Annotated in this window: 103 protein-coding genes and 1 riboswitch (2 of these 104 cut by a window edge); of the genes, 76 read left to right on the top strand and 27 right to left on the bottom strand. The window is 45.2% G+C overall.

Going from position 1 to position 115,343, the window contains the following annotated elements; genetic code table 11:
- The 5 genes from EBI00_RS05400 to EBI00_RS05380 all read left to right on the top strand — a co-directional run.
- Nucleotides 1–1,183, top strand: partial view of a class I SAM-dependent DNA methyltransferase gene (locus tag EBI00_RS05400; protein ID WP_123094884.1) — the 3' portion only. The gene continues 389 nt to the left of window position 1, outside the view; the window shows 1,183 of its 1,572 coding nt (coding positions 390–1,572); the start codon falls outside the window, past its left edge; its stop codon occupies nt 1,181–1,183.
- Nucleotides 1,173–2,423 (top strand): restriction endonuclease subunit S, encoded by a 1,251-nt coding sequence (locus tag EBI00_RS05395; protein ID WP_123094883.1) that lies wholly within the window; start codon nt 1,173–1,175, stop codon nt 2,421–2,423. The genes EBI00_RS05400 and EBI00_RS05395 overlap by 11 nt, the downstream gene beginning before the upstream one ends.
- On the top strand, nt 2,423–4,738 hold the full coding sequence (locus tag EBI00_RS05390; protein ID WP_123094882.1) for an AAA family ATPase: 2,316 nt from the start codon (nt 2,423–2,425) through the stop codon (nt 4,736–4,738). Before EBI00_RS05395 ends, EBI00_RS05390 begins: the two co-directional genes overlap by 1 nt.
- A 72-nt stretch (nt 4,739–4,810) precedes the next feature.
- Nucleotides 4,811–5,887: a PDDEXK nuclease domain-containing protein gene (locus EBI00_RS05385; protein WP_123094881.1), complete on the top strand. Its 1,077-nt coding sequence runs from the start codon at nt 4,811–4,813 to the stop codon at nt 5,885–5,887.
- 37 nt (nt 5,888–5,924) lie between these two features.
- The gene (locus EBI00_RS05380; RefSeq protein WP_123094880.1) at nt 5,925–9,086 is read left to right on the top strand and encodes a type I restriction endonuclease subunit R; all 3,162 of its coding nucleotides are present in this window, start codon (nt 5,925–5,927) and stop codon (nt 9,084–9,086) included.
- A gap of 176 nt (nt 9,087–9,262) precedes the next feature.
- On the opposite strand, the gene EBI00_RS05375 is transcribed toward EBI00_RS05380, so the two are convergent.
- Nucleotides 9,263–9,961, bottom strand: a complete 699-nt coding sequence (locus EBI00_RS05375) for a pirin family protein (RefSeq protein WP_123094879.1) — start codon at nt 9,959–9,961, stop codon at nt 9,263–9,265.
- Nucleotides 9,962–10,080: 119 nt separating this feature from the next.
- Here EBI00_RS05375 and EBI00_RS05370 point away from each other — a divergent pair, with 119 nt between their 5' ends.
- The gene (locus EBI00_RS05370) at nt 10,081–10,983 is read left to right on the top strand and encodes a LysR family transcriptional regulator (RefSeq protein WP_123094878.1); all 903 of its coding nucleotides are present in this window, start codon (nt 10,081–10,083) and stop codon (nt 10,981–10,983) included.
- 39 nt (nt 10,984–11,022) lie between these two features.
- On the top strand, nt 11,023–11,970 hold the full coding sequence (locus EBI00_RS05365; RefSeq protein WP_123094877.1) for an AEC family transporter: 948 nt from the start codon (nt 11,023–11,025) through the stop codon (nt 11,968–11,970).
- 60 nt (nt 11,971–12,030) lie between these two features.
- On the opposite strand, the gene galU is transcribed toward EBI00_RS05365, so the two are convergent.
- Together galU and EBI00_RS05355 are read right to left on the bottom strand one after the other, a co-directional pair.
- Nucleotides 12,031–12,870: a UTP--glucose-1-phosphate uridylyltransferase GalU gene (gene galU, locus EBI00_RS05360; protein ID WP_123094876.1), complete on the bottom strand. Its 840-nt coding sequence runs from the start codon at nt 12,868–12,870 to the stop codon at nt 12,031–12,033.
- Between the two features lie 73 nt (nt 12,871–12,943).
- Nucleotides 12,944–13,825, bottom strand: a complete 882-nt coding sequence (locus EBI00_RS05355; RefSeq protein WP_123094875.1) for an ArgP/LysG family DNA-binding transcriptional regulator — start codon at nt 13,823–13,825, stop codon at nt 12,944–12,946.
- Nucleotides 13,826–13,942: 117 nt separating this feature from the next.
- Here EBI00_RS05355 and EBI00_RS05350 point away from each other — a divergent pair, with 117 nt between their 5' ends.
- Nucleotides 13,943–14,548: a LysE/ArgO family amino acid transporter gene (locus tag EBI00_RS05350; RefSeq protein WP_123094874.1), complete on the top strand. Its 606-nt coding sequence runs from the start codon at nt 13,943–13,945 to the stop codon at nt 14,546–14,548.
- A 37-nt stretch (nt 14,549–14,585) separates the two neighbouring features.
- Here the strand turns inward: EBI00_RS05350 and EBI00_RS05345 are convergent, their stop codons facing one another.
- Nucleotides 14,586–15,872 carry an MFS transporter gene (locus EBI00_RS05345; protein WP_123094873.1) on the bottom strand — a complete coding sequence of 429 codons (1,287 nt, stop codon included), beginning with the start codon at nt 15,870–15,872 and terminating at the stop codon, nt 14,586–14,588.
- Between the two features lie 321 nt (nt 15,873–16,193).
- Between EBI00_RS05345 and EBI00_RS05340 the strand changes: the two genes are divergently transcribed.
- The 8 genes from EBI00_RS05340 to EBI00_RS05305 all read left to right on the top strand — a co-directional run bounded on the left by EBI00_RS05340 (nt 16,194) and on the right by EBI00_RS05305 (nt 25,267).
- Complete coding sequence (locus EBI00_RS05340) at nt 16,194–17,681, top strand: aldehyde dehydrogenase (protein WP_123094872.1); 1,488 nt, start codon at nt 16,194–16,196, stop codon at nt 17,679–17,681.
- Nucleotides 17,682–17,703: 22 nt separating this feature from the next.
- Entirely contained in the window at nt 17,704–18,987 is a 1,284-nt protein-coding gene (locus EBI00_RS05335; RefSeq protein ID WP_123094871.1) for an NAD(P)/FAD-dependent oxidoreductase, read from the top strand.
- Nucleotides 18,988–19,068: 81 nt separating this feature from the next.
- On the top strand, nt 19,069–20,412 hold the full coding sequence (locus tag EBI00_RS05330) for a glutamine synthetase family protein (RefSeq protein ID WP_123094870.1): 1,344 nt from the start codon (nt 19,069–19,071) through the stop codon (nt 20,410–20,412).
- 53 nt (nt 20,413–20,465) lie between these two features.
- Complete coding sequence (locus EBI00_RS05325) at nt 20,466–21,551, top strand: polyamine ABC transporter substrate-binding protein (protein WP_123094869.1); 1,086 nt, start codon at nt 20,466–20,468, stop codon at nt 21,549–21,551.
- A 68-nt stretch (nt 21,552–21,619) separates the two neighbouring features.
- Complete coding sequence (locus EBI00_RS05320) at nt 21,620–22,774, top strand: ABC transporter ATP-binding protein (protein ID WP_123094868.1); 1,155 nt, start codon at nt 21,620–21,622, stop codon at nt 22,772–22,774.
- Nucleotides 22,771–23,703: an ABC transporter permease subunit gene (locus EBI00_RS05315; protein ID WP_174714891.1), complete on the top strand. Its 933-nt coding sequence runs from the start codon at nt 22,771–22,773 to the stop codon at nt 23,701–23,703. Before EBI00_RS05320 ends, EBI00_RS05315 begins: the two co-directional genes overlap by 4 nt.
- Entirely contained in the window at nt 23,700–24,521 is an 822-nt protein-coding gene (locus EBI00_RS05310; RefSeq protein WP_123094867.1) for an ABC transporter permease subunit, read from the top strand. The genes EBI00_RS05315 and EBI00_RS05310 overlap by 4 nt, the downstream gene beginning before the upstream one ends.
- 35 nt (nt 24,522–24,556) lie before the next feature.
- Nucleotides 24,557–25,267, top strand: coding sequence for a glutamine amidotransferase-related protein (locus tag EBI00_RS05305; RefSeq protein WP_123094866.1), 711 nt, complete (start codon nt 24,557–24,559; stop codon nt 25,265–25,267).
- A gap of 50 nt (nt 25,268–25,317) precedes the next feature.
- Here the strand turns inward: EBI00_RS05305 and EBI00_RS05300 are convergent, their stop codons facing one another.
- On the bottom strand, nt 25,318–26,595 hold the full coding sequence (locus EBI00_RS05300) for an NAD(P)/FAD-dependent oxidoreductase (protein ID WP_123094865.1): 1,278 nt from the start codon (nt 26,593–26,595) through the stop codon (nt 25,318–25,320).
- A gap of 205 nt (nt 26,596–26,800) precedes the next feature.
- Here EBI00_RS05300 and EBI00_RS05295 point away from each other — a divergent pair, with 205 nt between their 5' ends.
- Complete coding sequence (locus EBI00_RS05295; RefSeq protein ID WP_123094864.1) at nt 26,801–28,138, top strand: glutamine synthetase family protein; 1,338 nt, start codon at nt 26,801–26,803, stop codon at nt 28,136–28,138.
- A 128-nt stretch (nt 28,139–28,266) separates the two neighbouring features.
- Here the strand turns inward: EBI00_RS05295 and choV are convergent, their stop codons facing one another.
- The 4 genes from choV to betI all read right to left on the bottom strand — a co-directional run bounded on the left by choV (nt 28,267) and on the right by betI (nt 32,078).
- On the bottom strand, nt 28,267–29,457 hold the full coding sequence (gene choV / locus EBI00_RS05290; RefSeq protein WP_123094863.1) for a choline ABC transporter ATP-binding protein: 1,191 nt from the start codon (nt 29,455–29,457) through the stop codon (nt 28,267–28,269).
- 3 nt (nt 29,458–29,460) lie between these two features.
- A complete protein-coding gene (choW, locus tag EBI00_RS05285) occupies nt 29,461–30,306 on the bottom strand; it encodes a choline ABC transporter permease subunit (RefSeq protein ID WP_123094862.1) in 846 nt (281 codons plus the stop codon).
- Between the two features lie 79 nt (nt 30,307–30,385).
- A complete protein-coding gene (locus EBI00_RS05280; protein ID WP_123094861.1) occupies nt 30,386–31,321 on the bottom strand; it encodes a choline ABC transporter substrate-binding protein in 936 nt (311 codons plus the stop codon).
- A 166-nt stretch (nt 31,322–31,487) separates the two neighbouring features.
- Entirely contained in the window at nt 31,488–32,078 is a 591-nt protein-coding gene (betI, locus tag EBI00_RS05275) for a transcriptional regulator BetI (protein WP_123094860.1), read from the bottom strand.
- Nucleotides 32,079–32,415: 337 nt separating this feature from the next.
- Here betI and EBI00_RS05270 point away from each other — a divergent pair, with 337 nt between their 5' ends.
- From EBI00_RS05270 to EBI00_RS05255, 4 genes are all read left to right on the top strand, one after another.
- Nucleotides 32,416–33,570, top strand: a complete 1,155-nt coding sequence (locus EBI00_RS05270) for a MalY/PatB family protein (protein WP_123094859.1) — start codon at nt 32,416–32,418, stop codon at nt 33,568–33,570.
- On the top strand, nt 33,567–34,355 hold the full coding sequence (locus EBI00_RS05265; RefSeq protein ID WP_123094858.1) for a sterol desaturase family protein: 789 nt from the start codon (nt 33,567–33,569) through the stop codon (nt 34,353–34,355). The genes EBI00_RS05270 and EBI00_RS05265 overlap by 4 nt, the downstream gene beginning before the upstream one ends.
- A gap of 25 nt (nt 34,356–34,380) precedes the next feature.
- Complete coding sequence (locus EBI00_RS05260) at nt 34,381–35,052, top strand: YceH family protein (RefSeq protein ID WP_123094857.1); 672 nt, start codon at nt 34,381–34,383, stop codon at nt 35,050–35,052.
- A 96-nt stretch (nt 35,053–35,148) separates the two neighbouring features.
- Nucleotides 35,149–36,204: a Gfo/Idh/MocA family protein gene (locus EBI00_RS05255; RefSeq protein WP_123094950.1), complete on the top strand. Its 1,056-nt coding sequence runs from the start codon at nt 35,149–35,151 to the stop codon at nt 36,202–36,204.
- A 164-nt stretch (nt 36,205–36,368) separates the two neighbouring features.
- On the opposite strand, the gene EBI00_RS05250 is transcribed toward EBI00_RS05255, so the two are convergent.
- On the bottom strand, nt 36,369–37,157 hold the full coding sequence (locus tag EBI00_RS05250) for an inositol monophosphatase family protein (RefSeq protein WP_123094856.1): 789 nt from the start codon (nt 37,155–37,157) through the stop codon (nt 36,369–36,371).
- 284 nt (nt 37,158–37,441) lie between these two features.
- Here EBI00_RS05250 and EBI00_RS05245 point away from each other — a divergent pair, with 284 nt between their 5' ends.
- Entirely contained in the window at nt 37,442–38,161 is a 720-nt protein-coding gene (locus tag EBI00_RS05245; RefSeq protein ID WP_123094855.1) for an RNA methyltransferase, read from the top strand.
- A 60-nt stretch (nt 38,162–38,221) separates the two neighbouring features.
- On the opposite strand, the gene gndA is transcribed toward EBI00_RS05245, so the two are convergent.
- Nucleotides 38,222–39,745 (bottom strand): NADP-dependent phosphogluconate dehydrogenase, encoded by a 1,524-nt coding sequence (gndA, locus tag EBI00_RS05240; RefSeq protein ID WP_123094854.1) that lies wholly within the window; start codon nt 39,743–39,745, stop codon nt 38,222–38,224.
- 495 nt (nt 39,746–40,240) lie between these two features.
- On the opposite strand from gndA, the gene EBI00_RS05235 reads away from it, so the two are divergent.
- The 4 genes from EBI00_RS05235 to EBI00_RS05220 all read left to right on the top strand — a co-directional run bounded on the left by EBI00_RS05235 (nt 40,241) and on the right by EBI00_RS05220 (nt 44,054).
- Nucleotides 40,241–41,797, top strand: a complete 1,557-nt coding sequence (locus EBI00_RS05235) for a phosphoenolpyruvate carboxykinase (RefSeq protein WP_123094853.1) — start codon at nt 40,241–40,243, stop codon at nt 41,795–41,797.
- A gap of 144 nt (nt 41,798–41,941) precedes the next feature.
- A complete protein-coding gene (locus tag EBI00_RS05230) occupies nt 41,942–42,721 on the top strand; it encodes a TatD family hydrolase (RefSeq protein ID WP_123094852.1) in 780 nt (259 codons plus the stop codon).
- On the top strand, nt 42,718–43,605 hold the full coding sequence (locus EBI00_RS05225) for an SDR family oxidoreductase (protein ID WP_123094851.1): 888 nt from the start codon (nt 42,718–42,720) through the stop codon (nt 43,603–43,605). The genes EBI00_RS05230 and EBI00_RS05225 overlap by 4 nt, the downstream gene beginning before the upstream one ends.
- Nucleotides 43,606–43,664: 59 nt before the next feature.
- On the top strand, nt 43,665–44,054 hold the full coding sequence (locus EBI00_RS05220; RefSeq protein ID WP_241556957.1) for a hypothetical protein: 390 nt from the start codon (nt 43,665–43,667) through the stop codon (nt 44,052–44,054).
- 30 nt (nt 44,055–44,084) lie between these two features.
- Here the strand turns inward: EBI00_RS05220 and EBI00_RS05215 are convergent, their stop codons facing one another.
- Together EBI00_RS05215 and EBI00_RS05210 are read right to left on the bottom strand one after the other, a co-directional pair.
- Nucleotides 44,085–44,960: a hypothetical protein gene (locus EBI00_RS05215; protein ID WP_123094849.1), complete on the bottom strand. Its 876-nt coding sequence runs from the start codon at nt 44,958–44,960 to the stop codon at nt 44,085–44,087.
- A gap of 78 nt (nt 44,961–45,038) precedes the next feature.
- Complete coding sequence (locus EBI00_RS05210) at nt 45,039–45,578, bottom strand: YceI family protein (RefSeq protein WP_123094848.1); 540 nt, start codon at nt 45,576–45,578, stop codon at nt 45,039–45,041.
- A gap of 175 nt (nt 45,579–45,753) precedes the next feature.
- Here EBI00_RS05210 and EBI00_RS05205 point away from each other — a divergent pair, with 175 nt between their 5' ends.
- A complete protein-coding gene (locus tag EBI00_RS05205) occupies nt 45,754–46,644 on the top strand; it encodes a LysR family transcriptional regulator (RefSeq protein ID WP_123094847.1) in 891 nt (296 codons plus the stop codon).
- Nucleotides 46,645–46,679: 35 nt separating this feature from the next.
- Here the strand turns inward: EBI00_RS05205 and EBI00_RS05200 are convergent, their stop codons facing one another.
- The 3 genes from EBI00_RS05200 to EBI00_RS05190 all read right to left on the bottom strand — a co-directional run bounded on the left by EBI00_RS05200 (nt 46,680) and on the right by EBI00_RS05190 (nt 50,692).
- Entirely contained in the window at nt 46,680–48,596 is a 1,917-nt protein-coding gene (locus EBI00_RS05200; protein ID WP_123094846.1) for a beta-ketoacyl synthase, read from the bottom strand.
- A 108-nt stretch (nt 48,597–48,704) separates the two neighbouring features.
- Nucleotides 48,705–49,550, bottom strand: a complete 846-nt coding sequence (locus EBI00_RS05195; RefSeq protein ID WP_123094949.1) for a glucosaminidase domain-containing protein — start codon at nt 49,548–49,550, stop codon at nt 48,705–48,707.
- A 170-nt stretch (nt 49,551–49,720) separates the two neighbouring features.
- On the bottom strand, nt 49,721–50,692 hold the full coding sequence (locus EBI00_RS05190) for a glutathione S-transferase family protein (RefSeq protein WP_123094845.1): 972 nt from the start codon (nt 50,690–50,692) through the stop codon (nt 49,721–49,723).
- A gap of 110 nt (nt 50,693–50,802) precedes the next feature.
- Between EBI00_RS05190 and EBI00_RS05185 the strand changes: the two genes are divergently transcribed.
- From EBI00_RS05185 to EBI00_RS05175, 3 genes are all read left to right on the top strand, one after another.
- Nucleotides 50,803–51,972, top strand: a complete 1,170-nt coding sequence (locus EBI00_RS05185; RefSeq protein WP_123094844.1) for a GGDEF domain-containing protein — start codon at nt 50,803–50,805, stop codon at nt 51,970–51,972.
- A 491-nt stretch (nt 51,973–52,463) separates the two neighbouring features.
- Nucleotides 52,464–53,105 (top strand): TetR/AcrR family transcriptional regulator, encoded by a 642-nt coding sequence (locus EBI00_RS05180; protein ID WP_123094843.1) that lies wholly within the window; start codon nt 52,464–52,466, stop codon nt 53,103–53,105.
- Between the two features lie 27 nt (nt 53,106–53,132).
- Complete coding sequence (locus EBI00_RS05175) at nt 53,133–53,753, top strand: LysE family translocator (protein ID WP_123094842.1); 621 nt, start codon at nt 53,133–53,135, stop codon at nt 53,751–53,753.
- Between the two features lie 115 nt (nt 53,754–53,868).
- On the opposite strand, the gene upp is transcribed toward EBI00_RS05175, so the two are convergent.
- On the bottom strand, nt 53,869–54,525 hold the full coding sequence (gene upp, locus EBI00_RS05170; RefSeq protein ID WP_123094841.1) for a uracil phosphoribosyltransferase: 657 nt from the start codon (nt 54,523–54,525) through the stop codon (nt 53,869–53,871).
- 307 nt (nt 54,526–54,832) lie between these two features.
- On the opposite strand from upp, the gene lon reads away from it, so the two are divergent.
- Entirely contained in the window at nt 54,833–57,271 is a 2,439-nt protein-coding gene (gene lon, locus EBI00_RS05165) for an endopeptidase La (protein WP_123094840.1), read from the top strand.
- A gap of 116 nt (nt 57,272–57,387) precedes the next feature.
- Nucleotides 57,388–58,782: an MATE family efflux transporter gene (locus EBI00_RS05160; RefSeq protein ID WP_123094839.1), complete on the top strand. Its 1,395-nt coding sequence runs from the start codon at nt 57,388–57,390 to the stop codon at nt 58,780–58,782.
- A gap of 30 nt (nt 58,783–58,812) precedes the next feature.
- Here the strand turns inward: EBI00_RS05160 and EBI00_RS05155 are convergent, their stop codons facing one another.
- On the bottom strand, nt 58,813–59,571 hold the full coding sequence (locus EBI00_RS05155; RefSeq protein WP_123094838.1) for a TlyA family RNA methyltransferase: 759 nt from the start codon (nt 59,569–59,571) through the stop codon (nt 58,813–58,815).
- 115 nt (nt 59,572–59,686) lie between these two features.
- Between EBI00_RS05155 and EBI00_RS05150 the strand changes: the two genes are divergently transcribed.
- Nucleotides 59,687–60,526, top strand: coding sequence for a sulfurtransferase (locus EBI00_RS05150; protein ID WP_123094837.1), 840 nt, complete (start codon nt 59,687–59,689; stop codon nt 60,524–60,526).
- A 61-nt stretch (nt 60,527–60,587) separates the two neighbouring features.
- On the opposite strand, the gene EBI00_RS05145 is transcribed toward EBI00_RS05150, so the two are convergent.
- The gene (locus tag EBI00_RS05145; RefSeq protein ID WP_123094836.1) at nt 60,588–60,905 is read right to left on the bottom strand and encodes a hypothetical protein; all 318 of its coding nucleotides are present in this window, start codon (nt 60,903–60,905) and stop codon (nt 60,588–60,590) included.
- Between the two features lie 238 nt (nt 60,906–61,143).
- Between EBI00_RS05145 and EBI00_RS05140 the strand changes: the two genes are divergently transcribed.
- Both EBI00_RS05140 and EBI00_RS05135 read left to right on the top strand, forming a co-directional pair.
- On the top strand, nt 61,144–62,160 hold the full coding sequence (locus EBI00_RS05140) for a glycosyltransferase family 9 protein (protein ID WP_123094835.1): 1,017 nt from the start codon (nt 61,144–61,146) through the stop codon (nt 62,158–62,160).
- Nucleotides 62,161–62,173: 13 nt separating this feature from the next.
- The gene (locus EBI00_RS05135) at nt 62,174–63,277 is read left to right on the top strand and encodes a glycosyltransferase family 4 protein (protein ID WP_148039071.1); all 1,104 of its coding nucleotides are present in this window, start codon (nt 62,174–62,176) and stop codon (nt 63,275–63,277) included.
- 3 nt (nt 63,278–63,280) lie between these two features.
- Here EBI00_RS05135 and EBI00_RS05130 read toward each other — a convergent pair whose 3' ends face one another.
- From EBI00_RS05130 to EBI00_RS05115, 4 genes are read right to left on the bottom strand one after another with little or no spacing between them, the layout of a single operon-like run.
- Nucleotides 63,281–64,069 carry a glycosyltransferase family 2 protein gene (locus EBI00_RS05130; RefSeq protein ID WP_123094833.1) on the bottom strand — a complete coding sequence of 263 codons (789 nt, stop codon included), beginning with the start codon at nt 64,067–64,069 and terminating at the stop codon, nt 63,281–63,283.
- Nucleotides 64,066–65,088: a lipopolysaccharide heptosyltransferase II gene (gene waaF / locus EBI00_RS05125; protein WP_123094832.1), complete on the bottom strand. Its 1,023-nt coding sequence runs from the start codon at nt 65,086–65,088 to the stop codon at nt 64,066–64,068. Before waaF ends, EBI00_RS05130 begins: the two co-directional genes overlap by 4 nt.
- The gene (gene rfaD, locus EBI00_RS05120) at nt 65,081–66,028 is read right to left on the bottom strand and encodes an ADP-glyceromanno-heptose 6-epimerase (protein ID WP_123094831.1); all 948 of its coding nucleotides are present in this window, start codon (nt 66,026–66,028) and stop codon (nt 65,081–65,083) included. Before rfaD ends, waaF begins: the two co-directional genes overlap by 8 nt.
- A gap of 54 nt (nt 66,029–66,082) precedes the next feature.
- Nucleotides 66,083–67,231, bottom strand: a complete 1,149-nt coding sequence (locus EBI00_RS05115) for an AGE family epimerase/isomerase (RefSeq protein ID WP_123094830.1) — start codon at nt 67,229–67,231, stop codon at nt 66,083–66,085.
- A gap of 97 nt (nt 67,232–67,328) precedes the next feature.
- On the opposite strand from EBI00_RS05115, the gene hldE reads away from it, so the two are divergent.
- The 7 genes from hldE (at nt 67,329) to EBI00_RS05080 (ending at nt 76,288) form a co-directional block, all read left to right on the top strand.
- Nucleotides 67,329–68,756 carry a bifunctional D-glycero-beta-D-manno-heptose-7-phosphate kinase/D-glycero-beta-D-manno-heptose 1-phosphate adenylyltransferase HldE gene (gene hldE, locus EBI00_RS05110; protein ID WP_123094829.1) on the top strand — a complete coding sequence of 476 codons (1,428 nt, stop codon included), beginning with the start codon at nt 67,329–67,331 and terminating at the stop codon, nt 68,754–68,756.
- Entirely contained in the window at nt 68,757–70,544 is a 1,788-nt protein-coding gene (gene msbA, locus EBI00_RS05105) for a lipid A export permease/ATP-binding protein MsbA (RefSeq protein WP_123094828.1), read from the top strand. It abuts the gene before it with no gap.
- A 2-nt stretch (nt 70,545–70,546) separates the two neighbouring features.
- The gene (locus tag EBI00_RS05100) at nt 70,547–71,773 is read left to right on the top strand and encodes a 3-deoxy-D-manno-octulosonic acid transferase (protein ID WP_123094827.1); all 1,227 of its coding nucleotides are present in this window, start codon (nt 70,547–70,549) and stop codon (nt 71,771–71,773) included.
- Between the two features lie 22 nt (nt 71,774–71,795).
- Nucleotides 71,796–71,915: riboswitch (TPP riboswitch) on the top strand.
- A 58-nt stretch (nt 71,916–71,973) separates the two neighbouring features.
- Nucleotides 71,974–73,011: a thiamine ABC transporter substrate binding subunit gene (gene thiB / locus EBI00_RS05095; protein WP_123094826.1), complete on the top strand. Its 1,038-nt coding sequence runs from the start codon at nt 71,974–71,976 to the stop codon at nt 73,009–73,011.
- Nucleotides 73,012–73,022: 11 nt separating this feature from the next.
- Nucleotides 73,023–74,624 (top strand): thiamine/thiamine pyrophosphate ABC transporter permease, encoded by a 1,602-nt coding sequence (gene thiP, locus EBI00_RS05090; protein ID WP_241556956.1) that lies wholly within the window; start codon nt 73,023–73,025, stop codon nt 74,622–74,624.
- Nucleotides 74,611–75,318 carry a thiamine ABC transporter ATP-binding protein gene (locus tag EBI00_RS05085; protein ID WP_123094825.1) on the top strand — a complete coding sequence of 236 codons (708 nt, stop codon included), beginning with the start codon at nt 74,611–74,613 and terminating at the stop codon, nt 75,316–75,318. Before thiP ends, EBI00_RS05085 begins: the two co-directional genes overlap by 14 nt.
- Nucleotides 75,319–75,400: 82 nt before the next feature.
- Nucleotides 75,401–76,288, top strand: a complete 888-nt coding sequence (locus EBI00_RS05080) for a DMT family transporter (RefSeq protein WP_241556955.1) — start codon at nt 75,401–75,403, stop codon at nt 76,286–76,288.
- 82 nt (nt 76,289–76,370) lie between these two features.
- On the opposite strand, the gene EBI00_RS05075 is transcribed toward EBI00_RS05080, so the two are convergent.
- Nucleotides 76,371–77,276, bottom strand: coding sequence for a DMT family transporter (locus EBI00_RS05075; RefSeq protein WP_123094824.1), 906 nt, complete (start codon nt 77,274–77,276; stop codon nt 76,371–76,373).
- Nucleotides 77,277–77,309: 33 nt separating this feature from the next.
- Nucleotides 77,310–78,035 carry a MipA/OmpV family protein gene (locus EBI00_RS05070; RefSeq protein ID WP_241556954.1) on the bottom strand — a complete coding sequence of 242 codons (726 nt, stop codon included), beginning with the start codon at nt 78,033–78,035 and terminating at the stop codon, nt 77,310–77,312.
- A 300-nt stretch (nt 78,036–78,335) separates the two neighbouring features.
- On the opposite strand from EBI00_RS05070, the gene rpsF reads away from it, so the two are divergent.
- The 6 genes from rpsF (at nt 78,336) to EBI00_RS05040 (ending at nt 83,530) form a co-directional block, all read left to right on the top strand.
- Complete coding sequence (gene rpsF, locus EBI00_RS05065; RefSeq protein ID WP_123094823.1) at nt 78,336–78,749, top strand: 30S ribosomal protein S6; 414 nt, start codon at nt 78,336–78,338, stop codon at nt 78,747–78,749.
- Nucleotides 78,750–78,774: 25 nt separating this feature from the next.
- Complete coding sequence (rpsR, locus tag EBI00_RS05060; RefSeq protein WP_024023215.1) at nt 78,775–79,005, top strand: 30S ribosomal protein S18; 231 nt, start codon at nt 78,775–78,777, stop codon at nt 79,003–79,005.
- 20 nt (nt 79,006–79,025) lie between these two features.
- Nucleotides 79,026–79,886, top strand: coding sequence for a hypothetical protein (locus EBI00_RS05055; RefSeq protein WP_123094822.1), 861 nt, complete (start codon nt 79,026–79,028; stop codon nt 79,884–79,886).
- A 22-nt stretch (nt 79,887–79,908) separates the two neighbouring features.
- Nucleotides 79,909–80,352 (top strand): 50S ribosomal protein L9, encoded by a 444-nt coding sequence (gene rplI / locus EBI00_RS05050; RefSeq protein WP_123094821.1) that lies wholly within the window; start codon nt 79,909–79,911, stop codon nt 80,350–80,352.
- 144 nt (nt 80,353–80,496) lie between these two features.
- Nucleotides 80,497–81,873 (top strand): replicative DNA helicase, encoded by a 1,377-nt coding sequence (dnaB, locus tag EBI00_RS05045; RefSeq protein WP_123094945.1) that lies wholly within the window; start codon nt 80,497–80,499, stop codon nt 81,871–81,873.
- 94 nt (nt 81,874–81,967) lie between these two features.
- Nucleotides 81,968–83,530 (top strand): methyl-accepting chemotaxis protein, encoded by a 1,563-nt coding sequence (locus EBI00_RS05040; protein WP_123094820.1) that lies wholly within the window; start codon nt 81,968–81,970, stop codon nt 83,528–83,530.
- A 121-nt stretch (nt 83,531–83,651) separates the two neighbouring features.
- Here EBI00_RS05040 and bioA read toward each other — a convergent pair whose 3' ends face one another.
- Both bioA and EBI00_RS05030 read right to left on the bottom strand, forming a co-directional pair.
- Complete coding sequence (gene bioA, locus EBI00_RS05035) at nt 83,652–84,938, bottom strand: adenosylmethionine--8-amino-7-oxononanoate transaminase (RefSeq protein ID WP_123094819.1); 1,287 nt, start codon at nt 84,936–84,938, stop codon at nt 83,652–83,654.
- A 78-nt stretch (nt 84,939–85,016) separates the two neighbouring features.
- Nucleotides 85,017–85,793, bottom strand: coding sequence for a ComF family protein (locus tag EBI00_RS05030; RefSeq protein ID WP_123094818.1), 777 nt, complete (start codon nt 85,791–85,793; stop codon nt 85,017–85,019).
- A gap of 37 nt (nt 85,794–85,830) precedes the next feature.
- On the opposite strand from EBI00_RS05030, the gene bioB reads away from it, so the two are divergent.
- The 28 genes from bioB to flhA all read left to right on the top strand — a co-directional run.
- Nucleotides 85,831–86,910: a biotin synthase BioB gene (gene bioB / locus EBI00_RS05025; RefSeq protein WP_123094817.1), complete on the top strand. Its 1,080-nt coding sequence runs from the start codon at nt 85,831–85,833 to the stop codon at nt 86,908–86,910.
- Nucleotides 86,894–88,108, top strand: a complete 1,215-nt coding sequence (gene bioF, locus EBI00_RS05020; protein ID WP_123094816.1) for an 8-amino-7-oxononanoate synthase — start codon at nt 86,894–86,896, stop codon at nt 88,106–88,108. The genes bioB and bioF overlap by 17 nt, the downstream gene beginning before the upstream one ends.
- Nucleotides 88,109–88,117: 9 nt before the next feature.
- Entirely contained in the window at nt 88,118–88,969 is an 852-nt protein-coding gene (locus EBI00_RS05015; RefSeq protein WP_123094815.1) for an alpha/beta fold hydrolase, read from the top strand.
- Complete coding sequence (bioC, locus tag EBI00_RS05010) at nt 88,953–89,771, top strand: malonyl-ACP O-methyltransferase BioC (RefSeq protein ID WP_123094814.1); 819 nt, start codon at nt 88,953–88,955, stop codon at nt 89,769–89,771. The genes EBI00_RS05015 and bioC overlap by 17 nt, the downstream gene beginning before the upstream one ends.
- A 3-nt stretch (nt 89,772–89,774) precedes the next feature.
- Entirely contained in the window at nt 89,775–90,452 is a 678-nt protein-coding gene (bioD, locus tag EBI00_RS05005) for a dethiobiotin synthase (protein WP_123094813.1), read from the top strand.
- Nucleotides 90,453–90,525: 73 nt separating this feature from the next.
- Nucleotides 90,526–90,996: a helix-turn-helix domain-containing protein gene (locus EBI00_RS05000; protein WP_123094812.1), complete on the top strand. Its 471-nt coding sequence runs from the start codon at nt 90,526–90,528 to the stop codon at nt 90,994–90,996.
- Nucleotides 90,996–92,150, top strand: a complete 1,155-nt coding sequence (locus EBI00_RS04995) for a sensor histidine kinase (protein ID WP_123094811.1) — start codon at nt 90,996–90,998, stop codon at nt 92,148–92,150. The genes EBI00_RS05000 and EBI00_RS04995 overlap by 1 nt, the downstream gene beginning before the upstream one ends.
- 1 nt (nt 92,151) lies before the next feature.
- Nucleotides 92,152–93,498 carry a sigma-54-dependent transcriptional regulator gene (locus EBI00_RS04990; RefSeq protein WP_123094810.1) on the top strand — a complete coding sequence of 449 codons (1,347 nt, stop codon included), beginning with the start codon at nt 92,152–92,154 and terminating at the stop codon, nt 93,496–93,498.
- 89 nt (nt 93,499–93,587) lie between these two features.
- Nucleotides 93,588–93,950 carry a flagellar hook-basal body complex protein FliE gene (gene fliE / locus EBI00_RS04985; protein ID WP_123094809.1) on the top strand — a complete coding sequence of 121 codons (363 nt, stop codon included), beginning with the start codon at nt 93,588–93,590 and terminating at the stop codon, nt 93,948–93,950.
- 27 nt (nt 93,951–93,977) lie between these two features.
- Complete coding sequence (gene fliF / locus EBI00_RS04980; RefSeq protein WP_123094808.1) at nt 93,978–95,654, top strand: flagellar basal-body MS-ring/collar protein FliF; 1,677 nt, start codon at nt 93,978–93,980, stop codon at nt 95,652–95,654.
- Nucleotides 95,651–96,664, top strand: a complete 1,014-nt coding sequence (fliG, locus tag EBI00_RS04975; protein WP_123094807.1) for a flagellar motor switch protein FliG — start codon at nt 95,651–95,653, stop codon at nt 96,662–96,664. The genes fliF and fliG overlap by 4 nt, the downstream gene beginning before the upstream one ends.
- A gap of 6 nt (nt 96,665–96,670) precedes the next feature.
- Nucleotides 96,671–97,477: a FliH/SctL family protein gene (locus EBI00_RS04970; RefSeq protein WP_123094806.1), complete on the top strand. Its 807-nt coding sequence runs from the start codon at nt 96,671–96,673 to the stop codon at nt 97,475–97,477.
- 7 nt (nt 97,478–97,484) lie between these two features.
- A complete protein-coding gene (gene fliI, locus EBI00_RS04965; protein ID WP_123094805.1) occupies nt 97,485–98,816 on the top strand; it encodes a flagellar protein export ATPase FliI in 1,332 nt (443 codons plus the stop codon).
- Between the two features lie 109 nt (nt 98,817–98,925).
- The gene (gene fliJ, locus EBI00_RS04960; protein ID WP_123094804.1) at nt 98,926–99,360 is read left to right on the top strand and encodes a flagellar export protein FliJ; all 435 of its coding nucleotides are present in this window, start codon (nt 98,926–98,928) and stop codon (nt 99,358–99,360) included.
- A 53-nt stretch (nt 99,361–99,413) separates the two neighbouring features.
- Nucleotides 99,414–101,312 (top strand): hypothetical protein, encoded by a 1,899-nt coding sequence (locus tag EBI00_RS04955; RefSeq protein ID WP_123094803.1) that lies wholly within the window; start codon nt 99,414–99,416, stop codon nt 101,310–101,312.
- A 116-nt stretch (nt 101,313–101,428) separates the two neighbouring features.
- Nucleotides 101,429–103,192: a hypothetical protein gene (locus EBI00_RS04950; protein ID WP_148039070.1), complete on the top strand. Its 1,764-nt coding sequence runs from the start codon at nt 101,429–101,431 to the stop codon at nt 103,190–103,192.
- A 65-nt stretch (nt 103,193–103,257) separates the two neighbouring features.
- Nucleotides 103,258–103,557 (top strand): STAS domain-containing protein, encoded by a 300-nt coding sequence (locus EBI00_RS04945; protein ID WP_241556953.1) that lies wholly within the window; start codon nt 103,258–103,260, stop codon nt 103,555–103,557.
- A 6-nt stretch (nt 103,558–103,563) separates the two neighbouring features.
- Entirely contained in the window at nt 103,564–105,255 is a 1,692-nt protein-coding gene (locus EBI00_RS04940; protein WP_123094800.1) for a fused response regulator/phosphatase, read from the top strand.
- A gap of 92 nt (nt 105,256–105,347) precedes the next feature.
- Nucleotides 105,348–107,798: a flagellar hook-length control protein FliK gene (locus EBI00_RS04935; protein WP_123094799.1), complete on the top strand. Its 2,451-nt coding sequence runs from the start codon at nt 105,348–105,350 to the stop codon at nt 107,796–107,798.
- 117 nt (nt 107,799–107,915) lie between these two features.
- Entirely contained in the window at nt 107,916–108,428 is a 513-nt protein-coding gene (locus EBI00_RS04930) for a flagellar basal body-associated FliL family protein (RefSeq protein WP_123094798.1), read from the top strand.
- A 4-nt stretch (nt 108,429–108,432) separates the two neighbouring features.
- Nucleotides 108,433–109,404, top strand: coding sequence for a flagellar motor switch protein FliM (fliM, locus tag EBI00_RS04925; protein ID WP_123094797.1), 972 nt, complete (start codon nt 108,433–108,435; stop codon nt 109,402–109,404).
- 1 nt (nt 109,405) lies between these two features.
- Nucleotides 109,406–109,867 carry a flagellar motor switch protein FliN gene (gene fliN, locus EBI00_RS04920; protein ID WP_123094796.1) on the top strand — a complete coding sequence of 154 codons (462 nt, stop codon included), beginning with the start codon at nt 109,406–109,408 and terminating at the stop codon, nt 109,865–109,867.
- 93 nt (nt 109,868–109,960) lie between these two features.
- Complete coding sequence (fliO, locus tag EBI00_RS04915) at nt 109,961–110,296, top strand: flagellar biosynthetic protein FliO (RefSeq protein ID WP_123094944.1); 336 nt, start codon at nt 109,961–109,963, stop codon at nt 110,294–110,296.
- Complete coding sequence (gene fliP, locus EBI00_RS04910) at nt 110,293–111,030, top strand: flagellar type III secretion system pore protein FliP (RefSeq protein WP_123094795.1); 738 nt, start codon at nt 110,293–110,295, stop codon at nt 111,028–111,030. The genes fliO and fliP overlap by 4 nt, the downstream gene beginning before the upstream one ends.
- Nucleotides 111,031–111,032: 2 nt before the next feature.
- A complete protein-coding gene (gene fliQ / locus EBI00_RS04905; RefSeq protein ID WP_123094794.1) occupies nt 111,033–111,302 on the top strand; it encodes a flagellar biosynthesis protein FliQ in 270 nt (89 codons plus the stop codon).
- Nucleotides 111,302–112,084, top strand: coding sequence for a flagellar biosynthetic protein FliR (gene fliR / locus EBI00_RS04900; RefSeq protein ID WP_123094793.1), 783 nt, complete (start codon nt 111,302–111,304; stop codon nt 112,082–112,084). Before fliQ ends, fliR begins: the two co-directional genes overlap by 1 nt.
- Entirely contained in the window at nt 112,077–113,213 is a 1,137-nt protein-coding gene (flhB, locus tag EBI00_RS04895; RefSeq protein ID WP_123094792.1) for a flagellar biosynthesis protein FlhB, read from the top strand. Before fliR ends, flhB begins: the two co-directional genes overlap by 8 nt.
- 31 nt (nt 113,214–113,244) lie before the next feature.
- Nucleotides 113,245–115,343 carry the 5' portion of a flagellar biosynthesis protein FlhA gene (flhA, locus tag EBI00_RS04890; protein ID WP_123094791.1) on the top strand. The gene runs 19 nt beyond the window's last position, so the window shows 2,099 of its 2,118 coding nt (coding positions 1–2,099); it begins with the start codon at nt 113,245–113,247; its stop codon lies off the right edge, out of view.

The raw sequence follows: 115,343 nt of genomic DNA, 5'->3' as shown, positions 1-115,343 counted from the left end.
ACGCTATGCCCGGGCACCGCTACCCGATGGCAAGCTGGGTGAGCTGGTCGATGTTATTTCTACCATTGGTTTTGGTGAAGACCAAAGCAAAGCGCGCGATATTTTAGGCCAGGTGTACGAGTACTTTTTAGGCCAGTTTGCCAGCGCCGAGGGTAAAAAGGGCGGCCAGTTCTATACGCCGCAGTCTATTGTAAATACCTTAGTGGCGGTGCTCGACCCACACCAGGGCAAGGTATATGACCCCTGCTGTGGCAGTGGCGGCATGTTTGTGCAGTCAGAAAAATTCATTGAAGCGCACGGCGGTAAGCTGGGTGATGTGTCGATTTACGGCCAGGAATCGAACCCGACTACCTGGCGCCTGGCAGCGATGAACCTGGCCATTCGCGGTATCGATTTTAACTTAGGCCGCGAGCCGGGCGATACCTTTACCAAAAACCAGCACAGCGATTTGCGCGCCGACTACATCCTGGCCAACCCGCCGTTTAATATTAGTGACTGGTGGCACGGCAGTTTAGAGGGCGACCCGCGCTGGGTGTTTGGCGCACCGCCACAGGGCAATGCCAACTACGCCTGGCTGCAGCATATGCTGTATCACCTAAAACCTACTGGCCGTGCCGGTATTGTATTGGCCAATGGCTCAATGAGTTCCAGCCAGAATAGCGAGGGCGATATACGCCGCGCCATGGTCGATGCCGATGTGGTGGAGGTTATGGTAGCACTTCCGGGCCAGCTATTCTTTAACACCCAAATACCGGCCTGTTTATGGTTTTTAACCAAGCAAAAACAGCAACGCCAAGGCGAAGTGCTGTTTATCGACGCGCGTAAACTCGGCAAGATGATCAGCCGTGTGCAAAGCGAGTTAGACCAGGCCGCCATAGATCGCATTGCCAATACCGCCAAAGCCTGGCGTGGTGAAGATATGACTGGGGTTGAAGGCTTTGAGCAAGGCTATGAGGACATCCCCGGTTTTTGCCGCAGCGTGCCGCTAAGCGAGATTGCCGAGCATGGCCATGTACTCACCCCAGGCCGCTATGTTGGCGCGGAAGCCGTAGAAGATTGTGACGACGCCTTTGCCGATAAGATGACAGCTCTTACCGAAAAGCTTGGTGAGCAAATGGCCAAAGGCGCAGAGCTTGACCAGTTAATCCGCCAGAAGTTAGGAGGACTGGGGTATGAGTTCTGAGTTTGAATATCTGCCGCTCTGTGAAATAACTGTAAACTTTGACAACAAAAGGAAACCAGTTAAGGCCCCAGATAGGAAACCTGGACCGTATCCTTATTATGGTGCTTCTGGAATAGTTGACTATGTAGATAGTTACATTTTCGCCGGTGAATATTTGTTAATTGCTGAGGATGGTGAGAACCTTAGGACAAGACAGCTACCTTTTGCTTTTTTAGCTCAGGGCAAGTTTTGGGTCAATAATCATGCTCATATTGTCACCGGAAATGAGAGGGCGTTAACGAGGTATTTGATGTATGCCCTTTTAGCTACTGACATAACTCCCTATATTACAGGGGCTGTTATGCCAAAAATTACAAAAGGAAATCTGAACAATATAACTGTTCCTTGCCCGGCAATTTCTATTCAAAAACAGATAGTGGATGTGCTTTCAAGTCTCGACGACCGCATAGCGCTGCTACGCGAAACCAACGCTACCTTAGAAGCCATCGCCCAGGCGCTGTTTAAATCCTGGTTTGTCGATTTTGACCCGGTGCACGCTAACGCTGGCACGCAAGCCCCCAGCCTGCCAGCCGAGATACAAGCGCTATTCCCCTCCCGCCTGGTGGAATCTCCACACGGGTTAATACCGGAAGGGTGGGAGGTTGGAGCAATCAAACGTTGCTGTGAAAGAGTAGAGAGCGGTGGAACACCTAAAAGGTCTGTAGCTACATATTGGGATGGAGATATATCTTGGTTATCTTCAGGCGAAGTACGTAATGCGATTGTTTTAGATACAAAAGAAAAGATCACCGCGCTTGGTGTTTCTGAGAGTTCTGCAAAACTGTGGCCGGCTGGAACTACAGTTGTTGCAATGTACGGTGCGACTGCAGGAGAGGTTTGTATTCTCGCTAAGCCGTCAACTGCAAACCAGGCTTGTTGTGGTTTGATTCCCAAAATGCATACAAAGTCTTTTGTTTTCTTTTGTATACGGCGAGAACGCGAGAACCTTGCATCAAAGTCCTCTGGTTCAGCGCAACAAAATCTGAATAAAGGTTTGGTTGAGTCCCATGAAATCGTGATCCCTCCAAAACAAGTGCTTGCGGAGTTTGAAAATAGCATTGGTTCAATACTTGAGGGATGGATCGAGAATGAAAGAAAAGCTGAAACACTCGCAAAACTGCGCGATACCTTACTTCCCCGCCTAATCTCCGGTCAGTTACGTTTGCCTGAGGCGGAAGCAGCCTTGGCGGAGGTTGTCTGATGCAAATTAAGCGTATTGCAAGGATTGAACGGTACCGAATTTTTAGAGACTTCACCTGGCCAGAGACGCTGCCAAATTTCGCGCATTTTAACCTGATTTACGGTTGGAATGGAGTAGGTAAAACAACGCTTTCGGGTTTGTTTTCCTATTTGCAAACTAAACAGATAATGACTGAAGGGCGAGTTGACTGGCTGGTTGACCAAAGGACAGTTTCATCAACCAACATTGCCAGTGAACAAACGCCAGCTGTTAGAGTGTTCAATCGGGATACTGTCGCCAGATCGGTTTTTGAATCCAGCCAAGGCAGCCTACCGCCGGTTTATTACCTCGGCGAAGACAGCGCCGAGAAACAGGCCCAAATTGAGCAGCTTCAAGCTAAGTTAGTTGAATTAGAAAAGCATAAAGCAGAGCTAGGCGACCGTAAAAGTTCAGCGGAAAGGCGTTATGAGTTGTTTTGTGCTGACCAAGCCAGAGCTATTAAAAACCTTTTAACTGCGCAAGGCAGTGAATTTAATACTTATAACTCCGCTAGGTTCAAGCAACGTGCCGAAGAGTTATTAGCTTCTCCTCGTACTCGTTTAAGCGATGCAGATGTAGATAAACTTACCTCGATTAAGTCTGCCTCAGCAAAAGATCCAATAGTCGTTCCTGCACCGCATTACCCTGACTTTCTCGATTTGAACCGTAACGTTGATCAAGTTTTGGGCAAGACGGTTGTTGCTGCGACGCTTGCCGAGCTAACCGAAAATCCTGAATTATCGGTGTGGGTTCGCACGGGCCTACACCTTCATACTGGTGAGCATCAGAAAGATACATGTGCGTTTTGTAATCAGGTGATTGAACCGCAGCGGTTGGAGCAGCTAGAGGCTCACTTTAATGATGCCTTTGAGCGCTTTCAGGTTGAGATTAATGATTTGCTCAACCATTTAAAAACAACCAAATTGTTTATTGAAAAATTGCCACTTCCTGATAGAAAGCTTTTACACGAACATTTAATAGCCAGTTATGACAGTGAAGTCCAGAGTTTAAAACAGCAGACTTACTTGGTATCAACCATGCTGGGAAAAATGCTGAAAGCACTTGAGACAAAGGCAGCTAACCCATTTAAAAAGCTCGAGCTTAGAGGCTCTTTAGCAACAGAGCCGAGTGAGCGCAAAGACATGACTAAATGGGGCACTTTTTGGGAAGTTGTTAGCACAGCTGGCAGCGCAATTAGTGCGGCAGTTGGTAAAAACGCTTTCGAAAATATACGAAGCTTAATTCAGCAGCACAACCAGCATTGTGAAAAGTTTGCGACGGCCCAACGCGAAGCTAGACAAGCTTTAGAAATAGATGAAGTGAACAAAGCGCTTGAAAGTTTTAATGGTCAACGAGAAGAGATTGAAAGTTTAGAGTCACAAATGTTGGCACTAAACGTTGATATATCTGAAGCATCCATAACGATAAAGCAACTCAAAATTGAAATACGTCAGCACTCTGCTGCAGCTCCCGAACTGACGAATGACTTGGTTTCTTATCTTGGCCGGGAAGAGCTTAACTTCATTGCCCATGATGGTGGCTACAGTATTATGCGAAATGGCCAACCTGCTTTGCACTTAAGTGAAGGCGAACGCACAGCCATATCGTTTATCTATTTTCTTAAATCACTTCAGGATAGCAGTTTCAACCTTCAGCAAGGTGTCGTAGTAATTGATGATCCCATATCGAGCCTTGATGCGAACTCAATCTATAGTGCCTTTGGTTTTATGAAGGCCCGTATTAAAGATGCTGGACAGGTTTTTGTTTTTACCCATAACTTTACATTTTTTAGGCAGGTCAACAATTGGTTTAATTATGTGCGGCCTAAAGCTGAAGCTGGTTTTTTCATGCTAAACCCGATTATCCGTGATGGTGTCCGAACAGCAACGTTATCGAAACTTGATCCGTTGCTGCGTAATTATGAATCCGAGTATCACTACCTTTTTCAAACGATATTGCAAGCTAGCAGTTTTCCTGATGATGCATCTATGGCTGCGTTTTATGGTATGCCGAATGTTGCACGAAGATTACTGGAAACAGTTCTTGCGTTTAAACTGCCTGATAAAGCAGGCGATTTAAACAAGCAGCTTGAAGAGGTAACACACTTTGATAGCGGTAAAAAAGCCAGAATTATCCGCTTTACGCATAGCTATTCTCATTTGGTTGGTATCAGTGAACCACAGCATGATCTTTCGATTTTGAGCGAATCCAAGGCTATCCTGACCGATGTATTGGCACTAATTCGAGTGGTTGATGAAGCGCATTATGAAAAAATGCTGGCCATGTGCAATTCATGAAGCATTACCGCTAAAGACTTGATTTTACAGCTACAACAAGGCACCAAACATAAGTTGCAAGAGGTAGGATAAATGAGCAACCCGATAACGCAGAACCTGCCCGAAGGCTATGCAGCCTGGCTTGGCCAGTTAAAAGTAGACATTGCAGCTAGCCAGCAGCGTGCTGCGCTGGCGGTGAATGCCGAACTGGTGGAGCTTTATGCGCGTATTGGTCGCGAGGTGTTAATTCGCCAGCAACAGAAAGGTTGGGGGGCTAAGGTGATTGATCGCCTGGCACAAGACCTGAAGGCCGCTTTTCCGGATATGCGTGGTTTTTCTGCACGTAATCTCAAATATATGGCTTATTTTGCTGAGCATTGCCCTAGCGGCCAATTTGGGCAGCAGCCTGCTGCCCAATTGCCTTGGTTTCACATTGTTGTCTTGTTAACCAAACTGAAAGATGAAGATGAACGAGCCTGGTATGCCTCGCAAGCTGTAACGAATGGTTGGTCGCGCAGTACGTTGGAAGCCAATATTAAAGATCAGTTGCGGCTGCGCCAAGGTGCTGCGGTCACTAATTTTAAGGCTCGGTTGCCAACACCGCAGTCGGCACTGGCGCAAGAAACACTGAAAGATCCTTATTTATTTGATTTTTTAGGTTTAGGGAACGAAGCGCAGGAACGTGACATTGAAAATGGCTTAGTGCAGCACATTACCCGTTTTTTATTGGAATTAGGTGCGGGTTTTGCTTTTATGGGGCGGCAGTACCGATTGGAAGTAGCGGGTGACGAATTCTTTATCGATCTGCTGTTTTATCACACGCGTTTGAAGTGTTACGTGGTTGTAGAGTTAAAAGCTGGCGCATTTAAACCGGAACACGCAGGCCAACTTAATTTTTACCTAGCGGCAGTGGACGCACAGCTTAAAGCGCCGGACGATAAACCGACCATCGGCTTACTATTGTGTCGTCAACAAAATCGTTTAGTGGCCGAATACGCGCTATCTGGTATTGATAAGCCTATTGGCGTTGCCGAGTATCAATTGCTTCGTGATTTACCAACCACGTTACAACAAAACCTACCTAGCATTGAGGATATTGAAGCGGAATTGGCCGATGAGGTGTTGCCAATAAACGCGTTTAACGATGACGAAGCCAATAAACCTGAATAAATATGTGCTGTTGAGAACACGATAAAAGGTTAAGGACATGACAGAAGACCAATTAGAACAGGAAGTATTAGGCTGGTTGGCTGAGATTGGCTATACCTCAGTAAATGGCTATGACATCGCCCCGGATGGCCCAGCTGCCGAGCGTGCCGACTATGTGCAGCCGCTGCTGCTTGAACGCCTACAAGGTGCCATTTCTCGCTTAAACCCGCATATTCCATTAGTAGCGCGCGATGATGCGATCGCACAGTTAAAAGAACTGGGTATTCCAGTACTACTATCAGCAAACCGACGCTTTCATAATCTGTTGCTTGGCGGTGTGCCGGTGCAATATCAAAAAGACGGCGAAACCCGTGGTGATTTTGTCAGGCTGATTGATTGGGAAAACATCCCCGGCAATAACGAGTTTTTAGCAGTAAACCAATACACCTTAAAAGGCCCCAAGCATAGCCGTCGTCCCGATGTTATTTTGTTTATTAACGGTTTGCCGCTGGTGCTGATTGAGCTAAAAAACCCCGCCGATGTTAACGCCGACATCTGGAAAGCCTTTGATCAAGTTCAAACCTACAAAGAGCAAATCCCTGATGTGTTTCAGTACAATGAAATACTGGTGATTAGCGATGGCTCAGAAGCCCGCATGGGTTCACTGTCGGCCAATGCCGAGCGCTTTATGCAGTGGCGCACCATTGATGGCGTAAACCTGGATCCACTGGGCCAGTTTAATGAGCTGGAAACCATGTTGCGCGGTGTTTTTGCTCCTAAGTACTTACTGGATTATTTACGTTTTTTCGTACTGTTTGAAGATGACGGCACCTTAGTGAAAAAGATTGCTGGTTATCATCAGTTTCATGCGGTTCGCTCAGCTATTCAGCAGGTTGTTGTTGCCTCACGCCCAGAAGTTGAGGCCAAGCAAAAAGGTAAGGGCGGGGTTGTATGGCACACCCAAGGTAGTGGTAAAAGTATTACCATGACCTGCTTTGCCGCCCGGGTAATGCGCGAAGCCGCAATGGAAAACCCCACCATAGTGGTGATCACCGATCGCAACGATTTAGACGGCCAGCTGTTTGGTGTGTTTTCGCTAGCGCAAGATTTACTGCGCGAACAGCCAGTGCAGGTTGATACCCGACAAGATTTACGCGAAAAACTCAGTAATCGACCTTCCGGCGGTATTGTGTTTGCCACTATTCAAAAGTTTGCCCCGGGTGCTGACGAAGATAAATTCCCGGTGCTGTCTACCCGGCATAACATCGTCGTTATTGCCGATGAAGCGCATCGGACGCAATACGGATTTGAAGCTAAGATCAAACAACGGGTGACGCTGAATCAGGCCGCAGAGCCACAGGGGCAATATCACGTGAAGCAGAACGTGTTTCAAGTGGGCTATGCTCAGCATTTACGGGATGCCTTGCCTAATGCCACCTTTGTTGCCTTTACAGGCACGCCGGTTTCCAGTGAAGACCGTGACACCCGCGCGGTGTTTGGTGACTATATTCACGTTTATGACATGCAGCAGGCCAAAGAAGACGGTGCCACTGTGGCCATTTATTATGAGTCACGCCTAGCCAAGCTAAGCCTTAAGCAAGATCAGCTGCCGCAAATTGATGATGAAGTGGATGAGCTGTCGGAAGATGAAGAAGAAGGCCTGCAAGATAAGCTGAAAAGTAAATGGGCGGCCCTAGAGCGCATAGTGGGTGCTGAGCCACGCATTAAACAAGTGGCGCAGGATTTGGTGCGACACTTTGATGAAAGGAACCATTTATTACCGGGGATTGCCCAGCAAGGCAAAGCCATGGTGGTGGCGATGAGCCGCGAAATTTGTGTGCATTTATACAATGAAATTGTCGCCCTGCGGCCCGACTGGCATGACAACGACCCGGAGAAGGGTGGCATTAAAGTGATTATGACCGGCTCTGCCAGCGACAAGGCATTGCTACGGCCACACATTCACCCGAAACAAGTGAAGAAGCGATTAGAAAAACGCTTTAAAGACCCGGCCGATCCGCTGCAGTTGGTGATTGTCCGTGATATGTGGCTGACTGGTTTTGATGCGCCTTGTGTGCATACCCTTTATGTTGATAAACCCATGAAAGGTCACAACCTGATGCAGGCCATTGCTCGGGTAAATCGGGTGTTTAAAGATAAACAAGGTGGCTTGGTGGTCGATTATATTGGCATTGCCAACGAATTGAAGGCAGCGCTTAAGGAGTACACCGCCAGCAAGGGGCGTGGTAAACCCACAGTCGATGCTGCTGAGGCCTGGGCCGTGCTGGAAGAAAAGCTCGATGTACTGCGTGGTATCTTGCATGGTTTTGATTACAGCGATTTTGCGGTTAGCAGCCATAAATTGATTGCGGGTGCAGCCAATCATATTTTAGGGATTAAAGACGGAAAAAAACGTTTTGCTGATACAGCGTTGGCCATGAGTAAAGCGTTTAGTTTGTGTTGCACACTGGATGAAGCCAAAGCTGTTCGCGAAGAAGTCGCGTTTTTACAGGCCATTAAGGTACTACTAACAAAGCGTGAGATTAGCGCCAAACGCCGAAGTGATGAAGAAAAAGAGCACGCTATTCGCCAGATAATCGGCCACGCCATAGTGTCTGACCAAGTAGTTGATATATTTGATGCGGTCGGTTTAGAAAAACCCAACATTGGTTTATTGGATGATGAGTTTTTGGAAGAAGTGCGTAACTTGCCGGAAAAAAACCTAGCGGTTGAGCTGTTAGAGCGTTTGTTGGAAGGTGAAATAAAAACCCGTTTTGCCAGCAATGTTATTCAGCAAAAGAAGTTTTCCGAGTTGTTGGGTAATGTCGTAACTCGCTATCAAAACCGCAGCATTGAAACGGCTCAGGTAATGGAAGAGCTAGTGGAGATGGCTAAAAAATTCAAAGAGGCTGCCAATCGTGGTAATGACCTTGGCTTGACGGATGACGAGGTAAAATTCTATGACGCGCTGGCTAATAATGAGGCGGCTGTTTTGTTGTTGGGCGATGAGATATTGAAGAAAATTGCCCATGAACTCACCGACAATCTTCGCAAAAACATCAGTATCGATTGGAGTAAGCGCGAAAGCGTACGCGCCAGCCTGCGCCTAATGGTGAAGAGAATCCTGCGCAAATACAAATACCCACCGGATATGGCAGATGACGCTGTGCATCTGGTGTTGCAGCAAGCAGAGGCGCTTGGGGAAGAGTGGGTATTTTAATTTGATGCGTCTTTCACCGCCGAATAGGCGGCTTAGAAATAATAGACTTTCTATTGGCGAACCCCGTGGCATTCGATGGGTTTTGTTGTTGTCATAAAGGCCGCTGCGGCAGATTGCGGTCGTGCCTCCCTTATGCTGCCCTACGTTTTTTACCATTCAATGGTTTGACTTGGTGGTTACACCAAGTCAAACAGTAGGGCTTTGACGCGTTTGTCGTTGAGTTTTTCTATGTTTATTTCAGCTACGTTTTCGATTTTTGCGCCGTCGCCGGGTTGCATGGTGATGCCGTTGCCTAGGGACAGTTCACCTTCTATTAGGTGGAGGTAGTAGTGGCGGTTGCTGTCGGCTTGCCATGTGGCTTTTTGTTGATTTTCTAGTATCAGTTGGATGAGTTGCATGTTTTGTTTTACGTGCAGTGTGCCGTCTTTGCCGTCTGGGGTGATGATGGTGGTGAAGCCTTGTGTTTGGCTGAAGGCTTTTTGTTGGTAGCCGGGTTGTCCGCCGCGTTGGTTGGGTTGTATCCAAATTTGTAGGAATTTCAATACGTCGGTTTTGGAGGCGTTGAATTCGCTGTGGTAGATGCCTTGTCCGGCGGACATGAGCTGGTATTCGCCTGCGGGCAGTTCTTTGATGTTGCCTGCGTTGTCTTTGTGGGCGATTTTTCCTTCTAGCACTAGGCTGAGTATTTCCATGTCTCTGTGGCCGTGGGTGTCGAAGCCGGCGCCTGCGATGACGGTGTCGTCGTTGATGACGCGCAGGTCAGAAAAGCCCATGTGTTTGGGGTCGTAGTAGTTGCCAAAGGAAAAGGTGTGGTAGCTGCTTAACCAACCAAAGTTGGCATGTCCGCGGTCTTGTGCATGGCGTAGGGTGATCATAGTTTGGCTCTCTTCTAAAAGATGTGTTAGCGATGTAGGCAGTCTAGGTGCATGAGAAAGAAAAGAAAATCGGAAGCTTTTGAGCTAGTATTTCAAAAAATTTGAATAAAGGTTGGGCTATGGCGCACGCGGTCACGTTGGAAGCATTACGGGTGTTGGAGGCGATTCATCAGTTGGGCAGTTTTGCTGCTGCGGCAGAGGCTTTGTTCAAGGTGCCGTCGGCGTTGACCTATACGGTGAAGAAGCTGGAGGACGATTTGGGTGTGGCGCTGTTTGACCGGTCTCGGCAAAAAGCGGTGCTGACGCCTGCGGGGCATTTGGTACTGGAGCAAGGTCGGGCGATTTTAGACGCGGCGCTGCGTTTGGAGGATTCCATTAAGCAGTTTGATTCAGGCTGGGAGCCTAAGCTGAGAATCGCGCGGGATACTGTGTTGTTGGAGTCGCCTTTGTTGTCTGTGGTGGGGGATTTTTTAGGACAGAATCGTCCGGTTGAGCTGAGTTTGTCAGAAGAGGCGGTAGGCGGCGGCTGGGATGCTTTGCAGGACAATCGGGTGGATTTGGTGATTGGCGTGACGGGGGAGTTGCCTAAGGGCAGTGTGCATATTCGCGCGATTGGTGAGATTGAGTTTGTGTTTGCGGTGGCGCCAACACATCCGTTGGCGTCGGTAGAAGGGCCGATTACGGCGGCGCAGTTGCGGTCATTTCCGGCGATTGTGGTGGCGGACAGTTCAAAAATTTTGCCGGCGCGCAGCAGTGGTGTGTTTGAAAGTCGCCAAGTGCTGAGAGTCGATACCATGCGCAGTAAAATTCAGGCGCAATGTTTGGGGTTGGGAGTAGGGTATTTGCCGAAGCATCGCATCGAGGAGGCATTGAGTGCTGGGCGTTTGGTGTTGCGTGAATGTGAGTTGCCCCGGCCCAATCAGATGGCGTATTTGGCGTGGCGAAAAGACGACCCTGGTAAAGGTTTGTCGTGGTTTGTTGAGCAGTTGGCGGCGCAAGATTGGCGGCTTGTGTCTGGTTAGTTTTGTCTGGTGCCTTTTATAACCTGTTAAGGAGCGGCTGTGTTTTCTCTTTCTCTTTCGGTGTTGCCGGTGTTTTTGTTGTTGGTGGCGGGGGCCGTGTGCCAGCGTTGGCGTTTTCCGATGGACGGCTTTTGGCAGGGTGTGGATAAGCTGTCTTATTGGGTGTTGTTTCCGGCGTTGTTGTTTCATAAAACGTCGCAGATCGATTTTTCTAATCCTTTGTTACCTAAGTACGCGCTGATTTTGCTGTTGGCTCTGGTGGTGACGGCGAGTTTTGTGTTTGCGTCTGTGTGGGTGATGAAGGTGGTGGCGCCGACGGCGTCGTCTATGCTGCAAGCAGGCGTGCGTTTTAATACCTTTATTGTGTTGGCGCTGGCGGGCAGTGTGTATGGCAATGAGGGTTTGGTGTTGGCGGCGTTGGGGGCGTCTGTGTTGATTCCGTCCATCAATGTGTTTTTGGTGGTGTCTATGACCTTGATGCATGGGCCGTCTTCGGCTGATCAAGGTTTATCTGTTTCTTTGCCGCGCTTGTTAAGTGGTGCCTTGATTCGTAACCCTCTGATTGTGTCGATTGTGCTGGGCAGTGGTTTGAATGTGCTTGGGCTGACGCCGATTCTGTTGTTGTCTGAGGTGGTGGGTATGGTGTCGCAGGCGGCGTTGCCGTTGGTGCTGTTGGCGGTGGGGGCGAGTGTTCGGCTTGAGGCGATTCGTTCGGTGGGTATGACCTTTGTGATGTCGTCAGCGGCGCGTTTTGTGGTGTTTCCTTTGGTGATTGGTTTGATGTGCTGGTGGTTGGACGTGCGAGGCTTGCCGGCGTTGGTGGCGGTATTGTTTGGTGTGGTGCCCACGGCGACGTCGGCGTATGCCTTGGCCCGTCAGTTAGGCGGTGATGCTGATCGAATAGCGGCGTACATTACTATGCAAACTTTGCTGTCTGTGGTGACTGTGCCGGTGAGTATTTGGTTGAGTCAGCAGTTTCTGAGTTAGCAGGATGCAAAAAAACCAGTGCGGTGTGGCACTGGTTTTTTTGTCACGCCATCGTAGGGATTAGCCTTCGGTTGGGTCTTTGTAGATGTTTTGGTAGCAGAAGTTGGTGGCTTCAACAAAGCCTTTTACGCTGCCACAGTCAAAGCGTTTGCCTTTGAATTTGTACGCCAGTACACAGCCTTCTTGGGCTTGTTGCAAGATGGCGTCGGTAATTTGTACTTCGCCATTGCGCCCAGGCGGTGTGTTACGGATTTTGTCAAAGATGTCAGGCGTGAGTATGTAGCGCCCAATGATAGCAAGGTTGGAAGGGGCGTCTTCTTTAGACGGTTTTTCTACCATGTCTGTCACGCGATATAGGCCTTCCATCATGGATTCGCCTTTTATCACACCATATTTGTGCACTTCGTCTTCTGGCACTTCTTCAATGGCCACAATGGTGCAACGGAATTGGTTATAGAGTTTAACCATTTGCGCCATGACACCGTTATCGGCTTCACCGAAACATAAATCGTCTGCGAGTACGACGCCAAAGGCTTCGTCGCCGATCAACGGTTCACCCGTCAGGATCGCGTGGCCTAGGCCGAGCATGTTGTTTTGGCGAGTGAAGGAAAAGTTGACGTTGTCGATCAGGTAGCGAATGCCGTCTAGGTATTTTTCTTTGTTGGTGCCGGCGATTTGGTGTTCTAGTTCGTAGCTGATGTCGAAATGGTCTGCGATGGCGCGTTTACCACGGCCTGTTACAAAAGTGACATTCGTTAATCCCGCTGCCGTGGCTTCTTCTACACCGTATTGAACCAAGGGTTTGTTAACGATGGGAAGCATTTCTTTCGGCATGGATTTTGTCGCTGGTAAAAAGCGCGTACCGTAACCCGCCACGGGGAATAAACATTTGCGTATCATAATTTTTCCTTAAAAATGGTTTACAAGGTTGCTGTGAAAGAATACAGCCTGTCAGTTGTTTCGCTCGGTGACGTTACTGTAAGGACTCCTGTGTGACCGCTGATACTACCTCAGTGAGTCGATCCAATACAGGGGAATTTAGTTTGTACCAATGCCAGTAAAGCGGCAGGGCCAAGGTGTTATTTGGAAACAGAGACACCAGTTGACCACGTTGTAATGCGTCTTTTACTTGCATACTTGGTACTAAAGCACAGACTGTGCCAGTCATTACCAGCTCGACAAAGCCGTGCGAGGATGGATACCAATGGCTGTGGCGGGTATCGGCAGGTACTTTTAAACACTCAGTTTGATATCGAGACCAGAGTTCGTCGTGTTCGTCGTAAATAAGCGATGGTGAACACAACATCGCTTCAGCACTAAGGTCGCCTTTGAGATAGTGCTTTACAAACTCAGGGGTAGCGACCAGTTCATAGCGCATATACCCCAAAAATATTGAATCACCGCCTGCCACGGGGGTGCCAATTTGGCTAAGGCAAGCAACGACCTCACCAGTTTGTAACAAGCTACGCGTGACTGATTGATCTGCGGATTTAATGTGTAATTTGGTCTGGTTAGTAGACGAAAAACGCTGAACCACTTCGATGAACCAGGTCGCTAGTACATCGTTATTGACGGCAATGTTCAGTGGGTGGCCGGCTGTTTTTCCCTGTATCTCTTCTCTTAGGCCTTCTTCAAGCATGGTGACTTTATTAAGATGGGCGACGAGTTGCTCACCAAATGGTGTGGCCACAACGGGTCTTGCTCGAATCAACAGTGGCTGGCCATAGTCTTGTTCTAAGCGTTTGATGTTTTGGGAGACGGCCGATTGTGTGAGGTGTAAATGTTCTGCGGCTTTGGCAAAACTTTGAAAACGCAGCACAGCGTGCAAGCTGGTGAGCGCTTTATAATCCATCATAATGTGGGTGCTCTTTATAATAAATTCTAATGCAGTTTAAGTTTAATTAATTTTAATTTATAGACTCGGTTACGTAACATCAAGCGATCTTTAAAAGTGTGCGTTTGGGAGTCTGTTATGTTGGCGTTTATGAGTGGTGCTATCACTGGTGGTGGTTTGATTATCGCGGTGGGGGCGCAGAACAGTTTTTTGTTAGAACAGGCATTGAAACGGCATTATGCGTTTCCGATTGCGCTGTTGTTTATTTTGAGCGATGCCTTGTCGATTGCTTTAGGCGCGTTTGGTTTAGGGCTGATCTTGCAAAGCAATGATTGGCTTTTGACCTTGTCTCGATGGGGTGGGGTGGCTTTCTTGGTGTGGTTTGCGCTTGGTAAATGGCGTGCGTCGTTTCAAGAGGAGCATTTGATTTTGGAAAAATCCAGTCAGCGATTGGCCTTGTGGCCGCTGATTATGATGGGTTTTGCGGTGACTTGGTTAAATCCGCATTTTTATCTGGATACCATGATTTTGATGGGCAGTTTGTCGAATCAGTGGCAAGACGCGAAGTGGGAGTTTGTACTGGGCGGGGTGGTGGCTTCTGTGGCGTGGTTTTTGTCTTTGGCACTTATTGGTAAATTGTGCGCCAAATGGCTGGCGAGTGCGATGTTTTGGCGCTGGTTTAATCGTGTGAATGCCTTATTGATTTGGGGGATTGCTTTAAAAATCGCCACACAGCCTTTATAGAAAAGTGTGTGGCGAGAGTGCGTTTTGTCATCCAGTTTTAAAGCTTGATTTCGACTTCGTGACTCTTTTCATCTTCTGGTGTGGAAGACGAGTCAGCGTCGGCGAGCATTTCTGCTGTTGCAACGGACGAGACGGTCAATGCCACTGGGATTTGATCCCCTTGTTCTTCGATGATCATGGCTGGCTGATGCTTGATACGATACAAGGCGACCATGGCAACGCTGATGTTTAACAGCGCCACAAACCAGAACAGGGCGTCAATGCGGATGAAGTCCATTAAGGCAGCGGCGGCTAACGGCCCAATCATACCGCCCACCCCGTTGAGTAATATCATGCCGCTACTGGCCGAGAGAATTTGTTCTGGGCGCAACTGGTCATTAATGTGAGACGACGCCAGCGAGTACATGGGGAAGGTAAACGCTCCGACCGCAAACATACCGAACATCATCAAGACTTGACTGTCTAGCCCTCCGCCTAGTGGCACAATAAAAGCGGCAATGGCGCCGACTATGCCCACCCACAAAATGGTAACACGACGGTCTTGACGATCTGAGAGCTTACCAATAGGCCATTGTAACAACATGCCCCCCACGTAGCTGGCACCGATAAAAATTGAGATCTCAGCAATGTTCATGCCGATGCTTTTTGCGTAAAGAGCGCCCAAGCCAAGAATCGCACCTGAGGTGGCACCGGCAATGGTGACACCTGTTACCCCCAAGGGCGCGGTTTTAATGAGCCCCATAATATTGAGTTTTTCAGGCACGTTAATGGTCGGTGAAGGTGTTCTGACTAATAAAAGTGGCACAACGGCCAAGGAAATCAGAACCGACGTTAGAATAAATAAACCAAAACCGCTTGGCGAGGCTAGGTTGAGCAACAGCTGACTGATGGTTTGACTGGCCCATATTTCGATAATGTAAATAGAGAACAAGCGTCCTCGGGTTTTATTGGTGGCAATGTCGTTAAGCCAGCTTTCTGTGACAATAAATAGGCCTGCATAACACAAACCTGTGCCCATCCTCATCAGCATCCAGAACCAAGGATCCACTACAACCGATTGCAGCAAAATCGTGACAGAAGCCAAAGAGGCCACCGCCGCGAACACGCGAATGTGTCCCACATTTTTGACCCAGTTTGGTACTAAAAGTGAACCGAGAATAAAGCCAAGATAGTAGGCTGACATGATCAGACCCGTTGCCGTGGTATTAAACTCTTCGATCGAGGCACGAATACCGATCAATGAGCTTTGTAAGGCACTGGCCATGGTTAAGATGGCGATACCAATCAGCAGACTCCAAACGGGAATCAGGGTTTGCTTTAACATTTATTGTCCTTTCGAGTGGTGCGACTATTATCCTAATTCAGATAATCGTTGTTTAAATACGAACCGTTTGAGTACGGTAAAGTGGTCTGGGGTGATCATTATTTGCGCGACTATACCAAGAGAATTCCTGATTGCAATCACTAATCCATATTTCATAAAAGTCCTTCTAAAATTAGTACAGGTCACTCTAAAACGACAACCTAATGTGTTTTTATTGTGCGGATTTATTCGATCTTAACCGTATTCCCACGTTGCTAATCGATTCAAATTGGGCGATAACTTATTGTACTCAACTCGTATTTTTACCAAGGGGATTAGCCAATGAAAACTTACCAAGAGTGGCAATCATTACGCGCCAAGCTGATGTTACTGGATAAAGCCTATATCAATGGGGCGTTTGTGGCGGCGCAAAGTGGTGAGACGTTTGATTGTATTAATCCAACTGATGAGTCTCTGTTGGCGCAGGTGTCCAGTTGTGACAGTGCGGATGTCGATTTGGCGGTGGCGGCAGCTGAGGCCAGTTTTCGCAGCGGTGTCTGGTCTGATATGGCACCAGGAAAGCGCAAACGAATATTGCAAAAATGGGCGGATTTGCTTGAACAGCATCAGGATGAATTGGCGCTGATAGATACCCTAGACATGGGCAAATCCATCAGTGAGATGGTGAATATAGATGTGCCGGATTCGTTAGACTGTTTACGTTGGTCTGCCGAGTGCATTGATAAATTGTACGGTGAAATTGCCCCAACCAACTCGCAAAATCTTGCGCTCATTAGTCGTGAGCCGTTGGGGGTGGTGGCGATTATTACGCCCTGGAACTACCCTTTAATGATGGTGATGTGGAAAATCGCGCCCGCATTGGCGGCTGGCAATAGCATTATTTTAAAGCCGTCTGAGAAGTCGCCATTAAGTGCATTAAGAATTGCACAGTTAGCCACGCAGGCGGGTGTACCGGATGGGGTGTTTAATGTGTTACCCGGTTTCGGGCATACCGCAGGCAAAGCACTTGCCTTGCACCATGGGGTGGGCACTTTGGCGTTTACGGGTTCTAGCCGTGTGGCTGGTATGTTAATGCAGTACGCGGGTCAATCGAATATGAAGCGTGTTTGGTTGGAGGCGGGAGGGAAATCCCCCTGTTTGGTGTTTGATGACTGTAATGACATTAAAGCCGCTGCGAAAGGCGCCGCCACGGCCATTTTTACCAATCAGGGCGAAGTGTGTATTGCTTGCTCGCGTTTGTATGTTCACCACAGTTTAAAAGACGCATTTATGACTGAGCTGTTGAAGGCGGCTCGCGAGTATGTGCCTGGCGATCCATTAAATCCGAGCACCAAAATGGGGCCCTTGGTGGACAAAAATCAATTTGAAACCGTATCAGGCTTTGTGCAAAGCGCCATTGATGAGGGGGCTAAGTTGGAATTAGGTGGTGTGCCTGAATACCAAGTAGGTCAGGGTTTCTTTATGTCACCGACGATTTTCTCTGAAGCGAATCATCAGATGCGCTTTGTGCAAGAAGAGATTTTTGGCCCAGTCCTTGCTGTGATGAGTTTTGAAACCGAGGAAGAAGCTATTGCATTAGCGAACGATTCTAAATACGGCCTGGGTGCCGCTCTTTGGACGAACGATTTATCGCGTGCGCATCGAGTGAGCCGACGGTTAGAGTCGGGCATGGTATGGGTAAACACTTGGGGAGATGGTGATACGACGGTGCCTTTTGGTGGTGTCAAAGCCTCCGGCAATGGTCGTGATAAATCCTGGCATGCGTTAGAGAAATACACCGAGATTAAGAATACCTGGATTCGTCTTTGATGTTTAAAGGAGTACATCACTTATGTCCACGCCTACTCATGTGAACTCGTATTACGCTGATTCTGCCAATGATAAAGTGCTGCGCCCGAAACTGAGTGGTGAGCAACGCTTTGATGTGTGTGTGATCGGTGCTGGATTTACCGGTATTTCCACGGCGTTGAGCCTCGCTGAAAGAGGCAAAAAGGTGGTTGTTTTAGAAGGTAGCCGTATAGGTTTTGGCGCGTCTGGCCGCAATGGCGGTCAAATTGTTAACAGCTTTAACCGTGATATTGATTACATTACTCAGCATTATGGTGAGGATATCGGTCAAAAAATGGCCGCAATGGCGTTTTCAGGGCAGGCTTTGATTCGTCAGCGTGTTGAGCGATACGGCATTGATTGTGACCTCAAGGCTGGCAATATCTTCGCGGCCTGCAACGACAAGCAATTTGATGCCCTAAAAGCCAAAAAAGCCCTGTGGGAAGCGAATGGCCATGATGGTCTGACGTTGTTATCAGCAATCGGCATTCAAGACCACATAGGTACAGAGCGTTACGTGGGAGGCCTGTTGGATAAACACGGTGGTCATATTCAGCCGTTGAATTTGGTGTTGGGGCAAGCGAAAGCGTTCGAGTCGTTAGGTGGCGTGATTTATGAAGATTCGAAGGTGGTTCGAATCGAACACGGTAAGCCCATTAAAGCCATTACCGTTGAGGGAAGCGTGGTGGCCGATACGCTTGTGGTGGCGGGTAACGCTTATGTATTTGGTTTGCTTCCTGATGTGGAGAAGAAGGCCATGCCTTGTGGCACTCAGGTGATCGCGACGGAACCGCTTTCTGAGGCATTGCAGAAACAACTCTTGCCGACAGATCATTGTGTCGAAGATGGCAATTATTTATTGGATTATTACCGTTTGTCTGCCGATGGGCGTTTGATTTATGGCGGCGGTACGACTTATGGTGCCCGTGAACCCGCAAAAATCGAGGCCATTATTGGTCGTAAAATGCTCAAAACTTATCCTATGCTCAAGGATGTGAAGATAGATTTTGCGTGGACGGGGAATTTTTTGTTGACCATGATGCGTATGCCACAAGTAGGCCAGATCGGTGACAATCTTTATTATGCCCAAGGATATTCTGGTCATGGGGTAACGAACTCGCATTTGATGGGGGAGATTTTGGCGGACGCGATAGAAGGAAATACGTCACGCTTTGATGTGTTTGCCAGCATGCCGCAATACCCTTTCCCTGGTGGGCGTTTTTTGCGCGTGCCTTATACCGCCATGGGGGCCATGTATTACAGCCTGAGGGACAAATTGGGTATCTAACATTTTTCAGCAACTGGTTTTTTGCATTCTCCCGTTTTTTAAACGTATTTTTAAAAGCGTATTTTTAGAAGAGTATGTTGTATGTCGGAAATATATAAAGGGAATAAAGACAATAAAGAGTTTGATTTATTTATTGCTGATTTAAATGGCAATCTTCGTGGCAAACGTATTCCCGCCAGTGGGCTTGAAAGTGTGATGACTCAAGGGGTGAAGTTGCCACAATCGGTGATTGGTTTTGACAACTGGGGCGATGATGTTTTGGGGAATGGCCTGGTGTTTGAAACCGGTGATACTGATGGTGTTTGTTTGCCTGTGTATGACGAACCTACCTCTGTGCCCTGGGCTGAGTCACCCCGCGGACAGATTTTGGCGATGATGTACAATATGGATGGCTCGCCATTTTATCCTGATCCACGCCAATTGCTAGTGCGTATTGTTGAGCGCTATAAGGCCTTGGGATTAACGCCTGTGGTGGCCACTGAGTTGGAGTTTTATCTGCTGGATGGTGAGTCGGAATTCAAGCGCCGACCAGAAGAACCCATTATCAGTGACGGTAATGGTCGCCGTTTGAGTGAAATTGACTGTTACTCCATTGATGAAATGGATTGTCTAGAGGGTTTTTTTACTGAGGTGCGCCAGGCCTGTGAAGCCCAAGGTATCCCCGCAGATACAATTGTTTCTGAATTAGGGCCTGGTCAGTTCGAAATTAATATGCAACACACCAATGACGCAGTATTATCCGCCGATCATGCGATTCTCTTTAAACGCCTGATCAAAGGGGTGGCACGTCGCAATGGTTTAGGGGCGACTTTTATGGCAAAACCGTATGCTAAAAAAAGCGGCAGCGGTATGCATGTGCATTTTAGTTTGCTGGATGATACTGGGCGTAATGTGTTTGACAGTGGTGACGAAGATGGCGCTTTGATGATGCGTTATGCGGTTGCTGGTTTGTTAAATCACATGCCTGAATCCATGATGGTGTTTGCGCCTCATATGAATTCCTATCGCCGTTTTCAAAATGGCGCTCATGCTCCTACTTTTGCCAGTTGGGGGTATGAAAATAGAACGGTGGCGGTGCGCATTCCAGACAGTGAATGCGAAGCACGCCGTATTGAGCATCGAGTGGCAGGAGCGGACGCGAATCCGTATCTTGTACTTGCGGCGATATTGGGCGCAGCATTACATGGTATTGAGACCAAAATGCTGCCACCCGAACCAATAGAAGGGGATGCGTATTCGCTTTCAGAGCGTTACAAAGCCCTTCCTAATCGTTGGGAATTGGCAACGGAAGCCTTTAAAGACAGCGCATTCATGCGTGAGTATCTAGGCGAAACCTTTGTCCGAGTGTTTACTGCTGTGAAGGAACAGGAGCAGGAAAAAATTTATGGGCGTATTTCTGATGTGGAATACGAAGCCTATTTATGAAGGGTTGTAATGGCTTAGGCCAATTTTATTAGCTTAATTGGGAGAATCCCTCAATGAAAAAGAAAACACTTGGTTTAATGCTCGCATGCGCGGCTAGCTCTGCAACGGTTTCTGCTGAACAAGTAGTGAATATATACAACTGGTCTGATTATATGGCACCGGGCACCCTAGAACAGTTTACGGCTGAAACGGGTATTAAGGTCAATTACGACGTCTATGACAGCAATGAAGCGCTAGAAGCTAAGCTGATGGCTGGCGGTTCTGGCTATGACGTGGTGATGCCGTCGAACTCGTTTTTTGAGCGTCAATTAAAGGCCGGTGTTTACCAGAGCATAGACAAGAGTCAGTTGAGCAATGTGGGTAACCTAGATGCGACTTTACTGAAGCAAATTGAAAAGCACGACGCGGGTAATCAGTACAATATCCCTTATGCGTGGGGAACAGTCGGCATTGGTTATAACACCAAAATGATTGAAGAGCGTTTGGGTACGCCAGAGTTGGATTCTTGGGATGTGTTGTTTAACCCAAGCATTGCCGCTAAATTGCAAGACTGTGGTATTGCTGTGTTGGATTCACCGGCAGAAATTATGTCTGTTGTGCATAATTATCGTGGTGTTGATCCCAATTCCGAAGATGCAAACGAGCTTGCCGCATCAGCTAAGTTAATGAGCGAGGCGCGTCCTTATATTAAATATTTCCACTCCAGTACCTATATTTCGGATTTAGCGAACGGCGAAATTTGTGTGGCGGTGGGCTACAACGGCGATATTTTGCAATCACAAAGCCGAGCAGAAGAAGCCGGTCAGGGTATCGAGATCAATTATACGATTCCGAAAGAAGGCACCTTGGTGTGGTTTGATTTAATGGCCGTACCGGCAGATGCGCCACACCCACAAGCCGCTTTGGCGTTTATTGATTATATTTTGCGTCCTGAAGTGGCCGCCTCTATTTCTAACTATGTGTACTACGCTGTGCCTAATAAAGCCGCTGAACCCCTGTTAGACGCAGAGATTTTGTCAAACAAGGGCATTTATCCTACGCAAGAAGTGAAGGATAAATTGTACGTGCAAGTGGCTCACACCGCGCGTTTTGACCGTTCTTTGACGCGTGCATGGACCAACATTAAAACAGGTCGTTAATCGACATTCCGGCGGGGCTTTCTGGCTCCGCCATTTTTTCGCCAAGCATTTAGATAGGTCTTTAGGTTATGTCTGCTTTTCCCAATATTTCTACTGTACAGACGCAATCTGTGCCGTCATGGCGTCAACAAGACGCAAAACCTTTTGTTCAAATTGATCAAATTACCAAGCAGTTTGGTCAGTTTACGGCAGTTAACTCCGTGTCCTTAGACATTTATCGCAATGAACTGTTTTGTTTATTGGGGGGTTCTGGTTCAGGGAAAAGTACTTTATTGCGCATGTTGGCTGGCTTTGAAGAGCCGACATCGGGTCGTATTTTAATTGACGGTGTGGATATGACGGGCATTCCGCCTTGGGAGCGCCCAGTCAATATGATGTTCCAGTCTTATGCTTTGTTTCCGCATTTATCGGTCGAAGCCAATGTGGCATTTGGTTTAAAACGTGAGGGTGTAAAAAGCGCTGAAGTCAAAGCCCGAGTCAGCGATATTTTGGACATGGTAAAGCTTGGTCATCTGGCTAAACGCAAGCCCCATATGCTGTCTGGGGGACAACGCCAGCGTGTGGCTCTGGCTCGCTCCTTGGTAAAGCGCCCAAAACTTTTGTTATTGGATGAGCCTTTGGGCGCGTTGGATAAAAAGCTTCGGGAAGAAACCCAGTTTGAATTAATGCGCCTTCAAGAAGAATTAGGCATTACCTTTGTGGTGGTGACTCATGATCAAGAAGAAGCCATGACTCTGGCAACCCGAATTGGTGTCATGAACAATGGCGACATTATCCAAACTGCTGAGCCTCACGAAGTGTATGAATACCCAAAGAGCCGTTTCGTGGCGGAATTCATCGGCAATGTGAACCTATTTGATGGTGTGGTCGTGGAAGACGAACGGGACAGTGTGTCGATTCAAAGTCCAGATTTAGACGCCTATTTGCAAGTGGACCACGGCATCAGTTGCGCGCCCAATCAAGAAGTGAGCGTGGCAATTCGTCCCGAAAAAATTCGCATTAGCCGTGAACCCATGGACATAGAAGTGAACGGGGCGACGGGGGTGATTTGTGATGTAGCCTACATGGGAAGCCAGTCGGTGTTTAAAGTACGCCTTGCTTCCGGTAAATACCTTCGTATTACCCAGCCTAATGTGTCCCGTGAAATGGGCAGCCGTTTGACGTGGGAAGATGCTGTGTATCTTTCTTGGGACGCGGACAGTTGTGTGGTGTTGGTATCATGATGGGAGAAACGACTCTCGCGAGAGGCGCTTATGGCCTCGCCTGGCTGAAGAAGATTCCTTTAGGCCGAATTGCCGTGATACTGGTGCCTATGCTGTGGTTGGCGGCGTTTTTTTTCATCCCTTTTTTGGTGGTGTTTAAAATCTCTTTGTCGGAAGCAGCCATTGCCATTCCGCCTTATTCGCCTTTATTGCAATGGGATTCGAGCAGTTCGTATCTCACGTTTTCATTGAACTTTGGTAATTATCTTTACCTGTTTGAATCGCGTTTTTACCTAGATGCGTATTTGAGCTCCGTTAAAATTGCCGCCATTTCTACCTTTTTTGCTCTGCTGATTGGTTTTCCGATTGCGTATTTGATTGCGCGTAGCCGTCCTACTGTGCGAATTGTTTTGCTAGCATTGGTGATTTTGCCGTTTTGGACGTCTTTTTTGTTGCGTGTTTATGCTTGGATGGTATTGCTCAGAAAAGATGGCTTGGTGAATGATATTTTGCTGATGACCGGCATTATTGATCAGCCCATTCAGATACTGCAAACCGACTTTGCCGTGTATTTAGGGATTGTTTATACCTATCTGCCCTTTATGATTTTGCCCTTGTATGCGTCGCTGGAGAAAATGGATTTAAGTCTGATTGATGCGGCTCAAGACCTAGGAGCTAAGCCTTATCAATCGTTTTTCTTGGTGACTTTGCCTTTGGCGAAAGCGGGAATTATTGCGGGTTGTTTGTTGGTGTTTATTCCTGCAGTGGGTGAGTATGTGATTCCTGCCTTGTTAGGTGGATCAGATACCTTAATGATTGGTCGTGTCCTATGGGACGAGTTTTTCCAAAATCGTGACTGGCCTATGGCGTCGGCGGTGGCCGTGATGATGCTGATTGTGTTGGTGATCCCCATTATGTTTATTCGCAACAGCAATAAGGAGGCCGAATGAAACAGGGCAGCTCTACGGCGTTAAAAATGATGTCAGGTGCGGGCTTTGTGTTTCTTTATGCACCGATTATTGCCTTGATTGTGTACAGTTTTAATGATTCTAAATTGGTGACTGTGTGGGGCGGTTGGTCATTAAAATGGTATGTGGAACTGTTTAGCAATGAGCAAATTATGAGCGCGGCGTGGGCCAGTTTAAAGATTGCCTTTATCAGCGCTACTTTGGCGTCAGTGCTCGGCACCTTAGCCGGTTTTGTACTCAGTCGTATGCGTAAATTTGTCGGTAAGGCGATGTTGTCAGGTTGGGTCACCGCGCCTTTGGTTATGCCAGAAGTCATTACAGGTCTGTCTTTATTGCTTCTTTTCGTGTTTCTGGAAAACGTGTTTGGTTGGCCCGCGGGCCGAGGCTTGCTGACGGTGGTGATTGCTCATACGACGTTTTGTTTGGCATACGTGGCGGTGGTGGTGCAGTCACGTCTTGCGTCCTTGGATGAAACCCTAGAAGAAGCGGCTATGGATTTGGGCGCAAAACCTGCGTCATTGTTTTTCTTGATTACTTTACCATTGATTTCACCGGCGATTATTGCGGGCTGGTTACTGGCGTTTACTTTGTCGCTAGACGACTTAGTGATTGCCAGTTTCGTGTCTGGTCCGGGTAACAGCACCTTGCCAATGGTGATCTTTTCAAAAGTGCGCTTGGGTGTGACACCAGAAGTCAATGCTTTGGCGACGCTGATGATAGTGGCGGTTTCTATGGCCGTGATCGCAGCGATTGTAATCATGCATCGACAGAGTCGATACAATGACAAAAACAACCATTAATGGGTTCTGATAGTCGTGATACTAAGGACAGAGACATGAAAATAGGTATTCTTGCGACCGGTATTACACCGGATGCCTTACTCGGTGAATTTCCCAGTTATGCCGGCATGTTTATTGAGCAGCTAGGTGAGCTGGAAAAGGACGCTCACTTTGTCACATACGATGTGCGTTTTGATGAGTTTCCTCTTGATGTGAAAGAATGTGACGCTTGGTTGATTACCGGGTCTAAATCGGATGCTTATGGTGATGAAGCTTGGATCTTGCGTTTGTGCGATTTGATTAGGGACATTGATCAGTTACGCCGTCCCTTGGTGGGGATATGTTTTGGTCATCAGGTGATTGCGCGCGCCCTAGGAGGGCGCGTTGACAAATTTCAAGGCGGTTGGGGGGTGGGCATTCATGATTATGCTGTGTGCGAATCTGTGCCTGTTTTACCTGAGACGAACCGTCTTGCTTTGTGTGCTTTTCACCAAGATCAAGTGGTAGAAAAACCGCAACGAGCACGGACTTTTTTGCGTTCAGACTTTTGTCAGTATGCGGGATTATTGTACGACGATCATATTTTGACGGTTCAAGGTCACCCTGAGTTTTCGATCACCTACGAGCGCGCTCTGATCGATTTTTATGAGGGTGCTGTGTTGACTAAAGAACAAGCCATGGCGGCCAGAGCGTCCTTGGTCAACGGGAGTATTGACGCCTTGCCACTGATGACTTGGGTAGGGCAGTTTTTGAAGCGACGCTCGTAATAACGGGGTAAAAAAACAGCGTTTAAAAAAACCTTAAAAATAGCCTCTTTTTAAGGCAATTTATCGAGCGTTGAGTAATACAGCATACCCGCTACCAGACCGGGCCAGCGTAGTAGAGTGCCACCAGGAAAGTCTTTCGTCGGTAATCGCTCGAAGGCGTCTATGCCTTCTAATGAACCTTGCACGGCCTTGGCAAACAGCGCTCCGGCGTAGGTTGCCAAGGCCACACCGTGGCCTGAATAACCCTGAGCAACAAACACGTTAGCTTCTTGTCGGGCAATGTGAGGCATGCGATTCAGGGTGATGGCCAAAGTGCCGCCCCAAGCATAGTCGATCTTATGATTTGCCAATTCAGGGTACACGGCCAGCATGTGTTTTTTAACAAAGCGGGCAATGTCGTTTGGAAAGCGTTGACGGTAGTTTTCGCCACCCCCCCAGAGCAATCGCTTGTCGGCCGACAGGCGAAAGTAATTCACTACAAACTTAGAATCGGCAACCGCCAAACGCTCGGGATTAATGCGATTGGCAATGTCGTCGCTCAATGGCTCGGTCGCGATAATGAAGTTGTTAATTGGCATGATTTTTTTGGCGGCGGCATGGTTCAGTTTGCCTAAATAACCGTTGCAGGCGAAGAGCAGGTAGCGGCAACGTATTTTGCCTTTCTCCGTTACGACTTCGGGCTTTTCTCCTGTTTTATAGGAAATGACGGGGGAACCTTCATAAAGTGTGGCGCCATGGTCTGTCGCGGCTCGTGCCATGCCTAGGACAAAGTTGAGCGGGTGCAGGTGCGCTCCGTCTCGAAATAGCTCACCGCCATGATACTGCTTGGTACCGAGCAAGGCGGATACCCTGTCGGCATTCAGATAATCCACTTGGTCGTACTCTAATTGCTGACGAGTGTATTCGACGGATTTTTTCAATGCTTCACTGTGGCTAGGTTTGCTCGCTACGTGTAGAACGCCAGCACTAAGGTCGCATTCTATATGGTGACGTTTGATTAGGTCTTTTACCAAGGTGACAGAGTCAACAGAGCTGCGCCAAAGCTGATCGGCGGTGCGTTTGCCGACTTGCTTTACCAGAGTGTCGTGACTCATGTTGTGACCTTGGCACAGTTGGCCCCCGTTTCGTCCAGACGCTCCCCAGCCGATTTTGTTGGCTTCCACTAGGCTGACGTTGAATCCCGCTTCTGCAAGGTGCAAGGCCGCTGACACGCCCGTAAAACCGCCACCAATAATGCAGATATCCACCTCTTGCTCGCCATGTAAGATGGGGTACTCTGTCAGCGTATTGGCGTTGGCCGCGTAATAGGTTGCTTCGTGTGTGTTCAAACGTTGGGTTCCTATGAAAACAAACGGCAATAAAGGTTTGTTATGTTGATTATGCTATTTTGGTCTGCGTATTTTGAACCAGTACTTTATCGTCTGCTAACAAAACAGCCATGCTGTAGTGTGAATGATAGAGCAATAGAGTAAGATCGCAATATGTAATATTTTAGCCTGAAGAGATTAAAACGAGGGTGCTATAAGGTGAGTTATGACGGAATTTGAAGCCTTTTTGAAAGAACATGCCATTACCGAAGTCGAGTCTACGTTGGCAGACATGACCGGGAATGCCCGTGGAAAATTTTATCCAACCTATAAATTCTTAGCGGAGCTGTGCGGCCGGATTCCAGAAACCATCTTGGTGCAAAGCGTTACTGGCGATTGGGCAGATAACCATTACGAGCTGGTGGACGCCAGCGACCGAGATATGGAGTTACATCCTGATCCGAATACTTTTCGTTTAGTGCCTTGGGCGGATGAGCCTACCGCGCAGATTATTAACGATTGTTATGATAAAAGCGGTCAATTGCACCCTTTATCGAGCCGCACTATTTTGCGCAATATTCTGGCTTTGTACGCCAAAGAGGGCATTACACCTGTGATCGCCCCTGAGGTTGAGTTTTATTTGATCGACCCGAATACCGATCCAGATTATGAATTAAAGCCCGCTGTTGGGCGCTCGGGTAAGCGAGAAACCTCGCGTCGCTCTTACAGCATTGATGCGGTCAATGAGTTCAACCCTGTTATTGACACCTTGTACAGTTATTGCGAAGCACAAGGTTTGGATGTGGATACCTTGATTCATGAATCGGGGGCGGCACAGATGGAAATCAACTTTATTCATGGTGATCCGCTGGATTTGGCTGACCAGGTGTTTGTTTTTAAGCGTACGTTACGAGAAGCGGCAATGAAGCATGGCATGTACGCGACTTTTATGGCCAAGCCTATGCAGCATGAACCAGGCAGTGCCATGCACATTCATCAGAGTTTGGTGGACAGTAAAACGGGTAAGAATATTTTTGATCATAATGGCAGCCCCAGTGAGCTCTTTTATCACTACCTTGGTGGACTGCAGAAATACACCCCCAATGCGATCAGCTTTTTTGCCCCTAACGTGAATTCCTACCGCCGTTTTTCACCGGATATGGCGGCGCCGATTAATATGCAATGGGGATTTGATAATCGCACGGCCGGGCTGCGCATTCCGTTTTCAGCCCCAGAAGGGACGCGTATTGAAAACCGTTTTCCGGGGGCGGATTGCAATCCTTACTTGGCGATCGCGGCGACTCTGGCTTGCGGTTATCTTGGGATCAAAGAAAAGCTGCAACCGACAGAGCCGGTGGAAGGCAAAACCCCACCGTCAGAAGAAGTGGAAATTGCTCGAACATTAGAGGAAGGCTTGCGCTTACTGGAAGAGTGCCAGCCACTGTGCGACATCATGGGGGAACACTTCGTAAAAGCCTATATGGGTGTAAAACGCAGTGAGTTTGAAACCTTTAACCGTGTTATCAGCTCTTGGGAGCGAGAACATCTTTTGCTCAACGTGTGATAGTTTGAGTCTGTGACGATGTGAGCGTGTTAGTTTTAACGCCATTGCAAAGTAAAAAAGGCCAGAAGCAGAGCTTCTGGCCTTTTTATTTGACTCTGTGGTATCTGGGCTTCGTCAAGAGCGAATCATTACGCTGCGGCTTCTTCGCGTCCAAAATGTTTACCAAGTAGGGCGTGGTAAAAATTGTGGTCGTTGAGTATGCCGATACAGGTTCCTTTGCTTTCTAATACCAAGAAGCGATTCGTGTGATAGCGTATTTCGACGGCATCGCGCATGGCAATATTAGCCGGCACAATAAAGACGGTGCCATCTGGTACATTAGCCAGAATGGTCTCTGGGGTCCAGCGAGCAGTGGGCACTGTGCCTTTCTCGTTTTCGACCGACTCTAATTTGCCGTTATTGAGTGTCATCCAAGTATCTTTATTGACGATAACGCGCTCTTCTTCGACTGCAAGTTCGTCAATTGGTGTCATCAAGGATTCACCACACAGCACATTGAGTGGATTCGTATGCGCTACAAAGCGTTCTACGTATTCTGTCGCAGGGTTCAGAACGATTTGTTCTGGTGTGTCTTCCTGGATGATACGTGCTGATTCCATGATGGCGATTTTGCTACCAATCTTGAGGGCTTCGTCTAGGTCATGGCTCACAAAGATGATGGTTTTGTTAAGGCGCTTTTGCAACTCAATCAATTCATCTTGTAGCTGAGAGCGAATTAATGGGTCAAGAGCGGAAAAAGGCTCGTCCATTAGCAATACGTCCGTATCCATGGCAAAGGCTCTTGCTAGACCAACACGCTGACGCATACCGCCCGATAGCTCATCGGGCTTTTTGTCTGCCCATTGATCAAGACTGACCATTTCTAGTTGCTCATGGGCTTTTTTAAGGCGTTCCGCTTTGGGCATACCTTGCATTTCTAGACCAAACGCGACGTTTTCTAGCACAGTCAACCATGGCATAAGAGCAAAACTTTGAAATACCATGGAGACTCGACGGGTGCGCATGTGGCGTAATGTGGCCTCATCGCACTTTGCCATATCCACCATGGTGTCGCCGTCTCTGACAAGGCAGCGACCACGAGCAATTTTATTTAGACCATTAATTGCGCGTAGCAAGGTGGATTTGCCTGAGCCAGACAATCCCATGAGTACGCAGATTTCACCCTCATTGACTTCGATGTTGGCATTTTGAACGCCCACCACATCGCCAGTTTCGCTAATGATTTGATCTCGCGTGTAACCTTTGTCCATTAAAGGAAGCGTTTCTGCATGATTGTTACCGAAGACGATATCAACATTTTCTATGGTGACAACAGACATAAATTAACCCTCACTTTTCATGGATGGTGATTTACAAATACGGTCTAGCATGATGGCGACCAGTACGATGGCGACACCTGCTTCAAAACCTTGTGAAATATTGACGGTATTCAGCGCTCTAATGACGGGTTTGCCTAGACCATCTGCACCGACTAGCGCTGCAACCACCACCATAGAAAGTGACAGCATGATACATTGTGTGATGCCTGCCATGATGTTTGGCATAGCCGCTGGTAGCTCGACTTTGTACAGTAGTTTTGATTTTGTGCAGCCAAATGCCAAACCAGCTTCAACTAATTCACTTGGGACCTTACTCACGCCTAAATACGTCAGACGAATAGGGGCGGCGATGGCAAAAATAATGGTGGAGATTAATCCAGGTACATAGCCTAATCCGAATAAAATTAGTGTCGGAATCAGGTAAACAAAAGTAGGTATGGTTTGCATCAAGTCAAGAATGGGACGCAACATGGTGTACAACCAAGGACGGTGCGCTGCGGCAATACCAATTGGCACGCCAATCAATACGCTGATTGCGGTTGCGGTAACGACCAGTACAAGCGTTTGGATTGTTTCTACCCAATAGCCCATATTGATGATGAGCAGAAAAGATAAGGCAATAAATACCAATAAGCCTAGATTGCGGTGTAAAAGCCAAACACCTATTAAAATGATGCCAATAACCGCCAGTGGATGAGCCCATAGAATGGAGTCAACCAAGGTGTAAATAATGGTTTCCAACGTAATAGAAATGAGGTCAAAGAATACGGAAGCGGCAGAAACTAGCCAATCGACAAAGCTTTCCATCCAAGCGCCAAGAGGGATCTTATTATCCGTCAGCCAATTCATATGTGTGTTCTCCCGGTGATTTAATGAGACACCCTGCGCTAGGACTGTGCGCAGGGTGTGGTTGTGCTAAAAGAGGAAATTACAGTCCTAGGTGAGATTTCACGGCTGTTAAGCCATTATCACCAGAAAGAGTAGTGACGCCTTCGAGCCATTCATTAAGAACACCGGGGTTGCCTTGTAGCCATTCACGTGCTGCTATGTCAGGTTTTTTACCGTCGTCTAAAATAGCGCCCATGATTTCGTTTTCCATTGGCAGCGTAAAAGTAAGGTTGGTCAGCAATTTGCCCATGTTTGGGCATTCTTGTAGGTAGCCTTTACGAACGTTGGTATGCACATTTGCGCCACCATAATTGGCACCAAAGAAGTCATCACCGCCAGCCAGGTATTCCATTTCAAAATTGGCGTTCATAGGGTGTGGCGCCCAGCCTAGAAATGCGATCCATTTGTCACGACGAGCGTTGCGGCTGACTTGTGACAACATGCCTGCTTCACTCGACTCAACAATTTGAAAGTCGCCTAAATCAAAAGCATTAGAATCAATCATGTCTTGAATGATGCGGTTGCCGTCATTGCCTGGCTCGATACCATAAATACGGCCGGAAAACTCACGGCGATACTTTGCAATATCGGCAAAGGTTTTAACGCCAGCGTCGTAGGCGGATTTATTGACGGCTAACGTGTATTTAGCGCCGACTAGGTTAGGGCCTAGATCTTCAACGGTGCCTGCTTCTAAGTAAGGCGCGATGTCTGCTTGCATGGTAGGCATCCAGTTGCCTAGGAAGATATCAATATCCTTGTTGGCAAGTGATGTGTAGGTAACAGGAACAGAGAGCAGTTGAGTTTTTGTTTCGTAACCTAAGCCTTCGCTGATTTCACTGACCACGGCGGTGGTTGCTGTGATATCGGTCCAACCAACGTCTGAGAAACGTACGGTCGAGCATTCTGCTGCCAAAGTGAATCCAGAAATACTGGCCACACTGAGGGCGACGGCGGTTTTTTGTATCTTGCTTAACATATCTTTATCCTCTTTTTTTTGAACTCAAAATAAATGAGTGATTTTTATGCTTAGTACAAGCACTGAGTGAACCCTTGCATTTTAAGACTAGCCTGTTACGGCTAGGTTATCTTTGTAAGCGTTGCACTTTTTTGCGTTAACGTTTTACGTTAATTTTTGCGCTAAATCATTTCGACACGTCACGAAATACGGCGTCTAAATAATTGCTAATAAGTCCGGCGGCTTCTTGTTTGTTAATACCGCCAGCCAATGATCCTCGTAACCACATACCGTCGATGAGTGCGGCGACGGTTAGAGCGATGTCACGTGCTTGGGCGGTATCAAAATCTTGTTTCAAGGCACACACTAAGGCGGTTTGCAAACGTTTCGCATACATGTTTTGTAATCGATACAGTGACGGTGTATGCATCGCAGATGCCCAGAATCCCATCCAAGTTTTGACTACTTGGGGATGCGTTTGGGATTGACTAAAACTGGCCCTCACAATAGCCATGACGATGTCCCTTGCAGACTGCCCTTTGGTATTGGCGATTTCTTTGTGAAGATCTTCAAAAAATTCTTTAATTAGGCTGCGCATGGTGGCTTCGTAAAGCCCGTCTTTACCACCAAAATAATGGTTAATAATGGCGGGTGAGACCCCTGCTTTTTTACCAATAATGCTAACGGTTGCACCTGAAAAACCGTGTTTGTCTATGGCTCTAATGGCCGCCTCAATGAGCTGAGGTTTACGTATTTCAGGCATTCCAACTTTTGGCATGGTGAGTCCTTTTTTATTAAACAGCCGTTTAATGAAAACTATACTAGGCTGATTGTATGATTTAGGTCAACCCTTGACAATTCGATAACTTAGTACTCTAAGTAATTTAAGTTATTGAATTTTAAGAGAAATACAGTGATTTAAAAAAATTTCAATTTATTTTCGGGGTATGGTTGTCGGTTTGGGGCAAAAAGCGTGTTTATTTAGACACAATATTGCACCAGATTTCATTTTTTCGCGTACCTACTTTGTTTGTATTGGGTTCATCAAAATAGCTGGAGTTAATTGCTAGGGTTGTGTTAATTATAAAGTAAATACATGGCTGGAGTGTGAGTAAATGGACGATATATCCCAAGCGTTCGATCGCGTGATCGATCGTTCTCAAATGAGCAGTGACAAGTGGTCAAAGTACCCTAAAGACGTGCTTCCTATGTGGGTAGCTGATATGGATTTCGATTCACCACCTTCCATTAAAATGGCTTTAAATCAACGAGTTGAGGATGGCGTGTTTGGCTATACTCATCCATCTAGCGCTTTGGTAAGCGCCATTCAGTCGCATTTACAAAGCCGTTATCACTGGTCGGTGTCTGGGGGACATTTAGTGCACCTTCCTGGTTTGGTGTGTGCCTTGCATTTGAGTGTCCGCGTCTTCTCAAGCGAGGGCGATGGGATTGTGGTGCCTGGACCGGTTTATTACCATTTGAATAAAGCGCCCCTTGCGGCGAAGCGTCAGTTGCTGCGTGTAAATATGTGTTTAGAAGAAGGGCGTTGGGTGCCTGATATGGCGCAGTTTGAATCGGCTTGTGCGGACCCAAAAAGCAAAATGATTCTATTGTGTAATCCGCACAATCCGGGTGGTACCGTGTACACCAAAGCGGAATTATCACGCATCCATGCCTTGGCAGAGAAGTATGATCTTGTCGTTGTCAGTGACGAGATTCACTGTGATTTAATTTTAGATGATGTGCTACATATTCCCTTCGCCAGTCTAAATCAGGACGCGGCCAATCGTACTATTACCTTAATGGCGCCTAGCAAGACGTTTAATATTGCCGGTTTAGGCTACGCCTTTGCGGTGATTGAAAATGCGGCATTACGTCAGGCGTTCAATGACGAGAAAGCAGGCTTGATTCCTTCACCGAGCATGTTGGGCTTGACCGCGGCTACAGCCGCGTATCAAGAAGGTCAGACGTGGCATCAAGCTTTGCTCATTTATCTCAAGGAAAATCGAGATTTTTTGGCGGCTAGAATAGCAAAGACTCCCATGAAAATGGCGCATTTAGAAGCCACTTATCTGGCTTGGATCGACGTTTCTGCGTTGGGTTTAAAAGACCCGCATCGATTCTTTTTAGACGCTGGAGTGGGCGTGTCTGATGGCAAAGACTTTGGCAATGAGAAGTTTGTGCGTTTGAATTTTGGTTGCCCTCGATCCGTGTTGGAAGATGCGATGACACGCATCGAAAACGCGCTCATCACGCAGGGTTTGATGTGATTGATTTTACCCTGAGATTTGGTGTGTTTTTGGTGGTGTTTAGCGCCTTATTGGCGTGGCAATACTACCGGCCTAGGGGCGCTTTGGTACAGTGGCGCCAGCGTTGGCGTCATAATATTGCTTTATTGGTATTAGGGGCGGTCTGTGTGCGCCTCGTTCAGCCCTTGTTGCTGTCTCTTTTGGCTTTAATGAGTCAAGGTTTCGGCTTGTTTGCCGTGGTGGATTTGCCCTTTTGGTTGACCTTTATACTGAGTATTTTTTTATTGGACTGTCTGATTTATTGGCAGCACAGACTGTTTCATCGTGTGCCTTTGTTGTGGCGCATTCATCGTGTTCACCATTCTGACCCTGAATTGGATGTTAGCTCGGCGGTACGGTTTCACCCTGTTGAGATTGTTCTGTCTTTGGGTATCAAGGCGTTGGCTGTTTGGTTATTCGGAATACCGTTGGAGGCGATACTGGCGTTTGATATTTTGTTAAACGCGGCGGCAATGTTTAATCACACCAACGCTAGGTTGCCGGCCAAAACAGAGTCTTGGGTACAGCGAATACTGGTGACGCCCGATTTACATCGTATCCATCACTCGCGGGTAGATCGAGAAGCAAACAGTAATTTTGGGTTCTTTTTAAGTATTTGGGATGAATTTTTTAATACGAAACGAGTGCGGGCTTTGGAAGGGGATGAACATTTAAAGATAGGTATGCCTGATACTAAAACGTATCAACCAGCCTCATTTAAAGAGGTCTTGGTGATGCCTTTCAAACGGTTTGGAAAGCATCGTTAAAAACGAATAGATTAAAGGGCACTTTATGAGTTATTACGAAATAAGCTTTAATGAAATGCGTGTTATTGGTTGTCTGATGGAAAAAGAGGTCACGACACCGGATCAGTATCCACTTAGCTTGAATGCGCTTGTTAACGCCTGTAACCAAAAGTCTAACCGAGAACCCGTGACGCAGTTGTCTGAGAGCGATGTTCAACAGGCCGTAGACAGTCTCTTTGACCGAGGCTTGGTGGTGGAAGTGTCCGGTTCCCACAGCCGTATTAGTAAGTATCAGCATCGATTTTGTAATACGGAGTTTTCGGATTTGCAATTTACACCCGCTGAAACAGCCATTGTGTGTTTGTTGTTTTTACGCGGCGCTCAGACGCCAGGTGAGCTTAGGTCAAGAAGCGGACGCTTGCACCGTTTTGACTCCTTAGATGAGGTCTCAGCGGCTCTGCAGTCGCTTCAGAATAAGGTGGGCGGCCCTTATGTTAATCCCTTGCCAAGAGAGCCTGGTAAACGCGAACAGCGCTATCAGGAGTGTTTCTGTACCGAGTCCGTTCGCCCTCCGTCTCATGCCTTAGATTCAGACCACCTCGATCAACAAGAACTTGAACAAACACAGTATCTTAAAGCGCGTATTGTTGAATTAGAAGCGAAGGTAAACGCGCTGCAAAAACGCATCAACGAACTTGAAAATGAAAGTGGACTATAAGCGGCTTAAGCGTCAGACTTAGGGCGCTTTTTTTGGGTGTATTTGGCGATTCAAGCTCAAATGCAATTGATGGTGTCTATGGGAGAGGAAAGTCTTATGAAGACAATACGCTGGGGTATTATTGGTACAGGTCAAATCGCGCGTGCATTTGCGAGTGATTTTTGTCACGTCAAAGGGGGTGAGCTTCGTGCTGTGGCTTCTCGCAATAAGGCGTCGGCCGATCAGTTTTCTGCCGAGTTTGATATTGAATTGGCTTTCTTTGATTACTTTTCGCTAATCAACAGCAACGAAGTGGATGTTATCTATATCGCAACCCCTCATGTTTACCATTATGGATTGACGAAAGCGTGTATTTTGGCAGGCAAAGCTGTGTTGTGTGAAAAACCCTTTACCATCAATTATGAGCAGTCTAAAGAGCTTTACGATTTGGCTTTAAAGCACGAAGTGTTTGTTATGGAAGCCATGTGGACACGCTTTAACCCCGTGATTGAACAAGTGATTGACTGGGTTGAAGAAGGCGAAATTGGTAATTTAAATAGCATCCAAGCCAGTTTTAATACCTTGGCACCCACGGGTCCAAATCATCGTCTGCTGAATCTCGAGTTGGGTGGTGGTGCCTTGTTGGATATTGGTATTTACCCTGTTTTTTTGGCGCAGCTCTTTTTCGGGAAACCCGATTTTGTGCAAAACCAAGCGGTGATTGGGGACACAGACGTTGATTTATTCGAACAGATTTTACTGGGCTGGGAAGCTGGACAGCTTGCTTCTTTGGATGCCTCACTGATTTCTCATAACCCTAATCGTGCGATCTTGTCAGGCTCTAAAGGCTATATTGAAATAGACTCTGAATGGTTCAAAGCCAAATCGTGTCGAATTGTGACGGCAGACAACAAAGAGCGAGCTGTGGAGTTCGATTTTCCTGGCAATGGTTACCAATTCGAAGTGGATGAGGTAAACCGATGCTTAGAAGAAGGGGTATTTCAGAGCCCTAATCACAGCTGGCAAGACAGTCTTGAATTGATTGCGACACTGGATGAAATTCGTCAAGACATAGGTTTGTATTACCCCGGTGAAAGCGCGCCAGACCATAGCCATTTTGATGAAGATGATCTGCATCATCACCATCATGAACACAGCCATCACAAACATTAAACACCAGTAAGGCTAAACACCTGTGAGTACTGAATAAGGCTGAAATATCAGTGCATTAGGTCAATAAAAAAGGACGCTATCCTAAGTGGAAAGCGTCCTTTTTTTGTCTTTATCTCAGACTGCACTGAAAGCGAAAGTGCATGAAATGAAAGCGCTTTATGTTCTTAATTAAGGTGTTTGTTAAGAACAGGTAATAGCACTTTAAACAGGCGTGGCGCTGCGCAGAGCAGATCGCCTTTAGCAACGCTAGGTGAGCCATCAAAGCCAGCGAATAAGCAACCAGCTTCTTTTGCAATAAATAACGGCGCTTGAACTTCCCATTCTTGCAATTTGATACCCCAAGCGGCATCAAGACGGCCTGCGGCTACGTTGGCTAGCATCAGGGCAGGAGCGTCTTGCATCATCACTCGAGCGCCTTGATCTGCAAGTTCGCTAAGGATGGCAAATTGGCCAGACGCAAAAGGTGCCAAGCGATCTGTGGCTGGAAATTGAGCCGCGACCGTTGCTTTGTCAAGAGTACGAGCTGAACTGGTACGAATACGTGAGTTGTTTAGATAAGCACCACGACCTTTACTGGCGTAAAACTCGTCTTTAGTGTGAGGATTAAGCACAAGAGCGTGCTCGACTTTACCGGCAACTAGGTAGCTCATGGTGATCACGTTGCCTGTTAGGCCGCGAGAAAACAAGTGCTGTCCTTGGATGGCATCAATGATCCATTCCCCTTCGCTGCCATTTTGGACTGTGCCTTGAAGGCGAGTCGTAATGGTGTCTGCTGGGTAGGCTTTTTCAAGGTGGTAAACAATGCTGCGTTCTGCACCAGAGCAAACGGTGCTATAAACTTGTTCTGCCGATTGGCCTTGCTCTTTGTCAAAGAGAAGCTTCTCTTGTGAGTGAACTATGTATTCTGCAGCAGCACGGGCTGCTTTAAGTGCGACATTGATTCTAGGTTGCATAATTTACCGTCAATTATTCCGTCATTAAAATGCACATACCGTCATAAGACGATAAGTTGCCAAATAAAGTGTTAAAGAGCGAGCTGTCTCCGTTTCACCTGAGCAAAATGCAAGATCAAACCGAGAGCCTAAATAAGAGCGCGGATTCTAGCGTAACAGCGTGGATTTTGCTAGTGAAGTTTTGGTGAAAAACTAACCAATATAGGGCTTTGTGATAAATATCTGTTAAGATGCTTGAGTTTTTTATCACTAAAGTTCGACCGTTTAAATGGGTACCCCATAACATGCAAAATACTGTAAGAATTGTTCTCGTTAATACATCGCATCCTGGCAACATAGGTGCTGCGGCTCGTGCTATGAAAAATATGGGGTTAGCTGATCTTTATCTGGTTGCGCCAAAAGACTACCCCAGTGATGAAGCAATCAGTCGAGCTTCGGGGGCAACCGATATATTGGACAATGCTGTCGTGGTGTCTACTTTAGAAGAGGCTTTAGCAGATTGTCAGCTGGTGATTGGAACCAGCGCCAGAGAGCGAAATATTCCTTGGCCTTTGGTCGATCCAAGACAGGCGGCAGATTTGGTGTTTGACGAAGGGTTGGTAACAGCGTTTGTGTTTGGTAGAGAAGACCGTGGCTTGACCAATGAAGAGTTGCAACGTTGTAATTATCACGTGCACATTCCTTCTGTTGAAAGCTTTAGCTCTTTAAATTTAGGTGCTGCTGTGCAAGTAATCGCCTACGAGTTGCGTATGAAGTCTTTACTGATGAAAGACGCCCCCGTAGTGGCCAGCAAGTGGGATGTGCCTGCGGCGAATGTCGCGCAAATTGATTATCTACTAGAGCATCTTGAAAAAGTGTTAGTACAAACCGAATTTCTCGATCCTGAAATGCCCATGCAGGTCATGACGCGTTTTCGTCGCTTATTTCAGCGTTCGCGGTTAGATCAGCAGGAGTTGGGTATGCTCAGGGGTATGCTGACTTCAATGGAAAAGAAGATGAAATAAAAAAACGCTGGCTTATTGTCTAAGCCAGCGTTCTTTGTACTTCTTCAGCAGAGATCGAGATTAAGCTTTACGCTCAGGTCGACCTTCTTCTTGCCAAAACGTGTGGAATTTCTGCCCTGGTTCTGCATCAACTCGTTCATAGGTGTGTGCGCCAAAGTAATCGCGCTGTGCTTGCAATAAGTTAGCGGGCAATACGTCAGAGCGGTAGCCGTCAAAATACGCCAAGGCGGAGAAGAACGACGGAGTAGGAATACCTGATTGTGCGGCAAGCACAACGGCTTTACGCAAACCTGTTTGTTTTTTCGCCATAGCATCAGCGAAGTAATCGCTCAATAACAGGTTTTCAAGCTCGTGATTCTCATCAAACGCATCAGCGATCTTTTGTAAGAAAGAGGCTCGAATGATGCAGCCACCGCGCCAAATTTTCGCTATATCACTGAAGTTAAATGTCCAATCATATTCTTTTTGAGCGGCGCGCATGATCTGGAAACCTTGTGCATAAGCACAGATTTTTGCACAGTAGAGTGCCTCTTCAATGGCTTTTTCCACGTCTTCGGCGGCTATTTCACCGCTTTCCACGTCAGCGGTAAGCTTGCCTGCGGCCAACTCTCGCTCGCCCGTTAGAGTGCTCAATGCACGAGCATAAACGGATTCGCTGATGATGCCCGCTGGTACACCCATTTGTGTTGCGCTGATAGACGTCCAACGGCCTGTACCTTTTTGCCCAGCGCTATCAAGAATCATATCAACAAGTGGTGCACCGGTTTTTTGGTCGTATTGTTGAAGAATGTCAGCACTGATTTCAACGAGGTAACTATTTAGTACACCCTGATTCCATTTTTCAAACAATTTACCAATTTCTTCCGGTTCGTAACCTAATAAAGAGCGCAGCAAGTGGTAGGCTTCACAAATAAGCTGCATGTCCGCGTACTCAATACCATTGTGTACCATTTTGACGTAGTGGCCTGCGCCATTTGGCCCTAGATACGCGGTGCATGGCTCGCCTTCAGTAACCGGTTTGCCCGGTGTGTTGCTTTCGATCGGCTTACCATTTTTATCAACTTTAGCGGCGACCGCTTCCCACATGGGTTGTAGGTATTTCCAGGAATTAGCATCGCCACCGGGCATGAGAGATGGGCCGAAACGTGCACCGACCTCGCCACCTGATACGGCGGTGCCAAAGAATTTGAATTTTTCTTTGTATTCCGCCTCGCGACGAATAGTGTCTGTCCATTGACTGTTTCCACAATCAACCACAATGTCGTCAGCTTCTAAGCCTGCTTCGATTAAACTCTGGCAAACGGCATCAACCGGTTTGCCGGCTGGCACAAGTACAACAATAACGCGAGGTTTGACAAGATGGGAAAGCATTTCTTTCATGTCAGAACAGCCAATAATGCGGGCTTCTGCGCTAGGGTCTATGCGTTCGGCGGCCTCGGTATTTAAAACGTCTTGTATTTTATGCGTGTCAAGATCAAAGCCTGCAACTCGGTAGCCGTGGTCGGCTAAATTTAAAGCCAAGCTTTTACCCATGACACCCAAGCCGACAAATCCAATATTGCAGTTCTGATTTGTGTTTAACATAAATATCGATCAACCTTCTGAAAACGGGGGGGAATTAAAGTAAGAATCTTACCACGAAGCAGAATTTTTCAGGACCTTTTAAGGTGAAGAAAAAACAAAATATTCGGTTTTTTTGCTTAAAACCTAGGCGTTTGCCGCTTTTCTAAATGAATGCAGCGAAATGGGCTAATGGCATTTTTATCTGATGAGTTTGTGAAAAAAATCCCAGATTGTATAAAGATAACAAGAAAGAAAAAAAACTACCAAAAAGGCTCTTAATTTAACCTCTAGATCGAGGTTAAATTGGTGTTTTTTCTTGGTGTATTTTTGAAAATACCAATAATATCAATGCTTTATATTTTATAATAAAGTTTCAAAATGGTAATAAAATAACATATAGTTATAACAATATGTTTTCTTAGATTGTTTTGTTAACATGTTTATTACTGGAAAAACTTCATCATAATAATAAAAAAACATCAGACAATCTTTTTATAGTTCAGAGGATTAAGCAACATGAACGCCGCATCAGACGTAACCATTGTTCACTCAAATTTAACGACGCCGCAACTCGTCGAAAAGGCTTTGCAAAACGGCGAAGGTGTTCTTGCAGACAATGGCGCTTTAGTCGTTGAAACAGGAGCTCGCACCGGACGCTCACCTATGGATCGCTTCATTGTGGAAGAGGCATCTAGCAAAGACAGTATTCATTGGGGGCCGGTAAATCGCCCCTTCCCAGAAGAAAAGTTTGCACCGTTGTGGGACCGTGTATCTGCTTATCTTAATGGCAAAGAGTCTTATGTTTCTCACATTCATGTGGGGGCGGGCGACGAATACTATTTGCCTGTTGTGATGCGTACTGAGACGGCATGGCATCATTTGTTTGGTCGTAATCTATTCATTCGTCCTGATATATATAACCCATCAGATAAATCTGAATGGCAAATTCTGAATGCGCCAGATTTTGTTTGTGAGCCTGATCGTGATTGCACTAACTCCGATGGCTGCGTGATTCTAAACTTTGCTGAGCGTAAAGTGCTTATCGCGGGTATGCGTTACGCTGGTGAGATGAAAAAAGCCATGTTCTCTGTGCAAAACTATTTATTGCCCGCTCATGACGTATTACCGATGCATTGTGCCGCGAACGTCGGAACAGAAGGTGACGTGACTTTATTCTTTGGTTTGTCAGGGACGGGTAAAACGACTCTATCGGCTGATCCAGAGCGTTTCCTGATTGGCGATGATGAGCACGGTTGGGGCAAAGATACTGTATTTAACATCGAAGGCGGTTGTTACGCTAAAACCATCGATTTGTCTCAGAAGAACGAGCCTATCATTTGGGATGCGATCAAGTTTGGTACCATTGTTGAAAACGTCGTGTTAGATGCGAATACGCGTGTTGCCGATTACACGGACACGTCACTGACTCAAAATGGCCGCGCAGGGTACCCTCGTGAGCACATTGAAAAACGTGCAGCGGATAACCGCGCTGGGGAACCAAACGCTATTATCTTTTTGACGTGCGATTTAACAGGAGTATTACCGCCAGTTTCAATCTTGACAAAAGAAGCCGCGGCTTACCATTTCTTGAGTGGTTACACAGCCTTGGTTGGTTCTACGGAAATGGGTGCTGGAACGGGTATCAAATCGACGTTCTCTACCTGTTTCGGTGCGCCTTTCTTCCCGCGTTCTGCCGATGTTTATGCGGATCTATTGATCAAGCGTATTGAAGAGTTTGGCAGCAAGGTGTATCTGGTTAATACTGGATGGACCGGCGGTGCACATGGTCAAGGCGGCAAGCGATTCAGCATTCCAACAACTCGTGCAGTGATTGCGGCTATACAGTCTGGTGCCCTTATTGGCGCTGAGACAGAGCACTTGGATGATGTGAACTTAGATGTGCCAACACAGGTGCCTGGTGTTGATACTGCGTTGTTGAATCCACGTAAAACATGGTCTGATCAAGCGGCTTATCAAGCACAAGCGAAAAACTTAATTTCTCAGTTTGTTGAAAACTTCAAGAAGTTTGATTCTGTGTCAGAGAGTATTGTCAAGGCAGGCCCGTCTCTCTAGTATACAAATACTCGTTCACAAAAAGCTGTGCGTTTGCACGGCTTTTTTTGTTTTTAAGGTAAGTAGTGATTGTGTTTTTAAGGTGAGTAGTGATGTCGTTTTAGGGCGATGTTGTTGAATAAACTATAAGCGTATGTTTTTTCTATGTTAATTGATAGCCACTGCCATCTTGACTTAGCCGTTTTCGATGGCCAGCGTGATGAACTAATGGTTCGATGTGCCGAGCAAGGTGTGTCGGGTTTTTTGGTGCCTGCCACGCGGTTCGAGAGTTGGGGGAAGATTAATCATTTGGTTAAGCGTTATCCGACTTGGCGTGTTGCTTATGGTTTGCATCCGTACTTTTTGCGAGAAGCCACTTTGAAGCAGATAGATGGGCTCGCTGAACAGTGTGACACTGAGCGTGTTATGGCGGTCGGTGAAATCGGTCTGGACTGTTGGCCGGGAGCGGTTGATATGGATATTCAGAAGGCGTATTTATTGCGCCAGCTCAGTGTGGCTAAGATGTTACGATTGCCTGTTATATTGCACGCAAGAAAGAGTTATGATTTGGTATTAAAGTGCTTACGGCAAGGTGGTTTTGATAGGGGCGGTATTGTTCATGCTTTTAATGGCAGCCTTGAACAGGCCAAGCGATTCACCGCGCTGGGTTTTGTGTTGGGCATTGGCGGTACTGTGACGTATCCTCGGGCCAAAAAAGCGCATCGCGTACTGGCGTCTTTAGACGCTAGAGACTATGTGCTTGAAACGGATTCGCCTGATATGCCAATCAGTGGTTTTCAGGGGCAGACAAATACCCCCTTGTCTCTTCCTTGTATTGTGCAGCACATTGCCAACATAAGAGAAGAAGATGTCGATCAGGTCACACGTCAGGCCTATGAAAACCTGCTAAGTGTTTTTCCTAAGTGGAATGAGGATTTACTTTGAACAATTCACAAGATATCAATGCTCCTATTCGTGTTTTATTGCTGGGGAGTAATACCGAAGTCGGCTCGTCTCTGTTGTCATTTTCTGAAGGCAAGCCTGGGTTTGAATGGGTTTGCCCTGATGAATCTATGTTGCTTGATCGGAATCAGCTGCCTCAGCTGGAGGCCATAAAGTACGATGTGGTGATTGATGCCTTGAGTCTACGACTTGCCCTTCAAGACAACTACGGTAAGTTTCAATCAACGCTAGAGTATTTAAGTAAGCAGACGGGCAAACCTCTGATCATGATTAGTAGCGCAAGAGTATTTTCGGGCAGTAAGGATGCACCTTATGCCGAGACGGATACTCCAGACAGTACTGATCCTTACGCACTAGCTTTGGTTAAAACAGAATCCATAGTGTTGAGTAATCCTGACAATATTGTGCTGCGAACTGGCTGGCTTTTTAGTGGTAAGGGTGACGATTTTGTTTGTCGAACGCTGGGTTTGATCCAAGATGGTGTTAATCTGGCTTATAAGGACGATTTGATAGGCAGCCCAACTCCTGTGTCTGATTTAAGTCGCGTGGTGCTCTCCATGGTGAATCAAGGGCATTATGGCTCTCAAAATACGGGCATTTATCATTATTGCTGCGCAGAAGAAATCAGTTGGGTTGGTTTGGTTGAAGCGATTGTTGCTACATCCAGTCAATTTAATCCAAAAGAGCAAGTTGATGTGGAAGTGATTACGGATTCATTTCTCCAAATCGATGATATTACCATCATGAAACGCCAATCTTTGTCATGCCGTAGGGTATTTAATCATTTTGGTATAAAACAACGTCCTTGGCGCTCTAAGTTGCGAACGCTAGTAAAACAGCTTTGTCAGGCCAGTAAAAGCCCATAGTCAATTGGATTTAATGAATAGTTGAGGTAGGTGTGTACAAAATAAATTACAAGGCTGTCGTGTTCGCTTTTATCCTTCAGATGTTGGTGGGTGTGCTCTGGTATGCTTCTACGCCCATCGAGTTTTTGGGGCGCTTGTCATCAGAGCAGGGAACAAACATACCTTCTGTCGCTGTTATGACGGTTTTCCCCCTTTCTGTTATCGCGTACTTAATGTTTACTGCATGGTTGTTGGTAAAAGCGAAAGGGCTGTCTGGTATCGGTCGTTTTTCTCTCGTGGTGGGTACTTGGTTATTTATCTTTTTTCCTAACGCTGTTTTTGTCAGTTTGCATCTAGATTTGAACCAAATAGAGGTTTTCTATTTGCTTTCCTTCGGTATAGTGAATTGCCTTATAGCGGCGATTATTTTGCCTCTGTGGCAACCTTCACGTTCAATTTTCAGGGGGTAATCCCCCCTAAAAATCATCTCTTATGGTCTATTAATATAAGCTGCCTGCAGGCCATACCAGCCACAAACTTAAGCCGCTTGTTGCTACGGTAAACATCAGTTGGCCAATTAAAATGTGTTTCAATTTGTTACTTAGGGTCATGATGACGGGAGTAACAAATGCGTTTGCCACAAACATCAAAGTGACATACAGAGGGATGTCGGCAAGTACATGACTCTGTGTCAGTAAACCGCCTAAGATCAGTAATAGGGCAGCGCTCTGTGCTGCATTGCTTGCCTTGTCGTTGAGTGCCTGTGTGAAGTAATTAATAACAAGGTAGCCAGATAAGGCTGCACTAAAAACCCCTAAGAGTTGTCCAATTAATAGGCTTCCTCCAATCGATACGACTGGGGCAGCACCGCCTGCAACTATCACGAACCCAATAAATGGAATTTGTTTGTAAAAGCGACGTTGACCTTCGGTTTGGAATGTCTCTGAATTTTTTGTTTTATTCAGAATGAGATAATAAAAAGAGACCGTCAAGCCGCACGCGACCGCCCAGCTAAGGCTAACTACCATGCCAGAATGTGTCAGTACTGGATTGAGTAGAAGGTAAAAAGAGCCACTAAACAGTGCTAAAACGACGACGTTTAAAGCCGCAGAGGCCTTACCCAGCGTTAAGCATCCCCATACAATAATGGCGATCAGGATACACATTGAGTAGTAATCAATGGCTTGGTTGGGTGGGAAACTCAGGCCTGGGTGTACCAGGCCAAGCCCAACAGCGAAGCCAGCAAAGCCGCCAAGTAAGGAAGCCCCGCGCGCCAGTCGGCTAACAATGAAACTGGTTATTAACGCAGCAATAAAGGGGTAAATTGCTGTGTTTAACAACATAATAATATTGGTATTGCTAGCTTGATCGTACACGGTGCTTTTCCTATTTTGACTGCAATATTGACTTAGGTTTTGGTTTAAAAAGCGCTTTTAAGCGCCTGTAATAAACGATTACTGACGAATGCCTTCGACGTAAACCGTGATGTCTGTTTTATCGGACACACCTGGGATGAAGTAGGTAATACCAAAGTCACTGCGATTGATTTCCGTGCTGGCTTCAAAACCAGAGCGGTAGCCACCCCAAGGATCTGTGCCTTCGCCAATTTTTTCCACATCAAAAGTAACGGTTTTAGTCACGCCATGCAGGGTTAAATCCCCTACCAGTTTCTCGCCGTCAAAAGACGTGCTTTTGAAGGTTAATGTTGGAAACTGTTTTACGTTAAGAAAATCTGGGCTGCGCAAATGTTTGTCACGTGCTTCGTGGTTAGTGTCAATACTGGCGGATTGAATCACGAAAGACACTTCGCCGGTTTTGCCATCGTCAGAGTAGGAATAATTGCCTTCCATTTCGTTAAAACGTCCTGGAGTGGTACTAACGCCAAGGTGGCCCACTTCGAAAGTGACCGCAGAGTGAGCTGGGTCAACTTTGTAGTCAGCAGCAACAGCGATCGTAGAGGCAAGACCAAGGGAAAGCAGAGTAATGATTTTCATAATAACGTCCTTTATGGATGATTAAACATGAAATTAGTTTAACTCTTTTCATTTGATAAATAATTACCTTAAAATACAATTCAATATTAACTTTAAAGAAATAATCTTAAGGCTAGTCTTATTCCGTATAGAACAATTCTATCTAATCATTATTTTTAATTTATAGGGTAAATGTGTGGATAAGTTTCAAGCAATGAAGGTATTTTGCCGTGTTTACGAGGCTGAAAGCTTTAAGGTAGCGAGCGATTCACTCGGTATTTCCCGTCCTATGGTGACACGTTTTGTTAACTCGATAGAAGAGGAGTTAGGGACGAAATTACTCCAAAGAAACACTCGTAATATCAGTATCACCCATGCTGGCCGAAAATATTATCAACATTGTATTGCGATACTGGATGCTGTTGAAGAAGCTGAAAGTGACATGGGGGAGTTAGTACAAAAACCTAAAGGTTTACTAAAGATCAGTGTTCCTATGGATTTCGGGTTGTCTCATATCGTCCCTTTATTAGATTGCTTTTCACGCTTGTATCCTGATATTGAATTCGATGTAGATTTTAGTGACAAGAGAGTGGATATGACAGAGTCTGGAGTTGATGTTGCCATTCGAGGGGGGGATTTGGGTGGTGATCAATTCGTTGCTCGTCCCCTTTGCTATGGCAAAGGGTATGTGTGTGCTTCGCCTGACTATGTGGCTGTTCATGGGATGCCACAGGGTCTTGATGACTTAAAAAGTCATTCTTGTCTTTTGTATAGCAATTCTGCCATTCCCGACCGATGGTCGCTGATTGACGCGCAGGGAGAGACTAAAAATATAACCGTGACTGGTCGCTTTAAAGTGAACAACGGTGGAGCTTTAGTGCGTTTTGCTTTGGCGGGATTAGGGGTGATTTATCAGCCTGATTTTCTGGTGGAAAAACACATTGAGAGAGGGGAGTTGGTCGACCTTTTGCCAAGTTATAAGGGGTACGAGATTTGCTTTCATGCGATCTATCCGCAACGTAAGCTCATGTCGAGAAAAGTGCAGTTGTTACTAGATTTTCTACAAAAAGAATTGGCTAATACCTGATATACCACTCGGTATTAGCCAATGAATTTAGCGACTTATTTTAAGTCGCTAAATTCATTTTCAAGGTTTAAATCGACGGGAAGGTCGTAACCTGGTAGATGAATTTCGGTATCTGAAATAGTCAGCTCTTCACCGCCTAGAACGTTAAAACCAAATTTGTAGGTTGGCAATATTTCACCACGAATTGCGGCCTGATTGTAGTCTTCTGCGACGGCAACCACCTCTGCGTTTTTCGCTTGGTAGGCCTCAAGAGCTTCAACACTATAACGTTTTTTGAGCATTTTCATTGTCTGGTTTGGAGACAACAAAACCGCCGTAGCGTTGTTGCCGCCAAAGCCCTTTGAATTAAGCAATGCGGCGTCGAAATAGTCTTTCCCGTAGGTTTGGTGCTTGAGTTGGAATTTCAAGCCTTCTTGGTAAACGTCTTCAGCGATAGCATGAGATGTCGTAATGCCGGGCAGTATACCGTCTTTCCAAACACCCAAGGATAAATGCAGTTGATCTCCACCCGCAGTGCCCTGAGAATGACCAAGAAAAGCTTTCATTGCTACAACTGGAATGCCTGTGGCACCAAAGCTAGTTGCGGCTTGGCTGAGTACGTGTGATTCCGTAATGCGGTTTTGTGGCGTACTTGTGCCGTGAGCTTGAATAAAGGTTCGCTGGGTTAGGCCATCATTTCCTATGATGTTTTGAAGATAAGCCATGGCCTTGCTCATGGTCAGGTAATTACCTATACCAGGTGCTGATATGGACTTTTTATGGCCGTCAGCGTAAGAAAATACCGCTGGTATGGCTCCAAATATCTCGGCACCTAACTCAATGGCAAGCTCATCGTCCATCAAGAGTGTCCATTGGCTGGATTCACCAATGGTAAAACCGCAATTTTGAGCAAAGGGTCGACAGCTGCGAGTGTGGTCCGGCTCGTCTTGGTTTGTGATTTGATCCAGAGCAAGCAGCGCTGCGTCTTCAGCCAGCGCTCCCATGGTTCTAAAACCTTCTATGATTTCTGGCGTGATAGGCGCATCACTGCCACCCACCATGGCAACACGAAATTTCCCCGACTTAATGCCTTCAATGGCTTTTTCTAGGTTAAAGAAGTAGGTCGCGCAAGCGCCGATTGACGTACCAACGTTACCAACACTGCCTAGAATATAAGCGTTTACAAAATCCGCAGGCATTTGTGCATAGCCAAGAGGAAGGTGCTTTGAGGTTGTGCGCTTGCCCATGAGGGCCGATTTTAGCATGCCTCCAAAACCAAGGTCGTCCATTTGTCCAATCGAGTTAGCGGCATAAACGGCGATTTGATCTGGCGCTACCTTGCTACGAATCACTTCCCAATCAATACCACTGCTTTTTACAGCGTCGGAGGCGCCGTAAATGGTCATTTGTAATCCACGGGGATGGTTACGGCTTTGGTAGAGTTTTGATGGATCAAACCCCGTTGGCAGTTGTCCCGCTGCTTTTACGGAAAGGGGTTTAGTATCCTTAATAAAGGTCTCTAAGTTACCATCAACAGTGACTTCGCTGACGCTGTCTGACAAGGCTTTTACTTGCCAGTTTGTCGGGCGATCGCTGGGTAAAGACCGCGTTTTTATCGTAAAACTGAGCTTTTCACTGTCTTGACCTGCGTGCAAGGTAGTGGACTTGTGCAGCACCACATGGTCAACATCAAACAAACTGGGGTGAATGCGTCGAATTAAGGTCCGAGCAAGCAAGGAATCACCAATACCTTCCACTAGGGCTGCTGCATCTAATGCTTCCCCACTGTTGGTATACCAAAGGCCGTTTTTATGTTCAGCCATGTTTGTGATCGTTGCGAGATCAAGTAAAACATCCTGTTGGACTGATTCTGGAAGCAGATCAAAAACAATACGGCGGTAGGCTTGATGTGAAGAAGTACGACCAGCCGAATTGATTCCGCCAAAGCCAACAATTACAGGTAAACGGGCCAATTGAATTTCCTCGTTTTATGAGTGGGAAAAAAAGAATGGGATATTGTAATGAAGGGGGGGGCGGTTAGCCACCCCACATCAGGCGATTTAAGAGTATATTGATGATTATTATATTTCAGGTGACGGCTGGTAGCGATTAAATCGCCACAATTTGTTGTAGTTAATCAGCCCAGCGATTTCTTCCACATAATCTTGACCCCTTTCAGAGTAGCGCTGCAAGTCACCCACCAGTGCGAGCCCGGTAATTTCTTCATTATTCGTGCGCAATTGAGAGCGAGTTGCTCTCAATTCTTTGTAGGCATTATTGGTGTTCAAGTTATCAATGTAGGCAAAAACAGATTCACGAGGGTCTTTAAACTTACGTACCTCATGGTCTGCATCGCTATCGCGAGATTCTGGTACTAGGCCACAACCTTTTCTAAAACACCACTGACCGAAAAAATTATTCCCTTCGGTTGCAAACCGTGACATGCCCCAAGCTGATTCGTTCGCCGCTTGGGCCAGTACCAAGGAGACAGGAATGATATCCAGACGATCGAGTAACTCAGATAAATCTTCTTTTGTATAGCTCTCGAGTTGTTCGAGGCGATAATCTTTGCGCAGCATTGAAACCCACTTCTTATCCTTACTAGACAGCGCTTTGTTGCTGTCCATCAAGGACGTTAGGCGAGTCCTATCCTTGAGAATTAGGTTGTTTTTTTCATTGACGAAAGGGGTCAAGTAACTAAAAAAAGCACTTTTACGCTCACCGATGTCTGCAATGGCAGCGAAGTCTGGTCGTGGCGTTTTAATCGGGTGCGACTTGTAGTATTTCTTTTCATCTTCTGTGGCATCGCTGTAAAGCTCATTTGAGCTTGACTCACTGCCATTGGTATCGTCTTTAAAGGGACCCGCTTTGATCCACAATATGAGTATCAAGATGATAGAGATGGCCCAAAGTATTTTTTTTTCCATAAATAACCACAAATGTCGAAAATTCATCGTGTGCGTTCTAGGATCAGCAAACAGCGACGCATAGAAGGCGAGTAATTGTGGGCCTATTATCCTCAAAAAAGACCCACATTCATAGACTCTAGTGCAGTCTCCTTTAGTTTGCCACGATTGCTTACCTCAAATGTGACATCTTAATTAAACAAGTGATCAGGTCCTACTGGCACGATTTGAGTTGGATTAATGGTTTTGTGACTAAAGTAATAATGACGTTTAATGTGTTGGAAATTGATCGTTTCGGCAATGCCGGGTACGTCATGTAAGCGTTTTAGATAGGCGTTGATATGGGGATAATCAAGGATTCTTTTTAAGTTGCATTTAAAGTGGCCAAAATACACCGCATCAAACCGTATCAAGGTGGTGAACAAACGCCAATCCGCCTCCGTTTGTTCTTCGCCTAGCAAGTAGCGTCTTTGTGTGAGTAAGTGCTCCAAGAAATCCAGTGTTTCAAACAGGGGCACTAAAGCCTCTTCGTAGGCGGTTTGTGTGGTGGCGAATCCGGACTTATAAACGCCGTTATTTACTGTATGGTAAATTCGCTCATTTAACTCGTCTATTTCTGCCGCCTTGTCCGCAGGATAGAAATCCAGCTGGTTGCCGGTTAGATCGTTAAAAGCACGGTTAAAAATGCGAATGATGTCAGCCGACTCGTTGGACACTATGGTTTCTTTCTCTTTGTCCCAAAGTATGGGAACCGTCACTCTTCCGCTGTAGTCTGGTTGAGCTTTGGTATACAACTGGTGGGCAAAATCAAAATGATGAAGTGGATCTCCTATGGCCACGTTGGCATCATCAAATGCCTCGTCTTTTTTAAACTCCCAGCCATTTTCCAGCATGTCAGGGTGAACACAACTGATACTGATAATGTCTTCCAGTTGCTTAAGTTTGATAAACACAATAGCTCGATGGGCCCATGGACATGCTAAAGAGACGTAAAGATGATAACGTCCTGATTGGGCTGGAAAGTGTTCTGAATTGTTCTCGTCATATTCTTTATCTGGGTAGATCCAGTTTCTAAAAATAGACTCGCCACGTACAAATTTACCTTTGCTTTTGTCGGTGTCGTACCACTGGTCGACCCATTTACCCTCTACGAGTAATCCCATTGCTTCGTCCTTTTCATTAAGTTAATGACTATTATTGATGAAAATGAATCCTTTTCGGGGCAATATATCGGTCGTATTTCATCGAATGATTCGATAGGTTTGAAATTGATATGTCTGAACGTCTAAGTTCATTTTTAGTGCCGTGTTTTGTCTTGCTACTTAGCGTTTACGCTAGTTTGTATGTCAACTTGTTGCCACCTTTGTGGATCAATGTGCTTCCGTTTTTGCCTCTCATCCTTGCGGGAGTCGCGGTTTTTTTAGCATGGCATTTTAATAAAGGTCGTGTATTGATCTTGGTTTTGTTGCTGTTAATTCCCAAGTTGTATGGGAATTTTAATCAAGACGCGTCATTAACAGCGTACCTAGTGGTGTCGTGTTTTTGTATTGCATTACTGAGTTTTTTACCCGAACGTGGTTTTTTTAATCGTTTTGCGATAAACCGAATGTTGTTTGTGGTGATGCTGGTGTGTTGGTGCTATGCCATTGAGCGAGGCTGGGTTTCGTTTGCCTTTTTGGATTCTGCCTTCTTTGGTTTGAGCGTTAGCTGGTCATCGGTACTGTTATGGAGTGTGGTGGTTCTCAGTCTGTCTGCGGTTGGTTTAGCCTGGTGGCTAACGGGCGATGTGTTTCGTGCTAGCGGCCTAATGAGCATAGTGAGTTTGTTAATCATCAGTTATTCCGTTACCTCGGACGATCAATTTGACGCTTTGCTTTCCGCTCAGTTTTTATTGTGGATTTGGTTTTTGCTATTGGAAAGTCATCGCATGGCTTATATGGATGATTTGACTCAACTACCGAGTCGTCGTGCTTTAAATGAGCAATTAGTTGGCTTGCCTAAACAGTATGCCATTGCCATGGTAGATGTTGACCATTTTAAAGCGTTTAACGATACCTACGGGCATGATATGGGAGATAAGGTCTTAAAAAGTGTGGCAGCTCAGTTGAAACGGTATTCTGTGCCTGGGAAGGCGTTTCGCTATGGTGGAGAAGAGTTTACGATTGTATTTCGAGGGCGACAACTTGATGAGGCGGAAGACATTTTAGAATTGGTTCGGCATAGTATTGAAGAAACCTTTGTTGAGGTGTTTGACCCAAAAAAGAAACAGGAAGTAGAGATAAACGTGACGGCCAGTTTCGGCGTGGCTTTTGCTTCTCTTGGTGAGCCAGCCAGTGATGTTTTAAAACGAGCGGATGAAGCCTTGTATCAATCTAAAAAGAAAGGCAGAAATCGAGTGTCTGCGTCTTTTGAGCCAAAAAAACTCGCGAGTAAAAGTCGCTAAAATGGGTGGTAAACATTGAGGGTTAAAAATATTTGATCATTCGGTCAGTTTTTTTGTCTCAGGCTATTGCACTGTGAATTCTGCTGTTTATAATTGCAGATACTTACTCTAGCTAAACCGCTTTAACAAGCGCTGTTGTGGTTAGTTTGTACATCAGATTACAACGACGATTTTCAATTTTTCAAAAACAGCTTTAACGCTAGTTGATTGAAACTCATCGAACAGCACATTGAGTTCATGTCTATCGTGACTCGATCACAGCGCCAACGTGGTGTAGCAGTTAGCCTAATGATGAATGCCTATAGTCATTAAGGTCTCTGCTGCGAGGGGAAATGGGGAGCTTCGGCTCCCTTTTTTTATGGCCAATTCTTCTCAGTACTTCGTCTCATTCACAAACAATGCTACTCTTCTGATACTTGTTCAAATAACGTCTAACGCGCTGATTATCTTAACATGACAGCGCAAGCCAAATGCATTTTTGAGGTGATACATTGAGCGAAGAAAAACGCCCAAAAGACCAGTTAAAAGCCCATATACGTGCCCAGAATCAAGCGCTTATTTTAGAAACCTCTGAGCGTGTTTTTGCTCGACAGGGATTGGCTAAAACAACCACGCAGATGATTGCTGACGAGGCCGGCCTGCCAAAGGCCAATGTCCATTATTATTATCGCTCCAAAAAAGATTTGCTCGAGGCTGTGTTAGAGCAGATTCTACGTCTTTGGCTCGATTCTGTGAGTGAGTTTAATGTTGAAGAAGGCCCAAAACGTAATTTAACGCGCTATATTAGTGAGAAGATTGATCAGTCTCGCACCAACAAAAATGCCTCTAAAATTTTTGCCATGGCACTGATTGGGGAGGAGCGTTTTGTTTTAGACTATCTTCGAAGTTTGTTTGTTTCTGAGCTTCAACGTGAAAAAGACACCATTGATACTTGGGTACATCAAGGGCTCATGGCGCCTGTTCCGACCGAACACCTTTTTATTAGTATTTGGGCGATGACGCAGACTTACGCGGATTTTGATGCACAAGTGAAAATTCTTTTGCAGAAAGAGTCGTTAGAAAAAAAGGATTATGAGGAAGCGAAACAATTTATTACTAGAATGGTGTTGGCGGGTTGCGGTGTTGTTGAATGATAGTGGTGTTTTGATGGAGTATAGAAGATGACATTAGAAAGTGGGATTACGTTTTTCCTCGCTATTTTTATTTTTGGTATTACCCCAGGTCCTGGTGTGTTTGCCATTTTGGCGCGCAGTATGTCGCAGGGTGCCCGTGCCAGTGTGTTTTTGAGTGCGGGAATGGTTGTGAGCGACATTGCCTATTTGATTATGGCGTGCTTTGGTTTAGCGGCGATCGCGATGGCATGGGAGGAGTTGTTTTTAGCGATCCGCTACGCAGGCGCCGCGTATTTAATGTATTTGGGCTGGAAAATGTGGGTATCACCTGTGGCACAATTTTCTGCAGATGGAAGTGTCCTACCTACACATAATGCCGTGTCGAGTTTTGTTCAGGGCTTTATGATTTCCGCGTCTAATCCTAAGGTCATCTTGTTCTATATCGCTTTCTTACCGACTTTTATGGATTTAACCACCTTAAATGGTGTCGATATTGTGTTGGCGGCCTTGTTAACCTTGGTTGGATTGTCGTTAGGTCTGATGTTGATTGCGGTAAGCGCGGCTCAAGCTCGACGACTGATGAAATCAGAACGCTCGATGAAAACACTGAACAGAACGGCTGGTGGGATTATGGCGAGTGCGGGGGCTTTTCTTGCACTCAAAAGTTAATATCGCTTTTTGATACAGGGTTGGATTATTAAGGCTAAGAAGCCGTCTCTTTAATCGATTTAATTCGATGGAAAAAAAGAGACGGCTTTTTGTTAATCAATACATGCTGTTGGTATTAGCGTGTGCCGTAAATACGATCGCCAGCATCGCCTACGCCAGGGCGAATATAGGCGTGTTCATCCAGCTCACGATCAATGGCGCCTATGTACATAGCAACATCTGGGTGTGCTGCCTTAAAGGCTTGAATGCCCTCAGGTGCGGCAAATAAACAAATAAAGCGGATGTCTGACGCGCCCATTTCTTTCATTTTATCAATGGCCATAATGGCGGAATTACCTGTTGCTAACATGGGGTCAACCACAATAATGGTACGCTCGTTTACGGAGTGCGGCATTTTTAGGTAGTACTCGACAGGCTGCTTAGTGTCTGGATCACGATATAAGCCAACATGTCCCACGCGGGCAGAAGGGGAAAGTTTTAACACACCTTCGGCTAATCCGTTCCCTGCTCGCATAATGGTCACGATACACAGTTTTTTGCCTTTTAAAACAGGGCACATGGCTTTTTCTAAAGGGGTTTCCACTTCAACATCAATGGTTTCCAAATCACGCGTTGCTTCATATCCAATAAGAGTCCCTAGCTCTTCTACCAGCATGCGAAACTCGCGTGTACTGGTATTTTTATCTCTTAAGCTGGTCAACTTGTGCATCACAAAAGGATGCTTGATGACAAAGATATCTGGGTAGGTCTTGAGTAGTTCGTCGCGGGTCATTTCTTTTTCCTTTTCTTTTGTCGCTGTCAGTCTGCTGGACAAGGTCCGCGAGCTTTTTATGTGCCGCTTTTGACCGTATTTTCTCGTATAAAGAACGACATAATAACACTAACTTGAACGTGACCAAATAATTAATCTTGGCCGTATGGTTAGTGTGAGAGAAACCGCAAACTTAATATGACAAGATTATGTAAAAAAATGCCGCAGTATTGTTTTTGGTAAGAATGTCATTACATAGGATACAACCTAAAAAAATAGTCCTACCTATTTTTCAGCCACAACTTATTGATTTACTGAGACGTATACTATGAACGATGACGAACAATATTCAGATGCGCCAGAGGAAAATGACACTATGGCAGAAGACGAGAGTGTGGTTATTAGTGACCCGAAAGGCCTAGCCTTACCCGACGATGTTTTACCCGATACCTTGTTTGTTTTACCTGTATCGAGTCGTCCATTTTTTCCAGCTCAAGTACAACCCGTTATGGTTGACGCTGCTCAGTGGGAAGAAACCGTTGAGCGGATTGCCGAACACTCTCAAGCCGTGGTGGGTTTGGTGTATGCCGATAAAAAAAGTGGCAAAACCCCTAATGTAGAAGAGTTTCGTTCTATCGGCTGTGTGGCCAGAGTGCATCGAGCGGAAAAGCAGAACGATAAACTGACCTTTTTAGCTCAAGGGGTTAAGCGATTTGAAGTGGTGGAATGGTTGAGTGATACGGCGCCGTATTTGGCTCGTGTTCGCTATCTCAGTGACGTGAAAACCAATGATGATGAATCAAGAGCCTATTCTATTGCTATTTTGGATGCGATTAAGGAGCTGATTCGTTTAAATCCCTTGTTTAGCGAGGATTTACGACAGTATTTAGGGCGTTTTTCATTCAATGAGTCCGGATTGTTAGCGGATTTTGCTGCCTCTATTACGTCGGCCGATGCCGATGAATTGTACGATGTGCTTGCCACAATCCCAATTCAAGCTCGTATGCATCAGTCCTTAATATTGTTGCGTAAGGAGCTGGAGATCGCTCGTTTACAAAATGAAATCAGTGCTGAAGTGAATGATAAAATCAGCAAACATCAAAGAGACTTTTTCCTTAAAGAGCAGCTGAAAGTCATACAAAAAGAGCTGGGGTTGTCAAAAGACGATCGTACCGCCGATGTCGAGATGTTCAAATCTCGCTTGGACGGAAAAATCATGAGTGATGCCGTCGACAATAAAATTCAAGATGAGTTACACAAATTAAGTATTTTGGAGACGGGATCACCAGAGTACGGTGTGACACGAAATTATTTGGATTGGGCAACGTCCTTACCTTGGGGGGTTCATTCTAAAGATAATTTAGACATCGCGTTAGCGCGTGATGTGCTGGAATCTCATCATGCAGGACTTGGGGATATAAAGGATCGCATTGTCGAGTTTTTGGCCTTGGGAGCCCACCGTGGCGAAATGGGTGGAAGTATTTTATTGCTTGTGGGCCCACCTGGGGTGGGCAAAACCTCTATTGGTAAATCTATTGCGCAATCATTGAATCGGAAGTTTTATCGCTTTAGCCTCGGTGGTATGCGCGATGAGGCGGAAATAAAAGGGCATCGACGAACCTATATAGGTGCTTTGCCGGGTAAGTTTGTTCAAGCCTTGAAAGACGTGGAAGTCGAAAACCCCGTTATCATGTTGGATGAGATCGACAAGATTGGTTCTTCCTTTCAAGGCGATCCTGCCTCTTCATTATTGGAAGCATTAGACCCTGAGCAAAATAGCGAATTCTTAGATCATTATTTAGACATGCGCATTGATTTGTCTAAAGCCTTGTTTATATGTACGGCAAATCAGTTAGATACGATTCCGTCGCCCTTGTTGGATAGGATGGATGTCATTCGTTTGTCTGGCTACATAGGTGAAGAGAAACTGGCTATTGCTAAACAGCACTTGTGGCCGAAACTACTGAAGAAAAACAAGCTGTTGAAGAAGCAATTAAACATTACCGACGCTGCCTTGCGTCATATTATCGAACATTATGCCCGTGAAGCGGGGGTTCGAGGCTTAGACAAATTGCTGCAAAAAGTATTGCGTAAATGTGTGGTCGAGCTGATGACGGGTGACAAAGAACGCATTAACATCGGTGTGAAAGACGTCGAAACGCTGTTGGGCATGCCGTATTTCCGTCCCGAGAAGACCTTGCAGGGGGTTGGTGTAGTGACAGGCTTGGCTTGGACTTCTATGGGCGGGGCAACCCTACCGATTGAAGCAAATAAAGTACATGAACTAACACGTGGCTTAAAACTCACTGGTAAACTGGGTGATGTGATGAAGGAATCCGCCGAAATCGCTTATTCCTATGTGTTCTCCCATGCGAAGAGTTATCAAAAATTCCCTGAGTTTTTCGATAAGAGCCTTGTGCATCTGCATGTGCCTGAAGGGGCAACACCAAAAGACGGCCCAAGTGCGGGAATTTCTATGGCGACGGCGTTGATGTCATTAGCCAAAGGGGAGCCTGTTCGAAGAGGCTTGGCTATGACGGGTGAGCTGACACTAACCGGTCAAGTGCTGGCAGTAGGTGGTATCCGTGAGAAAATCATTGCCGCAAAACGCAGTAAAATTAGTGAGGTGATTTTACCAGAACCCAATCGTCGTGACTTTGATGAGCTGCCAGAGTCTGTTAAAGAGGGCATGACAATACATTTCGCTGAACGCTTTGCGGATGTGGAAAAAATCGTCTTTAACCGTGGAAATCCTCATCTTCACTAGTCTGTTGATCAAGTAAGCGTTTTCTCAATACTGCAGACATGAGAAAATACCCATCCGGTCAAGTATTGCTTGGCCGGATTTTGTGTTTTTGACGCATCATTTTTAGGGGAAAACGAATGCCTAGCCAGGCAAAATTAACGCAAGGATCTACTTTTAAACACGTTGTCTATATGTCCGCCACAGGCGCGTTGGGCCTGATGTGTATGTTTTTGGTTGATCTTGTCGACATGTTGTTTCTTTCCATGCTGGATGAGAAAGAGGCTGTGGCGGCGGTGGGTTTTGCCAGCACCATCATGTTTTTTACCATTTCTTTGAGTATTGCTGTTTCGATTACCGCAACGGCCTTAGTGTCTAGAGCCATTGGTGAAGGGCAGATAGAGCTTGCCAAACGGCGAGCGGTGAATGTGTTGGCCTTTGGAACGTTATTTTCTTTGGTGGTTGTTTGGTTGTTGTGGCCGAATATCGCTTTTATTTTGTCCTATATAGGGGCGACAGGCCGAACCCTTGAGTTGTCTACTGAGTATTTGCAAATTCTGATCATTGGGATGCCAGCCATTATGATTGGCATGATTGGCTCTGGCATCATGCGTGCCTTAGGCGATGCTCGTCGTGCCATGTACGCGACCTTAATTGGTGGTCTGATTAATGCGGTGCTTGACCCGATTTTTATTTTTGCTCTTGATATGGGCGTTCAAGGGGCGGCGATTGCTTCCTTAATAGCCCGTTTCTCTATGGTGGCGGTGTCTTACTACGGTGTTGTTCATGTGCATAAAATGCTAGGTCGTTTTGACTTGATGGATTTTATAAAAGACATAAAGCCAATGTGTGTCATTGCTGTGCCTGCTATGTTAACCAATATGTCATCGCCATTGGCTAATGCTATTGTCATGGAGCATGCTTCGTCATTCGGTGATGATGCTGTAGCCGCTGTGGCGATTATTGGGCGGATCATCCCTGTTATTTTTGGTGGCGTGTTTGCTTTGTCTGGTGCCGTTGGGCCCATGTTGGGTCAGAATTATGGAGCTGGACGCTTTGATCGTATGCACAGCACGATCAGTAGTGCGGTCATTTATGCTTTTGGGTATTGTTTGCTGTTGTGCATTATTTTGTTTCAACTTCAGGACTGGTTGGTGGCAACTTTCAACGCCACAGAGGCTAGCGCTGATATTATTCGTTTTTTTGCCACTTTTGTATCGTTCAGCTTCTTCTTTCAGAGTTTGCTTTTTATTGCGATTGCCGTTTTTAATAATTTGGGAAAGCCATTAAACAGTACCCTCTTAAATTTTGGACGGGCAACATTAGGGACATGGCCTTTAATAACGTTTTTTGCACTTTTTATGGGGGCTCAAGGGATACTTTTTGGTCAAGCAATAGGCTCTGTTATTTTTGGTTGCTTGGGGTTCTATATGGCAAAAAACTACATCAAGGGGTTAGAGCAAAAAGCCTATAGAGAAAAAGCGTCGAAGGCGATTACTTCCCCTCAACATCTTGGTTACGATGAGGTTTATTAGTTTTTTTGTTGGGAAATATTGCACAAAGTACTATTTCCGGATTGCCCAAAGTAAAAATTCTTGGTTGCCATCCCCCCCTTTTATCGGACTTTCAATGTAGCATTTCACCTCAAATCCGAGCGCGATGATAAAAGCTTGTATGTTTAGAGCGAGCTGTTCAACGCGTTGTGTATTTTTAACAATCCCTCCCTTTCCAATGAATTCTTTACCTACCTCAAACTGTGGTTTGACTAGGGTGATTAGATGACCGCCTACGCCAAGTAAGTCAGGCAGTTGCGGCAGTATCTTAGTTTGTGAGATAAACGAAACGTCCATAACAATGAGATCAAAACCCTTGTCTGGAAAATGTCCTTGTAAATCGTCAGCCTTTAGGTTTCGGGCATTAATGCCTTCTAGGCAGACAATATTTTGATTTGTCTTTAAACGAGCATCTAGTTGACCATGTCCCACTTCAATGCCAACCACTTTAGCCGCCCCATGCTGCATTACGCAGTCACTAAAGCCTCCGGTTGATTGGCCGATATCTAAAACATGAAATCCATTGATGTTTAATTTTGTGTAGGAGAGGGCGCCTTCAAGTTTTAAAGCGCCTCGTGAGACATACTTGTCGGTTTCGTCCACGACGACTTTGATTTTTGTTTCGGCCGCCAATTTTATACTGGGTTTGGTAGCCGTTATCCATTGCTGGTTATGTTCGTATGAAACGCGCCCTTCGCTGATGAAAACTTGTGCTTGAGCGCGGGATTTAGCTAGGCCTTGTTCGGTGAGAAGGAGATCGATACGTAACATAGTGGGTTCTGCAGTAAGATAATTGTCCAAAATATTAGCAAAAAATGGATAATCAAAGTAGATTTAAACCAACAATCTACTTTGATTATCCTTAACGATTCTCTAAGGAACGCCTGTGCGACTAAAAACGTTAATCACTGCCCATGAATTAGCTTCGGTATTGGGGCAGTCCAATGTGATTGTATTGGATTGTCGATTTTATTTAACTGATCACGCCAAGGCTAAATTAGAGTATGACAAAGCGCACATTCCAGGGGCTATATTTGTCGATGTACATCATCAACTAGCGTCTCCAGAGACGGGCTTGACTGGTCGTCATCCTTTGCCTAATAACGACGTGTTTTCAAAGCAGCTACAGGTTTGGGGAATTAACCCGGAAACACAGGTCGTTGTTTATGATGATATGGGTGGCGCTATTGCCGCTCGTGCTTGGTGGATGCTTCTTCAACAGGGAATCCATGTGCGAGTGTTGAATGGTGGGTTTCCGGTGTGGTTAAAGGGGGGGAATCCTATCTCGTCGGTGGAAGAACAGACCACTCCTACTCTGTATGAGTATAAAGTGGTTTTTCCTTGGGCAGTGGCGGAGCAGGCGATTGTTGAGAATTTTGAAACAAATCAATTTCAGCTAGTCGACGCCAGAGCATCAGACCGGTTTAATGGTGAAAACGAAATCATAGATCCTGTCGCCGGACACATTCCAGGCGCAATTAATCGCCCCTTTACGGATAATCTAGACTCAGAAGGGGGTTTTAAACCGGCTGAGCAGTTGCATGTGGAATGGCAAGATTGGTTGTCGAATAGTAGTGATGGTTATGTTCATTATTGCGGATCTGGTGTCACCGCTTGTCACAATGTTTTAGCGCTCAATTACGCTGGTATAGAGGCAAAGCTTGTGTACATTGGTTCGTGGAGTCAGTGGTCAAAACGCATGTTGCGTGCAGCGTCTCTGTCGTAGAGGATAAGGCATATTTAGGCCCCTGTATATCAGGGGCTAAATAAGAGAGTTAATCACTGTGTTATTTAGGGGTAACGCCAGCCATGAAAATTTGCACTTGTTGGTGTGTCTCACCCCAAATATGAGACTTTATTGCCATTAAAAAATGCTCTGCTTCTTTGAGAGTCACGATACCGTCCATAAGCTGAATGCCGATTCCCTCTTGAGTGAAGAAAAAACGCCATGTGTGCTTGTCAATAACGACCTCACCCTCACCACTGCTGTAGCTCACCTGCTCGAAAGGATAGTCAGTGGGGATAAAGCAAGAAAGTTCTTGCCCAGCCGCACCATAGTTAAGATCTGGGATGTAGCCTTGACGATCAACCAATTCAAATTTCATATGGAACTCCTTGTTGTTTTTTTAATAGACTAGTGTGACTTATAGGGTTTTGCCTACACTTTTTATTGAAAGCGCTAAAGAACCTACTTAAAATGCGATTAGTTTTGTCTGCAGAGCATTAATGACTCGTTTCAGCTCTTATTTTTTATAATGAAAATGTAAATCTTGCTAAAATAACAGCTTATTAGTAGGTCATTATCGGGCAAATGCCAAGAGCTTAATGTCAGGAAATTAGTTTATGTCTGAAGTTAATAAGATTTTAGTAGTGCGTAACGATAAAATTGGCGATTTTGTCCTTGCTTTACCGGCAATCCAAGAAATCAAGAATGCCTTTCCTAGTGCTACTTTGATTGCTTTAGTACCTGATTACACAAAAGATATTGCCCAGTCGTTTGCATGGATTGATGATATTATTATCGATACTAAGAATCCTAAAAATAAAAAAGCATTGGTAATCGAGCTAAAAAAACATAAGTTTGATGCAGTGATTTGTTTATTTTCAGATGCTTATAATGCGACCGTGGTTCGGCAAGCGAAGATACCTGTGAGAGTTGCTCCGGCCACGAAGTGGGTGCAGTTTTTATACACTCATACATTGAGCCAGCGCCGTTCTAAGTCACTTAAACCAGAATTTGAATATAATTTAGACCTTGCTCACTATTTCATTGAATTGTTGGGTGGGAGCGTTCAAAAAGCCATGTCACCGATGTTTTCCTATGCATCAGAGGATTTAACTAAGCAGTTACATAAACTTGATGCCATTGGTGTTAACGTTGATCGTAAGTTGTGCTTTATTCATCCAGTGACTGGTGGGTCATCTAACACGCTTACGCAAGATCAATGGGTGAAACTGGTTTGTTTTTTAGATGGTATCGACCGTTTTCACTTTGTTGTTACCGCAGGTCCCGGTGAAGCACCTGTTTCTCAGGCTTTGGTGTCCGCACTGCAAGGCTTGGTCAGCCATATAAGTTTGTATGATAAGAACGATGGAATTGCTGATTTTATGTGTTCTATTGCCACTGCTGGCTTGTTTGTTGCTGGGTCAACAGGGCCATTGCATATTGCTGGTGCGATAGACGTACCGACAATTGGTTTCTATCCTAATAAGCGTTCTTCTAAACCTTTACGTTGGAAAACGCTTAATACCGAAGGCCGTTGGTTACCTTTTACCACGATTGATTCTGGCTCATCTTTGACAGATCTCGATGTGACAAGTTTGTTTGAAGAAATAAAAGTTTGGTATAAGAATATCTAATATAGGGAATGCTTTGAAAATATCTAATAAGATGAATGTACTGCATATTTGCCTTTCAACTGGCTTTGGAGGGTTAGAGATGTACCCTATGCGAGTCGGGGCTATTATGATGTCCCAAGATTGCAATGTTTATGGTATGGGGCAGGCCGGTACGCCAACGAATGCTCGTATGGTCGAGACGTTTGACAGCACTTTATCATTATCGAGTCGAGGTGAAGGCTATCGAAAACTTTTCAGTATTGCCCAGTGGATTAAGCAGCGTCAAATTGATGTTGTTCACTGTCATAAATCTAGTGATTTGACGCTTGCCGTTTTATTAAAAAAAATTTGTGGATTTAAACTGATTTATACAGATCACATGGGAGTTAAGCGATCAAAAAGGGATTTTTATCATCGTTTTATATATCGAAATGTAGACTTAGTTTTATCTATTAGCAGTTTTACTCGCTCTGGAAATGTGAAAGCGCTCCCTATATCAGAAAGCAAAATAAAAAAATTATGGATTGGAACTGAGATTGCAGATATTGAAGAAACCGACTTTAATTTAAAGACGGAGTTATCTCTTCCTCTAGATACTATCTTGATTGGAATTGTTGGTCGTTTATCCAATGGCAAAGGGCATTTAGAGCTATTGAAGGCCTTTCGGCAGCTTAAATTAAGTCAAGCGCACTTGGTCATAGTAGGTGGTCTTACAGCTGCGACGGGAGGGTCTGAAGATTATGTAAGGATGCTTGAGTCTTATGTTATTGAAAATGATTTGCAAGACAAAGTGACGTTTTATGGATTCACTGATAAGCCAAATATTTTGCTTAAGACGGTTGATATCGTAGTAATACCTTCGCACAATGAGGCATTTGGGTTGACGGTCATCGAGGCCATGGCAGCGAAAAAAGCGATTGTTGGTTCAAGTTATGGTGCTATTCCTGAAATTTTAGAAGACACTGGTGTGATTGTAGATCCATTTGATACTGAAGCCTTCGCCAATGTGATAGATAGCCTTAGTTCGAGTGTTGAAGAAAGAGAGCGTTTGGCCATTTTGGCGAGAAGACGCGCTTGTGATTTTTTTGATCAGAAAAAGCACGTTGATACGTTATTAGAAATATATCGTGCTTGCTGACAGTTAGCTGGGGCGCTTAGGTTGAGAGCGTATCCAAAGGTCAGCATATTTTACAAAAGTGGAGTGCGCCGATAACACAGCAAGCAAAAATCCTTGCTTTCCATCTAAAAATCCACGCTTTATTAAATACATTTTTACGAAGCAGGCGAAAGCATGCAGCGATGCATTACTTAGTGATGTTTTTTTGCCACGTTTTTCCTTTTGATCTGCTGATAGTTTTGCATAAGAGGCCGACTTAACTAAGTAGTGATGAAGATCATCGTAGGTGTAATGCGTTAAATCGCCTTTTAATGCTTCAAGCTTCACGCCTTCTGTCAAGAGTACTTTTTCATGCACTAAATCGTCTGAATAAGTACCTTCATTTACTTTATAAAGTCGGGTCACGTGATCCGGATACCACCCTGAGTGCTCAATAAAGCGTCCAAATACCCAACTTTTTCGATTAATCTTGTAGGCTGTATTGTCTTTGTTATTAGTAACAGCTTTTAAAATACTGTTCTTTAACTCTTCCGTAACCACTTCATCGGCGTCGATCCAAAACACATAGTCAGTGGTGACATATTCTTGAGCGGCTTGTCTTTGTAAGCCAAAGCCTTGCCAGTCAGACTTTAAGTAAAAATGTTCTGTGTATTTTTCTGCGATTGCTTGAGTGTCGTCATTGCTCCCAGAATCAAGAATCACAATATCATCGACCCAGCCAGCTAAGCTGTTTAAGCAGGCTTTTAAATTTTTTGACTCGTTTTTAACGATCAGTGCCGCTGATAAGGTCACTTTTTGTGTTGAGCTCGTCATAGATTGGTTTCCGAAGAGGACAGATTTAAAGCGTAGATTAATTTTTCTGGGAGTAATTTATTTTGACAATTAGTATGTCCAAGCGGGCAAGTCCGTTTAAAGCAAGGTGAGCATTCAAGGTGAAGGTTATGAATGGTCTTGTTGCCCGTCAGAGGTGGGGTGAACGCTTCACTGGTTGAGCCATAGATGCCGTGAACTTCTGTTCCTACAGCGGCCGCGATGTGCATCAACCCCGAATCATTGCTCACCGCTTTTTCTGCGGCGGCAAGAAGATCTATCGCATCAACGAGTTGTGTTTTACCGCATAAATTATGGGCAAATTCGCCTAATCCTTTTGTGATTATTTCGCCATCCGAAGCGTCTTTCGGGCCACCTAAGACCCAAATTTGGTAACCCGAGTCAATGGCGTTTTTCGCTAATTCATGAAAGTAGGTAATGGGCCATTGTTTTGAGGGGCCAAATTCCGCCCCAGCCATTAGCGCAATAGCGGGTCTATTGGATAAATTGTGTTGTTGATAAAGACTTTTCTGGTTATCTGAATTAACACTTAAAGCAGGAGGTGGAATATCCACAGGTGGGTACGCTTGCTCTTTTGGTAGACCGAGAGACGTAAAGCGCTTTACGGTTTGATTTAAAATACTTTTATCGAGCTTGCGACGCTCGTTGAGTAACACATAACGCTGCTCACCCGTAAAGCCAACGCGGTGTGGCACTTTGGCAAAAAAAGGCACCAGTGCTGATTTCCATGAGCGAGGCATAACAATGGCCTGATCATACTGTTCAGAACGTAAGGAGTGGCCTAGTGTCCGGCGTGTGCTGATGCCCCATTCACCATGACCTGTTGGTAGGGTAATGGCGCGTCTTATTTCTGGCATTCTAGCCAAAATTGGCGACGACCAGTTAGGGCCAATGACGTCAATAATCGACTCTTTATCACGCTGTTTTAGGGTAATAAAGAGGCTTTGTGCCATTACCATGTCACCTACCCAGGATGGGCCGACTATTAGATATTTAGCCATGTGTATCGAGCCAACCTAAATAGTCTTGCACACCTTGTGCTAAGCCACGAAAATTACCTTTGTAGCCTGCGTCACGAAGTTTACTGATATCCGCTTGAGTAAAGCTTTGATAAGCGCCTTTCAAGTGTTCAGGGAAAGGGATGTATTCAATTTCGCCTTTCTTATAATGGGCGATAACCGTTTCCGCGATGGTACGGAAAGGCTCTGCTTTGCCAGTGCCAAGGTTGAAAATTCCAGATTTTTCTGGATTTTCTAGGAACCAAAGTTTGGTGTTTACGAGATCTTCAACATAAATGAAATCTCGGCTTTGACCACCCGCTTCATAGCCATCGTAGGCGCCAAACAATTTCGGATTTTCGCCTGCCAGTACTTGATTGCGTAGATGAAAAGCCACACTGGCCATGCTGCCTTTGTGTTGTTCACGAGGGCCGTAGACATTGAAGTAGCGGAACCCCACTATTTGGCTTTTTGCCTCCGGTAAGACAGCACGAATATATTGGTCAAATTGAAATTTGGAGTAGGCATACATGTTAAGCGGTTTTTCGTTTTCACGAGATTCTTGGAAAACCGGGCCAGAACCGTAAACCGAAGCAGACGATGCATAAGAGAATGCCGCTGCATGCTTTAAACAAAAATCTAGTACGGCTTTTGAATATTGGTAATTGACGTCCATCACATACTTGCCATTCCATTCCGTGGTTGCTGAGCAAGCACCTTCATGAAAAACCGCAATCGGGTTTATGTTCAAGGTGTCATTTTTTATGGCATCTAAGAAATCGTACATATCCATGTAATCGGCAATATCAAGGTCAGATAGGTTCAGACACTTTTTTCCGTCTGTCAGGTCGTCGACGAGAAGGATATTTTTGATGCCTTTTTTATTTAGGGCTTTAATGATATTACTGCCAATAAATCCGGCACCACCAGTGACTATATACATAACTTACGTCCTATTGTGTCTTTATTAAATATGTCTTGAAAACCAGACGTTTACTTAAAAAGAATCTTCTAAATCATTATTTGCTTTTGCCCATGCTATCACTTCTGTCAGGCCGAGAAAAATATGATAGCTGCTCGTGCCTGGGAGTGGAAAGTCCTTTGGCGTGTTATCGGCATTTAGGTATTCATTCCAGCACCCATTTGGCAGTAAATAGTGCTGTTGCACAAAGCCGAGCGCTTTTTCTAAACGATCTATTTTTTCTTCTTTCTCGATGGGCATAACCGTGATGGCTTTGAGGTATTCAGTGATCGGCCAGATACGTTTTTCTTTGTCTATGGGGTGGTAGTCGTTGCCGTCGATCTGGTTGTAAGTCCCCCCATTGTTTGCCAGTCCATGTCGGCTAGCCGTTAGCCAAAGTTGCTGTGCAAGGTCGGTATAGTCTGAGTTAGGTAACAATTTATTGGCTTGATAAAGCAACCATACCCACTCAAAGTGATGGCCAGGTTCTACTATATGTCCCGTCGTTGGGTGCGGTTGCCAGTCTGAGTTAAAAAACTCACGCAGTGTTTTGGATTTTGTATCGTAAAAATGCGCTAAGGCTAAGGTAAGAAGGGATTGTATGGTTGCTTTATAGTCAGCATCTTGGGTGACTTCAAAGGCCGCAATATAGCCCTCCAAAAGATGCATGTGCGGGTTTTGACGGCGAGTCTGTTCAACATCAACGGGAAAAGATTCATAAAAGCCGCCGGATTCAGCCTGCATATTGTTCAAGAGAAACTGATGTGTTTCTTTCATATAAGAAAGTGCTCTGTCATCGTTTGTCACTTTGTAGTAGTGGCTAAAGGACAGTAGAACAAAGGCGAGAGCATAGGCGTCAGAGTGTTGGTCTTTGATGGATAAATCGTCATTTAAGGAAAAAATCCAACGACCATCAACGAAGTATCGAGAAGTAATAAAATCGAACAGCGGCTTGAGTAATGCTTGCCAATCTTTAGTGTGATGGCGTTGGCAGGCATGGCTAAAAGTATAAAGTTGGCGGCATTGAGTGAGTAAGCGAATACGGTCAATGGCGTTTATTGTCCAGTCATGATTCATACTTTCATAGCTAAAACCCTGTTCTGTATTGATGCCATGAAGCGACCAATTCTTCAATAGCCCATCAAACAAAAAAGATTGGCTAGATAGTAGAGCGGAATTCAGCATTGTGTAAAAGCCTTATTTCGTATGTTTTAGGTATGTCCAACTTGGCGAGGGAGTATGATAAGATGAGTAACTCTAAAAATCGATTATTAATGTGCCTATGAACTCTTCGTATTTGAATTTTAAAGATAAACACATTCTTGTTGTTGGGGATGTTATGTTGGATCGCTATTGGCATGGCGGTACATCCCGTATTTCTCCAGAGGCTCCAGTTCAAGTGGTGAAAGTGTCAACCATTGAAGATCGCCCTGGTGGTGCGGCGAACGTTGCGCTGGGGTTGGCTAAATTAGGAGTATCGGTCACCTTGGTGGGCGTGGTCGGCAACGATGAGAATGCCGATGTCTTAACTCAATGCTTGGAAAAAGTGGGTGTAAACTGCCGGTTTGTTCGCTCAGAAACTCTGCCTACCATTACGAAACTACGAGTAATGAGTCGCCATCAACAACTTATTCGTTTGGATTTCGAAGAGCGTGAAGACAGTCTTTCGCAGAATGAGGCGTTGGCAAAAGTGGTTGAAGAATGTTTGCCAGAATCTGACGCCGTCATTTTTTCTGATTATGCAAAAGGCTGTTTAGCCGATGTTCAGACCCTGATAAAGCTGTCTAATGCCGCAAATGTCCCTAGTTTTGTGGATCCCAAAGGGAAAGATTTTTCCATTTATCAAGGCGCCACCTTGGTTAAGCCGAACCTTCTTGAATTTGAAACCATTGTTGGTAAATGCCATTCAACGAAAGAGTTAGAAGAAAAAGCGAAGGCACTGCGAGAAAGATTTGGCTGGAAAGCATTACTGGTAACCCGCGGTGAAGAAGGGTTAATTTTATTGAGCGAAGGCAAGCCGCCTTTTTCGTTAGCCACAGCAGCCAAAGAAGTATTCGATGTGACAGGGGCGGGTGACACCGTGGTGGCGGTATTGACCGCTGTGTATGTGACCAGTAAACGTTTTATTGACGCGGTTGAGTACGCCAATCAAGCCGCAGGTTACGTGGTCGGTAAGCTGGGTACGGCTTCGATCAGCGCAGACCAACTTGAGGCGATCATGTTTCAACGCTCGCACAGCACAAACTTTGGTATACTTTCGCCAGAAGAGCTGCTTGAGCAAATCAAGTTGGCGCAAATGAATGGTGAGAAAATTGTTTTTACCAACGGTTGTTTTGACATTCTTCATCCAGGGCACATTGCCTATATGAAACAAGCTAAGGCGCTAGGAGATAGATTGGTCGTGGCGGTCAACACGGATGCGTCTGTTAAAAGGCTAAAAGGGGAGAAGCGTCCAATTAATCATTTAGATCATCGCATGGCGGTACTGGAAGGCGTCGGCGCGATTGATTGGGTTACTTGGTTTGATGAAGATACCCCAAAGGAAATTATTGAAAAGCTCACGCCAGATGTACTGGTAAAGGGCGGCGATTATACCATCGACACCATCGTTGGTGCAGACCATGTCCTTGCGCATGGGGGGGAGGTAAAAGTTTTGACCTTCGTTGACGGCTACTCCACCACTGCGATTATTAAAAAAGCGAACCTGTAAATGCAAGAAGATAAGACTGAAATTGATACTGTTTCTCCTAAAGCTCCTGTATCGGGCATGAAAATTTATTTTCGTTTACTGGGTCATGTTCGTTCGTCTTGGCATTATTTAGTGCTAAGTGTAGTCGGTTATATGATCTATGCGGCAATGGAGCCGGCGTTGGCCGCTTTGCTCAAGCACATTGTTGATACCGTGTCCGAAGGAAGTATAGCGGAAAACCGCCATATGATTCCGTTGGCGATATTGGCGGTGTTTGTTGCTCGAGGTATAGGTACATTTCTAGGAAACTACTTTATGGCTAAGGTAGCCAATAACGTGGTTTATGATCTTCGTACTAAGATGTTTAATAAGTTAGTACGCTTGCCTTCAAGCTATTACCACTCCATACCAACTGGTCGCTTGCTCGCCAAATTAACCTACGATACAGAGCAGGTTATTGGTTCTATCACCCAAGCCATAAGAGTACTGTTGCGTGAAGGTCTTACCGTGGTGGGTTTGCTTGGTTATATGCTGTATATGAACTGGCGATTGTCTTTGTTGTTTTTGCTGGTGGTGCCGCTTATTGGTTTAGTAGTAGCTTATGCATCGAAGCGTTTTCGTAAGCTGAGTACGCGTATTCAAAATGCCATGGGTGGCGTGACAGATGTGGCTTCTGAGGCGATCAAAGGTCATGAAGTGGTGAAGATTTTTGGAGGCAGTGATTATGAAATAGGTCGCTTTCATCATGCCGCCCACGAAAATCGCCGGTCTCAACTAAAGATGGAGATGACGCGCGCGTTAAACACACCAATTGTGCAGTTTATTTTGGCCATCATGATGGCTATTTTAATTTGGTTCGCTTTAAGTCCATCCATTAGTTCACATATGTCTCCCGGTGATTTTATCGCTTTTTTAACGGCGGCTGGAATGCTAGGTAAACCGATTCGTCAGTTGACAGACGTGAACAGTATTTTGCAAAAAGGGATTGCAGCCTCATACAGTATTTTTGATTTTTTAGATTTGCCAGAAGAAGTGGATCAAGGGCAAACAAGCGTCAATCGCTTTAAAGGCGACATAGAATGGCGTTCAGTGTCCTTTTCTTATCCTAAAGCTGAAAAAGCGGCCTTAAAAAACATTAATCTGTCTTTGCCTGCTGGTAAAACCTTGGCTTTAGTGGGGCGTTCTGGCAGTGGTAAGTCGACCATAGCAAATCTGATGCCACGCTTTTATAACATCGATGAAGGTCAAATTTCGATTGATGGTATTTCAATTGACGACTACAAACTCACAGAATTGCGTTCAAATATTGCTTTGGTCAATCAGCAAGTAATTCTGTTTAACGGCACGATACGTGACAATATTGCTTATGGGCATTTGCGTAAAACCGATGATAAAGAAGTGATTGAGGCTGCCATTGCGGCTAACGCTTGGGACTTCATTCAAGAGCTTGATCAAGGTTTGGATACCATGGTGGGCGAGAATGGTGTGCTTTTATCTGGCGGTCAGCGTCAGCGTATTGCCATTGCTAGAGCGATCCTTAAGAACGCTCCGATTTTGATTTTGGATGAAGCCACGTCTGCTTTGGATACAGAGTCGGAACGCGCAATTCAAGCCGCATTGGATGGCCTAATGGCCAATAGAACGACGATTGCGATAGCTCACCGTTTGTCCACCATTGAAAATGCAGACATCATCGCCGTGGTTGACCACGGAGAAATTATTGAGCAAGGCTCTCATAACGAGTTATTGGCATTGAATGGCGCTTATGCCCAGCTTCATAATCAGCAATTTACCGAGACTGCAGATTAATTATGTGGCTCTATCGATCGTTATTGCTGTTTCTAACGCCGATCATATTGCTGAAAATTCGGCGTTTTAAGAAAAGTTATGTGGATTATCGTGCGAAAGAGGCTTTGGGTGTGTGGCCTGCTGTCGAAGCTGACTTGTGGATTCATTGTGCGTCTGTGGGAGAAGTGCTGGCTGTTCGTCCTCTGGTGCTTCAGTGGCGAGAAAAGTACCCTAATCACCGCTTGTTGATGACCACGATGACGCCCACGGGGGCAGAACAGGTAGCGAAAGCTTTTCCTTTTGCAGAGCATCGCTATTTACCGATGGACTGGCGTTTTAGTGTCAAAAGCGCTTTAAAAAAAATCACGTGTAAGCATTTGTTGATTGTTGAGACCGAGCTTTGGCCGAATTTATTGCAGTTGGCGAAACGGCAGGGTATGCGCATAGAAGTGGTAAATGCGCGGTTGAGTGAGCGGTCGTTTCAGCGTTATCAGAAGTTTTCTCTTGTTTCGCGTCCTTTGTTTGCTTTGCCTGATTGCTTTTTGGCTCATGCTCAGTCTGATGCTTTGCGTTTCGAAGCGTTAGGGGCAAAAAAAGTCTTGGTAACAGGCAGTATCAAGTTTGACTTAGCGGTACCAGAAGAGGTGTTTGAGGCTAATTGGCGCCGACAACTTGGGTCACGTTTTGTTTGGGTAGGAGGCAGCACGCATCATGGCGAAGAGGACGTTTTGCTTCGTACTCATAAAACGCTGATGCAGAAACAGGCAAACGCTCTGCTCTTGCTGGTCCCTCGTCATCCGGAGCGTTTTGAGGCTGTGTATACGTTGGCTAAGCAGTTTTTTGATCGAGTGGCGCTGCGTAGCCAAACGCCGCCTGATCAATGGTCTGATTTTGACGTAGTCATTGGCGATTCGATGGGAGAGCTGATGTATTACTATCAAGCCTCTGACATGGCATTTGTTGGAGGGAGCTTGATTAAGCGAGGAGGGCATAACCCAATAGAGCCTGCTTTGCTTGGTAAGGCGGTGTTAGTTGGGCCTCATACCTTTAATTTTTTAGACATTACCAATCAGCTTCTACAAGTGAATGGCGCTGTGCGTTGCCAAGATGAGGCGCAACTTGAACGTGTTGTGTTGGATCTTGCTATTCAGTCATCGCAGCGTCTCCGGCTTGGTCAGACAGCGTTGCGTTTTGCTGAAAAAAATCAGGGTGCCGTGACACGAGTGCTTGCAGAAATAGACTTCCGCTGAGCGACTCTTTACAATAAGCATTCATTATCTCATGGGGTGCTTTAGCATTTATCTAATGTTAAAGCTGAGAAGCGGATTGTCCGCTAACCCACCGAACCTGATCCAGATCATGCTGGCGTAGGAATCGAGGTAGCAAGCTAAGTCATTGAACCTTGCCGTTTCTCCTGTACGCCGCTCACTTATTTTTTAGGAGCGACACCTTGAACACATTACCGTTTAAAACTCTCTTTTCTACTTCTTTACTGACGCTAGGTACGGCTTTTGTTGTGTCTTTTTCTTCGCTGACATTTGCTGAATCGCCCAGTAACGGCACTTTAAATGTTTACACTTATGATTCGTTTTCCTCTGATTGGGGGCCAGGCCCTAAGATAAAAGCCAATTTCGAGAAAGAGTGCGCTTGTGAGCTAAACTTTGTCGCTCTGGATTCTTCAGTGGGTATTTTGTCTAGAGTGCAATTGGAAGGCAAATCGTCCCAAGCGGATGTTTTATTAGGGCTAGATCTTAACCTGATGGAAGCGGCTAGAAAGACAGGATTATTAGCAGAGCATTCTGTTGATACATCCAAGGTTACCGTACCCGGCGGTTGGACAGACACAGTCTTTGTGCCTTTTGATCAGGGTCATTTCGCTTTTATCTACAACTCAGAAACCCTTGAAACGCCACCAACGAGCCTAAAAGAGATTGTTGATAATCAGAATTTACGCGTTATTTATCAAGATCCTAGAACCAGTACGCCAGGTTTGGGTTTGTTATTATGGATGAAGTCAGTGTACGGTGACGACGCGGCGGATGCGTGGGAGCGATTAGCAAGCCATACGGTTACAGTGACCAAAGGCTGGTCTGATGCGTACGGTTTGTTTTTGAAAGGGGAGGCTGATGTGGTTTTGAGTTATACCACGTCGCCTGCTTATCATATTGTGGCGGAAGGTGAGACCAAATACCAAGCGGCTACCGCTAGCGAAGGTCTCTACCCACAGGTTGAAGTGGCCGCTATGTTAAAAGACGCCCCCAATCCTGTATTGGCGAAGGAGTTTATGGCGTTTATTCTTCAACCTGGTTTTCAATCTACTATAGCAACGGGGAATTGGATGTTGCCTGTGGTTGAGTTGGACGAAAAATTACCAGCAGCCTTTAATAGTGCCTTAAAACCGACGAAAAACTTAGTGTTACCAGCAAAAGAAGTGGCTATGCATCGCAGTGCTTGGATCAATGAATGGCTTGATGCGACCACTCGATAAAGGGTATTGATTTGCACGTTTGGCGAATATACCAAGGATTGTTGCCAGCCATTCTTGGTATAGGTACTTTTGTCTTAATAGGCGCAACCAGTTTGGCGGCGCTTTTGCGTTACAGTGAATTGCATTCGTGGCTTGAATATCTGCAACAACCTTATTTGTGGCGGCTGGTGCGTTTTTCCCTGTGGCAGGCCCTGTTAAGCAGTGGGATAAGTTTGCTGATTGCAATTCCTGTTGCGTCTAGTCTTATGCATCGACGGTTTTATGGTCGAAGTGCTCTCTTACAATTGTTTTCTGTCTCTATGGTGGTGCCAACCATTGTAGCCATTTTAGGCTTAGTCGTTGTGTACGGCCGCTCTGGCTGGTTGAATCAGCTATTTGGTGTCCAAATTCCCCTGTATGGCCTCGTTGGTATTTTATTGGCCCATGTGTTTTTTAATATGCCATTGGCTGTGCGCCTTTTGTTGCAAGGATATGATTTGATTCCTTCTGGACAGTGGCGTCAGGCTTCTCAATTGGGTTTTTCCCGTTGGACTGCGTTTCGTTGGATCGAGTGGCATTATATGAAAAAGGTTTTGCCCGGAGCTTTTGTATTGATTTTTATGCTGTGCTTTTCGAGCTTTGCGGTGGTGTTAAGCTTGGGGGGCGGGCCAAAATTCAGTACGTTAGAAGTGGCCATCTATCAAGCGCTTCGATTTGATTTTGATCTTAATAGGGCCAGTTTCTTGGCCTTGTTGCAGGTGAGTATATGCACGCTTTTTGCTTTGGTCGTGTATCGTATTGCTCCCGTGAATCGTCAGGATGTGAGTCTATTAGCTGTTCGGCATTATCCGCTAAAAGACTCGCATTGGGCAAAGCTTGTGGACAGCTTGGCGTTGTGTTGTGCGTTTGTGTTAGTGATTCCTCCGTTTTTGGCTATTTTTGATCCGATTTTTTCTCCCATTTTCTTCAAGACCTTGCAATCTCCCGCGCTTTGGTTAGCAGTGTGGGTTTCCTTGCAAATTGCGGTGCCTGCGGCCTTGATCAGTTTGTTGCTTGGCGTATGCTTTAGTGTAGTAGCCCGTTTTTGTATGTCTCGACGTTATGTGTCTTTTTTACCAAATAAAATTGAGCATCTGGGGAATATGATTCTGATGGTGCCAGGTTTGGTGATAGCAACAGGGCTGTTCTTAACCCTGCGAGACCTGGGTTTTGGGTTTCAATCGAGTTATTGGATTGTGGTCTGGGTCAATGCAGTGATGGCATTGCCTTTTGTGTTGCGAGCCTTAATGCCGATTATGTACCAACAAGAGCGACGTTTTCGAAATGTGTATTTAAGCCTGGGAATTCAGTCTTGGTCCAGATGGTTTTTGGAATGGCCTTTGATTCGAAGGAGTGTGGCGCAAGCGTTGGGTTACGCACTGTTACTCTCATTGGGGGATATGGGTGTTATTGCTTTATTTGGCAGTCAGGGGTTGGTGTCTTTGCCATTGTATCTTTTTCAACTGATAGGTGCCTATCGTTTGGAAGAAGGAGCTTGCGTGGCTGTGGTATTAATTTCACTGTGTTTACTATTGTTTTATTGTTCATCTCGCTTTGTTGGTGGGAAAGTGAGTGTGTCGAATGTTAAAAATTAACCTTCAGTATGACTGGGAGCGTTTTCACGCTCATTATTGCGTGAATGTTGAGCCCGGTATTACGACTTTGCTGGGTGGGAGTGGTGAAGGAAAAAGTACGCTTTTGCATTTGCTGGGCGGTTTTTTAACAGGTCGCGGTGAGCTTTCTTTTCATGATAGATCTTTGTTGTCTTTGCCCGCGTATGAACGGCCTATTTCGACTTTGTTTCAGAGTGATAATCTGTTTCCGCAGTTGACTGTTTGGCAAAACGTGGCGATTGGCTTATCACCTTCGATGCGTTTAAATGCAGAACAAAAGGAAAAAGTGAGCTGGGCACTGGGAAAAACACAGCTTGCTGACAAGGCACAGCGTTTTCCACAAGCGTTATCGGGTGGTCAAGCGCAACGGGTAGCGATTGCTCGAGCCTTGGTGCGGAACAAACCGATTTTATTGTTGGATGAGCCTTTTAGCGCGCTGGATCCAAGCTTGCGCGAAGAAATGCTGTATTTAGTTAACGACGTTACTCAGGAGTTAGGGTTAACGACTTTGTTGATTTCGCATTTGCCACAAGAAGCCAGTCTTATTGGTGGGCGGGTGATACTCATTGAACAGGGGCAGGTGGTGGCCCATGATTCTGTAACGGTTTTGTCCCAGTCAGACCCTCATCCGCTTTTTTCTCATTATCTTGGTGTTTCTCGTCACTCGACAATCTAAGCCAATTCGGTTACACAGTCATTCAAACGTTGGGGCTTGGTTTTTTTGCGGCTGTTTTTATTTATCTAAAGAGCAATGTATTTTGGACAATAATGAATTGTTAAAGAAAGGCATTATGATGACGATCGCCTATGCGTTTGTCATGTCGTTGACGGCGCTGGCAGCCAAACAAGCCCAAACCATGATTGCCGTCTCTAGTTTGGTTTTTTGGCAAAGTGTATTCTGTGTATTAGTGCTTTTGCCCCAGATGCGAGGTCGCTGGCAAAAGCGTCCCTTTTCTGTTTGGAAAATTCATTTTTTACGTAGTTTTGGTGGTTTTATCGGCTTTTTATTTTACTACTGGGCGCTGAATCACATTCCGCTGGTTGAAGCTTCTTTGTTACGTACTTGTGCACCCTTGTGTGTGCCATTTATTGTGCTGTTGCTTCATAAAACGCACATTCCAAAAGCGCGATGGTTGCCTTTATTTGTTGGGTTTATTGGTGTTGCCTTGGTTATTCAGCCCACTCCTAGTCACTTAAATCCGTGGCATCTTGTGGGTTTTGTATCGGCCATCGGCTTGGCTTTGTCTATGGTGACAACGCGCATGCTATCTCAACAAGTGTCGGGTCAAGAAACCTTGTTTGTATACTTTTTAGTGTCCAGTTTGCTGTCTCTCCCATTGATATTGGCCCAAGAGGCGTCTTTGTTGGTGCCTATGCCCGCTTGGCCTTTCGTTGCGGTTGTGGCCGTGACTTTGTATATCGGTATGTACCTATATAACAAAGCCTACACCTTTGCCCCCGCTAGTATTGTGTCTCCGGTTAGTTATATTGGCGTGGTGTTTAGTGGTTTTTGGGGGTGGGTTGTCTGGGGGCATGTGCCGGACAGTTACGCAATTTTGGGGATGTTGTTTATTTTTGCTAGCCTGCTCATCAGTACCCGTATTGCCCGTAACAAAGGCGATACACCAATGAAAAATCAAGGATAAGTATCGCTTAGAATGCGCTCATTGAGACCAAAAGCGCGCTTTTTACGTTGTTAGCTCAATGTGCAGGTTGACGTGAAAAAAATCAGACCTGGTTTGTTTTCTGTCGTTTTGCCCAATTTTGCACAAAGAGTCCAGCTAAAATACACGCTAAGCCAATGAGTGTTGAACTTAGTATGGGTTCTCCAGCAAATTGCGAGAGCCAAACAATGGATAATAAGGGCGACAGAAAGATTAGGTTCGCTACTTGGCTGGCATTTGACGTCAATTTGAGAGCTTTGTTCCACAACACAAAGCTTAAGCCCATCTCGAATAAGCCTATGTAAACGGCTCCCCAAATACCTTCTGCTTTCCACTGTGTCAGTTCGCCCGTTGCCGCCGCCAAAAGTACAATGAGAGGCAGCGCAAAAGCAAAATTTAGGGTTAAGCCGATTAAGCTTGGACGTTCATCTTTGGTATTAAGTAGCCAATAAAAGGCCCAAATAACGGTGCTTAACAAGGCGAACGATACCCCCATTCCATTAGAAAACTCTAAAGAGCCAATTTCCCCCCGGGTGGAGATGTAAAGCACGCCAAAATAACAGGCACAGGCGGCTATATAATCGGCCATTTTTAAGCGTTGTTTTAAAATTGGAACAGCCATAAAACTTAGCATGATGGCCCAAGTGTAGTTAATGGCTTGAGCTTCCTGCGCTGGCAGCATGCTGTAGGCTTGCAGCAAAATTAAATAGTAAAGAAAGGGATTGATGGCACCAAAAAAGAAGGAAGACTTCCAAGACTTTTTTGCATAAGAAAGAAGAGATTTTACCTCTCCTTTTACTGTGAGTAAGCACACTAAAAAAATAAGAGACACTAGATTAGCGGTCAGCAGCAGCTGAACAGGCGATAAATGTTTTAAGGAAATAGAAAAAGCGGTTGCAACGGTCGACCAAAGTAAAACCGCGCCTAGGCCGTAAAGCATGGCTTGGGTGTTTCTTGAGAACTGGCTCATGAGCATGTCCGATTATTGTTATTAGGGATGGTGTTAGAAGCGTAAAGTCACGGCTGCGAATAGGGACGAAACGGTGTTGTCTTCGACTATGGGGCTTTTAAGTATCTTATCGGCATAGTGTGTATGGCTAAGGCCTACCATTAAGTTAATATGTTGAGACACTGGGTAGATGCCTCGAACACCATAGCGGATAAAGGAAACCGCATCGCTGTTGTAAGTATTAATAGCCCCACCTGTTCTGTTTGATTCCGTTTGGGATACGCCAAATAAATGATTGCTCATTTTGTTGTCCATATAGCGATAAGCAATAGACGGAATTACCCTCCAAGCCGCCATCTGGATTGGGTAGCCTGTTGATATTTGGGCGTAGTAGCCATCGTGTGTGCCGCTCACATCCTGTGCTATTTTTGTAGTGATTGGCCCCAATCGATAGGAAGCAAACGCCATAATACTGGCGTCCCTGTCATCGAGTAATTGGATATTTGTATCATTGGAGTCGTCAGGATCTAAGCCAGCGCTCTCGTAAGATAAGCCAACGGAAATATTTTGAACGGACTGCTTAGGTAAAAAGCGATAGCCTATTTCTGGAAAGCGCAGATAAAAATGCTCAGCTTCGTAGCTTATATTTGGGAGAACAGTGGATTGAGCGTCAGTGTCTTTGTATAGGGATTGGGATTTAGTCGCAATAAGGCCCAGAGTGGTCTCGGCCTGTGCAATAAGAGGTGTAGCCAATAACACGACTAAGCACGCTTTTTTCATGATATCCATGTCCATAAAAGAGGGAGAGAGGGCTGACTGTCGTTAATGACGGTATCGATTCTATGGTCTTTGATTAAAGCTGTAAAACACTTTTTCAATGTGCGTTTTTATTGCTTACTTGGTTGAAATTGGGTGATTGAAAGCGCGTCCAATGTGAGTTTTCTTTGTTGTGATGCTGATTTCGTTTACTTATCGTTCACTCGTGCTATATAATGCGCGTCCCTGTAAATCAATACTCCTTGTCTCACAGCTTTATAACAGGGGGAGCGTGGAGACTAAGAACCCATAAGGAGAGCTTAAATGCGTCATTATGAAATCGTCTTTCTGGTTCACCCAGATCAAAGCGAACAAGTACCAGCAATGGTTGAGCGTTACACTAATCTAATCACTGAAGATGGTGGTAAAGTACACCGTCTAGAAGATTGGGGCCGTCGTCAACTTGCTTACCCGATTAACAAAATTCACAAAGCACACTACGTTCTAATGAACGTTGAGTGTTCTGACAGTGTTTTGTCTGAACTAAACGACACTTTCCGCTACAACGATGCCATCATCCGTAACTTGGTGATCCGTCGTAAAGAAGCGGTAACTGACGTATCTCCTATCAAGGCTTCTGAAGGTCGTGAGGGTCGTGAAGACCGTCGCCCATCTCCTCAGCGTGAAGAGCGTGGCAACGATATTTCTGATGAAGTGTCTGAAGAATCTGAAGATTAATTTATTTTTATATTAGGAGATGCTCATGGCTCGTTTTTTCCGTCGTCGTAAGTTCTGCCGTTTTACAGCAGAAGGCGTTAAAGAGATCGATTACAAAGATCTAGACACACTGAAAGGTTATGTTACTGAAACTGGTAAAATCGTACCTAGCCGTATTACTGGCACTAAGGCTCGTTACCAGCGTCAATTAGCGACTGCAATCAAACGCGCTCGCTATATTGCTTTACTTCCTTACACTGATAGTCATTTTAATTAATAGACTAAAGAAGCACTGTTATGAGTAGTCTAGCTAACTGGGTAATGAAAAAACGTTTAAATGCCATAATTGGTGTGATGGCGTTTGGTTTGATCCCAGTGATGTTTTGGCTAGCTGCTGCGATCTTAGGGTTGGTAGTGCTTCGTAAAGGTGTAAAAGAAGGAATACCCGTATTAGCTTGGGGTTGTCTGCCAGCATTAGTGCTTTGGGCAGTTCAAGGTGATGCGACAGCGTTATTAGTGTTAGTTGATGTGATGTTGTTGAGTTATTTGCTTAGGTCAACCATGTCGTGGAGTTGGGTGTTACTGGCGGGTAGCTTTTTAGCGGTTGTCAGTACCCTTATTCAACCCTTGTTAATGGGGGATGTTCTGAATATGGCTGTTGCCTTAATTCAGAAAGTCCTCACTTCAGAAGGCGTTGATGTGCCTGATAGAGACATTATCTTTAGTCAAGCAGTGATGGCGGTTTCCATTTTTCAAGTGGTGATTGCAATCGTTTCTCTGTTTTTGGCGAGAAAATGGCAAGCAGGACTCTACAACCCAGGCGGTTTGCGTACTGAGTTTCATCAATTAAGGCTGCCAATACCTTTTAGTTTGGTATTGGGCGGTATGATTTTAATAGGAGAAAGCCTTGGTGGTTCATTTTCTATTTTTTCTCAAGCCGCAATACCCGCTTTAGTGTTACCAGGGCTCGCTCTAATACACGGTATTTTAGCAAAAAAAGAAATTGGGATTGTTGGACTGATCGCATTTTATCTTGTTGGTTTTTTTGTTCTGAATATGTATTTCGTAAACGTGTTGGTGACACTTTGTGTGATTGATAGTTTTGTTGACATACGTTCAAGAATCCAAGGTAAAGCGTCCAACTCAAGTGATAGCTAATGATTAATTAGAGGTGATCGAGATGGAAGTTATTCTACTCGACAGAGTAAACAAGCTAGGCGGTATTGGTGACGTTGCAGTTGTTAAACCAGGCTATGCTCGTAACTTTTTGATTCCGAACAAAAAAGCCGTAATGGCAACAAAAGCTAACCTAGTTAGTTTTGAAGAGCGTCGTGCAGAGCTAGAAGCTGCTGCCGCTGAGCAAAAAGCCATTGCTGAAGCTCGTGCAAAAACATTGGAAGGCAAAACTTTCACTATCAAAGCAAACGCTGGTGATGAAGGTAAGCTTTTCGGTTCGATTGGTACACGTGATATTGCTGATGTTATTTCAACAGAAGTTGAAGTTTCTAAGTCAGAGATCCGCCTTCCAGAAGGTACGATCCGTCACACAGGTTCTTTCGAGATCGATGTGCAATTGCATTTTGAAGTAGTTGTAACAGTGACTTTGTCTGTTATTGCTGAATAATTAGTTTATATTATTCGTCGAAAAGGGTGTCTTGTTTTTGCAAGATGCCCTTTTTTTTGCGTCGTGTTACCATTTCATTTTTACTTAATGATTGCTGTTTTTTCTTATTTACTGTTTTTCTCCAATTTTGTGTGGGTGTTCTACGTGCAACGAAATGATTCTGAAGTCGCTTCTATTAAGCTGCCACCGTATTCCATTGAAGCTGAACGTTCAGTAGTGGGCGGGCTCATGTTAGACCCAATGGCTTGGGAAAAAGTCTCCGAACTGGTCATTGCTGACGATTTTTATCGACCAGAGCATAAGCTGATCTTTACGGTGATTGCGCGTTTGGCAGACGAATCAGAGCCTATAGATGTGGTGACAATAGGTGAGCGTCTTGATAAGCGTGGTGATCTTGAGTCTATCGGCGGTATGGCCTACCTGATTGAAGTGGCGGAAGCGACTCCAAGTGCGTCCAACATCACTTCTTACGCTGATATAGTGCGAGAACGCTCTATTTTGCGTCGTCTTATCTCTACGACCAACGATATTTCTGCGCGGGCTTTTCACCCAGAGGGTATGACGGCCGCTGAAGTGCTTGATGAGGCTGAGCGTAAGATATTTCAGATCGCAGAAGGTGGCGAGAAGAAAGGTGGTCCACGCATTGCGGCCGATATTTTAAGCGCCACGGTAGATAAAATTGATGAGTTATACCATCAAGAAGGCGCGATTACTGGACTCAGTACGGGGTTTACGGATTTAGACGCCATGACAGCGGGTCTGCAGAAGTCAGATTTAATTATCGTGGCGGGTCGTCCCTCAATGGGTAAAACGACCTTCGCGATGAATCTTGTCGAGAACGCCACTATGATTAGCGAAAAGCCGGTGGTTGTATTCAGTCTAGAGATGCCCGCCGAAGCGCTAATGATGCGTATGTTGTCTTCGCTTGGACGTATTGACCAGACTCGTATGCGTTCTGGTCAGCTGGTCCAAGAGGACTGGGACAAACTTATGTCTGCAGTAAAAATGCTGAAAGATCGCAAACTTTTTATTGATGATACGGGGGGGATCAGTCCCACAGAGATGCGTTCTCGTGTTCGTCGTATTGCTCGAGAGCATGGTGGTGTTGCTATGATCATGGTCGATTATCTGCAACTCATGCAAATACCCGGCTTTACAGAAGGGCGAACTAATGAGATTTCGGAGATTTCTCGATCACTGAAAGCCATAGCAAAGGAGATGGAGTGTCCAGTAGTGGCTTTATCGCAGCTTAACCGTAGTTTGGAGAATAGGCCGAATAAGCGTCCTGTTAACTCAGATTTGCGTGAATCTGGCGCTATTGAGCAGGATGCGGATGTCATTTCCTTCGTCTATCGTGATGAGGTTTATCACGAAGATACGCCTCATAAAGGGATTGCAGAAATTATTATAGGTAAGCAGCGAAATGGTCCGATTGGAACATGTCGTCTAGCCTTTGTGGGTAAATACACCCGCTTTGAAGATTTGGCGCCGGATGCGTATCGAGATTTTGATGACGAGTAGGTCTAATATGGTGTATTTTGATCAGGTAAAGGTTAAATACTGTAAATAAAATTCAGTATAATAGATAAAAATTACAAAAAATTGAGAGTCATTTATGCGAAAAATGCCAGTTACGAACAAAGAAAATGATTTTCCCGCCAGCTATGTTTTAGTTTCTGGGACAGATGTAAAAGGACGCATTACGTTTGTTAATGATGTTTTTTGTGAAGTCGCTGGTTATGAACGTGAAGCACTGATAGGTGCGCCTCACAATCTTATTCGTCACCCAGATGTGCCTTCGGCGGTGTTTGCTGATATGTGGGCGAACCTTAAGCAGGGTAAGAGCTGGATGGGGTTGGTCAAAAATCGTTGTGAAAACGGCGATCACTATTGGGTGAGTGCCCATGTCAGTCCCTTGCTTGATGGTAGCCGTGTAATTGGTTATGAATCAGTGCGTCGTAAAGCAACAAAAGACGAGATACAGCATGCTCAGTCTATGTATGATCGAATTAATGCCGGCAAGACTCCAATACCAACTACTACAAAATTGGCGGCTTATTTAGCGAATGCTGTTTGGCCTATGATATTTTGTTTTGCTTTGTTGGCTTTAGCTGGGCTTTTATCTAACATCATGGGGCTGCAGATCGCCGCTCCTATTATCGCTGTGCTTGGGGTATGGCTGACTTATCATCACAACCAGTCATTGAGTGCTTTAGTATCAGGGTTGCCCAGTGAAGCACACAATACAGTGGGACAATATTTGTATTGCAAAACCGTTGGAGCGAAAGCCGCGATCAAATTCTCAAGAATACATCAAGAGGCAGCAGGCCATACTTTTCGATACCGATTAAAAGAAGGGGCTCAGCAGCTACAGCATCGAGCGTCAGAAGCAAAAGCCAGTGTGTCGACGAATTTGGTTAACTTCAACAAGCAGCGAGCGACTTTCCAAGATGTGGTGTCTGCCAGTTCACAGTTGTTATCAAGTGTTACCACGGTGGCGGACAACATTCATGTGGCGGTTGAGGCGACAGAGTCAGTTGGGATTGTGTCACGTGACAGCCGTAAACTGGCGCAACAAACGGGCGACACCATGCGCCAAGTGTATCAAGACATATCGGATGCGAAGAAGGTGGTTGCTATATTGGCTGAGCGCAGTGACAGCATCAACGAAGTCGTGAACTCTATTAGCGGAATTGCAGAGCAAACGAATTTGCTTGCGCTTAACGCCGCAATTGAATCCGCGCGTGCCGGGGAAGCAGGTAGAGGCTTTGCTGTTGTGGCGGATGAAGTGCGTGCACTGGCTATACGTACTCAAAACGCGACACAAAGTATTCATAGCATGACAGAAGAGTTAAAGAGAAACACGGCTGACGTAACCAGCACCATTGATAAAGGTGCGGTGGTAGCTCAGGATGGTGTTGATCGAGTGAATCAAGTGGCGCAGAAAATGAGTGATATTGAACAAGCCATAAAGCGCATTGTTGAAATGACCGCTCAAATCAGTGCGTCATCAGAAGAACAGGCCAGTGTTGCCCGCGATCTTAATGACAAAATGCACGAAGTGGATGCATTGAGCATAAACAGTATCGAAAGAGCGGAAAATATTGTGGTCAATATTAGTCACATTGAAGAAGAGGCCTATGAGCAGGGCAACCTGGCTGAACGTATGAAGCAGTAAGGCGCAAAAAGCATGTTTTGTAGGTCATGTCTTTAGGTCGACAGTGCTTGATTAAGAAAATAAGCACTGTTGGCATAAATACCGACCTACAATCCACTATTTAGCTTCCTAGTCTGGTGTGTTAACAAGGTTCTTCGCTTACCACTTGATAAATAGCCTTAGCGAGCGCTTGGATTTGTTCCTCGTTAATGACATAGGGCGGCATCAAGTAGATAAGCTTGCCAAACGGTCTAATCCAAACGCCCAGTTCGACGAACTTAGGTTGTATTTCATGTAATTTAACGGGCTTTAGTAATTCCACAACGCCTATTCCGCCAAAACATCTCACCTCTTTCACCTGTTTCAGGCTTTCGCAGGGCTTAAGCGCTATTTCCATCCAGTGTTCTAGTTGAGCTATCTTTTCTACGAGATTGTATTCCATTAGTAAGGACAGGCTGGCGTTGGCTGCGGCGCACGCCAGAGGGTTGCCCATAAAAGTGGGTCCATGCATGAAAACGCCGTCATTTTCACTGATACCCAATGCAACTTTGTCGTTTGTTAGTGTGGCGGCCAGCGTCATGTAGCCCCCAGTCAGTGCTTTTCCGACACACATGATGTCCGGACAGATACTGGTGTGGTCTGTTGCGAAGAGCTTGCCAGTTCTACCAAAGCCTGTCGCGATCTCATCGAAGATTAAGAGAATGTCGAATTCGTCACAAAGGCTTCTAATGTGACCTAGATACTCTGGGTTATAAAAGCGCATTCCTCCTGCATTTTGCACCACGGGTTCAATGATAAACCCCGCAATTTGTGTGTGATGAGATTCAAACAAGCGTCTTATTTCATCAAGATATTCGTGTTTCACCGGCTCGTGAAGGCCTGTGGGGGGCGGAGAGACAAAAAATTGCTGGGTTAGGGCGCCATTAAAAAGGCTGTGCATGCCATTTTCTGGATCGCAAACCGACATAGCGGCAAAGGTGTCGCCGTGATAGCCACTTTTGGGTGATACGAAAAATTGCTTTTGTACTTTACCTTGCGTATTCCAATATTGGATGGCCATCTTTAAAGCGACTTCAACCGAAACCGAGCCAGAATCTGAAAAAAATACACGCTGTAAAGGGGTAGGAGTAATAGCAATTAGCTTTTCTGCCAAATCAATTGCTGGTTTATGAGTCAGACCACCAAACATAACGTGAGAAAACTGACTAAGCTGATCCTGAATCGCTTGGTTCATAACGGCATGGTTATAGCCGTGAATCACACTCCACCAAGAAGACATACCGTCGATGAGCGTTCGGCCATCGTTAAGTGTGATTTCACAGCCGGAGGCTTTTTCAACCAGAAAATGCGGGCTGGGTTTGCTCATCGATGTGTAGGGGTGCCATAGAAGCTGCTTGTCTAATTCTAGGTACGCTTGATCTGTTTTCATGTTGCTCACCATTGCTGTGTTGCGCGCATACTAAAACAAAGCAAGGTGTCATGGCTAGGCTGATCTGTTATCTGATGGTCAATGCTCCTTATCGGGAGTACGAGCAATCACCCAGATGTCGACCCGTTCGGCTCCAGCGTCAATTAACAGCTTAGTGCAGGTTTCTATCGTGCTACCTGTGGTCATGACATCGTCAAAGAGGGCGACGTGTTTGGCGACGGGGGATTGCACTGTATAGCTGTTTTGAGGAGTGGTAAGACGGTCTTTGCGGCTCAATGAGTGTTGTGCTTGTGTGTTTTTGATTTTTTTGAGTGGGTTCTGTGTTGGCCGCGTCGGGCACGCTTCTTTTAAGTATCCTTGCAATATGCTGATCAATTGCGTGGTCATGGCTTGAGTTTGGCAAAAGCCTCGTTCTCGTATCCTGGATGGGTGGCTGGGTACATATAATAGTTGTTCGGGCCAGTTGTCTTGTGCATAAATATCGACTAAGTGTTCACTGAGTAAATGCGTTAAGGGTCGAACATAGTGGTTGCCTTGGTGGAATTTAACGTTGTGGATAAGGGTTTTTACAATGCCTTCGAATCGGAATGGGGCAACGCATACTTGATAAGGTGGCGGGGATACTTGGCATTGTCCGCATAGACTGTGTGAGGTGTGGTCCGAACGCTTGCAGTGCTGACAACAAAGGGTGTTTTTTGCCAATCCTTCTCGGCAGTATTGGCATAGGGTTAAATTTGGGGTGTGTTTGCTTGTTTTGGTGTGATTCATTCTGGCATGGCAGAGGTAGCAGCGGTTAAATAATAGCTCGTAGTAAACCTGCTTGATTTTTTTGGTTGACAGTTTCATCCAGTCCATTAGTATTGCTCCATTATTTATTCTGATCGAGGATGCCATGTCGTTAAGTACGTCTACAAATACCTTAGTAGCAAACACCCAAGAACCACGTTTTGACTGGAGTCAAGCGGAGGTTAAGGCTTTGTTTGACTTGCCTTTCATGGATTTGATGTTTCGTGCTCAGACGGTCCATAGAGAAAATTTTACGCCAAATGAAGTACAGGTGAGTACTCTTTTGTCGATAAAAACGGGCGCTTGTCCAGAAGATTGCAAGTATTGCCCGCAGAGTGGTCATTACAATACCGAGCTCGAAAAAGAAAAGCTGATGGAAGTACAAAAGGTGCTTGAAGAGGCTGCATTGGCAAAAGAAAAAGGCGCAAGCCGTTTTTGCATGGGCGCGGCGTGGAAGCACCCTTCAGAGAAAGATTTTCCTTATGTACTGGAAATGATTAAAGGCGTTAAATCATTAGGTTTAGAGTCCTGTGTTACTTTAGGGACGTTAAATGATGATCAAGCTAAGCGCTTGTCAGAAGTGGGTTTAGATTACTACAACCATAACTTGGACACGTCAGCAGAGTTTTACGATAGCATTATTACCACGCGAACTTACCAAGATCGTTTAGATACCTTGTCACGTGTTCGTGATTCCGGCATTAAGTTGTGTTGCGGTGGCATCATGGGTATGGGCGAGGAGCAAAAGGATCGTGTCGGTCTGTTGCGTCAGCTTTCGCAAATGTCCCCTCATCCAGAAAGTGTACCGATAAACATGCTGGTTAAGGTGGAAGGAACACCACTTGAAAATGTGGACGATTTAGACACGTTTGAGTTTATTCGTACCATCGCCGTGGCGCGTATTCTGATGCCTAAGTCTCACGTGCGTTTATCCGCTGGCCGTCAAGGCATGAACGAGCAGACGCAGGCATTGTGTTTTATGGCGGGTGCTAATTCTATTTTTTATGGTGAGAAATTACTGACCACTGGCAACCCAGAAGCCGACAAAGACATGGCCTTGTTTGCGAATCTTGGTATCAACCCAGAAAAGCGTGAAGAACACTCTGATGAGGCAGTTGCGGAAGCCATTGCCGCACAGGTTGTGAAGCAAGAAGAATCTAAGTTGTTCTATGAAGCCAGTGTTTAATACACCGAATTGGATGTTAGCGGCGCTGCGAGAGCGCCGCGAGCAAAATTTAATGCGCCGCACCATTACGCTAGACAGTCCCCAAACGCCACAAACGCGAATTAACGCTCAAGCCTATACCGCCTTTTGTTCCAATGATTATCTTGGTTTGGCAAATCACCCGGACATTATTCAAGCTTTGAGGTTTGGTGCTGAGCAGTATGGTGTGGGGGCAGGGGCTTCGCATTTGGTTTGTGGCCACCTAACCCCGCATCAAAAACTGGAAGACGCGTTGGCGGATTGGCTCGGCTATGAAAGAGTTATTTTGTTTAGTACAGGGTATATGGCGAATCTTGGGGTGATTTCTGCTTTAGCGGGTAAAAACCGGCCTGTGGTGCAAGATAAGCTCAATCATGCGTCTTTAATCGATGGGGCTATGTTAGCGCAGGCTCCTTTGCGGCGTTATCTGCATGGGAATCTGGCCAGCGCCGAAAAGTTGCTTGCTAAATCGGCTGTAACCGGGCTTTTGGTGTCCGATGGTGTATTTAGCATGGATGGTGATGTGGCGCCTCTGCTTGGTTTGTCTGAGTTAGCCAATAAGCATGACTGGATGTTTCTGGTCGATGATGCCCATGGCTTGGGCTGTTTTGGTGATGATGGAAAGGGCTGTTTATCATTGGGTGGTTTGAATGCGGATAACGTCCCCATCCTCGTGGGAACCTTTGGTAAAGCCTTTGGAACCGCTGGTGCTTTCGTAGCAACTTCCAATGATGTAGCAGATTATCTGACGCAATTTGCGCGTCCATATGTGTATACCACGGCGATGTCGCCAGCGATGGCTATGGCCACTTTGGCTTCTTTGAGCATTATCCAATCGACAGAAGGTCAAGAGCGACGAGATCGGCTCGCTCGTCATATCGATTATTTTCGTCAAAGGGTTCAGTCGCTTCCCGTTGAACTGATGCCCTCAAATACCGCTATTCAACCGATTGTTATTGGTGACAGCAAAATGGCACTGCAAATGAGCGAGGAATTAAAGTCGCTCGGTATCTGGTGCACGGCGATCCGCCCACCGACCGTTCCTGTTGGCAGTGCGCGTTTGAGAATTACCTTAAGTGCGGCCCACTCTGATGCGGATTTAGTGTTATTATGTGACTCGTTGGAGCAAGTTTTACAGGCCCCACGCTCACATGCACCATGTTCAAATGCAAAGTTATAGAGGGATAGTATGCGCGCACGAATAGAAACTGAAGCGTTTGGAGACGCGTCTAATCACGCTATTTTTATGGTGTCTGGTTGGGCCATGCCAAAAGAAGTGATGCGTTCTTTTGCTTTGCGCTTGGGTCAGCGTTTTTATGTTGTGCTTGCCAATTTGCCTGGTATTTCACTTGATGAGCAATGGATTTCACGCTCTCGCATTGGCCCCAATTACGATATTGATGCTTTATCGGAGCAGTTAATCGATGTCGCGCCCAAAGAGGCTTGGTGGATAGGTTGGTCGTTGGGGGGGATGGTGTCTACTTATGTGGCCGCGCGTCGTTCCAGTCAGGTGGTGGGGTTAATTACTTTCTCAGCTTCGCCTAGCTTTATTCAACGTGATGATTGGGCGCAAGGCATGGCATTGACCGATTTTGAGGCTTTTGTTCATCACGTTGAACAATCTCCTGCAGAAGGCCTTAAACGTTTTGTGATGTTGCAAGCAAAAGGCGCTAAGAATGAGCGCGCTTTGATTAAACAGCTGCAGGCTTTTTTGCCCATACAAACGCTGAATCGTGCCGCACTGATCGGTGGGTTACGACTGTTGAAATCACTTGATGTGCGCCGAGAATTGTCTTTATTGGATCTCCCTAATTTGCACTTATTCGGTGAAAAAGACGTTTTGGTATCGCCTCATGTTTTACCTCAAGCCTCACCTGCTGAGGTGCAGGCATCGTTACCGCATAATGCCGAACAGAATAGAGAGATAAACACCTTGCAGCAGAATCTTGTATTATCACACTGCGCTCACCAGCCTTTCCTTGAAGAAGAAGAGGCGTGTGTGCGTCTTATAGAAAATTTTATCGATGCAAACAATCCCTGATAGGTCTTCGCTCAGTTACAAAAGTCAATTAGCCAGACGATTTGATCGCGCTTCCCATTCCTATGATGCTTATGCCGAGTTTCAGCAAAGGGTGTTACAGCATTTATTGCGTCGATTGCCAGTGAGTTCTGTTAATGTGGTGATGGATTTGGGGACAGGAACAGGTCAAGCGCTTGGTGTGTTAGCGCAAAAGCTACAACCCATTTCTTGTATCGCGCTGGACTTGTCGCAACAGATGTTAGTGGTGGCTAGAGAGCAGTCTTCTCTGTTGCAAAATACCCATTATGTTTGTGCCGATGCTGAGCACTTACCCATACGGAATGCATCCTGTGATGTGATTTTTTCCAGTTTGGCCATTCAGTGGTGTCTTTCGCCTAGAGATTTGTTTAAAGAGCTTTATCGGGTCACCCAGCCGGGTGGCTATATGGTGTTTTCGACTTTGTCGCAAGGCTCCATGCCAGAAATTGATCAAGCTTGGCTTGGGCTAGACAGTCAACCTCATACGCATCAATACATGACAAAAGAGGCGCTTTTAGATTGTGTAACAGCATCTCAATGGAACCTTTTATCATCTGAGTTATCTGATATGGTCATGTGGTTTGAGTCGCCAGTCAGCGCTATTGATTCACTCAAAAAAGTGGGGGCCAGTTTTATTTCGTCTGAAAAAAACTCAACCATGGCGCCGAGCAAATGGAAGGCGTTTTTACGTGAATATGAAAAGCAACGTGGTGATCTGGGCATCCCGTTAAGCTACCAGGTTGTTTTTGTGGTGGCTCAGAAGCCAATTCCTACTGAGGATTAATGTGTGAAAAAACGTTTTTTTGTGACCGGAACGGATACCGATGCGGGTAAGACGTATGTCACTGTTGGGTTGTTAAAAGCGGCAAAACGAGCGGGTTTAAAATCCTTTGGCTTGAAGCCCATTGCTGCTGGGGCGGAACAGATTAAGGGGGACTGGCGTAATGACGATGCCTTGCTTATTCAGCAAGCAAGTAGCGTGCTATTACCCTATGAACAAGTTAACCCTGTGGTCTTGGAAGCCGCTATTGCACCGCATATTGCGGCGATGAAAGAAGGCCGTCTTATTACTGCATCGCGTTTAGAAGGCTTTATAAAAGGGGCTTTGTTGGTCCCCCATGACTTTGTTTTAGTCGAGGGTGCGGGAGGGTGGCGAGTACCGTTAAATGATCGAGAGCTTTTATCTGATGTGGCGAAGTCTTTAGGTTTTCCGGTTATTTTAGTGGTGAATATGAAGTTGGGTTGCCTGAATCATGCTATTTTGACTGCTGAAGCCATTGCTCGTGATGGCCTGACTTTAGTTGGATGGGTAGCCAATAATAGCGCTGAAACCATGCCATGTTACGACGAAAATATTGCAACGCTTTCCGCTATGTTGACGGCGCCATTATTGGCGAGCATTCCATGGTGTGATAACGAGTCCGACTCGCAAAAAGTGTTTGATGAAATGCTGTCAGCTTTGTAAAGTTGTCCGTTGGCACTTGATAATTGGCATTAACAATGCATTATAGCGAAGATTTTTTGCTCAAGGTGGGTGTGTGAAAGCGTGGTTGTGTGGTCTAGACGACGAAGAGATTGTCAATGTTACCTCTGTTTTGACTTATATCGGGATTGAGCACAGCACTTCTTTGACTGACTTTCATTTGCCTGATTTCGTGGTTTTAGGTGAGCGGGTGACATCATTTGAATTGGACGAAATGCTTCCTGTGATATCACTCAGCTCATATATTGATATGGTTAGTGAGCATAACGTGTGGTTTTGTCCCCTGCCATGGCGCTCACAAACCTTGTCGTCCGTATTAAAAGAGATTAAACAGCTCCATACTTTTCCTCAGGCTTCAGGTGTCAATTTAAACTTACATGTGCGTCATCTTGAGGCCTTACTGATTCGCCAGGCTTTAGTGTCGACTCAGGGCGTTGTTTCAAAAGCCGCGCAAAACTTGCAAATACAGCGCACCACTTTGATTGAAAAAATGCGTCGCTACAATATAGATAAGTCGGAGTTTTAGTGACAAAAGATGAAGAAATAGCGGAACTAAAAGCCGCGTTTACTGCCTTTACTGAATCCTCTGATGTGCTGGCCAAATCCTACTTAGATTTACAAAATGAAGTGGCTCGACTGTACAAGCAGTTAGAGAAAACTGAGCAGGATAAGCGTCAGGAGCAAGATAAAAATCGCGTACTTGTTTTGCAATTTCAGCAATTATTTGAATCCATGCCAGTTGGCGTTTTATTATTAAACGACCAAGGCTTAGTTGTTATGGCGAATCCTGTTGCCAAACACTTGTTTAATCTTTCCTTGGTTGGAGAATCTTGGGGAGAAGTGGTGCCACGCAGTTTTCGCCCGCAGGAAGATGATGGTCATGATGTGACCATGGTAACGGGGAGACGGGTGAGAGTGGAAACAGCGTCCTTAGGTAATGTGCCGGGTCAGCTGGTGATACTTGTGGACTTAACGGAAGCCTATTTATTGCAAAAGCAGTTAAATCATCATGAAAGGCTGTCAAACATGGGCAAAATGGTGGCCGCGTTGGCGCACCAGATTAGAACACCTCTTTCGTCGGCAACCTTGTACGCTGGGCATTTGCAAAAAACCGATTTGGCACCCGTTATGCGTCAAACCTTTGCGGTGAAATTATCGGATAGACTAGCAAATATCGAAAAGCAGATCAGAGATATGCTGATCTTTTCTCGCAGCGAGATCAAACTTGACGAAACACTCAGTGTAAGTGAATTTGTGAACGAGTTGATCGCTCAGTGTGAAGAGATATGTTCGCAAAAAAATATGCAGCTTGATGTGGCCGATGTTGAGTTTGCAGAATTGGATTGCATTCAATGCAATAAAGATACCTTGCTAGGTGCTTTGTTGAACTTGTTAAACAATGCCATTGATGCGCAACAGCAAGGAGACGTCGTTAAGCTCCAGTGTTACAAAGACGATCGTGTCGTCAAATTTATCTTCAAGGATCGCGGAGTGGGCATGTCAAAAGCACACTTAGGGCATGTTCAAGAGGGTTTTGTTACTACCAAACAGCATGGAACTGGGCTTGGTTTGATGGTCGTGAAAGCGATTGCGAGAGCCCATCATGGCCAATTTGAAATAGACAGTATAGAGGGCGCAGGTACGACGGTAAGTCTGACGCTTCCTCTGGTAAGGGTATGACATGTCTGAAGTGAAATTATTAATAGTTGAAGACGATAAAGGCTTGGCGGAAGCATTAGAGGACACCTTAATGCTTGCTGGCTATCAATGTAAAATGGTCTACAGTGCCGAAGAAGCCATCATTGCACTCAAACACAATGTGTTCGATATGGTGGTATCTGATGTGAATTTGCCAGGTATGGATGGATATGGATTATTGCATCATGTGATTAATGCTTACCCTGAACTGCCTATCATGTTAATGACGGCCTATGGCGATATCGCTCACGCTGTTGAAGCTATGCGCGATGGTGCGGTCGATTATTTGCTCAAACCGTTTCAAGAAGAAGAGCTGCTGAACACAATCGCAAAATATACAGCAAAAACCGCCGCCGTGGCAGCGCATCAGCCAATCGCAAAGGACCCATCTAGTGTGGCTTTGTTGGAGTTGGCAAAGCGTGTGGCGGTGACGGATTCCACCGTATTGATTTGTGGTGAAAGTGGAACAGGTAAGGAAGTGTTAGCGCATTATATTCATCAGCACTCTAAGCGTCCCAATGCTCCCTTTGTGGCGATCAACTGTGCTGCCATTCCCGAAAATATGTTGGAAGCGATACTTTTTGGTTATGAAAAAGGGGCTTACACTGGCGCGATCGCCTCACAAGCCGGTAAGTTCGAGCAAGCCAATGGCGGGACATTATTGCTGGATGAAATCACTGAAATGGATGTGGGGTTGCAGGCTAAGTTGTTACGAGTATTGCAAGAGCAAGAAGTGGAGCGCCTAGGAGGAAAAAAAGCCATTCCATTGGACGTGCGTATCATCGCGACGACAAACCGAGATTTGGCGGATTATGTCCGTGAGGGTGGTTTTAGAGAAGATTTATATTACCGCTTAAACGTTTTTCCACTGCGTTGGTTACCTATTCGTGAGCGCAAGGGCGATATTTTGCCCGTTGCCCAACATTTACTCGCCAAGCACGCAGCGAAAATGCGCATACAAAGTGCGGTTTTGAAACCCTCAGCACAGAGTAAGCTGGAGTCACATCCTTGGCCCGGTAATGTCCGTGAATTGGATAATGTGATCCAAAGGGCTTTGATCTTAAGTCCAAATGCGCAGATTAGTGAAGATCATATCGCTTTTGACATGATGAGCATGATACCAAGCTCGGTGAAAAACGTCGAAACAGAAGAGAGTGCGGCGTCTATTCTTGGGCAGGGCGTGCAGCAACATGAGTTTCGCATCATTGCTCAAGCGTTAGTTGAGGCAAATGGTAAGCGTAAAATAGTGGCTGACAAACTTGGTATTAGCCCAAGAACGCTTCGTTATAAAATCGCTAAAATGCGTGAAAGCGGCATAGATGTGGATTGATTTTTGTATCTTGTTTTAATTCGCTTTATGCTAAGCTCTGTAATAGTGAATTTTTAGTTCTATTTTGATGTGAATTTTAGGTGAATGACATGATTTCCGGTCGACCAGACATTAACCAAGTGCTGTCTCAGATGAGGGATATGCGGTCACAGGTTCAGCCGCCCACAACACCTGTGTCAAACATTGCAAAATTTGGTGGCGAAGTTGAGGGCGCGCAGCCTGTTGCTCGTGCTGATTTTGCCGAGATGCTAAAAACTGCTGTTGATAATGTTAACGGTTTGCAAAAAGAGTCTTCGCAATTGGCACAATCATACGAACGTGGTGACGAGGGGGTAGACCTACCTCAAGTGATGATTGGCTTGCAGAAGTCCAGTGTGTCTTTCGAAGCGATGACCCAGGTGCGTAATAAGCTTGTAGACGCGTACGAAAAAATTATGAATATGCCTATTTAGATATGACAAACCGCTTGGCGCTTTTTAATGGATAATGTCCCTGCAGAACAATCAGAGCGAAAACTCTACCTTGAGTTGGTAACCGGGTTTAACAAGCTGACGGTTATACGTCAGCTCGCCTTAATGGTAGGCCTTGCGGCTTCTATCGCGATTGGGCTGTCTGCGGTGTTGTGGACAAGCGGACCTGACTACAAACCCGTGCTCAGTAGTATTACCGATTATAATGCGGATCAAATAGTTGAAATACTCAATGTAAACAATATTCCATTTAAGCTTGATCAGAATACGGGGGCTTTGCTGGTTGAATCTGATTTTTATCATCAAGCGCGTCTTAAGTTAGCTGGCTCTGGTATCGTCTCGGACAATATCGTTGGCATGGAAATCATGGATCAAGAGCAGGGTCTTGGTACTTCACAGTTTGTTGAGAACACGCGTTACAGGCGAGGCTTAGAGGGAGAGCTAAGCCGAACTATTTCAAGCCTTCAAAGTATTAAAAGTGCTCGAGTACATCTTGCTTTACCGAAAGAATCTGTTTTTGTAAGAGACACAAGAAAGCCTTCAGCCTCGGTATTCTTAGAGCTTTATCCTGGCCGACGCTTGGATAGAAGTCAGGTGGAAGCCATTGTTAATTTGGTGGCCTCAAGCATTTCCCAGTTAAGTGATAAAGACGTGACAGTTGTTGATCAACGGGGAACTTTGCTGAGTGAGAAAGACACTGATTCAGAGTTGTCGGTGGCGGGAAGGCAGTTTGACTATGCTCGTAAAGTAGAAGACGTTTTATTGCAACGTGTAAATAGTATTCTTGGCCCTGTTGTTGGGCAGGGGCGTTTTAGAGCGGAAGTGTCTGCAGACGTTGATTTCACAGCGGTCGAAAAAACCGCCGAACAATACAATCCTGATTTATTGGCTTTGAGAAGTGAGCAGACACTGCGTGAAAATCGTAACGCAGGCGCTAACACGGGCGGCATCCCTGGTGCTTTAACAAATCAGCCACCGGGTGCCGTTACCATACCTGAAGCGGTCGATGAGAACGGTGCACCTATCGGCGGCAGCGGTAATGGCGCTAATGGTCAGTCTAGAGAAGAAACCACACGTAATTTTGAACTTGATCGAAGCATTAGCTATACCAGACGTCAACAGGGCATGGTAAGACGTCTGTCTGTTGCTGTAGTTGTCGATGATTTAGTGAGTTTGAACCCTGAAACGTCTGCTATAGTGCGTACACCTTGGAATGATGATGAATTAGGGCGTCTTACTCTTTTGGTTCGAGACGCCGTAGGTTATGACCCATCTCGTGGTGACAGTGTTAGCGTGATTAATTCTCCGTTTGCTCTGCCAGAGCCGGAAGAACCTATCATCGAGCCACCCTTTTACCAACAAGCTTGGTTTCTTAATTTATTACAACCCACCCTAGTTGGTGTGTTTGTGTTGGTATTGCTGTTGCTGGTGGTTCGTCCAATACTAAAAGCCTTGAGTGATCAAAATAAAATTTCTGTGGCAGAGGATACTGAAGCGGCCATTTTTACCGATGAGACAGATGAAATTTCAGATGATCAGGTATCGCTCGTCAGTACGGAAGATATTTTAGTGCCAGGATCGCCTGAGAAGATTGAGCGTCAGTTAAATGCTATTCGTGGTTTAATCGCGGAAGAACCAGAGCGAGTTGCGCAAGTGGTTAAACAGTGGGTGATGGAAAGTAAATGAGTGAGCCAGGAGCAAATGCCGAATTAAGTTCAGTTGAGAAAGCGGCGGTATTATTGATGTCGCTAGGCGAATCCGATGCTGCACAAATTCTCAAACATATGGGTCCAAAAGAGGTTCAGCGTATTGGTCAAACTATGGCTCAGCTCGGTAACGTCCAGCGTCATCAAGTGGAAAAAGTCCTTGATGATTTTCTAGTGCTTGTAGGTGATCAAACAGGACTTGGTTTGGGAGCTGATGGCTACATTCGTAACATGTTGCGTGAAGCATTAGGCGATGAGAAAGCAGGCAGTTTAATTGATCGTATTTTACTCGGTGGTAATACCACAGGGTTAGACACACTTAAGTGGATGGAATCGAGAGCGGTTGCCGATGTTATTCGTTACGAGCATCCACAGATACAAGCGATTGTCATATCGTATTTGGACCCGGATCAAGCCGCTGACATATTAGCCAATTTTGATGAGCGTGTGCGTCTGGATATTGTACTTCGTGTGGCGGCCTTGGAAACTGTTCAGCCCGCGGCTTTACAAGAGCTAAATAATATACTCGAGCGTCAATTCTCTGGAAATCAATCGACCCAATCCACGACCATTGGTGGTATTCGTACAGCCGCCAACATCATGAACTTTATTGACAGTTCAGTAGAATCTGAGCTCATGGAATCGATACGAGACGTTGATGAAGACCTTGCTAACACCATCCAAGATTTGATGTTCGTATTTGATAACCTACTCGAAGTAGATGATCGTGGTATTCAGGTTATTCTGCGTGAAGTTGAGTCTGAAACACTGATTTTAGCTTTGAAAGGAGCTGATCCTGATATGCAAGAAAAAGTCTTTAAAAATATGTCGTCGCGGGCAGCGGACATGCTTAGAGACGATTTAGAAGCTAAAGGCCCCGTTCGTGTTAGCGAAGTGGAAGTGGCGCAGAAAGAGATCCTTGCAGTGGCTAGACGTCTTGCCGAAAACGGGGAAATTGTCCTCGGTGGCGGCGGTGAGCAGATGGTTTAATTCTGTATGTCTGATCAAAAAAAAGCCGATAACGAGCCTAAGTTGACGGCTTATGAGCGTTGGGAGCTGCCGCATCTCACAGACAAAAGCCCTAAAGAAACTTCAGGGCCAGCGATCCTTATTCAAAAAGAACCGCAAGCTGTTACGGAAGAAGTTGATCATGAATCCTTAGTTTATGAGCCTTTAACCGCCTCTCAGTTAGAAGAAATCCGCAGTGCTGCCTACGATGAGGGTTTTATTCAAGGAGAAGAAGAAGGCCATGGTAAAGGTTACTCTGATGGTTTCTCTAAAGGCGAGGTGGATGGCTTTGAAAAAGGCCATGAAGACGGTCGACTGCTTGGCATCGAAGAAGGAAAAGCGCAAGCCAAAGCAGAGGCAGAGCAGCAGTTTGCGGCTATCGAAGCTTTGCTGTCTGGTGTCGCTCAGGAAATAACGACGCCTCTTGAAGAAAGCCGTAGTGCCATTGAAAAAACCTTGTATCGGGCAATGGAACGAATCATAGAAAATGTGTGTTTGTTAACAATGAAGGCAGAGGGTAGTGAGGTTTTAAAAGTTCAGTTGTCTAGAGTATTGGATGAAATCGGTGAGTATGAAGGACGAGTACGTCTTCGTCTTCACCCTGATGACATCGCTATACTAGAAGCACTTAACGTTACTGATCGGCTAGCCTTAAAAATAGAAACGGATGAAGCCTTAACGTCTGGTGATTTTATTATTGATTCAAAGTCTTTTTACATCGATGGTCGATTAGAGACGCGTCTTGCGGCGGTTTTTGACGAACTCCGTCAGCTTTCTCTTACCGATTTGGGGTGATCATATCGTGCCGACTCTTGAAGAGCGACTCACCAAATTAGCGTCTGTATCCCTGTCTTCTTTTCCACCCCAAGTAGAGGGAAAAGTCACCCGTATGGTGGGTTTAACCATGGAAGCGGTGGGCTGCGTTGTGGCATTAGGGGATCGCTGTTCTGTACAAGTTCGTCAAGACCGTTGGGTGGAATCTGAAGTGGTTGGTTTTACCGGTGATCTGACCTATCTCATGCCAACGGAAGCCATTGAGGGGATATGTCCAGGCGCTAGAGTGCGGCCTCTTTTTGGTGAAAGTGAAATGCCTGTCGGTGATGAGCTTTTGGGCCGAGTTGTGAATGGTTTAGGTAAGCCCCTTGATGGCAAAGGTCCGATCAAAACGAAAGACTCTGTGTCCTTGCACGGTGACATTATTAATCCACTGCAACGTAAACCCATATCAGAGCCATTGGATGTGGGTATCAAAGCCATTAATAGTTTGTTAACTGTGGGCAAAGGGCAGCGTTTAGGGCTTTTTGCCGGCAGTGGTGTCGGTAAAAGTATGTTATTAGGCATGATGACAAAGTTTACTGAAGCCGATATTACTGTCGTGGGTTTGATCGGTGAGCGTGGCCGAGAAGTCAAAGAGTTTATTGATCAGATACTGGGGGAAGAAGGGCTAGCGCGTTCTGTGGTGGTGGCGTCTCCTGCTGATGACTCAGCCCTTATGCGCTTACGGGCGGCCATGTTAGCGACACGCATTGCCGAGTATTATCGTGATCAAGGTAAAAACGTGTTGTTACTGATGGATTCGTTAACACGCTATGCTCAGGCGCAGCGAGAAATAGCCTTGTCTGTGGGAGAACCGCCAGCCACAAAGGGTTATCCGCCTTCGGTTTTTTCAAAGTTGCCTCAGTTGGTTGAAAGGGCGGGTAATGGCGCGGAAGGGAGTGGTTCGGTAACGGCTTTTTATACTGTGCTTACAGAAGGTGATGATCAACAAGATCCGATTGCCGATGCTTCGCGCGCCATACTTGATGGTCATATCGTGTTGTCTAGACGATTAGCGGAAGAGGGGCATTACCCTGCTATTGATATTGAAGCATCGATTTCTCGTGCGATGCCACATATTGTCAGTCAAGATCATTTATACGGTGCGATGAGAGTGAAGCAGCTTTACTCCAAATTTCAACAGAACCAAGACTTAATTGCTGTTGGAGCCTATGTTAAAGGCACAGACCCTGATCTAGACCAAGCGATTGCTCAAATGCCAGAAATTCGCCAGTTTCTAAAACAGTCTTTGCATGAACAATTCACGGTTGACCAAAGCTTAGAAGCGCTAGTGGCGGCAATGACAAAGGGTCAGTAAGCTGACGCATGAGCTTAGTGATCTAAGAATTCATCCATTCGGCTTAGTAGAGTAGACTTGCGGCAGGAAAAGCGACTAACATTGAGTAAATGTTTTAGGTGATTCATAGATGAAAAATAACCGTCGTATGCAGATATTAGTTGACCTAGCTAAGCGCAAAGAAGACAGCGCTGCACAGCTGTTAGCGAGAGATAAGGCGAAAGTCCAGCACGATTTACAAAAACTCAATGAGCTACGACATTACGCGGAACAGTATGAATCTGAGCGTAATTTAATGGGCCTAAGTGCTTATTTAATCACCAATTACCAGCACTTTGTCAATCGCGTGCAGCAAGCGATAGTGCAGCAAGAAGCCGCGGTGGGTCGCTCTGAGCAGCAAGCTGACATGAGCATGCGTCGTTGGTTACAGACTCGTGCCAAGACCAAGAGTATGGACTGGTTGAAAGAAAAAAATCATAAGGCGGAATTAGCGGTAGAGGCGAAGCGCGAGCAAAATCAAAGTGATGAATTTGCAATGCGGCGTTTTTTGGACTCAATGCGATGATGCGATTACAGGCACTACGTTCTGTTGTTACTCAGCATTAGTAAGGATGAGCCATGGTGTCTTTGAATCACAGTGCGATCCATCTGACAAAATCCATTTCCGATGTAGAAGAAGCCTTACTGGATTACAACTATTATCCACTGCGTGGACTCAGTAAACTGCAATCCAGTTTGTTAACGATGCAAGCCTCGACTCAATCCGAAGACTTTCATCCTCTTTTTCATCCCAGATTAGACTGTTTGTTGGCGTCTGTTAAGAAGCTTTCCGACTCTGGTTCCCCGTATGATGAAAGCTATCATGCTGTTTTTTCGTCTGCTTCTGATGCACTTTTTCAAATAGCTCTTGCCTATCAGTTTGGTGTTGATCATTCGTTACAGCTCAGTCATTTATTGTCTGAAGAGCGTGATTGTTGGTCTAAGTTATCTAACATGGCAGATGTGCTAGATAAGAATCCTGTTGCCATAGCCTACACTGCTTCTTTATCTGCAGATTCATTTTCAATGAGTTCTAGTGCATTAGAAGATGTACTGATATCTCTTTCTGGTGCCGGTGAGGTGTCTTTCCATCTTACGACTTCGTTGAACTCCATGTATAGGGGTTACTTTAAGTTAATCACTATTCAGTCGCTGTCTTGGTTAAAGTCAAGGTATCCGGACTTGGATTGGCGTGGGCCGATTCGTTTAACAGAAGACTCTTTAAAGCGCTTGTGTGAATTAACTTTTCTGCCTTTATTTCAAAATCTTACGATGCCGCGTGCGTCTCGTGCTCTGCTTTTGGCTCAGTTTGAACACGACTTTAAAGATATCCATTATCAAAAATTTGATACCTTGTTTTCTGGAAAGACGAATTCTGTGCTAAATGGTCACATTCGTGTTCCAGTAGAACGTGACTTTCCGAGAATAGACTTTGATCAAAGTATGATTTGTTTTCCTGTTCATCATGGTGGTTATGTTTATTCCGCTTATCGGTCTCTGAATGGGCAAGAGCTAAGTCAGAAGGTGGTATATACCGCCTGTCTAGGTCGTGATTTTCTGCCGCATTTCCTTTATGAGGTGTCGACCACATTTGGACAATGTGTGTTCGATCAAAAGGATGTTCATGGTCGTTATGCGGTTGATGAAAGTGATTTTCAGTGTGATGACGGTCAGTTGTGGTTATCTTTGGAAGGTGTTCGTGCGCCCTTGTTACTCAGTCTGCCGATCTTTGCTCAAAACGCGGCCGCATATTGTTTATTGCCTCACTGTATTTCAAACGTCATTTTGATAGCTCAAGCCGGTCAATATTTTGCACTGCCTTATGATGATATTCGTGGTGTAGAGGGGATTTGTGCAAAAATTCGGTCTCCACAGGCTTGGGTAAAAAACGTTTGGCAAACGCCTTCTAATGCTTTTTTGCTTGAGCCATTGCTGTTTCATTTTGAGAATGCGCCCATTATTCAATCAAAACCGAATCACCAACGATTTGGTAATAAAGACAAGAGCGGCTACTACTCTGGTCGGCTAGGTGAGTTGTCGATTTGGCTAAGCGCTGAGTTGGTGTCTGTTATATTGCCTTATCAATCTCCAAATCAGTTCGTCTGGATGAATGATAGGCAATTTGTATCAACAGCGTTTATTATTCAAGATGGAGAATGTTTTGATAAGGTTCTCTCGCAATACACCTGTTATGATTCGGCACTTGTATTAGATGAACCTGCAGAATTCTCTGTTGTGCTTGAGTGCGAAGAAAATAGTGTGGTACTGCCTGTTTCCGACTGTGAGTGGCATGCTTCTTTGCCAGATGAATGGATTAGCCCTAGCAGCCTAGGGGATATTGATTCCGAGTCAAAACACAGTAAACCGTTTGACTCGATGCTTTTTAGCCATAAAAGCGCCGTTGTTACTGCAGAAAATTTTGTATTGTTTGTGGCCGAGTTTGGGCCGTATTTTCATCAGTTTAAAAGTGATTATTGACTATGAATACACGACATTCGCCGTTTGGTGTTCCACGGAAAAAGTTAGTAAGCCGTCTTTATAAAAGCCTTACTGCTTTGCTTATTATATTAGCCTTAGCATTTGTTGGGATGCATATGCTGACGAATACAAGCTTGCAGCAGCAGGCTGATCAGCAAAAAAAAATGAATGAGTTGTTAAACGCTGTAAACGATGCACAAGAGTTTTGGTTGCAATGGCTGCTCATTGATGATGCTGAGATTTATGAAGCAGAAAATGTCACAAAGCCTATTGCAAGCGATTTACGTCAGGCCTTGCTGCGCGACTATCGATTGATTGAAAATCACAATCAAGATGTTAACAGTGTGGCTGATATTGATGTGACTGAGACCATGCTTTTTCTGGGGTCACTTTTAACTGAAGGCAACGACGTAAGTCTGACCTCTCAAGAGCGTCGAACCGCGTATCAAGCTATGACGCAGTTGGACATAATGCACAATGAGTTGTTGAGAGTAAAAGTCGCCTTTGATTATGACCGTCAAATTTTGTCAGAAAAATTGATCGGATATCTTCTAGCATTATTTTTATTTTTTGCTCTTGCTGCAATATCTATTTTTGTGCGTTTTGCTAGGCAATTAAACTCGGGGTTTGCAGCCTTACACCATGTGGTTGATCATCATAAGCACAGACGCTCCGCTAACCATTTGCCACGTCAAGTAAGCGATGAGTTTACTGACTTGGTTCACCTCGTCGATAACGAGCTTTCCTCCCGACAATTTGATTTTGATCAGCAAGAAGAGAAGATGTCGCTTATTGAAGGGGCGCTGTCTCATGTGGAGGCCGCTTTTTTTGTCACCAATCATGACGGTGATCTGGTCTGCATGAGTGAGGGTGCCCGACGTCTTTGGTTTAAAGACACCACGGTTTTTGAATCAATGTTTGGTATTGATTCAGGTTTGGATAATCCAATGGGTGAGAGGATTGCCGATTCTGTTTTATTTTCTGATCAAAGTGTTACCTTGTCGTTAACGGATGGGCTGCATAAGGTAACTGTGTGTGTCGTCGATTCTGATTGCTTAGGAGGCAGTGAAAACCTGCAAAGACTGATCTCTGTGCAACCAAAATCGGATGAGGTGGAATTTGAGGTTTTGCATCACAGTCTCATGCTGCTCGAAAAGGACGTGTGGAATATGCCAATTAGGGTATCAAGACAAGGTTCTCCTTACGCTGGCTTTGCTAAGTCATTGGAGGTTATTCGTCATAAGGTACTTGCAATGTTTGATAGTATTAATAGTGCTGATGGAATAAATGATACCACCCAAAAAGTTACAAAATTACAACAGATGACGTTTTTTATTAATGAGCAATTATCGAATAAAAATGACTTAAGCCATCTCAATGCCGCCCAAGCTGAGGAGTTAAATGCGGCCATATCTGTCGAGCTTGCCGATATTGCTATGATCTCTGAGCAGGTGCGTGACTCGCTTATTTTAGGCTTTGAACTTGTTTTGCAGCGTCTAGCTCTCGTCGAAAAGGATTTATCTTCGGATGTGTTTTTACTGACAGACGTGGATCGTTGTCTCAATGAAGTACGTGCAGGTGTGCTATCCAGTCTCGCGGCAGCTGAGGGAGAAGGAGAAAATATACGACGACGCTTTGCGATAGACTTAGAGCATGATATCAGCAAAGTACAAGATCAGGTTGAAGGCATGAAATCGCTGGCTGCCTCTACTTTGGAGCTATTGCAATCAGACCGAAGTGTTGGTGTGGCCCGTCTGGGGAGAGCAAACGCTGCTATATCTGAGATGCTTGAAAGAATGGCAAACCTTAGGCATAAAATAGCATTTCAAGAGGGGGAAAAGGTAGGGTCTCCAATTCTCAGTATTAACAGCGATGACTAAATTCAATACACGCTGTTTAGCAAGCGTTACCCGCTTTGATGCCTTTTTTTCCTGAGGGGATTATTTTGATCAAAAGTAGCTTAGAGAAAAAAACAGGGTGTTTAACGATTTCTGTAATAGGGCGTTTTGACTACACTTGCCACAAGGCATTTAAAGAGGCCTTCGGTGGGGTTACGGCCACTTGTTATGAAGTGGATCTGTCAGAGACGCTGTATTTAGACAGTTCTGCGTTGGGTATGTTGCTTTTACTGAGAGATAACGCAGGTGGTGAGAAGGCCACTGTTCGTTTACTGTCTCCAAATCGTACCGTGATGGAAGTCCTAAATATGGCAAATTTTGGCCTGCTTTTTAACATTGTGGAGTAAACCCACATGGGGCAACGATTAACGGTCTTGGTTATTGATCATCTTCTCTCAGACGCAGCTGAGCTTGTCGATACACTGAGCCAAGAAGGGTGTAAGGTTTTTTGTCCCGACCACGCCAATGAAATCATTCATCCGTTTCATCTTGAGCATATCGACTTGCTGTGTTTAAACCCCTATACACAATATCAAAGTGGTTGGCAGACGATTGTTAATATCAAAGATGCCGCCCGCCTTAAAGCCATTCCGATTCTTTTTCTTTGTGACAATAACGATGCAAGTATGCAGGAATCTTGTATGCTCGAAGGGTGTTTTGATATCTTAATCAAGCCCTTTCGTTATAGACAGATAGCGTTCAAGATTAACGCTGTGGCTGAATTCCGAGCGATGCAAAAAACGCTGAGCACTCAGCGTGACGAAATGATCATGCATAATGAGAAAGTCCTTTATGACCATCATTTAGCGAAAATAGTATATGAAAATATTACTCACTCGAATTGCTTAAATGATGCAGCCTTGTCGCACTTTCATTATGGCAGCCATACTTTTAATGGTGATGTGATACTGGCTGCTTATAAGCCAAGTGGGGGGATGCATGTTGTTCTGGGGGACTTCACTGGGCAAGGTCTTTCTGCCGCGATTGGCGCTTTGCCGTTAGCGGACATTTTTTTTGATTGGACTGAACGAGGGTTTCTGTTAAAACAAATTATTCTCGAAGTAAACGATCGTCTTAAAGATATATTGCCACCCAATATGTTTTGTAGCGCGGCTTTTGTGGATATCAATCCAAATAATGATGGCATTGAAATTTGGAATGGGGGGTTGCCAGACTTGCTTTATTTTTCCTCTGCTAACAAGTTGCCAAAACGCTTTAAGTCAAAAAATATCCCCTTAGGTATTCTTTCATCTGATGTCATTGATTATCAAATTGATCATGCCCTTTTTACGCCTGGTGACAGGTTATTGATGTTTTCAGATGGGGTTCATGAAGCTGTGGATTTGATGGGACGTATGTTTTGTGACGCCATATTACATCCTCTTTATAAGGGAGAAATGGCAGTTGATCATGCTGTAGATTGGTTAATTCAGCAGCTGCAGCAAGAAGAGATACTAGAGAATCCTCATGACGACATGTCGTGTATTGGGGTGCGTCTTGATGTTAATATCGGGATGGAAGTTGCCAAGAGAAAAAGTCTGCCTGACTATTATGAAGTGCCAGCGGACTTTTCATTTGAGTATGTGTTAGGCGCTGATTCGTTACGAAGCACAGACCCACTCCCTTATTTACTGCAAATTCTGACCACAGTACCTGGTTTAAATCATTTTTCTAGTCAGATTTTTATGATTTTATCCGAATTGTATTCTAATGCCTTAGAGCATGGCGTGTTAAATCTGAGTTCAAATAAAAAGTCTTCACATGATGGTTTTTCACAATACTATGAAGAGCGCAAGATTCGACTTGCTGAGTTGAAAATGGGCTATATTAAGTTTTCAGCAAGGGTTGTATCAGATACATCTCAGCGCTTGCTTATTTTGTCTGTTGAAGACAGTGGTGATGGGTTTGACTTTGCAAACCTAAACTATAATTTGTCTTGCTCTGAATTACTCTATAACCGAGGTTTGGCTTTGTTGAATCGGTTGTGTTCAAAACTTGAGTTTTCCAATGGAGGGCGTGTTGTAACAGCACATTATCAGTGGTGAGCGACATCAATCATTGGCTTTGCTAGTAATTATAACGGGTAGTCGAAATTGGCCTTGCTATTGCATAGTCTTCTTCATCGCTGGAGGAAAGTATGCGCACAGATTCAAATACAGCATTGTCACCAATATTAAACACACCTTCAAAAAAATCGGCTCAGGTGAAATCTTCTGCTGAAAACGAAAGTGCATTTGCAAATGACTTAAATAAGTCAATACAAGTGTTAGCGGACAAAAATAATGCCTCTAAAACAACAGGGTCTAGTTCGTCTTCTACAGTTAACGTCCCTATATCCGCAGACTCAAGTAGTCAGTCGTCTATCTCCATAAAGGAAAATGGCGATCAGGTATCCTTACGTGTTACGAGTGAGCAAGTGGAGGCTGCAACACTTTCAGAGAAAAGCGCCATTGCCTTGACGGAAACGAGCGGCAAGACATTGCACTCGAACGGCGACTCATTACCTATAAATGCTGATGGCTCTAAGAAAATGATGCCTGATGGTGTTATTAGTGGTGATATGCTCAAGACGGTTCCGGTTAGTCAAAGCCCAGTGACAGCTGTGTCGNTGCTCAAGACGGTTCCGGTTAGTCAAAGCCCAGTGACAGCTGTGTCGCTTACACAAGGTGCTGAACATACGTCTGATAATTTACATCTCGCCAGTTCGACTACCATCGAGAAAGTAGGTAGCAGCAGTACTGAGAGTGCAGAGCTAAAAAACTCAGTGACAGCTGTGTCACTTACACAAGGTGCTGAACATACGCCTGATAATTTACATCTTGTCAGTTCGACTACCTTCGATAAAGTAGGTAGCAGCAGTGCTGAGAGTGCAGAACTAAAAGGCCCAGTGACAGCCGTGTCACTTACACAAGGTGCTGAAAATACGCCTGATGATTTACATCTTGTCAGTTCGACTACCTTCGATAAAGTAGGTAGCAGCAGTGCTGAGAGTGCAGAACTAAAAGGCCCAGTGACAGCCGTGTCACTTACACAAGGTGCTGAAAATACGCCTGATGATTTACATCTTGTCAGTTCGACTACCTTCGATAAAGTAGGTAGCAGCAGTGCTGAGAGTGCAGAACTAAAAGGCCCAGTGACAGCCGTGTCACTTACACAAGGTGCTGAAAATACGCCTGATGATTTACATCTTGTCAGTTCGACTACCTTCGATAAAGTAGGTAGCAGCAGTGCTGAGAGTGCAGAACTAAAAGGCCCAGTGACAGCCGTGTCACTTACACAAGGTGCTGAAAATACGCCTGATGATTTACATCTTGTCAGTTCGACTACCTTCGATAAAGTAGGTAGCAGCAGTGCTGAGAGTGCAGAACTAAAAGGCCCAGTGACAGCCGTGTCACTTACACAAGGTGCTGAAAATACGCCTGATAATTTACAATTCGTTAATAGCACTATCGTCAAGACAGAAGTGAGCAACAGTGCAGAGAGTGCAGAGCTAAAAGGCCCAGAGACAGCCGTGTCACTTACACAAGGTGCTGAAAATACGCCTGATAGTTTATCGACTATCATCGAAAAAGTAGGTAGCAGCAGTACTGAGAGTATAGAGTCAGATATTTCTGAGACTGACGGGTTACAGCTTGTTGTTTCGGATAAAAATGTTCCCCTCATTAATCCAAAGGGCGTGCCTCAGGTCGCGGCTGAACTTGGTATTACTTACTCAGAAGACGCTAATCACGAAAGCGTAGATGAGCTTAATTGGGTATTAGCACAAATGGGGGTGTCTAAAACAAGGGTGACCTCTCCTTCAGAGGCAACAGCCGTTCAAACTCAAATTGTGTCTGAGCCAATGGTGTCAACCAATTATAATGCTCGCTTGCAAACGCCTTCTTTATCTCTATTAAACGAGTCATTAGTACAAAAGGACAGTTTAGCAGGATCGGTATCGGATGTGGTTTTAGAAGAAGGTGTCGTGATGGATCAGCCAATAGAGCTGCGTAAAAAAGAACAAGAAGCCATGCTGACACGCATGATGCCGACGTTAAATGCCGACTCTTCACAAGAGAATCGATTAGGCGATATGAGTACGATGTTGCAAAATAGTAATCGGTTATCTCCTGCCGTACTGACTGTGAATGGTTTACCGCAAGCTGCCACTCCTAATTTAACTATGAGTGTACCACCGGGTCACCCTGGTTGGGCAGGTGAAATGGCGCAGAAAGTTTCATGGGTTGCTCGTGATGGAGGTCATACGGCACACATACGTTTAGATCCGCCTGAGTTAGGCAGTTTAACCGTAAAAGTATCGGTTGATAGTGACTCTAATACGCAAATAAGTTTCGTGGCAGCAACGCCTCAAGCTCGTGATATGCTGGAAAGTCAGATGGGACGGCTAAGAGAAATGTTAGCTCAGCAAGGCATGGATTTAAGTCGTGCTGATGTAGATGTGTCTCAACAGGATGCCTCTGGAACTGAACAGCGAGAATCTTCTAGAGGGGGGCGCCCTGTTGCTTTAAGTGATGAAGGCGATGACACTGAATTATTTTCGAATAAAACCTCCTATGTTTCCTCTTCTGGTGTGGACTACTACGCTTAATCTCAAAACTTAGTAGAAATTGATGGTGCTATGGTGGATTCTTTGTAGAATAGGGAGACATATAAGGGGGAGCATAAATCTCCCTCGACGTTACTGAATATGGAAGGTTTTTAAAAAATGGCTGAAGAAGACGGTTTAGATATTGGCGCTGAAGAAGAAAAATCAGGCGGCAAGAAAAAACTCATCATTATTGTTGTGCTAGCCCTGTTGTTATTAGGTGGAGGCGGTGCAGCGGCTTATTTTTTCTTGTTTAGTGGCTCTGACGATCCCGCAGTGTCTGCTGAAGAAAGTGAGGCAGTTGTACCTACTGAGCCTTCTGTTTATTTGGCGTTAGATCCTGCTTTTACGGTTGATTTCATGATCGACGGTAGAAAACGGTACTTGCAGCTGAACATGACAGTGAAATCCAGAAATAGTGCGCAAGTTGATGCTTTACAGCTTCATGAACCGTTGATTCGTAATAGCCTTGTCTTGCTATTCTCTAGCCAGTCTTTTGATGAACTGAAAACCGTCGAAGGTAAGACGGCTTTAAAAGAGTCTGCTCTTAATGCAATTAATGGCATTCTTGAACAGGAAACCGGTCAAGGTGGAATGGATGCCGTACTATTCACTAATTTTGTGATGCAATAATATTATGTCAGCCCAAGATTTATTATCGCAGGACGAGATTGACGCGCTTTTACATGGCGCAGACGAAAAACCCGAAGAAGATGTTCGCGATCCTAGTGGTGTCGCGTCCTACGACATTACGAGTCAAGAGCGTATTGTTCGTGGTCGCATGCCTACCTTGGAAATGATCAACGAACGTTTTGCCCGTTATACCCGTATAAGTCTTTTTAACATGTTGCGTCGTACAGCAGATGTGTCATCTGGTGGACTTCAGGTAATGAAGTTTGGCGAATATGTTCACACGCTTTATGTTCCGACTAGTTTAAATTTAGTAAAATTTCGTCCGTTAAGAAGCACGGCGCTATTTATTTTAGACGCCAAACTTGTGTTTAAATTAGTAGACAACTTTTTTGGGGGCGATGGACGGCATGCTAAAATTGAGGGTCGAGAGTTTACTCCAACGGAAATTCGTATTGTTCAACTAATGCTAGAACAAGTATTTGTTGATTTGACTGAGGCATGGTCACCCGTTTTAAAATTAGAGTTGGAATACATTAGCTCAGAAGTCAACCCCGCCATGGCGAACATAGTCAGTCCAAGTGAGGTCGTTGTCGTGTCCACTTTTCATATTGAATTAGACGGTGGTGGTGGTGAGCTGCACATTACCTTACCTTATTCAATGATTGAGCCTGTTCGAGAACTATTGGATGCAGGTGTGCAAAGTGACGTTGATGATCAAGATGATCGTTGGGGTAAATCGTTAGAGCAAGACGTACAAGATATTGATGTAAAGTTATCAGTAAATGTTGCGAACCGAAAAATACCTCTACGTGAAGTATTAAAATTCAAAGCAGGGGATATCATTCCCATAGAGATGCCTGAATTTGTGACGGTTCGAGCAAACGGCGTACCGACCTTTAAGGGTAAGTTAGGGGTCAGCAATGAGCGCTACTCGGTACAAATGCAAGAAAGTTTTAAAACGAAGGTAACGAAATAACATGGCAGAAGAGCAATCCCCAGATCAAGCAGGTATGGACGATGATTTAGCCGATGAGTGGGCGGCGGCAATGTCAGAAGCAGGCGAAAAAGGTGACGGTGAAGAAATTGAAGACGAGTGGGCAGCCGCAATGTCTGAACAAAAAGTTGAGCCGGCAAAATTAGAAACATTAACGAATCCCGCTGTTCCTGCGGGTGGTGTTGGGTCAGATCTTGATTTGATTATGGACATCCCCGTTGTGTTATCAATGGAATTGGGTAATACAGAAATTGCAATTAGAAACTTAATGCAACTGACGCAAGGGTCGGTTGTAGAGCTAGATCGATTTGCTGGTGAGCCTTTAGATGTGCTCGTAAATGGTACCTTGATCGCACACGGTGAAGTGGTCGTGGTGAATGACAAGTATGGTATTCGTTTAACGGACGTTGTTAGTCCGAGTGAGCGAATTAGACGACTTAAGTAGAGTCAATTGATTTCTTTTGCTGTTTATCGTTTTGTTTTTTTTGGCCTTTTTACTTCGGTCCTCACTCCTGTTTATGCGGCAGGTATACAGGAAATGTCTGCTGCCTCTTCAATATGGAAAATCGTATTGTCACTTATTGTTGTGGTTGCCTTCATACCTATCTGTTTGTGGGTGATGAAGCGGCTTCAGTTTGCCCAAATGAAGTTAGGGCAGTCAGGCATTAAAGTGATTCAGGTGCAAACTTTGGGGCCAAAAGAAAGATTGATGTTGGTTGAAGTGGAGGGTGAGCGCATCCTGATCGGCGTGACGCCCAATACCATTACTCATTTAAAAAATATCCCGATCGATAAAAGCAAGTTTACTAACGTGATGGAAGAGGCCGTTAAAGACAGTATGGTAGCCAGTAAAGCGAACGAGGAGAAAACGTGATTCGCCTTCTTATACTGCTGCTGTGTCTAGTGCCTTCATTGTCATGGGCTGAAGCGGGTTTGCCAGCCGTGAAAATGACGATGAACGAGGATGGAAGTCAAGAGTACTCCGTCTCTTTGCAAATCCTTTTCATTATGACCGCATTGACGTTTTTGCCTGCGGCTTTAATGATGATGACATCCTTCACTCGAATTGTTGTTGTATTAGCCATTTTGCGACAAGCCATAGGTTTACAACAAACTCCTTCAAATCAGATTATGATAGGGATGGCGTTGTTTTTGACCCTCTTTATTATGACGCCCACTCTTGATAGGGTTAACGAGGTAGCACTTCAGCCTTATTTAAATGAACAGATGACGTCTGTTCAAGCGGTAGAAGCCGCTTCAGTACCCTTGAAAGATTTCATGTTAGCGCAAACCAGAGAAAATGATATTGCTCTCTTTGTGAAACTGGCTGGCCGAGAAGGTACCATAGAGTCTCTAGAAGACTTGCCCTTTACGATCCTAATGCCTGCGTTCGTTACCAGTGAGCTTAAAACCGCGTTTCAAATAGGCTTTATGATCTTCATCCCGTTTCTCGTGGTAGATATGGTGGTGGCGAGTGTTTTGATGGCGATGGGTATGATGATGTTGTCACCTATCATCATTTCTTTGCCTTTTAAAATTATGTTGTTCGTGATGGTAGATGGTTGGGCGATGATTATGGGGACCTTGGCCGCGAGCTTTGGGATTTAATTATGGATCCACAGGTTGTTTTAGACTTATATGGACAGGGCTTTTATCTCATCGTACTCATTGTCGGTGTGGTGATGATGCCAAGTTTGTTAGTTGGTTTGTTGGTCAGTGTGTTCCAGGCCGCTACTCAAATCAACGAACAGACCTTGTCTTTTTTGCCCAGATTAATTGTGACTATTTTGGTGATAATGCAGCTTGGTTCATGGATTCTGACTAAGCTGACTGATTTCACTACGGATTTATTAATTAATATTCCAATGATAATAGGCTGATGTTAGAGATAAATCCTGATCAGCTGATGAATTTGACGATCAGTTTTTTATTGCCGTTTTTTCGGATTGGTGCATTTTTTATGGCTCTGCCTCTATTTGGTAGTCGCTTGGTAAACGCGCGAATTCGAATCATGTTTTCTTTTTTGGTCGCTGTGATCATAACCCCTGTTATTGACATCCCTCCCTACGACCCTGTATCGCCTGCTTATATCGTACTCATTGCCGAACAACTGGTGATAGGTTTTGTGTTAGGTTTTATAGTCACCATTTTATTTCAACTGTTTTCACTTGCAGGTCAGTTAGCGGCAATGAAAGCGGGTTTGGGCTTTGCAATGTCAAATGATCCTGCAAACGGGATATCGGTCGCGACTCTGGGACAATATTATTTATCCATGGTGGCTTTGGCTTTTTTGGGGACCAATGGTCATCTAGTGATGATAGAGTATTTGGCTGAAAGTTTTACTTATTGGCCTATTGGTGCTGGTTTTAGTAGCGAGCGTTACTGGGAATTAGTGTTAATGGGTGGTTGGATGTTTGAAAAAGCGTTATTAATTGTGATGCCTTTGGCAGTTGCTGTGTTGGTGATTAACTTAGCGTTTGGTATGGTCGCTAAGGCGTCTCCTCAACTGAATATTTTTGCCCTCGGTTTTCCTATAATAATGCTATTTTCGCTGTTCTTTTTCTGGATAATGTTGAGTGACTTCTTAAATATTTACCTGTTGTTTTTTGGTGAAATGATCGATTGGATGAAGACAACATGGGGGATTCGTATCGATGGCTGAAAACGAAGACGGTAGTGAAAAAACCGAAAGCGCCAGTAGTAAGAAATTACAGGATGCGCGCGATAAAGGTAATTTGCCTCGATCTAAAGATCTGAGTTCTGCCCTTCTGCTTATTGTGGCTGCTGTGACCATTTATGGTACGGGGACGCTGTTAGTCAGAGACTTGGCTGACTCCTTCAATTTTAATTTTTTAGTTGAAAGAGAAGACCTGTTCGATCTTAACCGAATGATTTTTCATCTCTATGTTTCCGTGGTTAGTATCATGGACTCCATGGTATTGCTGATGTCGGTTTTAGCGGTAGCGGGTATTATTGGTAGCGTTGCATTGGGTGGACTGGGTTTCTCTTGGGAGCCTGTGACGCCTAAGCTCAGTAAGATGGATCCTATCGCGGGCTTGAAAAGAATGTTTTCGGTACAATCTTTGGTCGAGCTTTTTAAGTCCATCGCCAAAGTGACTTTGGTGGGAGGGGTAGCTTTTCTAGTAATACGTTACTTTTTACCCGAAACGCTAGGGCTTACTTTTCAGTCTATTGAATTATCGCTTGCGCATGGTATCGATATTATCATTTGGTCATTTATCTTTATCAGCTTGGCGTTGGCTTTTATTGCTGCGATTGATGTTCCCTTTCAAGTTTGGTCTCACAAAGAAAAGTTAAAGATGACCAAACAAGAAGTAAAAGACGAATTTAAACAACAAGAGGGTGATCCTCAGGTTCGAGGCAGAATTCGTCAGTTACAACGACAAGCAGCAATGAATCGAATGATGTCAGATGTGCCAAAGGCAGATGTCATTATTACTAACCCTACGCATTTCTCTGTCGCTCTAAAGTACGATCAGTCTGGCGGCAGTGCGCCTGTAATGCTGGCAAAAGGGGGGGATTTTATTGCGTTGAAAATTCGTGAAGTAGGCAATCACTATGATATCCCTGTGATACAATCGCCCGCACTCGCAAGGGCGATTTATTTTCACACTGAGATTGGTGATGAAATCCCCGAAGGTTTGTTTAAAGTTGTCGCTCAGTTGCTTGCCTACGTATATCAATTACGCAATGCGAGAATGGGGGCTCCTATGCCTGGAGCAATGCCTTCGCTAGATGTGCCTGAAGAGTTTCAATGGGACGGAAGTTAATTATGAACTGTTTTTTCTGTAGGGATGTCGTTTGAACTTTGATCGCGGCCGGTTTTCGGGACAAGTGCAAGGAGTTTTTCGCGGGAATCTAGGTATTCCCATTTTGTTGTTGTCGCTATTAGCGATGATGATACTTCCTATTCCCGCTTTTCTTCTGGATGTACTTTTTACCTTTAATATTGCTTTGGCTATCGTCGTTTTGTTGGTGGCTGTCTATTCGCTACGCCCTCTAGATTTCGCTGTTTTTCCAACGGTTTTGTTGGTGTCCACATTGATGAGGTTGGCTCTAAATGTGGCTTCTACGCGAGTCGTTCTTCTGGATGGTCATGAAGGTCCGGATGCCGCGGGTAAAGTAATCCAGGCCTTTGGTGAAGTGGTTATCGGTGGTAATTACGTTGTTGGCTTTGTGGTTTTTGCTATTTTGATGATTATCAACTTTGCTGTAGTCACAAAGGGTGCTGGGCGTATTTCGGAAGTAAGTGCCCGATTTACTTTGGACGCCATGCCTGGTAAACAAATGGCGATCGATGCAGATTTAAATGCGGGTATGATAGATGCTGAGCAAGCGAAACAGCGTCGTATGGAAATCGCGTCTGAAGCCGAATTTTATGGCTCGATGGACGGTGCGTCTAAATTCGTTAAGGGCGATGCCGTTGCGGGTTTATTAATACTGGGCATTAATATCATTGGTGGCTTGGGTGTGGGTATGGCCCAGCATGACCTTTCTTTCACTGAAGCGGTTGAGCGTTACTCCTTGTTAACGATCGGAGATGGCTTGGTAGCGCAGTTGCCATCCCTTATGCTGTCTACTGCGGCTGCCATAATGGTAACTCGTGTCAATGAATCTGGCGACATGGGGTCACAGATTGTTACGCAGATGTTTGGTTCTCCTAAAGCGCTTTATGTGGCAGCGGGCGTGATGACAGTAATGGGAATTGTTCCTGGTATGCCGCATTTTTCTTTTCTGTCCCTGGCGGCATGTCTGGGCGGCTTGGCGTATTTTCTTGAATACCGGAAAAAACAAAAAACAAAACAGGTAGCAAAAGGCGCCAGCAAAAAAATGGGCGACAATTCAGCCCCAGCGGAAGTAAAAGACCTTAGTTGGGACGATGTTGCACCGGTTGATATGTTGGGGTTAGAGGTCGGTTATCGACTGATTCCTTTGGTTGATAAATCACAAGGCGGCGAGTTACTAGCGCGTATCAAGGGCGTAAGAAGAAAGCTTTCTCAAGATCTTGGTTTCTTGGTGCCAAGTGTTCACATTCGCGACAATTTGGATTTAATGCCAAACGCTTATCGTGTAACGCTAATGGGAGTAAGTCTGGCCGAAGCTGAAGTTCACCCAGATAAGGATTTAGCCATTGATCCAGGTCAGGTATTTGGCACTGTTGATGGTATACCAGGTAAGGATCCGTCTTTTGGTTTGGATGCGGTATGGATTGATCCGAAAAAACGTGATCAAGCTCAGACCTATGGCTATACCGTGGTGGATGTTAGTACCGTTGTGGCAACCCATATAAATCAAATTATGCATAAGCATGCTTATGAATTAATTGGTCATGATGAAGTACAGCAATTGTTGAGTTTATTGAAACAATACAACCCAAAATTAGCTGAAGAGTTGGTGCCTAATACTGTTCCTTTAAGTGTGTTACTTAAAGTACTACAGAATTTGCTAATAGAGGGTGTGCCATTAAGAGATATGCGCACGATTGCTGAATCCATCATGGGGGTCCAACCAAAAACCCAAGACCCAATGATTTTAACAGCGGCAGTACGCACCTCATTGTCTCGTTTGATCATACAAACCTTGGCAGATGGTGTGGAAGAAATCCCTGTATTAACCTTGGATCCTCAACTTGAGAAAATGCTAATGCAGACGGTGCAGCAAAGTCAGCAGTCAGGGATAAAAAATGAAGAGGCGCTTATATTAGAACCTCAAATGGCAGAGCAGTTGCAGACGACATTGCGCCAATCCGCGGAGCAGCAAGAGGCGATGGGGAATACGCCAATCTTGATTGTTTCTGCCCCTATACGTCCTATGTTAGCGCGATTTATGCGATATGGTATGGTCAATATGTCGGTGTTGTCTTACCAAGAAGTGCCAGATCATAAGCGTATCACTGTGGT

Source organism: Marinomonas hwangdonensis (assembly GCF_003721245.1).
Lineage (GTDB): Bacteria > Pseudomonadota > Gammaproteobacteria > Pseudomonadales > Marinomonadaceae > Marinomonas > Marinomonas hwangdonensis.
Note: the sequence above shows the minus strand (reverse complement) of the source record. Positions and strands in the feature narration are given on the sequence as shown.

Coding starts and splice junctions, on each gene's coding strand:
- EBI00_RS05395 (WP_123094883.1), top strand. CDS start 1,173: ATGAGTTCTGAGTTTGAATATCTGCCGCTCTGTGAAATAACTGTAAAC.
- EBI00_RS05390 (WP_123094882.1), top strand. CDS start 2,423: ATGCAAATTAAGCGTATTGCAAGGATTGAACGGTACCGAATTTTTAGA.
- EBI00_RS05385 (WP_123094881.1), top strand. CDS start 4,811: ATGAGCAACCCGATAACGCAGAACCTGCCCGAAGGCTATGCAGCCTGG.
- EBI00_RS05380 (WP_123094880.1), top strand. CDS start 5,925: ATGACAGAAGACCAATTAGAACAGGAAGTATTAGGCTGGTTGGCTGAG.
- EBI00_RS05375 (WP_123094879.1), bottom strand. CDS start 9,961: ATGATCACCCTACGCCATGCACAAGACCGCGGACATGCCAACTTTGGT.
- EBI00_RS05370 (WP_123094878.1), top strand. CDS start 10,081: ATGGCGCACGCGGTCACGTTGGAAGCATTACGGGTGTTGGAGGCGATT.
- galU (WP_123094876.1), bottom strand. CDS start 12,870: ATGATACGCAAATGTTTATTCCCCGTGGCGGGTTACGGTACGCGCTTT.
- EBI00_RS05355 (WP_123094875.1), bottom strand. CDS start 13,825: ATGATGGATTATAAAGCGCTCACCAGCTTGCACGCTGTGCTGCGTTTT.
- EBI00_RS05350 (WP_123094874.1), top strand. CDS start 13,943: ATGTTGGCGTTTATGAGTGGTGCTATCACTGGTGGTGGTTTGATTATC.
- EBI00_RS05345 (WP_123094873.1), bottom strand. CDS start 15,872: ATGTTAAAGCAAACCCTGATTCCCGTTTGGAGTCTGCTGATTGGTATC.
- EBI00_RS05340 (WP_123094872.1), top strand. CDS start 16,194: ATGAAAACTTACCAAGAGTGGCAATCATTACGCGCCAAGCTGATGTTA.
- EBI00_RS05335 (WP_123094871.1), top strand. CDS start 17,704: ATGTCCACGCCTACTCATGTGAACTCGTATTACGCTGATTCTGCCAAT.
- EBI00_RS05330 (WP_123094870.1), top strand. CDS start 19,069: ATGTCGGAAATATATAAAGGGAATAAAGACAATAAAGAGTTTGATTTA.
- EBI00_RS05325 (WP_123094869.1), top strand. CDS start 20,466: ATGAAAAAGAAAACACTTGGTTTAATGCTCGCATGCGCGGCTAGCTCT.
- EBI00_RS05320 (WP_123094868.1), top strand. CDS start 21,620: ATGTCTGCTTTTCCCAATATTTCTACTGTACAGACGCAATCTGTGCCG.
- EBI00_RS05315 (WP_174714891.1), top strand. CDS start 22,771: ATGATGGGAGAAACGACTCTCGCGAGAGGCGCTTATGGCCTCGCCTGG.
- EBI00_RS05310 (WP_123094867.1), top strand. CDS start 23,700: ATGAAACAGGGCAGCTCTACGGCGTTAAAAATGATGTCAGGTGCGGGC.
- EBI00_RS05305 (WP_123094866.1), top strand. CDS start 24,557: ATGAAAATAGGTATTCTTGCGACCGGTATTACACCGGATGCCTTACTC.
- EBI00_RS05295 (WP_123094864.1), top strand. CDS start 26,801: ATGACGGAATTTGAAGCCTTTTTGAAAGAACATGCCATTACCGAAGTC.
- choV (WP_123094863.1), bottom strand. CDS start 29,457: ATGTCTGTTGTCACCATAGAAAATGTTGATATCGTCTTCGGTAACAAT.
- choW (WP_123094862.1), bottom strand. CDS start 30,306: ATGAATTGGCTGACGGATAATAAGATCCCTCTTGGCGCTTGGATGGAA.
- EBI00_RS05280 (WP_123094861.1), bottom strand. CDS start 31,321: ATGTTAAGCAAGATACAAAAAACCGCCGTCGCCCTCAGTGTGGCCAGT.
- betI (WP_123094860.1), bottom strand. CDS start 32,078: ATGCCAAAAGTTGGAATGCCTGAAATACGTAAACCTCAGCTCATTGAG.
- EBI00_RS05270 (WP_123094859.1), top strand. CDS start 32,416: ATGGACGATATATCCCAAGCGTTCGATCGCGTGATCGATCGTTCTCAA.
- EBI00_RS05260 (WP_123094857.1), top strand. CDS start 34,381: ATGAGTTATTACGAAATAAGCTTTAATGAAATGCGTGTTATTGGTTGT.
- EBI00_RS05255 (WP_123094950.1), top strand. CDS start 35,149: ATGAAGACAATACGCTGGGGTATTATTGGTACAGGTCAAATCGCGCGT.
- EBI00_RS05250 (WP_123094856.1), bottom strand. CDS start 37,157: ATGCAACCTAGAATCAATGTCGCACTTAAAGCAGCCCGTGCTGCTGCA.
- EBI00_RS05245 (WP_123094855.1), top strand. CDS start 37,442: ATGCAAAATACTGTAAGAATTGTTCTCGTTAATACATCGCATCCTGGC.
- gndA (WP_123094854.1), bottom strand. CDS start 39,745: ATGTTAAACACAAATCAGAACTGCAATATTGGATTTGTCGGCTTGGGT.
- EBI00_RS05235 (WP_123094853.1), top strand. CDS start 40,241: ATGAACGCCGCATCAGACGTAACCATTGTTCACTCAAATTTAACGACG.
- EBI00_RS05230 (WP_123094852.1), top strand. CDS start 41,942: ATGTTAATTGATAGCCACTGCCATCTTGACTTAGCCGTTTTCGATGGC.
- EBI00_RS05210 (WP_123094848.1), bottom strand. CDS start 45,578: ATGAAAATCATTACTCTGCTTTCCCTTGGTCTTGCCTCTACGATCGCT.
- EBI00_RS05195 (WP_123094949.1), bottom strand. CDS start 49,550: ATGGAAAAAAAAATACTTTGGGCCATCTCTATCATCTTGATACTCATA.
- EBI00_RS05190 (WP_123094845.1), bottom strand. CDS start 50,692: ATGGGATTACTCGTAGAGGGTAAATGGGTCGACCAGTGGTACGACACC.
- EBI00_RS05185 (WP_123094844.1), top strand. CDS start 50,803: ATGTCTGAACGTCTAAGTTCATTTTTAGTGCCGTGTTTTGTCTTGCTA.
- EBI00_RS05175 (WP_123094842.1), top strand. CDS start 53,133: ATGACATTAGAAAGTGGGATTACGTTTTTCCTCGCTATTTTTATTTTT.
- upp (WP_123094841.1), bottom strand. CDS start 54,525: ATGACCCGCGACGAACTACTCAAGACCTACCCAGATATCTTTGTCATC.
- lon (WP_123094840.1), top strand. CDS start 54,833: ATGAACGATGACGAACAATATTCAGATGCGCCAGAGGAAAATGACACT.
- EBI00_RS05160 (WP_123094839.1), top strand. CDS start 57,388: ATGCCTAGCCAGGCAAAATTAACGCAAGGATCTACTTTTAAACACGTT.
- EBI00_RS05155 (WP_123094838.1), bottom strand. CDS start 59,571: ATGTTACGTATCGATCTCCTTCTCACCGAACAAGGCCTAGCTAAATCC.
- EBI00_RS05145 (WP_123094836.1), bottom strand. CDS start 60,905: ATGAAATTTGAATTGGTTGATCGTCAAGGCTACATCCCAGATCTTAAC.
- EBI00_RS05140 (WP_123094835.1), top strand. CDS start 61,144: ATGTCTGAAGTTAATAAGATTTTAGTAGTGCGTAACGATAAAATTGGC.
- EBI00_RS05130 (WP_123094833.1), bottom strand. CDS start 64,069: ATGACGAGCTCAACACAAAAAGTGACCTTATCAGCGGCACTGATCGTT.
- waaF (WP_123094832.1), bottom strand. CDS start 65,088: ATGGCTAAATATCTAATAGTCGGCCCATCCTGGGTAGGTGACATGGTA.
- rfaD (WP_123094831.1), bottom strand. CDS start 66,028: ATGTATATAGTCACTGGTGGTGCCGGATTTATTGGCAGTAATATCATT.
- EBI00_RS05115 (WP_123094830.1), bottom strand. CDS start 67,231: ATGCTGAATTCCGCTCTACTATCTAGCCAATCTTTTTTGTTTGATGGG.
- hldE (WP_123094829.1), top strand. CDS start 67,329: ATGAACTCTTCGTATTTGAATTTTAAAGATAAACACATTCTTGTTGTT.
- msbA (WP_123094828.1), top strand. CDS start 68,757: ATGCAAGAAGATAAGACTGAAATTGATACTGTTTCTCCTAAAGCTCCT.
- EBI00_RS05100 (WP_123094827.1), top strand. CDS start 70,547: ATGTGGCTCTATCGATCGTTATTGCTGTTTCTAACGCCGATCATATTG.
- EBI00_RS05085 (WP_123094825.1), top strand. CDS start 74,611: ATGTTAAAAATTAACCTTCAGTATGACTGGGAGCGTTTTCACGCTCAT.
- EBI00_RS05075 (WP_123094824.1), bottom strand. CDS start 77,276: ATGAGCCAGTTCTCAAGAAACACCCAAGCCATGCTTTACGGCCTAGGC.
- EBI00_RS05070 (WP_241556954.1), bottom strand. CDS start 78,035: ATGAAAAAAGCGTGCTTAGTCGTGTTATTGGCTACACCTCTTATTGCA.
- rpsF (WP_123094823.1), top strand. CDS start 78,336: ATGCGTCATTATGAAATCGTCTTTCTGGTTCACCCAGATCAAAGCGAA.
- rpsR (WP_024023215.1), top strand. CDS start 78,775: ATGGCTCGTTTTTTCCGTCGTCGTAAGTTCTGCCGTTTTACAGCAGAA.
- EBI00_RS05055 (WP_123094822.1), top strand. CDS start 79,026: ATGAGTAGTCTAGCTAACTGGGTAATGAAAAAACGTTTAAATGCCATA.
- rplI (WP_123094821.1), top strand. CDS start 79,909: ATGGAAGTTATTCTACTCGACAGAGTAAACAAGCTAGGCGGTATTGGT.
- EBI00_RS05040 (WP_123094820.1), top strand. CDS start 81,968: ATGCGAAAAATGCCAGTTACGAACAAAGAAAATGATTTTCCCGCCAGC.
- bioA (WP_123094819.1), bottom strand. CDS start 84,938: ATGAAAACAGATCAAGCGTACCTAGAATTAGACAAGCAGCTTCTATGG.
- EBI00_RS05030 (WP_123094818.1), bottom strand. CDS start 85,793: ATGGACTGGATGAAACTGTCAACCAAAAAAATCAAGCAGGTTTACTAC.
- bioB (WP_123094817.1), top strand. CDS start 85,831: ATGTCGTTAAGTACGTCTACAAATACCTTAGTAGCAAACACCCAAGAA.
- bioF (WP_123094816.1), top strand. CDS start 86,894: ATGAAGCCAGTGTTTAATACACCGAATTGGATGTTAGCGGCGCTGCGA.
- EBI00_RS05015 (WP_123094815.1), top strand. CDS start 88,118: ATGCGCGCACGAATAGAAACTGAAGCGTTTGGAGACGCGTCTAATCAC.
- bioC (WP_123094814.1), top strand. CDS start 88,953: ATGCAAACAATCCCTGATAGGTCTTCGCTCAGTTACAAAAGTCAATTA.
- EBI00_RS04990 (WP_123094810.1), top strand. CDS start 92,152: ATGTCTGAAGTGAAATTATTAATAGTTGAAGACGATAAAGGCTTGGCG.
- fliE (WP_123094809.1), top strand. CDS start 93,588: ATGATTTCCGGTCGACCAGACATTAACCAAGTGCTGTCTCAGATGAGG.
- fliF (WP_123094808.1), top strand. CDS start 93,978: ATGGATAATGTCCCTGCAGAACAATCAGAGCGAAAACTCTACCTTGAG.
- fliG (WP_123094807.1), top strand. CDS start 95,651: ATGAGTGAGCCAGGAGCAAATGCCGAATTAAGTTCAGTTGAGAAAGCG.
- EBI00_RS04970 (WP_123094806.1), top strand. CDS start 96,671: ATGTCTGATCAAAAAAAAGCCGATAACGAGCCTAAGTTGACGGCTTAT.
- fliJ (WP_123094804.1), top strand. CDS start 98,926: ATGAAAAATAACCGTCGTATGCAGATATTAGTTGACCTAGCTAAGCGC.
- EBI00_RS04955 (WP_123094803.1), top strand. CDS start 99,414: ATGGTGTCTTTGAATCACAGTGCGATCCATCTGACAAAATCCATTTCC.
- EBI00_RS04950 (WP_148039070.1), top strand. CDS start 101,429: ATGCTGACGAATACAAGCTTGCAGCAGCAGGCTGATCAGCAAAAAAAA.
- EBI00_RS04940 (WP_123094800.1), top strand. CDS start 103,564: ATGGGGCAACGATTAACGGTCTTGGTTATTGATCATCTTCTCTCAGAC.
- EBI00_RS04930 (WP_123094798.1), top strand. CDS start 107,916: ATGGCTGAAGAAGACGGTTTAGATATTGGCGCTGAAGAAGAAAAATCA.
- fliM (WP_123094797.1), top strand. CDS start 108,433: ATGTCAGCCCAAGATTTATTATCGCAGGACGAGATTGACGCGCTTTTA.
- fliN (WP_123094796.1), top strand. CDS start 109,406: ATGGCAGAAGAGCAATCCCCAGATCAAGCAGGTATGGACGATGATTTA.
- fliO (WP_123094944.1), top strand. CDS start 109,961: ATGTCTGCTGCCTCTTCAATATGGAAAATCGTATTGTCACTTATTGTT.
- fliQ (WP_123094794.1), top strand. CDS start 111,033: ATGGATCCACAGGTTGTTTTAGACTTATATGGACAGGGCTTTTATCTC.
- fliR (WP_123094793.1), top strand. CDS start 111,302: ATGTTAGAGATAAATCCTGATCAGCTGATGAATTTGACGATCAGTTTT.
- flhB (WP_123094792.1), top strand. CDS start 112,077: ATGGCTGAAAACGAAGACGGTAGTGAAAAAACCGAAAGCGCCAGTAGT.